Here is a 115343-nt window from a genome sequence, read left to right on the forward strand (position 1 = left end):
CCGTCGTCGACCGTCAGCGAGCGCAGGCGGCGCAGCGAGTCCAGGTAGTCGCCCAGCCGGCCGTCGGGGTGCGCCACGACGGTCGTACCGCGCCCCAGGACGGTGTCGCCGGTCAGGACGGCCCGGTCGGCCGGCAGGTGGAAGCACAGGGAGTCCGAGGTGTGGCCCGGGGTGGGTACGACCCTGAGCTCGAGTCCGCCGACGGCGACCACGTCACCGGCCGCGAGGCCCTCGTCGCCCAGCCGCAGCGCCGGATCCAGGGCACGCACGCGCGTGGCGGTCAGCTCGGCGAAGCGGGAGGCGCCCTCCGCGTGGTCGGGGTGGCCGTGGGTGAGGAGGGTGAGAGCGATGCGTTTGCCGGCGGCCTCGGCCGTGTCGACGACCGCGCGCAGGTGCCCCTCGTCCAGCGGACCGGGGTCGACGACGACCGCCAGGTCGGAGTCCGGTTCGGCGAGTATCCAGGTGTTGGTGCCGTCGAGGGTCATCGCCGACGCGTTGGGGGCCAGGACGTTGACGGCCCGGGGCGTCGCGGGGCCGGTCAGGACCCCGCTCCTGGGCCGGCCGGGGAGGGTGCTTGCGTCGGTCATGCGGAGGCTCCACCGGTCGGAAGGTCGGTCGGGATGCGCTTGGTGAACTCGTCGTGCCCGGGCCAGGTCAGCACGATCCGGCCGTCCTCCAGACGGGCCTGCGCCAGTACGGCGGTCATGTCCTGCCCGGGGGCGGCGGCGAGCGCGGCGGCGGCCGTGCCGTACGGGGCGAGCCCGCGCAGGGTGGCGATGGTGGGCGGCATCATCAGCAGCTCGCCCTTGTCGTAGCCCTCGGCCGCCTCCTGGGGCCGGATCCACACCGTGCGGTCGGCCTCCGTGGAGGCGTTGCGGGTGCGCTGGCCGTGCGGGAGGGCGGCGACGAAGAAGAAGGTGTCGTAGCGGCGGGACTCGAATTCCGGGGTGATCCAGCGCGCCCAGGCGCCGAGCAGGTCCGAGCGCAGCACCAGGCCGCGGCGGTCGAGGAACTCTGCGAAGGAGAAGTCGCGGGCGACCAGGGCCGCGCGGTCGGCCTCCCAGTCCTCGCCCGTGGTGTCACCGACCACGGAGTCGGCGGCGGGGCCGGCGAGCAGGACGCCCGCCTCCTCGTACGTCTCCCGGACGGCCGCACAGACGATGGCCTGGGCCGTCCGCTCGTCGACGCCGAGCCGCTCGGCCCACCACGCGCGCGTGGGGCCCGCCCAGCGCACGTGGTGCTCGTCGTCGCGCGGGTCGACGCCACCGCCCGGATACGCGTACGCGCCTCCGGCGAAGGCCATGGAGGCGCGTCTGCGCAGCATGTGGACGACCGGACCGCCGTCGGTGTCCTTCAGGAGCATGACGGTGGCCGCGCGCTTGGGCACCACCGGAGTGAGCGTGCCCTCCGCGAGCGCGCGGATGCGGTCCGGCCAGTCCTGCGGAAACCACTGCCCATTCGCCATGGCCGGAGGCTATCCCCTGGTGCGCGAATGTTCGAGAGGTCCCCGAGGTCAGAGCGCTGGCTACGGAACCAGCTCGACCTGGACCTCGACCTCCACGGGCGCGTCCAGCGGCAGCACCGCCACGCCGACCGCGCTGCGGGCGTGCACGCCCTTGTCGCCGAGGACGGCCCCGAGCAGCTCGCTTGCGCCGTTGATCACGCCGGGCTGGCCGGTGAAGTCCGCCGCCGAGGCGACGAAGCCGACGACCTTCACCACGCGCGCGACGCGGTCCAGGTCGCCCGCGACCGACTTGACGGCGGCCAGGGCGTTCAGGGCGCAGGTGCGGGCCAGGTCCTTGGCCTCCTCGGCCGTGACCTCGGCACCGACCTTGCCGGTGACCGGAAGCTTGCCCTCGACCATCGGGAGCTGGCCGGATGTGTACACGTACACGCCCGACTGGACGGCCGGCTGGTAGGCGGCGAGCGGCGGGACGACCTCCGGCAGCGTGAGACCGAGTTCGGCCAGCCTGGCCTCGACGGCGCCCATTACGGCTTCTCCCGCTTCAGGTAGGCCACCAGCTGCTCGGGGTTGTTCGGCCCGGGCACGACCTGGACGAGCTCCCAGCCGTCCTCGCCCCAGGTGTCCAGGATCTGCTTCGTGGCATGGACGAGCAGCGGCACGGTTGCGTATTCCCACTTGGTCATGTGGCCGACTCTAGCCGTTGCCCGGCCACCATCCGCCGTCGAGTTGTCCACAGGCTGTCGCGTGATCCGCACGGCGACTGGTTAGGCTCGAATACGTGAGCAGGCTCCAGGTCGTCAGTGGCAAGGGCGGGACCGGAAAGACCACGGTCGCCGCCGCTCTCGCGCTGGCCCTCGCGACCGAGGGGAAGCGGACGCTTCTCGTAGAGGTCGAGGGGCGCCAGGGCATCGCGCAGCTCTTCGAGACCGAAGCGCTGCCCTACGAGGAGCGGAAGATCGCCGTCGCTCCAGGGGGCGGGGAGGTGTATGCCCTCGCCATCGATCCAGAACTGGCTCTTCTGGACTACCTCCAGATGTTCTACAAACTCGGAGGCGCCGGAAGAGCGTTGAAGAAACTCGGCGCGATCGACTTCGCCACCACCATCGCGCCGGGCGTCAGGGACGTGCTCCTGACCGGCAAGGCCTGCGAGGCGGTGCGCAGGCGGGACAAGAGCGGCCGGTTCGTCTACGACTACATCGTCATGGACGCGCCGCCAACGGGCCGCATCACCCGTTTCCTGAACGTCAACGACGAGGTGGCGGGACTGGCGCGGATAGGGCCGATACACAATCAGGCGCAGGCCGTGATGCGGGTGCTGAAGTCGGCGGAGACGGCCGTGCACCTGGTGACACTGCTCGAGGAGATGCCCGTCCAGGAGACCGTGGACGGGATCGCCGAACTGCGCGCCGCCAGGCTCCCGGTGGGCCGGATCATCGTCAACATGGTGCGGCCCGAGGTGTTGGACGGCACGGACCTGGAACTCGTACGGAGCGTGCCGCGTTCCACTGTCGCGAAGGCACTGTCGGCGGCGGGGCTGGGCGGCGCGCGGCGGGGCGGGAACGCCGAGAAGCTGGTGGACCCGCTGCTGCAGCAGGCCGAGGAGTACGCCGAGCGGTACGCGCTGGAGCACGAGCAGCGTTCGGTGCTCGCCGAGACGGGCCTTCCGCTGCACGAACTGCCGCTGCTCGCCGAGGGCATGGACCTCGCGGGTCTGTACGAGCTGGCCGCCGAGCTGCGCGGGCAGGGCCTGTCATGAGCCGGAGCACGATGTGCGAGCGCAACAGCCGGAGCACGATCGGGAAGCAGGGGATGTCATGAGTCCGGACCAGGCAGGTGCCAAGGACAGTCCGCGCCAGCACCGCCTCTCCGCCGCGCGCGTCCTCGACGTCGACTCGTTGCTCGACGACCCGAGGACGCGGATCGTGGTGTGCTGCGGCTCGGGCGGGGTGGGCAAGACCACGACGGCCGCCGCGCTGGGCCTCCGGGCCGCCGAACGCGGCCGGAAGGTGGTCGTGCTGACCATCGACCCGGCCCGCCGGCTCGCCCAGTCCATGGGCATCGACTCGCTGGACAACACCCCGCGCCGGGTGAAGGGCGTCGAGGGCGACGGCGAACTGCACGCCATGATGCTGGACATGAAGCGCACCTTCGACGAGATCGTCGAGGCGCACGCGGACGCGGAGCGGGCGGCCGCGATCCTGTCGAACCCCTTCTACCAGTCGCTCTCCGCGGGCTTCGCCGGCACGCAGGAGTACATGGCGATGGAGAAGCTGGGGCAGTTGCGGGCGCGCGACGAGTGGGACCTGATCGTCGTCGACACCCCGCCCTCCCGCTCGGCGCTGGACTTCCTGGACGCCCCGAAGCGGCTCGGGTCCTTCCTGGACGGCAAGCTGATCCGCGTCCTGCTCGCGCCGGCCAAGGTCGGCGGCCGGGCGGGGATGAAGTTCCTGAACGTCGGGATGTCGATGATGACCGGCGCGCTGGGCAAGGTGCTCGGCGGTCAGCTGCTGAAGGACGTCCAGACGTTCGTGGCGGCCATGGACTCGATGTTCGGCGGCTTCCGTACGCGCGCGGACGCCACGTACAAGCTGTTGCAGGCGCCGGGCACGGCGTTCCTGGTGGTGGCGGCCCCGGAACGGGACGCGCTGCGCGAGGCCGCCTACTTCGTGGAACGGCTGGCGGCCGAGGACATGCCGCTCGCCGGTCTGGTGCTCAACCGGGTCCATGGCAGCGGCGCCGACCGGTTGTCGGCCGAGCGCGCCCTCGCCGCCGCGGAAAATCTTGTGGAGTCCCGCATTGTGGATCAGGAGGGCGGGAAAGCTGGACTTCGTAACTCTCCCGACACGTACGGCAGTTCAGAATCTCCCGCATCCGAGCCCGCCGAGTCCGCGGCGTCCGGGGCCAACTCCCCCGGTCCGGACGATGAGGACCAGGGTGTCGACCGTCTCGCCGCAGGCCTGCTGAGGCTGCACGCGGAACGTATGCAACTGCTCTCCCGCGAGCAGCGCACGCGTGACCGATTCACGGCGCTCCACCCCGAGGTCGCGGTGGCCGAAGTGGCCGCGCTTCCCGGCGATGTGCACGACCTCGTGGGACTGCGGGACATCGGTGACCGGCTCGCGGCCAACCGGCCGGAGCTGCCCGACTCCGTCGTCGACTGAGCCGAGGGATGCCCTCCTGAGGGGTGCCCTCTTGCAGGGGTGCCCTCTTGGGGGTGCCCTCAGCTCACCGCCGCGTAGTTCTCGTACACCTCGTCGTCGTCGAGCGGCAGGATGCCCACCCCCCGCTCGTACTCCACACGCGCCGTCTCCAGGAGCCGGCGCCAGGAGGTCACGGTGGGCCGCCTGCGCAGCAGTGCGCGGCGCTCCCGCTCCGTCATGCCTCCCCACACGCCGAACTCGACGCGATTGTCCAGCGCGTCGGCCAGGCATTCGGTGCGTACCGGACATCCGGTGCACACCGCCTTGGCCCTGTTCTGCGCCGCTCCCTGCACGAACAGTTCATCCGGATCGGTAGTGCGACAGGCGGCCTGCGCACTCCAGTCGGTTACCCAGCCCATACCGGCGCCGTCCTCTCCCGAATCGAGGCTCCCCCACGGCGGCAGCGGCATATTCACCGCTGCCAGTTGAGGACGTTACGGAAGGTGGGCACAGCGCAACACCCCCTTCGGGCCCAATCTTGAATGGCCCGAACGGACTATGCGTAAGCGGCAGATCACCCGGGGGAGTGAGCTGGTAACATGCGTGACCTTCCCGGCAAACCGGGGCAGTTCCGCTGAGTCACAACGGACGCCAGGTGACACAGAAGGCGGATTCGGACACGCCCCCACCAAAAAGTCGGGGAACTTCCGGAACGATTCGGGGTCGCCGGACGTATTGATACGTGGCCCTACTGCTGTGACAGTTGAGAGCAGCTTAGGCCAAGGCATATACGCGTGTCCGGCGATTGAGAACGTAGGCTGCCCTCATGCCAAAGAAGCGCTCGGGCGGTGGCCTGTCCCCCACGCAGCAGGCCGCCAAGTTCCTCGGTGTCAGTGTGCTGGCCGGTGCCGTCATGGCCGGTATCGCACTGCCGGCCGTCGGCGCGCTCGGACTCGCGGCCAAGGGATCGGTGGAGAGCTTCGACGAGCTCCCGGCCAACCTCAAGACCCCGCCGCTGAGTCAGCGCACCACGATCCTCGACGCCGACGGCGGTCAGATCGCCACGGTGTACTCGCGCGACCGTACGGTGGTCGCCCTCAAGGACATCTCGCCGTACATGCAGAAGGCGATCGTCGCGATCGAGGACGCGCGCTTCTACAAGCACGGCGCGGTCGACCTCAAGGGCATCCTGCGCGCGCTGAACAAGAACGCGCAGAGCGGCGGCGTCTCCGAGGGCGCCTCCACGCTCACCCAGCAGTACGTGAAGAACGTGTTCATCGAGGAGGCCGGCGACGACCCGACGAAGGTCGCCGAGGCCACCCAGCAGACGATCGGCCGCAAGATCAAGGAGCTGAAGTACGCGATCCAGGTCGAGGAGGAGCTGGGCAAGAAGAAGATCCTCGAGAACTACCTGAACATCACGTTCTTCGGCGAGCAGGCCTACGGCGTCGAGGCCGCCTCCCAGCGCTACTTCTCCCGGCACGCCAAGAACCTCAGCCTCCAGCAGGCGGCGCTGCTCGCGGGCATCGTGCAGTCCCCGACCCGCTACGACCCGGTCAACGACGAGGCGGAGGCCACCAAGCGCCGCAACACGGTGCTGCAGCGCATGGCCGACCTCGGGGACATCTCGCAGGCGGAGGCCGACAAGGCCAAGAAGACCTCGCTGGGCCTCGACCCCAGCCAGCCGAAGAACGGCTGCATCACCGCCGTGAAGGGCGCGGGCTTCTTCTGTGACTACGTCCGCGAGGTCTTCCTCAACGACCCGATGTTCGGCCGGACCAAGGAGGCCCGGGCCAAGGTCTGGAACCAGGGCGGTCTGACGATCCGCACCACCCTCGACCCGCAGGCCCAGGAGTCGGTGCAGTCGTCGATCAAGGACCACGTCTACAAGAGCGACGACGTCGCGACCGCCGCTACCCTCGTCGAGCCGGGCACCGGCAAGATCCTCGCGATGGGCCAGTCGCGGCCGTACGGCTTCGGCAAGCACGAGACGCAGATCAACCTGTCGGTGAACCAGTCCATGGGCGGCGGCGCGGGCTACCAGCCCGGTTCGACGTTCAAGCCGATCGTGGCCGCGGCCGCCATTGAGGGCGGCACGCCGGCGACGCAGTCGTACTCCTCGCCGTACGAGATGTACTACCCGAGCCCGGTGTCGATCTGCAACGGCGAGCAGTGGCGGGACGACCCGAACAACCCGACCAAGCTGTCCAACGAGAACGCGTCGGAGCACGGCCCGTACAGCATGAAGCAGGCGACCGCGAAGTCGGTCAACACCTACTACGTGCAGCTGATCAGCGACATCGGCATCTGCCCGGTCATCGACATGGCCAAGAAGATGGGCGTGCAGCGCGCGGACGGCTCCAAGATGCGGCAGGCCCCCTCGATCGCGCTCGGCACCCAGGAGATGTCGCCGCTGACGATGGCGAACGCGTACGCCACCTTCGCCTCGCGCGGCATGTACTGCACGCCGATCGCCATCGAGTCCATCAGCCAGCGGGTCGGCGACAAGACGAAGTCGCTGCAGGTGCCCAAGTCGACCTGCTCGCGGGCGATGTCGGAGAAGACCGCCGACACCGTGACGACGCTGCTGAAGGGCGTGGTCGAGGACGGTACGGGTCAGCAGGCGGGCCTCAGCGACCGCCCGAGCGCCGGTAAGACCGGTACGACGGACAACCGCTACGCGGCCTGGTTCGTCGGCTTCACCCCGAACATGGCCGGCGCGGTCTGGGTCGGCGACCCGACTCACAAGCGCCAGATGAAGCAGATCACCATCGGCGGCATCTATCACAGCCTCGTCTACGGCGCCGACACTCCCGGCCCGATCTGGAAGGACGCCATGACCGGCGCCCTGGAGGGCCAGCCCGTCGAGTCCTTCAACCTCGTCGACATCCCCGACGGCAACAAGGGCAAGGGGAACGGCGACGGGAAGAACGGCGGCAACGGCAACGGGGGCAACAACAACGGCGGGAACTCCAACGGAGGCACGGACGGCGGCACCACCTTCCCCACGCCCACCTTCTCCATCCCGGAGAACCTGTTCCAGGGCACGAGCAACGGGAACGGGAACGGGGGGCGGCGCGGCTGACGCGGCTGACGCGGGAGTCGTAGCGCGACGTAGGGCGGCCCCTGTCCCACCGGTGAGGTGGGACAGGGGCCGCCCTACGTGTGTGTGAAGGCCTCAGCCGTCTCGGTGAGGGCCGCAGCCGTCTGTGCGAAGGCCTCAGCCGGCCAGCAGCTTCTTCACGACCGCGGCGACGCGGCCGCCCTCTGCCTGGCCCGCGACCTTCGGGTTGACGATCTTCATGACGGCGCCCATGGCACGCGGCCCCTCGGCACCCGCGGCCTTCGCCTCCGCGACGGCCGCGGCGACGATCGCGTTAAGCTCCTCGTCGCCGAGCTGCTTGGGCAGGTACGCGGCGAGCAACTCGCCCTCCGCCTTCTCCCGCTCGGCCGACTCGGTACGACCACCCTGCGCGAAGGCGTCGGCGGCCTCGCGACGCTTCTTCGCCTCCTTGGTGATCACCTTGAGGACCTCGTCGTCGGAGAGCTCGCGCTTCTCCTTGCCCGCGACCTCCTCCTTGGTGATCGCGGTGAGCGTCAGCCGGAGCGTCGAGGAGCGGAGCTCGTCGCGCTCCTTGATCGCGGCGTTGAGGTCTTCCTGCAGCTTCGACTTGAGCGTGGTGGTCATGAGTTTGATTGTCGCAGGTACGGAACGCTCGATGCCCGTTCATTTAAGGGGAGACGGGAACGGGTGCGTTCAAGGGGAGACGGGAACGGGGCGGCTCAAGTCACCCCACGGGTCTGACACGATGGAGGTATGCGCGCTCGATACGGAGTACCTCTGGGGATCGCGGCGGTCGGCGCCGCCGGTGTGGCCTACGCGGCGGGCTTCGAGGCCCGCTCCTTCCGTCTGCGGAGGGTGACCGTCCCCGTGCTGCCCGCCGGGATGCGCCCCCTGCGGCTGCTGCAGGTCTCCGACATCCACATGGTCGGCGGCCAGCGCAAGAAGCAGCGCTGGCTGCGCTCGCTGGCCGGCCTGCGCCCCGACTTCGTGATCAACACGGGCGACAACCTGTCGGACCCCGAGGGCGTGCCGGAGGTCCTGGACGCGCTCGGACCGCTGATGGAGTTCCCCGGCGCGTACGTCTTCGGCTCGAACGACTACTACGGCCCCAAGCCGCGCAACCCCGCCCGGTACCTGCTGGAGAAGGTCCAGGGCCGGCACGGCCTGAACGGCAACCCGCCGGTCGTCGGCGCGATCCACAACCCGTGGGAGGACCTGCGGGACGCCTTCGACTCCGCGGGCTGGCTGAACCTGACCAACACGCGCGGCACCCTGAAGATCGACGGCATGGCGCTGGAGCTGACGGGCCTGGACGACCCGCACATCAAGCGCGACCGGTACGCCCAGGTGGCCGGCGGTCCCTCGGACGCGGCGGACTTCTCCATGGGCGTGGTGCACGCGCCGTACCTGCGCGTGCTGGACTCCTTCACGGCCGACGCGTACCCGCTGATCCTGGCGGGCCACACGCACGGCGGCCAGCTCTGCGTCCCCTTCTACGGCGCCCTCGTCACCAACTGCGACCTGGACACCGACCGGGTCAAGGGCCTGTCGCGGCATGTGTCGGAGGGCCGTACGTCGTATCTGCACGTGTCGGCGGGGTGTGGGACGAACCGGTACACACCGGTACGGTTCGCCTGTCCGCCGGAGGCGACGCTGCTGACGCTGGTGGAGCGGGCGTAGGGGTTCCCGCAAGGCCGAGCGCGACGGACGATTAACCCGCACGGCCCGCCCGCATCGCCGCAAATGCCCCCTTTGCTTAGCTTGGGGGCATGACCGCCCCGATACCCAGGGACATCCCGGACCTCCCCGCGGTCCCGGGCGTACCCGCGCTGCTGCCCTCCCCGGTCCCCGCCACGGCTGTGGTGACCCCCGTACGCCACCCCCTGACCGCGCTCTACCGCCTCCTGGTCGCCCTCGCGGCGGCCGGGGCGGTGACGATCGAACTGCTCCTCGGCAGCCCGGTCCGGATCCTGAGCTACTTCACGATCCAGAGCAACCTGCTGCTGGCCCTGGTCCTGACCCTGTCGGCCCGCCGAGCGTGGTCGGCACGCCGCCCGCTCCCCTCGGCACTGACCGGAGCGGCGCTCCTCTACATCACGATCACGGGCCTGGTGTACCACCTGCTGCTGGCCAGGGCGTCGAGCCCGTTCGCGATGACCGGCGAGACGGCACCGCCGACGGGCTGGCACTGGGTCACCGACCAGATCCTCCATACGGCGACCCCCGTCGCGGCCGTCCTGGACTGGCTGCTGCTGACCGCCCCCGGCCGCCTGCACTTCCGCCAGGCGGCGACCTGGCTCCTCTACCCCCTGGCCTACCTGACGCTCTCCTTCATCCGGGGCGAGCTCATCCTCCCCGGCACGCCGGGCCGCTACCTCTACCCCTTCCTGGACGTCGACCTGCACGGCTACAAGGGCGTCCTCGGCAACACCCTCCTCCTCGGCCTCGCCTTCTACGCCCTCGCCGTCCTCCTGGTCGCCGTCGACCACGCCCGCCCGAACCCCGTCCGCCGCCGCGCCAAAACCGGATTTCGCCTACAGCCACCGGTGGGCTAAAGTAAACGACGTCGCCGCGACAAGCAGGACAGCAGCGACATCGGGGTGTAGCGCAGCTTGGCAGCGCGCTTCGTTCGGGACGAAGAGGTCGTGGGTTCAAATCCCGCCACCCCGACGCTGGTCAGAGGCCCATTCGCTTGATCGCGAATGGGCCTCTTTCATGCCTGGGGGGCCAAACGGGGGGCCAAACGCATTTGGTCAGGCCACCGCGTCGCCCTCTTCGTCGGCCTCCGTGTCCTCCCCTTCCTGATCTTCGGCGAAGATGTCATCCATCGCTTCGGCACCCTGTGTGATAACGGGCCGGAGCTGCTTGCGGTAGACCGCCTCTGTGGTCGCCTGACTGCTGTGACCGACCAGGAGCGCGATCCTCTCCAGGGGGATGCCGTGGTCCGAGAGCAGGGACACGAAGCTGTGCCGGAGCTCCCGCGGGGTCCACTCAGGCTTCAGTCCGGCTTTCTTCACGATGGCCTTGAAGTCGCGCCGGACGTTGGCCGCGTCGAGCGGCTCGCCGCTCCGGGTGGTGAAGACGCGGCCGGTCGGGCTCCACTCCATCCCTCTCGCTGCCCGCTCCTGCTTCTGCCATCGCATGTGCTCTTCGAGGACGTCGACCACCTGCTTGGGCAGAGCGATGGTCCGGCGGCTCTTCCTGGTCTTCGTCTCGCCGTGCTTGCGCACCGAGCGCCACACCGCGACGTGGGGCGGGATTCCGTCCTTCGTCTCCAGAAAGACGTGGTCCCAGGTGAGGGGCCGCGCCTCTTCCGTGCGCACGCCACTGAGGAGCGAGAGCACGAGGTAGGCGTACAGCCGTGACGGTCGCGCGGCGATGAGCACGGCTTTCGCCTGCTCCAGGTTCAGTGCCTTGCTCGGACGGCCGGGGCGCCCCTCCGGTGCGGTGACGAGTAGGGCGACGTTCCGCGCAGCCTTGTCCCGGCGCTGAGCGTGCGCGATGGAACGGCGCAGGATGGCGAGCAGGTCGCGCAGGCTTCGCGTCGCGAGGAATTCAGCCCTGTCGTCCAACCAGTCGTCCACGTCGTCCGCGCTGAGTTCTTTCAGCTTGGCCTTGCCGATGAACGGGATCAGGTGCTTGTTCGCCATCGAGCGGTTCTTGCCGATGGTGCCCTTCTCGTCGCGCCCCTTCAGCCCGCGCTCCAACCAGTCGTTCACCGCGTCGGCCACGGTGTAGTTGGCCGGCGCCTTGACGCCCGTCTGCACCTCCTTCTTCAAGTCCCGGATCTTCTGGCGGACTTCGGTCTTCGTCTTGCCGTACACCTTCGGTCGACGGCGCTTGCCGTTCGGGCCGTGTCCCAGGGAGACGGCCCCCACGAAACTCTTCTTGGCCGGGTCCCAGTAGATGGTGTCCGCACCATGGCCAGCCCTTTGGGCGCGCTTCGGGGTGTCGGTCATGCTCTGTCGTGCCTCCATAGGACAGGGCCGCGCCCTGAAGGACGCGGCCCTGTGGAACTCGGGTGATGGGAAGTTCAGGCGGTGGCTTCTGCCTCGCGCTTGAGGAGTTCGACGTACTGCTCGATGTACTCCGGCGGCACGAGACGGCGACGGCCGATGCGGACGGTCTGAAGTCGTCCGAGGCGTATCTCCTCGTAGACCATCGAGCGTCCGATCCTGAGGGCCTTGGCCGCCTCTTCGGGGCGGTAGAGGAGCTGTTCGGCAGGTTCAGCAACGGTGGCCATGCGGCGGTGCCTCCTCGGCAGGGCTCCGGGGGCGGTGGCCCCCTTCCTGTCTGGTCCGCTACTTCCGCTACCTCCGCTACCGCCCTGGTCAGGGGCATGATCCAGGTAGCGGATAGGGGTAGCGGTAGCGGATGGAGCCGCTACCGGCCCCGGTTTCGTGGCCGCGGGGCGGGTAGCGGATGGGGTGTTGCGGTAGCGGATGCGGAGCGGCTTGCCGCTACCCGGAAACCGCCTCTGAGCTGCCCGGTAGCGGAGGTAGCGGAAGTAGCGCACTTTCCGCGGGGGGTGGGCAGTAGCGCTGCCACGCGTCGTGCAGATCGCTCGCGTAGTAGCCCTTCATGACGCTCCCGCCTGCCTTGATGTTGCGGGCCGCGATGGGGGTGTTGTCCGCGGTCATGTACTCCCGCAGCATCCGTGACAGCCCGCGGGCATCGAGCGGCTTGCCGCTCATGTCCGCCCACGGCGCCTCTTCGAGGCTGTGCAGCCTGTCGAGGATGGCGACGGTTGGCAGGCGGTCGATGCCGTTGAACACGTAGTCGCGCAGGTCCGTGAGCAGGCGGATACCGATGCTGCCCTTGTCGCTGGTCTTGGCCGCGTTCACCAGCTCGATGCACGCGGTGCGGGCGCGCTCCGGCCACGCGCCGCCCGCGGCGTCCGCGATGGCGAGCAGAGGCTCCCACACATCCGCAGGCCGGTCGCTGATGCCCTCCGGCAGTGCCGGGAACACCCCGTCGACCAGGTGGCGCACGGACTGTGTCCATGCGGCGAGCCGGTCACGCAGCGCGTGGCCCTCCTTCTCGTGGATGCGCTGCCGGAACGGCTCAACCCGCTCGTTCGGTGCGCGGCGGCGCATGCGGACGATGACCGAGCGGGTCAGGATCGTGTCCGGCAGCGAGCCGAGCCCGGCGACCGCGACCCCGCAGAATGACGGGAACTCCTGTACCTGCTGATTGGAGCCGTCGCCCACGCAACGCCACATGACGCCTGAACGGCGGTGACCGGCGTTCAGGAACCCGCGGAGCTGTTCGTTCTCTCCGGCCTTGGGGCCAAAGACAGTGTCGATCTCGTCGAACAGGATGGTCGGCCGTCCCTCCATCCCGGACACCGCCCGGAAGAGCGCGGAGGCCGAGGCGTTGACCGCCACCATCGGTTGCGGCACGAGGGTTTCCACGATCTCCAACGCGCGGGACTTGCCGGAGCCCGGCTCCGGCGACAGGAACGCGAGCCGCGGTGTGGAGTCGAAGCAGTCGAGCAGGTGCGCGTGTGCGTCCCACAGCGTCACGGCGACGTACGCGGCTTCGAGGGGGAAGATGTTGAAACGGCGGTGGAAGGCTTCGACCTCATCGAGCAGTGCGGAGCCGTCCATGGCGGGTTCCTGCGGGTTGGCGCTCATGCCGCCTGCCTCCCTTCCTGGTTGGTGCGGAGCGGGCATGCGTCGCGGTGGGCGGTGTGGTCCTCGATCAGGGCGAGCACCTTCGTGTGGCCGACGGCGCTGCGGTCCCTGCCGCACAGGCACTTCGAGGTGGCGGTAGGCACGGCGCCGCGCGGTGCGCAGATGCACAGCCACGCGATCGGGTACCGGCCGTCGCCCCGGTGCGGGTCAGGACGAAGAGCAGATGGGACGCCCTTGCGGGCGACGCCTTTCGGCTCGCCCACGGCCGGACCGAGCGCGGCTTGTGCGGCGGCGCCCGGACCGGTCGGGGTGGCGGGAAGGCTCTTCAGTGCATGGCGGGGCGGGGTGCTCATGCCGCCCTCCCCTGACCGTTGCGGGCAATCGACCAGTTAAGACCGCTGCGAATGGTCGCTTCACACGACCGCGGCGACAGACCGGCCTGCTCCCCCGACCACTGAAGAGCCTCCTCAACCTGCTCCCTGGGAAGGTCGCCCCACGCGATGAACCGCCCCAGGGCTCGCGCCGCCCGCAGCAACGTGGCGTTGCGCTCGCCCTCCGGGGCCTGCCGTACGGACGCGGTTTCCGCGTTCAAGCCCGCTGCGGCGTAGCTGGACGCCCGTACGGACGACGGTGCAGCCGTTAGCGCCCGCGAAGCCTGACGGACCGTCAGGCAGGCGTACAGCCATTCCGGCAGTGGTGCGGGCGGCATGTCGTTGACGACCGCGTAGGCGCCCGCGGGGGTGAGGCTGCCGGGGGCAACGACGTAGCCACCCCACGCGCGGGTGTCGATGCGCTTGCCGAGCCGTCCGGCCGTGTTGCCGAGCCGGGCACCAGGCGGGGCGGTGAAGTACAGATGGACCCCACCGCTCGCGGTCCGCACCGTGCGGGTGGTAGGCACGGCCTGCCCGGCGCGCTCGCAGAGCGCCGTGAAGGTCGTCACGCCGTTAGGCGTGTCCGTGCTGCTCTTGCGCTTGGGCATGTCGAGGTCGACGACGACCAGCCCGGACGGGCCGGTCGCGATGCCGACGTTGAACGGCAGGTCGCCCCACGCGCGGCGGATGCGGTCCGGGTCGATGGTGGCGCGCTCTTCCCACTTGCGGTGACCGCCGGCGCAGTCCCCGATGCCGGGGCAGACGTCCTCACCATGCAGGGCCGGACGCTTGTCGCCGGGGCGCAGAGGGAGGACGGCCCACCCGCGCTCCGCGGCGTCCAGGGCTGCGAACAGGAGGTGACGATTCATGCCGCCACCTCCAGGGCAGCGGTCGCGAGGAACGCGCGGCCGATCCACTCCGTGTAGGCGGGCGGGATGGCCTCGGTCAGTTCCTCGCGCACGTCAGTCCACGTGATGCCCATCGCGGCCTGAAGTTCCGGGATGGACGGCTTGCCCCCGCCGTTGCCGTACGCGGCCACGTACGGGCCGTCGTAGAAGCGGCCGTGCCGGTAGCCGCGCACCCGCCCGCGGTGCGGGACGTGCGCCGGCTGCTCGATGATCCAGCCGCCCAACTCGAAGTTGCGGTGCCGGATCACCCCGAGCCCGAACATCTCGCCGCACAGCGTGAGGTCTTTGCGGATCTCGGCACGGCCGTTGGGCTGCTCGATGACGTACGGCAGACCGGTTTTGTCGAGCAGGTCTCGGGTGGGCACCACGAGGTCTTCGTGGGTTCCGCCCCACCCCTGGGACCGGTTGGTGCCCACGGTCAAGGCGCACTTGTCCTGGCACGGAGGGGAGGCGTGCACGAGCGTGTACCGCTCGATGTCCCCAGAGAGGATGAGCGCGGCGAGCCGTTCGAGCGCGTCGCCCCGGTGGTGCGGGAAGGGGTAGTTCGGCCGGTCGGCGATGTCGACACCGTCCACGACAAATCCGGCACGGGCGTAGCCCATGGCGGCGCCGCCGGCGCACGAGAACAGATCCAGCAGGCGCGGCCGGAGTCGGCCGCGCCCCATCGGGGTGGCATGGGCCGGATGGCCCTCGCCGAATGCACGACGTTGGGTCATGCTGGAGGTCTCCTTGTTCTGTTGGAGGGACAGGAGAACCGGGGCGGGCGCAGGCTTGTGGTGAGACGGCGCCCGCCTCGGGCGTAGCTAGCCGTGGAAGTGGTTGCGCTTGAAGACGGCCTTGCGGATGTTGAAGGTGTTGCCGCCGCTGTGGCCGCTCGCGCTGAAGACCTGCACGGCGACCCATCCGCCGAAGACGACGGCGGCGAGGGTGATGAGCTGAGTGATGAGCGCGGTCAGCGCAGTGATGAACGCGGTCAGCAGGAACAGCCCACCGCAGACCGCACCGAAGCCGATGCCCCCGAGGGCGATGTTCACCGCCGCGCGGGAGACGGGCGGCTTGGCCGCGACGGGGTCGGGCTTGGCGGGTTCGACGGTGTAGCCGGTGACGACGCGGCCGTCCGGCAGGACGATGCTCGTCACGGCCGGGATCGTGCCCGGCTGCACCGGTACGACCGGCGCCGACGGCATCGGGGCGAGCGGTGTGGGGCGGTGTACTTCCACGGCCGCTTCACGACGGCCGGGTACGAGGTTGGCGTGCTCGTGCACAGCGAGCCTCCTTCAGTTCCCGAGGGCGGACAGGGCGTCGGCGGACGCCTGCACGAGGTTGTGGATGGGCTCGTACGCGCCGGTCCCGGCGGCGAAGAACCCGAACAGGAACAGGACGATGGCCGCGCCGCCTCCGGCGGACTTGGTCTTGACGGCGAGGGCGGACGCGGCGCCGAACAGCAGCACGGCGGAGATGTTCAGGATCATCGGGAGCCTTCCGGTCAGGGGGTGTCGGTGCCGGCGCGGTAGATGCGGGCCCAGCGGTTGTAGAGCCAGCGGCCGACGCGTATGCGCTTGCCGGTGGCCTTGCAGCGGCGGCAGTCCTTGCCGCGCTTCATGCGGCCCTTGCGGTCGGTCTTCATCGCGAAGCCCCAGCCGTTGCACTTGCGGCAGTTGCCGAACGGCGAGGCAGCGCACACTGCGACGTAACACAGCGTTACACCCAGAATCAGGGTGATAGCGAGCAGGACAGGGGTCATGACGGGCCCTTCCAGGCGGGTTTCAGGGGTTTCCGCAGGTGGGCCGCTATCCGCTAGCGGCCTGATCAGAGCGGGTTTGGGGCGCTAGCGGGGCCGCTAACGTTAGCGGGGTGTGCCGCTAGCGCTAGCGGCCCCGGACGGTCAGCCCGCGTCCCGCTTTCCGTCACGCTCCGCAATCGCGGCGACGATGTGGGAGCGGTCGATACCGCGCCGGTTGACGACCTTGCCCTTCACCCGGCGGCCCACCTGGATGGTGGAGACGCCGTGCGGCTTGAGCGCGGCGGCGAGCCCTTCGGGGTCCCAGCCGTCGTAGACCTCCTCGCGCAGCTCTGCGAGCCGGGCGACGACGGTTTCGGACCACACCTTGGGCTCATCGGCCGGCACCACGGCGAGGATGTCGCGCAGCAGGTCATACGCGCTGGTGACTGGCTCGGGTGCCTCCCCGAGCGCGTGCCCGGACAGGGTGCCCGCTTCCTCGCGCAGGCGGCGAGCGCGGGCTCCGACGTCTTCGGCGGCACGGCCGTCGATGTAGATGGCGCGCACGATCCGGGCGTCCGAGCCTTCACCGACGAAGTAGTGAATGCCCTTGTCACCCCAGGCGAACATGGTCGCCCGCACGCCCCGCTTGTAGGCGGACGTGCCGAGCACCATGTCGTTTTCGAGCTGACCCATGACCTTCAGGCACCAACGGGCCGACGCGTTCGCAGAGATGCCCGTGGGCAGCGCCTTGGCATCCGGGCGCTGCGTGGCGAGCAACAGCACGATGCCGGTGGCCGGACCGCGCTTGACCAGGTCGGTTGCGATCTCCTCGAACTCCTTGGCGTGCTCGGGGTGCTCGAACAGCACCTGGCACTCATCCACTCCGATCACGATCGGGTGCAGACCCAGGGAGCGCTTGTCAGCGAGAGTGCTGGTCACCTTCGACTCCGGGCAGACATCCCGCGGAAGCGAGCGGATCACCTTGGTGCGGCGCCGCAGTTCCTCGCGCAGTGCCCGGAAGTCGTTCAGGCAGTACTCGATGGACTCGTCGTCGTCGCCCGCGGCGTGGCGGTGGGAGACGGCATCGCCAACGGGGTCCAGGTCGCCTGTGCCCTTCATGTCGTAGGTGTGCAGCTCCGCGCGCGGGTCCAGCGCAGCGATGAGCAGCAGCAGCCTGAGCAGGAAGGTCTTGCCCATGCGCGGGATGGCGCCGATGACGCCCGCGATGTACATCAGCGTCGCTTCGATCCAGCGTCCGCGCTGGTCGGTGCCGTAGGCGACCGGCTTGAACAGGTCGACCGAACCCGACTTGAGCAACGGCCACTTGGGCTGCTTGGCGCGGGACATGTCCTGATCCCCCACCCACAGCACGAGGTGACCGGTGTGCTCATCCGGTACCGCCTCGGGCCACACGCACCCGAGAGGGCGGCGCAGGCCGGAGGCGAGCCGGTCGCGACGCTCGATGACGTCGGTCACCGTGACGCCGTACGGGAGATTGCCCTCAGCTCGCCATCCGGGGCCATCACGGGTGATCGGGGCAGTGAACTCGAACCCGTCGCGCCCCTTGGCCTGCGCCTGGTTGATGGCGGGGATGCCGAGAGCACCCAGCGCCCGCAACACGATGTCACTGGTGAGCTTGACCGCCTTGGGCAGTTCCACCGCGCGGTGGATGACCGGGGCATCCGCGCGGCGTCCGGCGAACCCGAGCGCCATCACGACCGCGCTCACCGACACCGCCTGAAGCCAGTCGGGGGCGAGCACGTAGATGGCGAGCGCGGAGCCGAGCCCGACGAACATGGCGAGCACGGCCACGAGGGTGCGCAGTCGGACCCGTCCGTCGCGCTGACGCGACAGCTTCAGGTACTCCGCGGCGTCCTCACGCCGGACCGCGGCGAGTCGGACCGGCTCGCCCTCACGGTCGGCCACCCACCGCATCGTGCCGCCCACGAACCGGGCAGCGCCGGTCGGGGCTTGCAGGGCGAGCCGGGCGGCGTAGACCGGGGCACGCAGCGCGTGGTACCCGGCGGAGTGGGCGTAGTGGCGGGCCACCCACGCCGTGGCGGTCCGCAGTTCCGCCACCGACCGCAGCCATATAGGAACGACCGCACGGCGCTGGGCGCCGAGCAGCCGACCGAGATAGCCCGGACCGGTGGCCGTCGGGATCGGCAGGTCGACCATCACGCGCGCGGTCGGGTCGCCCGACTCGGCACCCGACCGACCGGTCTCGGAGTCGGCCGACGGGTCGGAGTCGGGTCGGGCGGTCGGGTCGGGCGACTCGGTACGGGCCGACCGCGCCTTGTCGAGGTCGACTACCTCACCCCCGGAGTCGGCGTTCATCTCCGCTTCGAGTCGGTTGAACAGTTCGTTGTCGTCGTCGGGGTGCTTCACTGAAAGTCCCTTCCAAAGGGAGGAAAGGCGGGGTCCGGCCGTCGCTGTAGGAGGTGGGCGGACGGACCCCGCCGGATCGTGATGTGCAGGTCAGGCGGCGCGCTGTTCCTCGGGGTAGGCGCAGGGCACGCACATGCCGAGCGACGTGGGGATGACGTATCCGGCGTCCTGTCGGCAGGCGGGGCACGTCCGGCGGGCACGGTTCGCCTTGGCGAGCGCGGCCCACTTGCCCGGCGTCATCGGCCGGACTGGCTTGGCGCGGTCGACGCGGTAGAGGTAGGCGACCAGTGGGCCACGCCGGTAGCGCGGGCGCATGATCTGCGCCGCGATGGACTGCCCACCGGGCCGTAAGCCGCGGGCCCGTAACTGCCGTTTGGTGGCGAGTCCGTCGGGGGCACAGCGCCACGGGTAGGTGGGCAGTCCGTGCCTCGCGCCGGTCGGGTCGAAGCACTTGGCGAACATCAGGCGGCCTCAGCCGTCGTGCCGTCGCCCTCCGCGTCGTCCACGGAGTGCAGCGGACGGCCGTCGACGCGCTCTGCCTTCAACTGGTCGCGGAGCTTGCGGGCGTTGGCCTGCGAGACATGCAGCGTGGTGCGCAGACGGTCCGCGGTCAGCTCCGCCCCGGTCCACTCTGCGGTGACCGTGCGCGCCTCGGTCAGCGCCTCCTCGAAGGTGCGCTGCGTCTTGGCCTTGCCCTTTACGGGTGTCCGGCGGCGCGGGCGCGACTTGGAGTCGACCGGCGCCGGCGGATTGTCCGCCGGAGGCGGTGCGGGCGCCTCCTGATCGGCAGCGGGGGCCAGGTCGCCCATGCGCAGCATCACGCGCTCGCGCCGCGGGGTCTTCGTCCGCCACTTGCGGCCGTAGCGCTCACGCAGGTCCGCGCGGGCCAACTGCCGTTCCTTCTCTCGTGCCAGCGCTTCGGAGTAGGAGGTGACCTCCCACAGCGTCATGCGGCGCCACAGCGCGAAGGTGGAGGGGAAGGCCAACAGCCAACGGGAGAACCGGATCTTTTCCATGCGCCGCCCAGTGGCCGCGCCGATCCGCACGGCGTAGATGTGCGCGCCGATCTCGGAGAACACCACCCACAGCAGCGGCATCGTGCCGTGGGCGACCTTGGCCCACATGCCATGTCCGGCAGCGATGTTCAGCCCGCAGGTGATCAGAGTGAGCACCCACGGCACGAACCGCACCCAAGCGAGCGCCATGTCCATCCGGATCAACAGCAGGTTGGCGACGGTGAACACCGGGATGGCCACGTCGATCCCGACCGGCAGCATCCACGGAACGTGGAACCCCCATCGGGCAGCGGCGGCCGACACTGCGTCGAAGGAAGAGATCAGACCGAGCGCGCCGACGCCGGCCGCGGCGAGCGCTCCAATTCCGGCGAGCCCCATCTCCGGCTTCGTCAGCGGCGGCACCCCAGACGCGGGCGTCTCGAGGGCGGGGGTTGTGGTGGTCATGCCGCCACCCCCTTGCGTGCCGCGCGGCGGCGCCGGGCGGGGCGGGTCAGCGGGATGACGTCGAACAGGTCCGGGTTCTCCTCGATGACCTGCGCGGCGATGCGGATCAGGTCGTCGGGAAGGTCTGGGTTGTCGGCGAGGATGTCGCGCGCCGCGTCCTCGCGGGCCGCGCGCTCTTCGTCCGTCTCGCCCTCGACGCCGAGCCACAGCTCAACCGGGGTGCCGAGCGCCAGCTCCGCGAAGTCCGCGGCAGAGACGGCCTGTTGGTGGCCGATGTACGTACGCATGACAGCTCCTGAAGTGGGAGGGACACGGAGCCGGAGAGCCGCAGGCGTTTGGTGAGACGGCGACTACTCCGGAAGAACCCGAGCCGCAGTGCGACAGGGGAAAGCGCCCCGACCGGGAGTCGAACCCTGTCTACGACCATCGGGGCGGTAGTGCGTGTCTCCTTCATCGCGACCGCGCTCCCGTATCAGGTAGAGCTGTCCGGCCTCGAAGTAGGCGTATGGAGACGTGACCTTTCGGTCTAAGCCCTCCGGTTAATGCCAAGGCGCCGGGTCGCCTCCCCCCGTCCGATGCGGGGCTCCTGGTCGTGCGGTCTTGCAGGTCAAGCACTTACGGAGACAGCCCGGCGAAGCCCTTCCTGGCCCGCCGTGCTGATGCGTAACAGCATGTACTAGCACGTACCACGACGCAAGAGTGCCGCGAAGATTCGTGCTAGGTCGTACTAGGGGTGGGTACGCTCGATGGCGTGATGAGCGCTGAAATCTCGAAAGACGACCCGAGACCGGAGTCCGAGCAGGCGGCCGACATCCTGCGGCAAGAGATCCTGCGTGGCGACATCAAGCCGGGGGCCCATGTGGGGTCCGTACGAGACTTGGCTACGCGCTTCAAGATCTCGGGAATGACAGTGCAGCGCGCCCTCACGATCCTCCGCGAGGACGGGCTCATCCTGACCACGTCGCGCGGCAGCTACGCCCGCGACCCCGAGCAAGCCACCGAAGCCAGCGAAGCCAACGCGGGCGTCGACCTTCCCGAAGTCCTGCGTCAGCTCGAGCATCTCACCTCCCAAGTCTCGGAACTCCGCGGCAGGCTCGAAGCGCTCGAAAACCGCTCCGTGCCGGGTGGTGCGTGATCTGCAACCAGCATGCCCAGAACGGGAGTTGAGAGGTAAGTGACAGCCTGGGGACGGCAAACCGGAGGAGGGGACATGTTCGGTGACACCCGCCTGTCACCTTCCCTGTCCCCCCGGCTCGCGCGCGAGACTCGGAGCAGGCACTCGGAGGAGGGCGCATGACCGACAACAGGCCCGCATGGGCGCGGCGCATCGCGGCTGAGCGGATGGCACGCGACTGGTCGCAGCGTGACGCAGTCAGGGCCCTGCGGGCGCACGCCCCCACGGAGCTGCCCGCGGAAGAGAGCATGATTCGCCAGTGGAAGCGCTGGGAGTCCGGCCAGGCACCGAACGACTTCTACCAACCGATCATCGCAGCCACGTTCGGCACCGTGACGCACGCGCTCTTCCCGGCGCCCTCACGGCGGGACGGAGACAAGGAGATCTTGGCAGCGTCCGGCATGGAGACACTGGAGATCGTGAGCCGTCTCAACCGGTCCGACGTCGACAACGCCACGCTTGACGCTCTGCGGATCACCACCGACCGACTCGCCTCGGAGTATCCGTTCATGCCGAGCGAGCAACTTCTCATCGAGGGGCGCCAGTGGCTTCGCCGTGTCGTCGAACTTCACTCGAAGAGCCTCACGCTCGCTCAACACCGCGAGGTTCTCGCGCTGTCCGGCTGGCTCGCCCTACTGGTCGGATGTGTCGAGTACGACACGGGCGACCGCCACGCGGCCGAGTCGACGCGACAGGCTGCGCTCTCGCTTGCGACCGAGGCTGACCATGCGGAGGTTGCCGGGTGGGCGCACGAGATGCGGGCATGGTTCGCCCTCACTACCGGCGACTACCGCGGCGTCATCGCAGCGGCGCGGGCCGGAGCCGAGACGGCGGCCCACCACGGCGTGGCCGTGCAGCTTGCTGCCCAGGAAGCCAAGGCATGGGCGCGGCTCGGAGACCGCCGGCAGGTCGAGGTCACCTTGGACAAGGGGCGGCGAATGCTCGAAGGGATGCCGCACCCCGAGAACCTGGACAACCACTTCGTGGTGGACCCCGCCAAGTTCGACTTCTACGCGATGGACTGCTACCGCCTGGTCGGTGAGGACAAGCTCGCGCGCACGCTCGCCGAAGAGGTACTGAGGGTAGGAACGGACTTCGACGGCACCGACCGCTCGCCGATGCGTAACGCTGAAGCTCGCGTCACGCTGGGCGTAACGGCGGCACGTGAGGGCGACTTGGAGCAGGCACTCACCATGGGTGAACGGGCTCTCGAAGGGGACCGCCAGTCAGTGCCGTCGCTCATCATGACGAGCCGAGAACTCGCTGCCGAGATGAGGCGCCGATACGCTTCGGAGCCGGCGGCACAGGACTACCTTGCCCGGCTACACGCACTGGGGCACGAGAAGCCCGGGTTCCTGCCCCAGTAAGCGACCGCGCCGATGGCTGCTAGTCATACCTATGCGGTGTACACAAAGCACCCCTACCAGGCACCAGCGGCTGCTAATCTCACCTCATGGACCTTGAGGGCGAAATCGAACTTTACCGTCGCAAGATCGCAACCGACACTTATCCGATGTCCATCGGCGAGTTGTCAAACCTCTACCGCGACGAAGAAATTGATATTCATCCGGAGTTCCAGAGAATCTTCCGCTGGGAGCAATCTCAGAAAAGTCGACTCATTGAGAGTATCCTCCTCGGCATCCCCCTGCCTAGTGTTTTTGTAGCTCAGAACGAGAACGGCATCTGGGATGTAGTTGATGGTGTTCAAAGAATGTCCACCATCTTTCAGTTCATGGGGATACTAAAAGACGAGAACGGCGAGCTACACGACCCGTTGATTTGCTCCGATACCCCATTTCTGACGCAACTCCAGGGATGCTCCTACGAACCCCGGACGAACTCGATCCGAAGCCTCTCCTCAACTCAGCGTCTCGATTTCAAGCGTGCACGCATAGACATGAAAATCATCAAGAGAGAGAGCGACAATCGAGCAAAGTACGACCTCTTCCAGAGATTGAACTCATTTGGCTCTACGGCGACCCCGCAAGAGCTGCGAAACTGCCTTCTCGTTAGTCTCAGTAAAAAGCACTATGAATGGCTCGGAAAGCTTTGCTCCATCGAGGCGTACTTGAAGGTCATCGATCTCCCGGAGCGGCTCATCAACGAGCAGTACCACATGGAACTAGCGCTCCGGTTCATCTTCCTGAGGAAGATTGAGTCCACAAGACTGGCTTCGGTTGGGAACATCGGCGACTTCCTCACTTCCGAGCTTATCCAATTCGTCGAATGGGACGATACCCGCCTGGAGGAAGAGCGCGAAGTTTTCCAAAAGGCCTTTGAGAGCCTCCACGCCGCCGGAGGTTCCGACATCCTGAGACGCTTCAACCCGTCTCGGAACAGAACAGAGGGCCCTTTCTCGCTCACAGCTTTCGAGGCCATCGCACTCGGCATTGGATTCCACCTCCCTGGAATCGACTTGAGCCCTGAAGACGTTCGAAGCAAGCGCACAAGCCTGTGGTCCAACGCACAATTTTCGGCTGGCCATGCCACCGGAATGAGGGCGGATCAACGCATGAAGAATACGATTCCCTTCGGCCGGTCTCTCTTTTCAAGCTGACGGGGGCGGGGCGTTGGATCTGGAGAAATTCAGCGACAAGGTTCAGAGAGACCTGTCCCTGCGGAAGCTAGAACTGTCGCGATTCTCGATTTTGTTCCAGGAGGGGAGCGATAAGCCTCAATTGGAACTCCTTTGTCGAGCCGCAACCGTCCTCTCCTATGCGCATTGGGAGGGATTCGTCAAGGCAGCGAGCGCCTTGTACATCAGACACATTAATGGCCAGCAGGTCCCTGTGGCGGATCTCAAGTATCCACTACAGGCGGCGTATATTTCGTCGCACTTCCATAGGGCCTCTCAAAGTTCAAAGCTTCTCTTTCTCGGCGACATATTGGATCAAATCGACAAAGACAGAAAGGCAGTATTCTCGGCTCGCCCCGATAAATGCATAGACACAGAGAGCAACCTCTCGTCTACCGTATTTAAGTCTCTCATCTTGGGGCTCGGCCTCACCTACCGTGCCGACTACGAAACACGCCACGCCTTCATTGATGGACAACTGCTATTCGGGAGGAACCAAGTGGCGCATGGAGAGCTGGCCCGGTTCACCAGAGAAGAAGCAGAAGAGCGTCTCGTCGCAGTGCGCGATCTCCTAGACCTATATTCTGAGCAGCTACTGGATGCGGCAAGAGACAGGGCGTATATGGCGGGAACCTGAAGGTAGTCACGAAACCATGAATTCCGAGATGGCGTCGTGCAAGACATCAGAGACGTGCCGGAGTTTCCTGCGTAACGCTGACGTGGCCTCGTTGGAATTCCGCTCCCAGCCATCACAGAAAGCATCTCGGCCGCCGAGCGACGGGCGCGCAGCGGCCGATACGGCAGCAGTAAGTTTAGATGTTCCTGAAATTTGTGTCGTACTCGTGCGCTACACGGTGAAGCATTGAGTCGTAGTGAAAGATGTTCCCGATGGGAGGTGCCGGAGGATCCGTCACTACCGTCACCGGTGTGACGCCATCGTTGGGAAGATCTACCACGACGATGCCGAAACCGTCATATCCGCGATCGTTGCTCCCGCTTCGTCGCGGAAGCCGGCTCACGGCTTCGATCGCCTTCCGCGCGGCATGCGGTTGATTGTGCACGTTGGCATCCGGCCCGTTGTGACGATTGGTCGGACTATAAAACTTGTCGGCAGCGTTCACCATGCAGAAACCGACCGCCAGAGCTTGACTCGATGCGCCGTGAACAATCTGGTGGCTGGAGTTGAGCTCGTCGTACAACCGTGGGCCAGCCTTGCCGTGCTCCGTCATACAGGCTTTCGCTTCCAGGGCAGCGAGGACATGCCCCACGGGCGCTTCTCTGAGTTCAGGGAGGGCATCGAGACGAGCTTGCTGGTCCTCGGTCAGCTCGATGCCCCACTTCTTCGCGAGCGATGTGAGCGTGTAGGGCTTGCGCTTGGAGGTTACGCCAGAGCCTGGCCGGCACAGGACGAGGTCGAGGTCCTTCCTCTTGTCGTTAACGAAATCAACCATCTGATGGTTGATGCCGAAGGCGACCTTGCCTGCCTCGACATGAGCCCGCAGAAGACCGCTGGTCTGCAGCAGGTCGAACATGATCCCCCAGCAAGCAACCTTCGAGTGTCGATCGCTCCGGGGATGGTACTGAACCTCGTCGTTCTGCCTCTTCACAGGCTTGCTCAGAGTCCTGACGAGAATGTCTACCGCGTCCAAGGCACACCCCTTTCGGGGGAACCCTATCCGGTAGCACCGACAGCCGCCTGAACAACGTTGGCAGCGGCCATGAGCTCGACATGCTCCTTCATGTCGATGAGGAACTCCTCGTCAAACTTCAGCTTGGCCTTCTGAGTTCGCGAGTAGAAGCCTGCCGCGGCACGGTAGCTGAGAGGAGTCAGGCCGCTGAGGTCCACAAGGTCCAGGAGGTGCTTGTACTCCTGGTGCTCCGGCCACATCGAGGCGTAGGAACGCCACCTCTTGCCCTTGTGACCCCACGCCGCCGTGGGCCATCGAGCACTGTCTGACATGAGGTCAAACTCGGACTCGTCGTAACTACCTGGGTTGAGGAGTCGTTGGCCCAGCCACTTCGAGACACCAACAGTCACCGCATTGCCGACCAACTTCCAGCGGTCACGGCCAGCCTTCTTGTCAGCCGTGGCGTCGGTCAGGGTCCAATCCTTGCTGAAGCCCTGAAGCTGCTCTGCGTCGGTGATTGACGGAGTCACGATCCGATGGCCGGCCGGGTTGGTGGGGATCCAGATCGCGGGTGGTGAAGGAATGCTCAGACCGGATCCGCCCTTGACCGTGGGCACGGCGTCTCGAGCCCACCCCAGGCCGCGAAGCCCCTCGGTCCAGTAGAAGCCGTGGGCGTCCAGAGCGAAGCCATCCTCGCTCGGCTCGCCGGCGTCATCAGCGAAGAGCACAGCGCGCGGATCCTCGGTGAGACTGGCTACGAAGAGCACACGTTGCCGACGCTGGGGTACCCCCGTGAAGCGTGAGTCCACAAGTCGGTAGGCCCATGAGTACCCCAGAGCTTCGAGCTCCTGCACAAGGTGGAGCATGGCTGTGCCCTTGTCGAGCACCAACATGTTCCGCACGTTCTCCAGGACAAGCCACCGCGGGTGGTGCTTCTCGAGAAGCCGGAAGACGTGGGAGACGAGACCCGACTGCTCACCCCCGATGCCTGCCGTTCGGCCAGCTTGCGAGAGGTCCTGACAAGGGAACCCTGCGGTGACAACGTCGACGTCGCCAGGCAGAGCCTTGAGGTGCTGAACGTCCGGCTCAAGCGGGATATCGGGGAAGCGGTGAGTGAGTACAGCTTGGGCGGGAGCCCAAACTTCACAAAGGAGGGCTGTCTCAAGCCCGGCCTGCTCCAGACCGAGCTCAAGACCACCCACGCCCGCGAAGAGACCCGCAACGCGTAGGGGCTTCTGGCTCACGTCTACCTCATTACTCACGGTGGAGATCCTGTCATATGGGTCTGACAGAGCAGGCCGGAGTGCTCGACAAGCTCTGGCGGGGGGCCAAACGGGGGGCCAAACGGTGCAGCCGTACCAGGACTCCCGCGGACTGTCTTGGACAGTCTCGGAGTCGAACGAGCAGCCCTGCGAACTTGACCGCAAGGCCAAAGGGCACCTGATCGCGTTCGGGACGAAGAGGTCGTGGGTTCAAATCCCGCCACCCCGACAGCCGTAACACCAGGTCAGGGGCCTGATCCGCAGAGCGGGTCGGGTCCCTGAGTGGTTTTCGGGGGCTGCTGGGAGAAATCGGGGAGAAGATCTTGGAATCCTGCTCACCAGACAGACCTCCTGACGTGCACTGAGCCGATCTGGCAATAGAGCAGGGGCGCAGCGCCGCCAACCTGCACACACCCTGAGCCCGACGCCGAGCCCGGTACCGGCGCACCTGGCCAAAGGCGAGTCGATCGTGGGTCCCAGGCCTGCATTCAGGACGAGCCAGAGACAGGTGGGGAGCGAAGCGCCCAGGCAGCAGAGTCCAGTTTGGGCGACGGCTCCTTCGCTGAGTTACTCCTATAGGCCGTCGGCACCATGCTGCCAGTTACGATCACCACGCCTGCGTAGTGCGATTGAAAGGGCAGTCGCCTCCTCAGCGCGAGAGCATGCACAAGAGGCAACCTCTTCCCCGTGAACGGTGAGATCCGAGGTAGGGCAACGGATTTACTGCGTTTGATAGCAATGGCTGACGCAGTACCCGGAGTCTTGATTCCGAGGCCCGATGTGCTCGATCACAGGGGTGCGGCATGAGACCGATTCCCGAGCACAGATAGGCGCAACGGTGAGCATTGTCGACATCCTGTCGCCATCGGGTGAGAAGGCCGGCAGCATCGAACTCCCCGCGGAAATCTTCGGCGTTGAGAAGATCAGCGTTCCACTGGTCCACCAGGTCGCAGTCGCTCGGTGGCGTCGTCCACGGCCCGCAGCCACGCGACTACTCAAAGCGGACCCCGAAGAGAAGGAAGGCCGCGACCAGAGTCTTGGCGGCCTTCGTCGACGGGTTCTCGACCTCGATGACGCTGGTGACGACGCGACGTGGATGCGGTCGTGGCGGGCCCGGTCGGTGAGGGCGTGACACAGGGCCGGCCGGCGAAGTGTGGCGAGCGGGTCGAGCCCTGACGGGCGCGGCCGGTGCCCTTCTGGCGTGGGCGCGCCCCACCTGAATCGGACAAGTCGGTTCAAGGGAGCAGCGGCCCGCCAGGAGCCGAGGGTCCTCTACCCGGTGAGGCCAATGCGGGCGCAGGCCGTCCGGAGGCCGCGGCAGATCTGGTCGATCGTGTGCACGTGGTCCTTGACCAGGGTCTGCTCGATGTTGTCCTTCGTCACCGCGCGCGGGGTGAGCAGGACCGAGGGAATGTTCCGGGTGGTGGGACTGTCCGTGGTCGTCGGGGCGACGGTGCGCAGATCGTGGCCGCGGCCCAGCGCGACGGCCAGCTCGGCGGCCGCGGCCGCTTCCGTGCGGAACGGCTTGTAGACCGTCATGTACTGCTCGCCCTTGACGATACGGCGTACGGCGTCGAGGTCGGCGTCCTGGCCGGTGACCGGCGGCAGAGCCGTGACGCCGGCGCTCTTGAGTGCGGCGATGGCGCCCGCGGCCATGGCGTCGTTGGCCGACAGGACGCCGTCGATCCCGTTCGGGCCGAGCGCGGCGATGGCGGCGGACATATGGGCGTGGGCGTTCTCCGTGCTCCATCCCTGGGTGTCGTAGGCCCTGCCGATGCGCACCTTGCCCGCGAGGACGGAGAGCGCGCCCTGGCGGTACCAGGCCGCGTTGGGGCTGGTCGGGTCTCCGTTGAGCATCACGATCTGCCGGGCCTTGGCAGTGCCCATGGCGTTGAGGAGCGCCTCGCCCTGGAGCCTGCCGACCTCGCGGCCGTCGAAGCTGACGAAGCCGGAGATCGGGCCTTCCGCGAGCCGGTCGTAGGCGACGACCGGTACGCCCGCGGCGCGGGCCTCGCGGATCGAGGAACGCATGGCCTTGGTGTCCGCGGCATCGAGGATCAGGACCTTGACCCCCTTGGTGATCATGGAGTCCATCTGTGCTCGCTGCCGGGCCACGTCGTCGTCGGCGTTGGCGTACTCCAGGGTGCAGTGCGGGCACAGCTCCTTCACCCGCTGCTCGATCAGTGGTTTGTCGGAGTGCTCCCAGCGGGGCAGCGACCGGCTCGGCAGCAGCAGGCCCACGGCGAAGCCGTTCGCGCCCGCCTTGCCGTCGCCCTCGTCCCCGCAGGCCGCCTGGGACAGCGTGAGGAGTACGGCGAGGAGCGCCGCGAGGAGGTGCACTCTGCGGAAGGTCACGGCTGGCCCCCTCAAAGCGTTCCGGTCCCGGAGACCCCGGGATCCGGCTCGTGCGGTACGACGATCTCGCTCCACACCTGCTTGCCGCCCGCCACCGGCGTCGTGCCGAAGGACTCCGACATCGCCTCGACCAGCATCAGGCCCCGGCCGCCGGTGGACTCCCAGTCCACGATCACCGGCTTGGCGGGCGCCCGCGGCGAGGAGTCGCTGACGGCGACCCGGACCCGGTCCCCGCGCAGGACCAGATCGAGGCGGACCGGGCCCTGGGTGTACACCAGAGCGTTGGTGACCAGTTCGGACACGACCAGCAGCACCGCGTCGGCCACCTCCTCGGCCTGCCAGCTGCGAAGGGTGCGCGCCGTGAAGCGGCGGGCGTGCATGACGGCGTCGGGCAGCCGCCACACCAGCCAGCCGGCCCGGGTGGGGCGGGTCCCCATGCCGTCGTAGCGCAGCAGCAGCAGCGCCACGTCGTCCTCGCGGCGGCCGACGTCGCCGAGCAGCTCGTCGGCCATGCGGCCGAGGTCCGCCGGATCGGCCGCGGCGAGTGCGCCCCGGGTGAGGTCCATGCCCTCGTCCACGGGCAGGCCGACGGCCTCGACCAAGCCGTCGGTGACCAGGGCCAGCACGGTGCCGGGCGACAGCGCGACCGCGGTCATGGGGAACTCCGCGTCCTCGAGGATGCCGAGCGGGAGTCCGCCCTCGACCTCGATCTCCTCGGTGCTGCCGTCGGGGAGCCGCAACAGCGGTGCGAGGTGCCCGGCCCGTACGAACAGGGTGTTGCCCTCCTCCATGTCCAGTTCGGCATAGCAGCAGGTGGCGAAGAGATCGGTCTCCATGCCGACGAGGAGGCGGTTGGCGTGGCTGACGACCACGTCGGGCGGGTGCCCCTCCACCGCGTAGGCCCGGACCGCCGTACGCATCTGCCCCATGATCGTCGCGGCCCCGGCGCTGTGTCCCTGTACGTCCCCGATGACCAGCGCCACCCGGTCCTCGGACAGGGCGATGACGTCGTACCAGTCGCCGCCCACCTGCAGGCCCCGCCGGGCGGGCAGATAACGGGCCACGGCCAGTCCGCCGGGCAGCTCGGGCAGGCGGCGGGGCAGCAGGCTGCGCTGGAGCATGGTGGCGAGCTGCTGCTCGGCGTCGTGCTCGTGGGCCCGCTTGAGGGCCTGTCCGGCCAGGGCCGCGGTGGCGGTCAGCAGGGACCGCTCGTCGGGCTCGAACTCGTGCGGCTCGTCCCAGCCGACCAGGCACACCCCGGCCACCTGTCCCCTGGCCGGCAGGGGCAGTACGGCCAGGCCCCCGGTACCGATGCCCTCGAGGCCGGGTTCGAAGGCGGTGCCGGCGGGCCACAGGTCCATCCGCCCGTCCCGCAGGGCCAGTTGCAGGGTGGGCAGGGCGCCAACGGGCGCGTCGGGCCACTCCGTGCGCCACTCGTCACGCCAGGCCTTGGGCCAGGCGTCGGGCTGCGGCGGGTCCAGCACGGTGACCATGAGCCGCTCGCCCTGCAGTTCGGCCAGCGCCACCCGGTCGGCGCCCAGCGGCTCGCGCAGCGCGGCGACCACGACGCGACTGACGTCGCGGACCGTGTCGGCGTCGTCCAGGGCGGCCGTGAGCCACTGGATCCTGGAGACCTCGTCCGCGCTGCGGCGCAGCACCGAGGTGGCCGTCACCACGCCCAGCACCAGCTCAGGCCGGTCCTCGGTGGCCTCCACCACCCGGCAGCTCAGGCTCAGCCAGCGCATCTCACCGGTGGGACCTCGGACGCGGAACTCCAGCTCACGCCGGCCGAACGTCTGGGTGGCCGGCTCCAGGACCGACACCAGGGCGTGCATGTCCTCCGGAAGGGCGTGCGCGAGCAGGGTGTCCGCCTTGCCGTCGAAGTCGTCCGGGGTGATGCCGACGAGGTCGAGGAGGGTCCGGTCCGCCTCGATCCGGCCGGTGTCCGGCAGCAGCACGAAGGAGCCGACGCGCAGACTGCGCAGGGCGGTGTCCAGCAGCGCCCACGGCTCGGGCCGGCCGACGGCGGAGGGCAGCAGGTGGGCGACCGCGTCGGCGTACCGCTCGAGGAAGTGCCGTTGTTCGGCGGAGAAGCCGTCCGGGCCGGTCCCCACCACGACGAGGCAGCCGAGCCGCTCGCCTTCGCTCCTGAGGGGCAGCGCGCCGAGCGACGCGTCCGCTCGCGGCGTGGGCCCGCCCTCGGGGTAGGCGGCCAGTGCGGCCGGAGCCAGCCACAGCGGCCGGTCGGCGCGCATGGCGTGCTCCGCCGCTGAGCCTCCGGGCAGGTGCAGATGCTCGGGCAGCCGGTATTCGGAGGCGGCCCACCGGGCCGTCTCGGCCAGCCGTAGCTCCCGCTTGTCGGCGCCGCCGGGTACGTACACCGCGGCCAGGGCCACCCCGGCGAAGGCCAGGGCCTGCTCGCCCGCCGCCCGCGGAACCGGAGGCGGCGCACCGGTGTCCGCGGTGTCGGCCCCGGATACACCCGGTCCGGACACTGCGGCCCGGATGGCGCCGTCATGAGGCATGTCCGCAACCTACTTCCCGTCCGTACCACAGACGCGACTGAGATCGGGCCCCACCACCAGAATTGCATATACGGGCAAACCCACAGAGTCGCCGATCGCCCCGCCCGGTGCCACACTGGCGACATGGTCGTCTCGCCGCGTCCACGCGGCACGTTCCTGGCGGACCTCTAGCGTCGGCGCCCGGCCGTACCCGTGGAATGTGAGGAGGCCGGGTATCGCCATGCTCGACGACATCGCCGCCGGTACCGGGCCGGCCGGGCGCAGGCCCCGTATCGCCTGGGCGGCCGTCCGTGCCGACATGGCCGCCCGGCCCACACGGGCTCGTACCGTCGCAGGGCATCGGTCGTCGTGCGTACGGGCCGACCGGACCACGCACGAATCCGGGTCGCCGCTCTGCACGCGCTCCTTCGCGCCACGCGCACGACGCCGGCGAAGGAGGTCTTTCGGATGAGGGCCGGCATACGGCACGTGGTGCTGACGTTGGGCGTGATCCCGATGGCCGTGGCTCTCGCCGCCTGCGGGTCGGGCGGCGGCGACCCCGACGGCCAGAGCGCGCCGCGGATCGGTCTGCTGCTGCCGGACGCCACCACGGCCCGCTGGGAGGCACAGGACAGGCCCCTGCTGGAGAAGAACATCAGACAGCTGTGCGCCGACTGCGTGGTCGAGCACGCCAACGCCAAGAACGATGTGGCGATCCAGCAGGAGCAGATGGACTCGATGATCACCAAGGGGGTCGACGCCATCGTGCTCGTGGCCGTGGACGCCCGATCGCTGGCCAACGAGGTCAGGGACGCGGCCCAGGCGGACATCCCGGTCATCGCCTACGACCGCCTCGCCGAGGGCCCGATCTCCGGCTTCGTCTCCTTCGACGGCCAGGAGGTCGGCAGACTCCAGGGCCGGGCCCTGCTGAGGGCGATGCGTGACGACAGCGCGGGCAAGCGGCAGATCGTCATGATGAACGGCGATCCCAGCGACCCCAACGCGGCACAGTTCAAAAAGGGCGCCCTGTCCGTGCTCGCGGGCCGGGTGAAGATCGGCAAGGCCTACGACACGCTGCAGTGGCGGCCGGAGACCGCGAACATGAACATGTCCGGCGCGCTCTCCGCCCTGGGGGTCGCCAACATCCACGGGGTGTACGCCGCCAACGACGGGCTGGCCGCCGGGAGCATCTCCGCGCTCAAGGCGAACAAGGTCGACCCGCTGCCCCCGGTCACCGGGCAGGACGCCGAGCTCGGGGCCGTGCAGCGCATCGTCGGCGGCGAGCAGTACATGACCGTGTACAAGCCCTTCGGTCCCGAGGCCTCGGCCGGGGCCACCATGGCCGTGACCGCGGCCCATGGTGCCGCCCTCGACCGGGTCGCCAAGGACACCGTGCGACCGAGGGGCGGCAAACAGGTTCCGGCCGTCATGCTCACACCCGTCTCGGTGACCGTCGGCAACATCAAGGACACGCTGGTGAAGGACGGCGTCTACACCGTCGGGCAGATCTGTGTGCCCCGGCTGGCGAGCGCCTGCAGCAAGGCCGGACTGACCTGACAAGCCCCGGGAAGGAGATGATGTCCGTGTCGGCTCCCCCCTTGCTGGCGCTGCGCGGGGTGTGCAAGCGCTTCGGTGTCGTCGAGGTCCTGCGGGACGTCGAGCTGGAGCTCAAGGCCGGGCAGGTGGTCGCCCTGCTCGGCGACAACGGGGCCGGCAAGTCCACCCTCGTCAAGGTGATCTCCGGCGTGGCCCCCGCGGACCGGGGCGTCATCGAGTGGGAGGGCCGACCGGTCCACATCAGACGCCCGCACGACGCCCGGGACCTCGGCATCGCCACCGTCTACCAGGACCTCGCGCTGTGCGGGAACCTCGATGTCGTCGGCAATCTGTTCCTCGGCCGGGAGATCCGCAGGTTCGGGTTCCTCAACGAGATCGAGATGGAGAGCCGTACCCTCGATCTGCTCAAACGCCTGACCAGGACCGTCCCCAATCTGCGCGCCCCGGTGGTGTCGCTCTCCAGCGGCCAGCGGCAGACGGTCGCCATCGCCCGCTCGCTGCTCGGCGAGCCCCGGGTGCTGCTGCTGGACGAACCGACCGCGGCGCTGGGATTCGAGCAGACCACCGAGGTCCTGGACCTCGTCGACGCGCTGCGCGACCGCGGTATGGGCGTGCTGCTGATCAGCCACAACATGGGTGACGTGAAGGCGCTGGCGGACCGGGCCGCGGTGCTGCGGCTCGGCCGCAACAACGGCTTCTTCAACGTCAACACCGCCTCCCAGGAACAGATCATCTCGTCCATCACGGGCGCCACGGAGAACATGCCGCGCCGGCCGCCCGCGCACGAGGCGGGATGGTGAGGGGGATGCGCCGTATGGAGGACAACCAGCCGGCGGAGTCCGCCGCACCCGTCGCCACGACGCGCCGGCCGCGGCTGCGCCATGCCGTCGCCCACGCCGCGAAGGGCGGCGCGGCCTCCTTCCGGAGCAGGCTGCGGGCCGGGGAGACGGGCTCGCTCCCCGTGGTCCTCGTGCTCGCCACGGTGTGGATCATCTTCCAGTCCCTCAACACGAACTTCCTCTCGCCGCGGAACCTGTCCAACCTCAGCGTGGACATCGTGGGCACGGGGCTGATCGCGGTCGGCATCGTCTTCGTGCTGCTGATCGGTGAACTCGACCTGTCGGTCGGCTCGATCAGCGGCCTCGCGGCGGCCGTCTTCGCGGTGCTGAACGTGAACAACGGTGTGCCCGAATGGCTGGCCCTGATCCTCGCGGTGCTCACCGGCACGGCGGCGGGAGCCGTGCAGGGCTTCTCCTGCGCCAAGACCCGGGTACCGGTGTTCGTCGTCTCGCTCGCGGGGCTGCTCACATGGAACGGGCTGATGCTCTACATCCTCGGCACCAGCGGCACGATCAACCTCGCCGAGAACGGCTTCCTCGCCGATCTGACCGGCTACTACTTCACCAACGACGCCGTCGCCTACAGCTTGGCGGCGCTCGCGGCGGGCTCGGTCTTCCTTGTGTCGTACCTGGACCTGCGCCGCCGCACGGCAGCGAACATGCCGCACCGCTCGCTGAGCGAGATCGCCCTACGCACGGGGGCGCTCGCGGTGGTCGCGTTCGCCTCTGCGTATCTGCTCAACCGGTTCCAGGGGCTGCCGCTGGCCCTGCTGATCTTCCTCGTGGTGGTGGCGGGGCTCGACATCCTGCTGCGCCGCACACACTACGGACGGCAGGTGTACGCCCTCGGCGGCGGCGTCGAGGCGGCCCGGCGCGCCAGCCTCAACGTGACCGGGGTCCAGACGGCGGTGCTCGCGGTGTCGGGCACCATGGCCGCGGTCGGCGGCCTGTTCCTGGCCTCGCGTATCACTTCGGTGAGCCAGAGCTCGGGCTCCGGCGTGCTGCTCCTCAACGCCATCGCGGCGGCCGTCATCGGCGGCACGAGCCTGTTCGGCGGGCGCGGTACGACCTGGTCCGCGGTGCTCGGGATGCTGGTCATCCAGTCCATCGCCTCGGGCATGGCGATCACGGACACCCCCACCGCGATCCAGTTCGTCATCACGGGCGGCGTCCTGTTCGCCGCCGTACTCTTCGACGCCCTGGCACGACGCTCGCAGGAGGCACACGGACGCGCCTGACGGCCGTTGCCGGTCCGTCACACCTGCAGTTTCTGCAACCCATGCCGCCCTGTGAGAGCGTCAGGGGGCCATTCTTGTTGTCTGCTGGTTCTCACTTCACCAAGAGCTGGTACAGCCCTCTCCCCTGGGCAGCGGCTCATGGCACTCCAGGCCGAATACGGCTGCAAGGCCATACCGGCCCGCCGCGTAGTGGAGGTGTACGACGCCGACGCCTGTCTGAGCGACGACGAGTCCATGGCCGCTGCCCGCAGGCCGGCGAAGGCTGGACACCGGTCGATCCCACGGACCGTTGGACCGATCTCGAAGCCGTGCGTGGCGATGAGCGGCTCATCTGCGAAGCCAAGGGCCGCACGAGTGAGAAGGGAATCGACGCCGACATCGCCTACGGGCAACTGCTGAGGCGGATGACGAGCCGGGAAGCCCGCATCCGGTACGCGCTGGTGGTGCCTTCCTCGTCCATGAAGGCCGTCGAGCGCGTACCGGCCCATGTGCGCGCACTGTTGCGCATCGACTTGTACGAGGTGACGGACGACGGCGTGGTACGGGGCCGACGGCTTTGATGGACACCAACGTTGCCCGTCGCCGTCAGCCGACCTGGCGTTCGCCACTCGTGTACGTCTGCTTCAGGGCCGTCCAGCGAGCCGCCTGCTCCGGGGTCAACGTGCCTCGAAGTTCCGCCAGTTTCAGGAGGTTGGCCTCTGTGGCTGTCGGGAGGGTCTGGGCTTCGGTGCGGTAGTGGTCGGTGACCACCGCGGTGAGTTCTGTGGCGTTCATCGTCGGGTGGATGCGTTGGGCGATCTTGTTGAGGTTGCGGTAGGAGCCCTGGAGTTGGAAGGGGGGCTCGGTGCGGGTCGCGGGGGACTGGGCGGCGGAGTTCATGTACGCCTCGTTCACCGCCAGAACCGTGTCGCGGGCCGTGAGGAGGTGGCGTAGGACCGCGAGGATCTGGGTCAGTTCGGCCGGGGCGCAGGGGTGGGTGAGGTCGTCCGGGTGGGCCGTCGGGTCCTGCGACGCCAGGCGGAGCAGGACGTCCAGGTCGGGGCGGGGGCGGGCCGCCAAGGGGGCCAGGGTGGGGTTCGCGGTGAGGGCGTTTTCGATGAAGCTCAGCGCGAAGGTTGCTTCCTTTCCGGTCACGACGTCTCCCAAGTTCCATACGTCGGCCCGGTTGGCCAGCATGTCGGGGACGTGGAAGCGGGTGCCGGACTCGGTGTAGGGGTTGCCGGCCAGGCAGACGGCGAAGCGTTTGCCGCGCAGGTCGTAGGTGCGGGGCTCGCCGTCCCACACGCCCTCGACGCGGCGCGTGCTGTCGCACAACGGCACGAACTTCTGCAGGAGTTCGGGGGACGTGTGCTGGATGTCGTCCACGTGGAGGAGGGTGTTGTTGCCGGCCGCGAGCGCGAAGTTGATCTTTTCGACCTCCTGGCGGGCCGTGGCGTTCGGCGCCTCGGCCGGGTCGAGGGAGGTGACCCGGTGGCCGAGTGCCGGGCCGTCGACCTTCACCAGGACCAGGCCCAGGCGGTCCGCCACGTACTCCATGAGCGTCGTCTTGCCGTACCCCGGCGGGGAGACCAGCAGCAGGAGGCCGCCCGTGCCGGGCCCGGCCGTCGTGCCCAGTTGTCCGGCCAGGCTGTCGCCCAGGAGGGGGAGGTAGACCTCGTCGATGAGGCGGTTGCGGACGAAGGTCGTCATCACACGCGGGCGGTGGTCGTCGACGCGGATGCGGGTGCGTTCCGCGGTCACCAGCGCGGTGCGCCGGCGCAGGTAGGCGCGGTGTGCCGGGACCTCGGTCGTCCTGAACTCGGTTGTGCGCGTCAGGAATTCGTCGAGGCGGAGGGTCAGGGTGCCGGACGCGGTGACGCGGGGGTGGGTGCCGAGCAGGCCGTCCACCGTCGCCGTCAGCGGGGCGTCCGACTCGTAACGCGGCAGGGCGGGGCAGAGCTCCGCCGCGACCGCCTCGGCCAGGTCGCCGGGAGGCAGGTCGGCGTACCCGCTGGTCGTGGCGTACGCCGACAGCCATGCCTCGACCAGCTGGCGGCGGGACGGCAGGTCGTCGAGGGCGGTCAGGTCCTCGTCGTAGGCCGGCGTGCCGACCGCGCGGCGGAACTTGTCGAGGAACTCGCGGGCGCCGACGCTCAGCACGAATCCCTCCGGGCCCGTCGTGAGCTCCTCGAAGAGGTACCTCGCCGCCGCCGCGTCCCCCATGGCCGCACCCAGCTCGGCGCAGAAGTCGGCGATCGCCGGGGCCAGTCCGAAGGTCTCCTTCGCCCGGGCCAGTGAGCGTGCGCGTCTCGTCCATGTCTCACGCGCCTCGGGGGTGGTCTCGTGCGTCCAGAACAGGTGGGCCGCCGCCCGAGCGGTGGGCGGGTGGCACAGCGGGCCCGCCTGAGAGTGGAGTGGGAGGAGGGTGGTGAGGATCGCCGTCGCGTCGTGGTCGTGGACGCCGCGTTCGTGACCTTCGTCGTACGACTCCTCGGCGGTGCGGCGGACCAGGGCGGCCAGGTCCGTCTCGGCGAGGGCGGCCGGGCCGTGTTCGGCGAGCAGCCGGGCCGCGAGGTGCTCGGCGCGGTAGACCTCGGGGGATTCCGAGGGCAGGGGGCGGTTCCAGTAGGGGCGGGTGGCGGCGAAACCGGGGTCGGTCACCGGGGAGCGGTAGTCCGTGCCGGTGAGGGCGAAGGCCAGGCCGTCAGGGCCGTGCGGGACCAGGGTGAGGTCGAGGGGCTCGGTGTTGACGGCGAACCGGTGGCGGCCCAGGCGCAGGGTGCGGCCGTCGTCGGCGTACAGGTCGGTGCGGTCGCGCAGGGCGCGGCCGGCCTCCTGGCGGGCGGCGGTCAGGCGGCCCGCCAGTTCGTCCGCGCGGGCCGGGTCGCCGAGGGCACGCAGGTCGTCGGTGGTGCGGCGGACCTTGGTGACCATCGGGTCGGAGGCGAAGTACGCCCCGATCGCCTCGGCGTCGGGGAGGGCGATCGCGCGGCGGGTCACCGTCTCCAGGAGGCGGTGGGCGGAGGCGGCGAGTTGTTCGGCGCGGCGGGCGCGTTCGTCGGCGAGGGTCTGCTTGCGGGCGGCGAACGTCTCGTGGATCTCGGTGCGTTTGTCCGCGAGTTCGGTGAGGAAGTCGTCGTGGTCGGTGAAGCGGGCTTCCAGGTTCTCCAACTGGACCAGCATCGAAGACAGTTGGGTGTCGCAGGCCTGCGGGTCGGGGGCGGCGGCCAGGGCCCCGGTGATCGACTGGGCGAGCAGCGCCAGTTCGGCGGCGAACTGGGCGCGGCCCTCCCGGTCCCGCAGTGCGCGGCGCCGGGCCTCCAGGACGGCGCGGGCCCGGTTGGTCCCGCCCAGCACCTCGGCCACCCGCTCCAGTACGGACGTACGGACCGTGGGGTCCGCGATGTCGAGGCCGGACACCACCTCGGTGACCGTCCGCAGCCGCTCGGCCAGTTCGTCCAGTCGGGCGGTGAGCGGTGCCGCCTCGGTGGCCGTGGCGAGTGCGCCGGCCTGGGCGATCAGGGCCTCGACGTCCTCGTGGTGGCCGGCGAAGGCGTCCTCGCGGGCCAGCGCTGCCACCGCCCGCTGCCCGAACGACGCCAGGTCCGCCTCGGTCTCCGCCGCAAGGGCGTCGACGCGGGCGGTGTCCGCGTACCGCAGGTCCTTCAGCGTGAGCAACCGGCCCTGGGCGCGGCGCAGTTCGGTCAGGCCGTCGATCCAGGAGGCGGCATCGCGCGGTGGTTCCCCGCGCAGGCGTCGTACCAGAGTGGTGGTGTGCTCGGATGCCTGCTCGAGGGCGTCGGCGGCCTGGCGGGTGAGGGTCCGGACTGTCTCGAACTCGGTCAGCACCCGCTCGGCGGTCGCCCGGACGGCGTCCAACGGGGTGCGCAGATCGCCCAGTTCGGGGTCGCCGAGCCAGTGGTGGGTGTCCGTCACCCGGACACAGGCGGCGACCAGGGCCTCGTACACCTCGGTCGTGGGCGTCGTACCGGCCGCGGTCGCGGTGACGGAGAGGCAGTCGGAGATGCCCCGGACGAGGTCGGCGTTGCCGACGCGGGCGAGCGGACCGGTGCCGGCGGGGCGGGTGGCCGCGTGGGTGTCGGAGACGTAGGGGGAGGTCCACCGCTGCACGGGGTGGAGACGGGCCGGGTCGCCGGTGTGCGGGCGCAGCACGGTCAACGCGCCGTCCTCGAACAGCGCCCAGCCGTCGCAGGTCAGCGGGGTGGCGACCTGCTTGCGGACCATGTTGTACGGCAGCAGCAGGCTGCGGCCGGTGGCGCGCGCGTGGTAGGCGAACAGGACGTCCTCGCCGTTCGGTGAGCGCACCGTCCGCTCGAGTTCGAGGCCGACGGTGTCGACGCCGTCGAAGGTCTTGTACGACCCCGTGGCCAGGCAGTATCCGCCCGGGAAGACGATGCCCTGCTCCTCGGGGAGCCGGTGGCAGGACCGGCCGATTCCGTCGAGGCGGACGACGGTCCTGGTCAGGGTGTTGAAGACGAGGTGGCGGCGGGTTTCCTCCTTGTAGGGCAGGACGTCCAGGAGGATCAGCGCGCCCACGCGCGCGTAGGCGATCTCCGCGTCGGCGAGGGACTGCAGCGGTTCGGCGACCGGTTCGCTGTGGATGCCTTCGGCGGTCTCGGTGTCGTCTTCGGTCTTGACGGTGAGGGCGCCGCCGACCGTGGTGACGAACACCTCGCCGTCGACGGAGACATGGGGGTGGCGGCCGAGGACGTGGTCGTCGCGGGTGGTTCGGGTCCAGGTGAAGTCGTGGGCCGGCGGGAAGACGTGGTCGCGTTCGCCGCGCGCGTCGAGGAAGGAGACCCGGCCGTCGGTCGCGACGTTCCAGCGCAGCACGCGGATGTCGTCGGTCAGCTCGCCGGTCTGGAAGACGGCCAGCAACCTGCCTTCCAGCAGCCGCAGTTGCAGGAGCCGGGCGTCGCGGTAGTAGCGGTGCAGCTCGGCGAACTCACGGATGAAGGCGGGATCGTCGAGGAGGCCGGGGACCGCGTCCTCGGGCAGCGGGTTCAGGTCGCGGTCGTGGAGGGTGAGGACGTCGGCGACCGTGGGAGGTCCTCCAGGACCGGGAGTGCCGGTGCTGCCGAGCAGCAGCGCGTCGCCGACGGCGACCAGGTCCCGGGGTACGTGGCTGTGCTCGGTGCGCAGGCTTCCGCTGCCGGTGAGCTCCAGCCCGGTGGAGCCGAACTCCTCGACGCGGCGCGCGTTGAGGAGTTCGGCGCGGCGGGCGAGTTCGGCGGCCTGGGCGGTGAGGCGGTCGCGCAGCACCTCGTAGGCGCCGTCGCCCTGAGTCTCGTACGCGCCCTCACGCGGGGTGTCCGGGCCGGTGGTCATGGTTCCCTCTCCACGAGCTCGACAGATCGGTGCATCAGAGTTCCGGAGCCGCCGTCCCCTCGTGCGGCGGCTCCGGAACGGTTCAGGGGTGGCAAGGGGGTGCCACGGTGGGTCGCCGTCCGTCCGCGGCGCCGAGCTGACCCAAACGACAGGCCCTAATCGCGCAGTTCGCCGCGCCCCTTGGGGGCATTGCCGTTCACGGACGCCAAGGGGGTGTCCGCCACGCCCAGCTCACCCGCCCTGTCCAGCAGTTGCCGCAGCGCGACCGCATCCGCCCCGCCCGTCTGCATCAGCTTCAGCAGCAGCGCCGAGACGGTGAGGTTCTGCACGTCGGCGGTGGAGACCGAGCCCAGCACGCGGCTCACGTCCTGCGTGAAGCTCGCCGTGCCGTCCAGCCAGGGCTTCGCCAGCGCCTGTGCCGTGTCCGAGTTCTGGACGAAGCCGTCGACGCCCTTGCCCAGTGAGATCGCCGACATCAGCCGGTCGAAGAAGACGGACTCGCCGCCGACGATGTCGATGTCGGCGTTCTCCAGGCCCGTCGCCAGGACCGTGGCCTGTGCCTCGGCGACCTGCCGCTGCGTGTCGAGGCCGGCCAGGCGGATCTCCTTCTCCGCCGCCAGCCGCAGCCGGTACTCCTCGTGGCCGCGGGAGGCGTCGTCCAGGGCGGCCATCGCGACCGCCTTCTGGCTCAGGCCCTCCGCCTCGGCCTTGAGCTTCTCGCCGATGCCGGTGGCCTCCGCGAGCGCCTTGGCCCGCGCGCCCTCCGCCTCGGCCCGCAGCCTGGCCTCGGCGCCCTCGGCCTCCGCGAGCGTCTTCGCCCGGGTGCCCTCGGCCTCCGCGAGCGTCCTCGCCCGCGCGCCCTCCGCCTCGGCCCGCAGCCGCGCCTCCGTGGCCACGGCCTCCGCGCGGCCGGCCTTCTCGGTGACCTCGGCCTCCTTGTCGCGGACCTGTACGGCGGCGAGACCCTCCGCGGCCGACTCGGCCTGCACGCCCTCGGCGAGCCGCAGCTTGGCCCGGGCGTCGAGGTCGGCGGACTTCAACCGCGCCTCGGCGAGGGTGAGTTGCTCGGCGGCACGGTGCTTGGCCGCGACCTCGGCGGCCTCCGCGGCCTTGATGTCCTTGACCAGCTTCTCCTGCGCCTCGGCCTCCGCGGCGATGATCACCGACTGCCGTTCGCGCTCGGCCTCCTCGACGACGCGCAGCTTCTTGATGGCCTCCTCCTGCTCGGCGACCGTCCGGTCGACGGCGATCCGCTCCCGGACCACGTCCGCGACCGTACGCCGCTCGGCCTCCACCTCCTTGTCCTTGGCGATCCCGGACAGTGCGGTCTCCCGCTCCCGCGCGATGACCTCCAGCAGGCGGTCCTTCTCGATGCGCTCGTTCTCGACGGCGATGACACGCTCGCGGTTCTTCTGCGCGACGGCGATCTCTCGGGCCTGGTTCTCCCGCTGGACGCCGAGCTGCTCCTCGGTGCGCAGGAACGCGGTCTGCGCGCCGAGCCGTTCCTCCTCCTGCACCCTCGCGGTGACGGCCTCCTCCTTGGCGCGCAGGGTCTCCACCTCGCGCCGCTGCCTGATCTCCGCCTCGGCCTGGCGGCGCTCCAGCTCCAGGATGGTCTCCCGGGCCTCGACGTTCTGCCGGGTGATCTCCTTCTGCTCGGTGCGCTCGTACTCGTTGGTGCGCACGTGCTCGACCGTGGTCAGCTCGGTGATCTTCCGGATGCCCTGCGCGTCGAGGATGTTCGCCGCGTCCAGCTGGGTCATCGGGGTCTGCTCGAGGAAGTCGATGGCCGCGTCGTCGAGGTGGTAGCCGTTGAGGTCGGTGCCGATGACCTGGATGATCCGGTCCCGGAACTCCTCGCGCTTGGTGTAGAGGTCGACGAAGTCCAGCTGCTTGCCGACCGTCTTGAGGGCCTCGGAGAACTTCGCGGCGAAGAAGTCCTGGATCGCCGCCGGGTCGCTGGCGGTGTGCGTGCCGATGGCCTGGGCGACCTTGATGACGTCCTCGACGGTCTTGTTGACCCGGACGAAGAAGCTGATGTGGATGTCGGCGCGGATGTTGTCCCGGCAGATCAGGCCCTCGCGGCCGGTGCGGCGGATCTCGATGGTCTTCACCGAGATGTCCATGTACTCGGCCTTGTGCAGTACCGGCAGGACGACGGCCCCGGTGAAGGTGACGTCGACCTTCTTCGTCTTGGAGATGATCAGCGCCCGGCCCTGCTCCACCTTGCGGAACAGCCGGCCGACCACCAGCAGCAGGGTGAGCGCGATGAGCAGCACGACGGCGACGAGCACGCCGATGCCCACGGTGATGGCGTTCATGACATGAGTCCTCGAAGGATGAAGTGGGTGGGTGAGCCGAAGTCAGGCGGAGCCGGGAGCAGGTGGTAGGGGCATCAGCCGGTGCCGGGATGCCCTGGGTCGAGCGCGCTGTCGTAGGGCGCGACCCAGAAGAACTCGCCCGCCTCGTCGTAGGCGTACAGAAGCCCGGTGCTGCCGCTGTGCAGGGCGTCGTCGCCCGACTGGCGCACCTGGACCAGCGCGCTGGAGCCGTCGGCCGGCCTGACCTCGGCCTGTCCGAAGCCGCCGTCCACCCGGCCCGTGCGGATCGTGCAGATCAGACCGACGAAGTCGTGCCGGGAGGGACCGGGGGCGTCCGGGAAGAGATGACGCAGGGGACGTACGAGCAGCCGGGTCGTCCGCCAGGCGACCAGCAGCGCCACCGCCAGGACCGCGACCCGGAACGCGGCCCGGGCGAGCCCGAACGGCACCAGCGGGTCCAGCAGCACCGTCGTGCTGAGACTGACGAACCAGGCGACCGCGGTGAGCAGGGAGAACGCGACCGTCACCGGCACCCCGCCCATCCCCCACGCCTCGAAGTGCTGGTGCCCGTGGAAGCTGTGGTGGTCGGCCGCGCCGACGGCGGTCAGCAGCCAGAAGACGACGACCACGACGAGTGCCGAGCTGAACAGGACGGTGGGAAACCCCGCGGCGGCCGCGAGAAACGCCCCCATGATCCCCGACCCCCGTTCGATGGGTCCCGATGCCGGAGTCCGGCATCGGGACCGTCCGTCGTGCTCCCCTCGGCCCATGGTGCGCGCCCTGCGCACGCCCGCGCATTGCCGGTTTCCGGCAGTGTTCACTAGGGTTTCGATGCCGGGGCAGCGCTAAGAAACCGTCACCGGCGCGTCAGGAAACGGGGGACGGGGTGGCGGAGCGTGCGACGCCGGACGAGTATCTGGACGGGTATGCCCAACTGCTGGCGGAGGTGTCGGCGACCGGCCGGCGGCTGACCCGCGACGAGATAGCGGCCCGGCGCGCGCTGGGCGAGCAGGCCGCCGAGGCCGGTCACGGGCTGCGCGCCCTGATCGTCGCCCACCTCGCCGCCACCCGGGCCGCCTGGCCGGCCACGCCCGGCTCCGCCGACAGCACGCTCGCCGCCATGACCCAGGTCGTCGACGCCTTCGCCGAGGGCTACGAGCACGCCCAACTGGTCGCCGTACGCCGGGAGGAGGCCGCGCGCCGGGAGTTCATCGACGACCTCCTCTACGGCCGCAGCGACCTCGGGCACCTCGCCGAACGCGCCGAACGCTTCGGTCTGCGCCTCTCGCACGCCCACGCCGTCGCGGTCGCGCAGGGCCCGACGGCCTACGACGAGGGCGCGCCGGTCCCCCGCCGGGTGGAGCACGCCCTCAACGCCCGCTTCGGCGAGCGCAACATCCTGCTCACCACCAAGGACGGACGGCTGTTGTGCGTCGCGCCCGGCGACCAGGACGAGGTCCTCGCCCACTTCGCCAAGCACGCGTACGCCGCCACGGACGGCTGCCGCGTCGCCATCGGCCGGCCGCAGCAGGGCCCCGGCGGGGTCGTCCAGTCCTACGAGGAGGCCCTCAACACCCTCGAACTGGCCGAGCGGCTCGGGCTGGAGGGGCCCGTGCTGCGCGCCGCCGACCTGCTGGTGTATCCCGTCCTCGCCCGGGACCGCCAGGCCATGGCCGACCTGGTGCGGGACGCGCTGGGTCCGCTGACCGCGGCGCGCGGCGGTGCGGAGCCGCTGCTCAAGACGCTGACCGTGTACTTCGACTGCGGGTGCGTCGCCGCGGAGGCGGCTCGGCGGCTGGCGCTGAGCGTGCGGGCGCTGACCTACCGGCTGGCGCGGATCCACCAGCTGACCGGGGCCGATCCGTGCGACCCCGGCCATCGGTACATGCTGCAGACGGCCGTCATCGGAGCACGGCTGCTGGACTGGCCGGCCAAGCCGTTGTGAGGGCTTGTCAGGGCTACAGGGCGGCCCAGTCCAGGGTCGCGCGGGTCAGTCGTGCGACCTCCTGCAGCAGGGACAGTCGCGCGGCGCGGATGTCCAGGTCGAGGTCCATGACGAGCACCTCGTCGAAGAAGGCGTCGATCGCCTCGGCCAGCGGCGCGGACGCGCCCACCAGCGCGGTGAGGTCGTCCTCCCGGCCCTTAAGGACACCGCGGACCGCCTCCACCGCCTCGGCCAGGCGCAGTTCGGCCGGTGCCGTGAGCAGGGAGCGGTCGGCGTCCTTGAGTTCGTCGGCGGGCAGGATGCGCACCACCCGCTGCAGCGCCGCCACCAGCGCGCCGAACTCGGCGGTGTCCACGTGCAGTTCGAGGGCCGCAAGCACACGGTCCCCCGTCGCCGGGCGGTCCGCCCACACCCGTACCGCCTGCACCAGGCGGTGTTCGTGGCCCGCGTCGGTGAGCTGCTGCTCGTAGCGGCGGGCGATCAACTCGGCTGCCTCGCTGAGGCGTTCGGCGGGGACCTCGATGCCCTGGGCTGTGTAGCGGGCGGCAGCCGCGCGCAGGCCGTCGCCCGCGCCGACGGCGGCCGTCGCCGGTACCGCGCGCAGGACGTTGACCAGCCCGATGGCCGCCCGGCGCACGCCGTACGGGTCGGAGCTTCCCGTCGGCACCGCGCCGATCACGAACATGCCGGTCACCAGGTCGAAGCGGTCGGCGAGGGAGAGCACGGCGCCCGCGTCGGAGGCGGGCAGGGCGCCGCCGGCCGAGCGCGGCAGCTCCATCTCGGCCAGGGCCCGCGCGACCTCCTCCGGCTCACCGGCGCGGCGGGCGTACTCCTCGGCCATCACCCCGGCCAGCCCGGAGAACTCGACGACCATCTGCGAGGCCAGGTCGAACTTGGCCAGCTCACCGGCGCGCCGGACGGTCGCCGTCGTGTCCTCGGAAAGGCCCGCGCGGCCCGCGAGTTCGAGGGCCAGGGCGGCGATGCGGGTGGCCCGGTCGGCGACCGTGCCGAGGCGGTCCTCGAAGGTCAGCTGGTCCAGGCGGGCGCGGAAGTCGGCGGGCGCCACCTTCAGGTCCGCCCGCCAGAAGAAGGCCGCGTCCTCGTAACGGGCGCGCAGCACGGCTTCGTTGCCCGCCCGCACCACGTCGTCGTCGCAGGCGCCGTTGGCGAAGGTGACGAAGAACGGCATCAGACGGTCGCCGTCCAGCACCGGAAGATAGCGCTGGTGCTTGCGCATCACGGTGGTCAGCACGCTCGCCGGAAGGTCGAGGTAGCGCTCCTCGAAGGAGCCGCGGACCGGGTGCGGGAACTCCAGGATGTCGGTGATCTCGTCGATCAGCCCGGCCTGCCCCGCGGCGTCGATACGGCCGCCGACCTCGGCCGCCAGCCGCTCGGCGCCGCGCACCACGGCGTCGTGACGGACCTCGCGCTCCAGCACGATGCCGTGCATCTTCAGGAAGTGGGAGTAGCCCTCGGCGGTGGTCACCTGGACGACCGGGTCGGCGGCGGTGCGGTGGACGCGGGTGGTGGTGCCGGAGGCCAGCGCGGAGACCGTCACGGGCAGCGGCGTGCGGCCGAGCAGGGCCAGCAGCCAGCGGACCGGGCGGGAGAAGGAGAGCGCGGGATCGTTCCAGCGCATGTTGCGGGAGGCGCGCAGGCCGGAGACGACCTCGGAGAGCAGGTCGCTGAGCACCTCGGTGGCCGGGCGGCCCGGCTCCTCGCGGGTGACGGCGACGTAGTCGGTGCCCTTGACGGTGACGGTCCGGACGGCGTCGTGCTCGACGCCCTGGCTGCGGGCGAAGCCCAGCAGGGCCTGCGTCGGGGCGCCGTCCTTGTAGGCGGCCGCCGCCTTCGGCCCGCGCACCGTCTTCTCGGTGTCCGCCTCGCGCGGCTCCACCCGCTCGACGGTGACGACGACCCGGCGCGGGGTGGCCATCACGTTGATCTGGCCGTGCCTGAGGCGGGTCGCGGCCAGCTTGGCGGTGACCGACTCGCGCACCGCGTCGGTGGTGGCGACGACGTCGGCGTACGGCAGTTCCTCCAGGCCGATCTCGAACAGCAGCGTCTCGGTGCCGGGCACGGTGGGCAGCGGAGCGCGCACGGCCGGGGCGGGCTCGGGGGCGACGCCGAGCGGGTGGCCGAGGGCGGTGCGGCGCGCGGCCCACAGCTTGGCCGACTCATGGGTCAGGCCGCGCATCAGGGAGAACGACTTGGCGCGCTCGGTGGTGCTGATCGCGCCGCGCGCGTCGAGGACGTTGAAGGTGTGGCTGCACTTGAGGACGTACAGGTACGCCGGGACCGGCAGCTCCAGGTCCAGCAGGCGCCGCGCCTCGGCCGCGTACGCCTCGAACAGCCGGTGGTTGGTGTCCACGTCGGCGTCGTCGAGGTAGTAGCGGCTCATCTCGTACTCGTTCTGGCCGAACACCTCGCCGTAGGTGATGCCGGGCGCGTAGGCGATGTCCTTGAAGTGGGAGACGCCCTGGAGGTTCATCAGGATGCGTTCCAGGCCGTACGTGATCTCGACCGACACCGGGCTGAGGGAGACGCCGCCCACCTGCTGGAAGTAGGTGAACTGGGTGATCTCCATGCCGTCCAGCCAGACCTCCCAGCCCAGCCCCCAGGCGCCGAGCGCGGGCGAGGCCCAGTTGTCCTCGACGAACCGGATGTCGTGGGCGGTCAGGTCGACGCCGAGAGCTTCGAGGCTGCCGAGGTAGAGCTCCTGCGGGTTGCCCGGGTCGGGCTTGAGGATCACCTGGAACTGGGTGTGCGTCTGCAGACGGTTGGGGTTCTCGCCGTAGCGGGAGTCGTCCGGGCGCACGCTGGGCTCGACGTAGGCGACGCTCCACGGCTCGGGGCCGATGACCCTGAGCGCCGTGGACGGGTTGGCCGTACCCGCGCCGACCTCCGTGTTCAACGGCTGCGTGATCATGCAGCCGTTGGCGCTCCAGTAGTTCTGGAGGGTGAGGATGGCGTCCTGCATCGTCAGCGGGGTCTGGCCGGTCGTCATGGGGCGTCATGATGTCACAGGGCCGACTTCCGTGACCTGCTGTTTCTCGGTGCGGACAGCCCGGCGGCAGCCGCTTCAGTTGTTCCAGCTCTCGTCGTACGGGTCCTTCGGCGTCGCCACCGGGGCCGCGGAGGCCACCTTCAGATAGGGGACGGGGCCGTTGTTCACCGGGTCCCTCGTCTGCCGCGCGGTGTAACTCCCCGTGATCTCAAGCCACTTGTCGGGTTGCAGGACCGGAGGGATCTTGCCGGTCAGGGCGATCTTCACCGGCTGCGCGTCGGCGGCGCAGCAGTTGAGGGCCATGCGGACGAGGTAGGGGGCGCCGGAGCGGTCGAGGGCGACGAAGCCGGTGACCTTGATCTCACGGCCCTTGAGGTTTCGGCCGTGGTCGTAGACGGCGCGGGTGGCGTAGTCGACCACGTTGAGGTCGAGCGGGCCGGTGGCGGGCAGCTTGTTGTAGCCGTACGGCTGCTGCAGGGCCGTGCCGGTGCGCATCGCGCTGTAGGAGCCGAGCGCCGGCGGGGCGACCAGGATGAGGGCGAGGAGGGGCAGGACGAGCAGCCAGGAGATACGGGGCTCGCGGTGGGTGTGCCCGTGGTCGTCGTGTGCGTCCCCGCCGTGGTGACCGTGGTCGTCGTGCGCGTCCCCGGTGTCATGGTCTCCGCGGCCCCGCCACTCGTACCAGACCGTCGCCAGCGCCGCCACGATCAGCACCGCGCCGGAGGCCAGCAGCAGCGGTTGCAGTCCGGCCTTGACGTAGCGCAGGTACAGATCGGTGAAGCCAGCGTGCAGCAGGGCCGCGCCGGTCAGGAACAGGATCGCCGCCTGCGCCTGCCGGTTCACAGCAGCACCGCCCCGGTCAGCACCGCGCCCGTGATCGCGAGGACGAAGGTGGCGGGCGCGAAGCGCAGGGCGAAGCCGCGGCCGAAGGTGCCCGCCTGCATCGCGAACAGCTTGAGGTCGATCATCGGGCCGACCACCAGGAACGCCAGCTTGGCCGTCAGTGAGAACTGCGTCAGCGACGCCGCCACGAACGCGTCCGCCTCCGAGCAGATCGACAGCAGGACCGCCAGGACGGCGAGCGCGAGGATCGCCACCAGCGGGTTCTCCGCCGCCGTGCGCAGCCAGCTCGCCGGGGCCACCGCCTTGAGCGTCGCGGCGGCCATGGCGCCGACCACCAGGAATCCGCCCGCGTGCATCACGTCGTGCCGGACCGAGTTCCAGAAGGCGGCGCCCTTGCTCGGGCCCTCGTAGTGGGAGCGTTGCGGTGTGCGCAGCCAGTCCGTGCGGCCGAGGCGCTGCCACAGCCAGCCCATCACGCAGGACACGAGCAGGCTGGCGACGAACCGGCCCACGACCATCTCGGGGTTGCGGGGGAAGGCCACCGCGGTCGCCGTCAGCACGATCGGGTTGATCGCCGGCGCGGAGAGGAGGAAGGCGAGCGCCGCCGCCGGGGTCACGCCCCGCCGCACGAGCGCTCCGGCCACCGGCACGGACGCGCACTCGCAGCCCGGCAGCATCGCGCCCGCCATCCCGGCGACCGGCACCGCGAGGGCGGGCCGGCTGGGCAGCGCCCGGGCGAAGAACGCTGGCGGCACGAACACCGCGATGGCCGCCGAGAGCAGCACGCCGAGCACGAGGAAGGGCAGCGCCTGCACGAGCACGGCGACGAAGACCGTCATCCAGCTCTGCATGACGGGTGCGTTGAGGGCGCCGCGGATGGGGCCCTGCAGCAGCACCAGCGTCAGCAGGACCATGGTGAGGACCAGCGGCGACCTGGACTCCGATCCGGACCTGGCCGCCGGCGTCGCCGTCGGTGTCGTCGTCGGTGTCGCCGTCGGTGTCGCCTGCGGTTCGGGAGCGGCGTCGCACGTCGGCTCGTGGGTGTCCGTGCCCGTCGGGGCTGGTCTGGTGATGGCCACGGGCGAGGTACCTCCGGTGGTGCGCTGCGGCGGTGCGCTGGTCCTGCTCCCCCTCAGTACGGCGGGAGCGGCGTGGACGTTCAGTGACCGTACGGTTTCTTCGCTGGAACCACCCGTCCCGGTGGGGCAGTCTTTCCCCTCGTGGCGAGCGTTCCGAATCAAGGTCAGCCGGACGATGGCGGGTCCGCGCACATGGTGGTCTGCGGCGACGACGGACTGGCCCACCGGCTGGCCGCCGAACTGCGCGGTGTCTACGGCGAACAGGTCACCCTCGTCGTCCCGCCCTCCGAGCGCGGTGTCCGGCTGCCGGTGGTGGGCCGGGCCCGCGCGACGACGACGGCGCTGCTCGACCGGGTGACCGCGGCCGTGGGCCGGGCGGGCGGGGCGGGCGGCGCCGAACCCGTCGGCGCCCAGCAGGTCGTCGAGGCCGCCGAGGCGACCGAGGCCGTGCTGGCCGAAGCCGGCGTGGAACGGGCCGCCACGCTCGCCCTCGTGTACGACGACGACGAGACCAACATCCGCGCCGCCCTCACCGCCCGCCGCCTGAACCCCCGGCTGCGGCTCGTGCTGCGCCTGTACAACCGGCGGCTCGGCCAGCACATCGAGGAACTCCTCGACCAGGCGGCCGCGTTGGCCGCGGGCGGCTCCGACGCCACCGGCTTCGACGCCTCCACGACCGTGCTGTCCGACGCCGACACGGCCGCGCCGGCGCTGGCCGCCACCGCCGTCGCCGGCACCAGCAAGGTCGTCCAGACCGACGGGCTGCTGCTGCGCGCGGTGGAGCGCACGCCGCGCCCCGGTCAGCTCCCGGCACCGGGTCTGGCCACGCTGGCGGTGCTCTCCAGCAACGACCCGGCCGTGGCCGACGGCGGCGAACTCGGCGCCGATCAGGAGCCGTTGCTGCTCCCCGACGCGGCGGCGGTGCGGCGTGCGACCGGGCGCGGGACGGTGGTGCTGGAGCAGGTGTCGTACTCCGGGCCCGCGCTGCCGCCGGCCCGAGGTGCCGTGCCGTTCGCGTCTCTGTTCTCGCGGCGGCTGCGATGGTCCCTGGCGGGCATGGCCGCGTGCGTGATCGCACTCGCCATCGCCCTGTCGGCGGTGACCCGGATGCACCCGCTGCGGGCCTTCTACCTGACCCTGCTCGACCTCTTCGCCATCGACGACCCCGCCATCGGACAGCCCCTCGGCCGCCAGATCCTCCAACTCCTGTCCGGACTGGTGGGATTGCTGCTGCTGCCGGTGCTGCTGGCCGCGGTCCTGGAGGCGCTGGGCACCTTCCGCACGGCCTCCGCGCTGCGCAAGCCGCCGCGCGGGCTGAGCGGGCATGTCGTCCTCCTCGGGCTGGGCAAGATCGGCACGCGAGTGCTGACCCGGCTGCGGGAACTGCAGATCCCGGTGGTGTGCGTCGAGTCCGACCCCGACGCGCGGGGCCTGGCCACGGCCCGGCGGCTGCGGGTGCCCGTCGTCCTCGGCGACGTCACCCAGGAGGGCGTCCTGGAGGCCGCCAAGATCCACCGGGCGGAGGCGCTGCTCGCGGTGACCAGCGCGGACACGACCAATCTGGAGGCCGCGCTGTACGCCCGCTCCGTGCGGCCCGATCTGCGGGTGGTGCTGCGGCTGTACGACGACGACTTCGCGACCGCCGTGTACCGGACCCTGCGGGCCGCCCATCCGCGGGCGTCCACCCGGAGCCGGAGCGTGTCCCATCTGGCCGCCCCCGCTTTCGCCGGGGCGATGATGGGGCGCCAGATTCTGGGGGCGATCCCCGTCGAGCGGCGGGTGCTGCTGTTCGCCGCGGTGGAAGTGGACGGGCACCCGCAGTTGGAGGGGAAGACGGTCGCGCAGGCGTTCCGGGCGGGGTCGTGGCGGGTGCTGGCGTTGGAACGGGGGGTGTCGGCGGCGGGGCGGCAGGAGCCGGCCGCCGAGGAGGCCTACGAGGACGGCCGGGGTGTCGGAGGTGCGGGGCTGGTGTGGGATCTGGACGACGCGTATGTGCTGCGGAAGTCGGATCGGGTGGTGATGGCCGCGACGCGGGTGGGGATGGCCGAGTTGCTGGGGCGGCGGCGACGGGAGCCGGCCGGGACGTGACCGGCGTCGGGGTCGGCCGGGTGGGTTTGGCTCGCCCGCGCCTGCGGGGTGCCGCCGCGCCCACCCGTGCCGCCCCAGCGGCACGACTGCCCGCGGCTAGGCCGTCTCGGCTGCCAAGTACCGCTCCGCGAATTCCAGTTCCAGGCGTACCTGCTTGATGCGTTCGTCCACCACCAGGGAACCGTGGCCCGCGTCGTAGCGGTACACCTCGTGGACCGCGCCCCTGGCCTCCAGGCGCTTCACGTAGTTCTCGATCTGGCGGATCGGGCAGCGTGGGTCGTTGACACCGGCCGAGATGTAGACGGGGGCCGTGACCTTGTCCACGTAGGTCAGGGGCGAGGACGCCTCGAAGCGCTCCGGGACCTCCTCCGGGGTGCCGCCCAGCAGGGTGCGGTCCATGGCCTTCAGGGCTTCCATCTCGTCTTGGTAGGCCGTGACGTAGTCGGCGACCGGAACCGCGGCGATGCCCAGGGTCCATGCGTCCGGCTGGGTGCCGAGGCCGAGGAGGGTGAGGTAGCCGCCCCAGGACCCGCCGGTGAGGACGAGGCGGTCGGGGTCGGCGAGGCCGGAGGCCACGGCCCAGTCGCGGACCGCCGCGACATCCTCCAGCTCGATCAGGCCGACACGGTGCTTGAGGGCGTCGGTCCAGGCGCGGCCGTAGCCCGTGGAGCCGCGGTAGTTGACGCGGATCACCGCGTAGCCGTGGTCGACCCAGGCCGCCGGGCCCGCCGCGAACGCGTCGCTGTCGTGCCAGGTGGGTCCGCCGTGGATGTCGAACACGGTCGGCAGGGGGCCGGTGGCTCCGGCCGGCTTCTGCACCAGGGCGTGGACACGGCCGCCGGGGCCCTCCACCCACACGTCCTCCACCGGGACCGAGCCCGGAGACTTCAGGCCGGGCGGGTCGAGGACGACCCCGCCGGTCGTGGACCGCACCGCCGAGGGCTCGGCGGCGGAGGACCACAGGTACTCCACGCTGCCGTCGGGGCGGGCCGTGGCGCCGGAGACGGAGCCGGGCGGGGTGGGGATCCGTTCCAGGGCGCGGCCGGCCAGGTCGTACCGGAAGAGTTCGCTGCGGGCCTCGAAGCTGTGCACGATGAGCAGGCCCGCGCCGTCCGGGTACCACTCGGCGCTCACGTCGCCGGGCAGCTCCAGGGCGAGGCCGGTCTCCTCGCCGGTCGCCACGTCCCACACCAGCGGCTCCCAGCGGCCCCGGCGCTGGTGGCCGATGAGCAGGCGGGTGTCGCCCTCGACCGGGGCGAAGCCCAGCACCTCCAGGCCCAGCTCCTCGGTGCCGTCCCTGGTGTCGTCGAGGTCGGCGACGGGGGTGCCGTCGGCGCGCAGGACCCGCAGCGCCGAGTGCATGGCGTCGCCGTGCTCGGTGTGCTCGATCGCGATCAGGGAGCCGTCGTGGGAGAGGTCGCCGACGCCCGCCGACTCCCGGTGGCGGTAGATCTCCGCGGGGGCCGAGCCGTCGCGCACGAGGTGGATCGTCGTGCCCTCCTCGTCCGTGGAGCGGCCGACGACCGCCGTGGCGCCGTCGCGGCCCAGGGCCAGACCGGCCGGGTAGGAGGCGTCCAGGCCCGGGGCGGCGAGTTCGTCGGGGCCGCCGTCGAAGGACTGTCTGCGCCAGACGCCGAACTCGTCGCCGTCCTTGTCGTCGAACCACCAGACCCATGCGCCGTCCGGGGAGAGCACGCCGTCCGTCGTGCCGTTCGGCCGGTCCGTGACCTGGCGCTGAACGCCCGTGGCCCGGTCCCAGGCGTACAGCTCGTACGTGCCCGTCGCGTTCGACACGAACAGGGAGCGGTCCGGGGCGTCCTCGGCCCAGTCGGGCAGCGACACCCGCGGTGCCCGGAAGCGCTTCTCCCAGTCGGGCATGTCCTCGTTCCGCTTGGGGGCAGCGGACCCGTTGCTCTCAGTCATGGCCCCATACTGCCTGCCCGCACGGACAATGCGCCGACAGGGTCCGCAGGCTGTGGATAACTTCTACCGCACCCTTACCGAACACACGTCCAAGCAGGTCGGTCGGCGGGCGCACCGGAGCGAACCCCGCGGCCGGGCCCGGCGCGGCGGCCCCGTACCGTGGAGGGCGTGTACCGGTTTCTGCTGACGCCCCGGTGGTGGGGGATCAACGTCTTCGTGCTGCTCGCCATCCCGTTCTGCATCTTCATGGGGTCATGGCAGCTGAGCCGCTTCGAGGGCCGGGTGCAGGACCACCGCCAGGCGACCGCGCAGGCCGCGGACAGCAAGCGGGAGGCTGCCCGTCCCCTGCGGGAGCTGCTGCCCGTGAACAAGGCCACGTCGGGCCGGCAGGCCACCGCGACCGGCCGCTGGGGCAGGCAGCTGCTGGTGCCGGACCGCACCCTGGACGGCAGGCAGGGGTACTACGTGCTGACGCTGCTGCGCGTCGACGGCGGCAAGGCGCTGCCGGTGGTGCGGGGCTGGCTGCCGGGGCCGGCGGACGCGGCCCGGGCCCCCGCCGCGCCGAGCGGTGAGGTCACCGTCACCGGCGCGCTGCAGGCGTCCGAGACGCCCGGGGACAACGGGGTGAGCGCGCGGGGCGGCCTGCCGGCCGGGCAGACCGCCGCGATCAGCGCGGCGTCGCTGGTGAACCTGGTGCCCTACGACGTGTACGACGCGTGGGTCACCCTGAACAAGGCGGACTCCGGGATGAAGGCCGTGCCGGCGAAGGCGCCGGCCGACTCCGGGCTGGACCTGAAGGCCTTCCAGAACCTCGGTTACACCGGCGAGTGGTTCGTGTTCGCCGGGTTCGTGGTGTTCATGTGGTTCCGGCTGGTGCGCCGGGAGGTGGAGTTCGCGCGCGACGCGGCGATGGGGCTGGTGAGCGAGACCGAGGCTCAGGACCCCGCGAGCAGCCCCGTGTAGTAGACGATTCCGGCGCACGCGTTCGGCACCGTCGCGGTGGCCGTGGGTGACCCCGCCTGCGTCGTGTGCGACACGATCACGCTGCCGTCCGCCGTGCCGTCCGTCCTGAGCATCTGGGTGGTCACGCCGCTGTCCGTGCCCGTGGACGTGGTGCCGGTGGTGCTACTGGTGGTGTCGCCCGTGGGGGACGGGTCGGCGGTGGGGCCGCCGTCCGTGGTGCCGCCGCTGTCGCCGCCGGTGCTGGGGCAGCTCTGGGAGGGCACCCAGGCGAACTTCACCTCGTAGGCCGCGCCGGGCTGCAGGATCAGTGAGGCGAGCTCGGTGGACGGGTCGGGCAGGCCGGCCGCCGCGTCGCCGGACACGTGCCGCATGGTGCTGATCTTCGTGGAGTCCGCGGCGCCGGCCGTCTGGAAGCCCACCGAGCCGAGGGCGTCGACCGTGCAGGAGGTGCTGGAGACGTTCACGACGCGGAAGGTGCCGTAGACGGTGCCCGCGGCGTCGGGGGCGGCGGCGCTGCCGGTGGCCTGGCCGAGCTGGCCGGCCGTGCAGACCGGGGCCGTCGCGGAGGTCGCCGAGGGGTCGGTGCCGGCGGTGCCGCCGGTGGCGGCACCGGAGTTCTTGCCCTTGCCGTCGCCCTTGGTGCCGTTCTTGCCGGCGTTCCCGGACTTGCCGGAGGTGCCGCCGGCAGTGCTCTCACTGCCGTTGGTTTTTCCCTGGTTCGCCCCGCCCTGGGCCTGTGAGGCCTGACCGGCGACGGACGGGTTGACGTCCGAGCCGGTGGAGTTGGAGACGTGCACCAGGGCCGGGACGGCGGTGCCGAGGAAGAGGGCCGCGGCCGCCATGCCGACCATCGCCTGCCGCTTGCGGGCGCGCCGGGCGGGCACGGCCCGCCGCAGGTGCTCCAGTGTGCCGTCGCGCGGCTCGACCGTCTGCACCGCCTGGTGCAGCATCCTGCGCAGAGCCAGCTCGTCCGAGTCGAACCCGTCGGGGCTCTGGTCGTCGGGGCCGTGGTTCACAGTTCCGTTCCCAGCGTGCGATTGCGTGTGCTCTTGCTCGTGCGGTGCCGTCGGCTCGTGCCAGGCGAAGGGTTCGTGGCGGTCTCGGGAGTCGGGTCCCTGGGCGTCCCGGTTCATGCCGGTGCCTCCATCGCGACGCGCAGGGCGGCGATGCCGCGGGAGCCGTACGCCTTCACCGAGCCCAGCGATATGCCGAGCGTCTCGGCGACCTGGGCCTCCGTCATGTCCGCGAAGTAGCGCAGCACCAGGACCTCGCGCTGCCGGCGCTGCAGCCCCTTCATGGCCTTGATGAGGGAGTCGCGCTCCAGCTGGTCGTACGCCCCCTCCTCCGCGCTTGCCATGTCCGGCATCGGCTTGGACAGCAGCTTGAGGCCGAGGATGCGGCGGCGCAGGGCCGAGCGGGAGAGGTTGACGACCGTCTGCCGCAGATAGGCGAGCGTCTTCTCCGGGTCGCGGACGCGCTTGCGCGCGGAGTGGACGCGGATGAAGGCCTCCTGGACGACGTCCTCGCAGGACGCGGTGTCGTCGAGCAGGAGCGCTGCGAGGCCCAGCAGCGAGCGGTAGTGCGCGCGATAGGTCTCGGTCAGGTGGTCGACGGTGGTTCCGGCCGCCACGACATCCTCGACGCCGTCGCGCTGACTGGGTATGCGGGTGGGCCGCGCTGCGGGCATGGGCGCGATCACCGGCATGCCGCCGGGCGCGCCGGGCATGCGGGGTCGGCTGCGCGTAGCAGCGCTGAAGTCGAGAACCTGGGCCACGTCAGTTGGACACACTTCCCCCCGTCAAGGTTGTACGTGCCGGGCGTCACTTTCGCGTCATGTGCCGCGACCGGCCGTCTCGCGTCAGGCAGCACAACCGACCGTGCGTCAAACGCCCTCATGCCTACCCGCTCTTCCCCTATATCCAGATTGACCGAGGTGTCCCCACACCTCGTACCGCGTCCCCGCCGACTCCCGGAGGCGCTCGGCCCCCTGGAGGACGTTCGGCCCCCTGAAGGGCGTTCGCAAAGACGCTCCCCGCCCTTCGCGCGGTTGCGGAAGAACGGGGAGGAAAATCTTCGGACGCCGACCGGGTCCACAGCAAGTGGTCCGGACCATGGACCGGCTCACACTTCGTTCAGAGATCATACAAACCGCCCCGGACCCACCGCCGGGGCGTCTCGGCTCACACCCGCTCGGCGGCCACCAGCTCGGCGATCTGGGCGGTGTTGAGGGCCGCGCCCTTGCGCAGGTTGTCCCCGCAGACGAACAGTTCGAGCGCGGTCGGATCGTCCAGCGCGCGCCGCACCCTGCCCACCCAGGTCGGGTCGGTGCCCACCACGTCGGCGGGTGTGGGGAACTCGCCGGCGGCCGGGTCGTCGAAGAGGACGACGCCGGGCGCGGTGGCCAGGATCTCGCGGGCCCCCTCCACGGTGACCTCGCCCTCGAAGCGGGCGTGGACGGTCAGGGAGTGCGTGGTGACGACCGGGACCCGCACGCACGTGACCGCGACCGGAAGGGCGGGCAGCCCGAGGATCTTGCGGGTCTCGTCCCGCACCTTCATCTCCTCCGACGACCAGCCGTCCGCACGCAACGACCCGGCCCACGGTACGACGTTCAGCGCGACCGGCTCCGGGAACGGCCCGGTGTTGTCGCCGACGGCCCGCCGCAGGTCGCCCGGGTGCGTCCCCAGCTCCGTGCCGGCCACCAGCGCCAGCTGCTGCCGGAGCGTCTCGACACCGGCGCGGCCGGCCCCGCTCACCGCCTGGTACGAGGACACCACCAGCTCGCGCAGCCCGAACTCGGCGTGCAGCGCGCCGAGCGCCACGATCATCGACAGGGTCGTGCAGTTGGGGTTGGCGATGATCCCGCGCGGCCGGCGACGGGCGCAGTGCGGATTGACCTCGGGGACGACCAGCGGGACCTCCGGGTCCATCCGGAAGGCGCCCGAGTTGTCCACCACGACCGCGCCCCGGGCGGCGGCGAGGGGCGCCCACCGCTCGGCGACCTCGTCGGGCACGTCGAACATGGCGACGTCGACCCCGTCGAAGGCCTCCTCGGTCAGCGCCACCACCTCGACCTGCTCACCGCGCACGGCCAGCTTGCGGCCGGCCGAGCGCGGCGAGGCGATCAGACGGATCTCGCCCCAGATGTCCGCGTGCTGGGACAGGATCTGGAGCATGACCGTGCCGACGGCCCCGGTTGCTCCCACGACCGCGAGCGTCGGCCGTCCGGTGCCAGACATCAGCGTCCGGTGCCCCCGTAGACGACGGCCTCGTCGCTGTCGGAGTCCAGGCCGAAGGCGCTGTGCACGGCGCGCACGGCGTCCGGGACGTCGTCGGCGCGGGTGACGACGGAGATGCGGATCTCGGAGGTCGAGATCAGCTCGATGTTCACGCCCGCGTCGGACAGCGCCTCGAAGAAGGCCGCGGTGACGCCCGGGTTGGTCTTCATGCCGGCGCCGACGAGGGAGATCTTGCCGATCTGGTCGTCGTAGCGCAGCGAGTCGAAGCCGATGCCGACCTTCGCCTTCTCCAGGGCGTCGATGGCCTTGCGGCCCTCGGTCTTGGGAAGGGTGAAGGAGATGTCGGTCAGCCCGGTGGACGCGGCCGACACGTTCTGCACCACCATGTCGATGTTGATCTCGGCGTCGGCGATGGCGCGGAAGATGACGGCGGCCTCGCCCGGCTTGTCCGGTACGCCGACGACCGTGACCTTGGCCTCGGAGGTGTCGTGCGCGACACCGGAGATGATGGCCTGCTCCACCTTCTGGTCCCCAATCGGCTCACTGCTGACCCAGGTGCCCTGCAGTCCGCTGAAGCTGGACCGGACGTGGATCGGAATGTTGTAGCGGCGGGCGTACTCCACGCAGCGGTGGAGCAGCACCTTGGAACCGGACGAGGCCAGCTCCAGCATGTCCTCGAAGGAGATCCAGTCGATCTTCTTCGCCTTCTTCACCACACGCGGGTCGGCGGTGAACACGCCGTCGACGTCGGTGTAGATCTCGCACACCTCGGCGTCGAGGGCCGCGGCCAGCGCGACCGCCGTGGTGTCGGAGCCACCGCGACCGAGGGTCGTGATGTCCTTCTTGTCGGCGCTGACGCCCTGGAAGCCGGCGACGATGGCGATGTTGCCCTCGTCGAGCGCGGTGCGGATGCGCCCCGGCGTCACGTCGATGATGCGGGCTTTGTTGTGGACGGAGTCGGTGATGACGCCCGCCTGGCTGCCGGTGAAGCTCTGGGCCTCGTGGCCCAGGTTTTTGATCGCCATGGCCAGCAGTGCCATGGAGATCCGCTCTCCGGCGGTCAGCAGCATGTCGAACTCCCGCCCGGCAGGCATGGGAGAAACCTGCTCGGCGAGATCGATCAGCTCGTCCGTCGTGTCGCCCATCGCGGAAACGACGACAACCACCTGGTTGCCGTTCTTCTTCGCTTCCACGATCCGCTTGGCGACGCGCTTGATGCCTTCGGCATCGGCTACGGAGGAGCCTCCGTACTTCTGCACGACAAGGCCCACGTGCGCTCCTCGCTCAGTCCCGTATATGTCGGCTCAGTTTAACGAGCGTCCGAAAATCCCCTCCGCGATATCGCATCGTGAGACCCCGTTCGGCTCGTGTTCCGGACAGCACCTGCCCCTCGAACGTCCGCACCACTCGGAAAGTGCCCCGGGTCACAATGACGGCTGGGCTCAGAATTCACGGGGAGTGGTCGCGTGGGCACGGACGTACTGCTGGTCGGCATCGTGCTGCTCGGCTCGTCGGTGCAGTGGCTGACCGGCATGGGCTTCGCGCTGGTCGCCGTACCCGCGCTGGTGCTGCTGCTGGGGCCGGTGAACGGGGTGGTCCTGGCCAACTGCGCGGCGGGCGCCATCAGCGTCGTCGGGCTCGCGGGCGGCTGGCGGCGGGTACGGGCCGCCGCGATGGTCCCGCTGTGCCTGGCGGCGGCCTGCACGGTCCCGGCGGGGGCCTGGCTGACCCGGCGACTCCCGCCGCCCGTCCTGCTGTTGGTGATGGGCGGCCTGGTGACCGTCGCCGTGCTGCTGGTGATGCGGGGTGCGCGGGTGGCCGCGCTGCGCGGGACGAAGGGGGCGGTCGCCGCCGGTGCCGTCGGCGGGTTCATGAACTCGGCGGCGGGCGTGGGCGGACCGCCGATCTCCCTGTACGCGCTCAACGCGGGCTGGTCGGTACGGGAGTTCGTGCCGAACGCGCAGTTCTACGGGGTGGTGGTGAACGCCTTCTCGGTGGCCGCGAACGGGGCACCGCGGCTGGCCGGCGGCCAGTGGGCGGCGGTGGCCTGCGCGATGGCGGCCGGCGCGATCGTCGGCAGGTCGCTCGCGGAGCGCACACCCGAGAAGCGAGCCCGCCTGCTGGTGCTGGCGCTGGCGCTGACCGGCGGGGTGACGGCCGTGGGGAAGGGACTGTGGGGGCTGTGAGCGCCTGCGGCGTACGGCAGTTCGGATACGGTCGCCCGATGGAGATTCTGCGATACGTGGCGTTCAGCACCGACCCCGCGGGCGGCAACCCGGCGGGTGTCGTGCTCGATGCCACCGGCGTCGACGACGCGACGATGCTGGCGGCCGCCGCCGAGGTCGGCTACTCGGAGACGGCGTTCGTCGTGCCGTCCCAGGACGGCGCCCTGGACGTGCGGTACTTCAGCCCGCTCGCCGAGGTGTCGTTCTGCGGTCACGCGACGATCGCGACGGCGGTCGCGCACGCGGAGCGGCACGGCACCGGACGGCTGCGGCTGCGCACGAGGGCGGGCCTCGTCACGGTCACCACCGACCGCACGGCCGACGGCACGCTGGTGGCGACCCTGGTGAGCGTCGCCCCGCGTACGGCGCCGCTCCCGGAGGCCGACCTGGCCGAACTGCTGGCGATCCTTGGCTGGGCAGCCGAGGACCTGGACCCGGCGCTGCCGCCCCGCGCGGCCTTCGCCGGCGCCTGGCATCCGGTCCTCGCCGCCGCCGACCGCGAGCGGCTGGCCGAACTGGACTACGACATGGGCGCGCTCGCCGTCCTCATGGACCGTCACGGCTGGACGACCGTCGACCTGGTCTGGCGGGAGTCCCCCACGGTCTTCCACGCCCGCAACCCGTTCCCGCCCGGCGGCGTCGTCGAGGACCCGGCGACCGGTGCGGCGGCGGCCGCTCTCGGCGGCTACCTCCGCGAGCTGGGGCTGGTGGCGACGCCCGCGACCGTGACCGTCCACCAGGGCGCGGACATGGGCCGGCCGAGCACGATCACCGTGACCGTACCGGCGGAGCCGGGCACGGGAATCGCCGTGGCCGGCGCGGCCGTACCGATCTGATCCGAGCCTCGAACGGTCCTAGCCCCGCTTGATGCCCAGCGGACCCGCGATCTCCTCCGCCATCACCTTGCCCGCCTCGAACTCGAGTGTCTCGTCGCCCATGCTCTGGTCGGTGTCCAGGCCGTCCAGCTCCTCCAGGGGCTGGTTGAGGCGGACGTGGATGAGGACGGACTGCAGGGCGCGCAGGGCGGCGGAGGCGGTGGGGCCCCAGTTGGAGAAGTAGGAGAACTGCCACCACCACAGGGCCTCCGTGACGCGGCCGGCGCGGTAGTGGGCCATGCCGTGGCGGAGGTCGGTGATGACGTCGGAGAGGTCGTCGGAGAGCCGGGCCGGCACCGGTGCCGTGCGGGGCTCGTAGGGGTCGAAGACCTCCGAGTAGACGTCCACCGGGTCCAGCAGGCGGGCGAGGTTCTCGCGGAGCTCGTCCACGTCGGCGTCCGGGCCCGTGTCCGGCTCGTAGCGCTCCTCGGGGACGATGTCCTCGTGCGCGCCGAGGCGGCCGCCGGCCAGCAGCAGCTGGGAGACCTCCAGGAGGAGGAAGGGGACGGCCGAGCCGGGCTCGTCGCCCTTGGCCACCTCCGTGACGGCCACCAGGAAGCTCTCTACCTGGTCCGCGATCTGGACCGCGAAGTCGTCCGGGTCCTGCGTCGCGTCGTGCAGCGTGGCGTCAGACATCTAGGAGTCGTCTCCCCTCGAAGGCGCGACCGAGGGTCACCTCGTCCGCGTATTCCAGGTCGCCACCCACCGGGAGGCCGCTGGCCAGGCGGGTGACCCTGAGGCCCATGGGTTTGATCATTCGGGCGAGGTAGGTCGCCGTGGCCTCGCCCTCCAGATTCGGGTCCGTGGCCAGGATCAGTTCCGTGACCGTACCGTCGGCCAACCGCGCGAGAAGTTCTCGGATACGCAGGTCGTCGGGGCCCACGCCCTCGATGGGGCTGATGGCCCCGCCCAGGACGTGGTAGCGGCCGCGGAACTCGCGGGTGCGCTCGATCGCGACCACGTCCTTCGGCTCCTCCACCACGCAGATGACGGAGGGGTCGCGGCGGGTGTCGCGGCAGATGTTGCACAGCTCCTCCTGCGCGACGTTGCCGCACGTCGCGCAGAAGCGGACCTTCGCCTTGACCTCCATCAGAGCCTGGGCGAGGCGCCGTACGTCCGTCGGCTCCGCCTGCAGGATGTGGAAGGCGATCCGCTGGGCGCTCTTGGGACCGACGCCGGGCAGCCGTCCCAGCTCGTCGATGAGGTCCTGGACCACGCCTTCGTACAACGGACTGCCCTTCCTGGAGTCTTTCAGTTCGTACGGTAGTTGCCCGAGGCCCCGCTTAGAAAGGCGGTCCGGGCTCCTAGAACGGCAGGCCCGGGATGCCGCTGCCGCCGCCGAGGCCCTGGGCCAGCGGGCCGAGCTTCTGCTGCTGCAGGGCCTGCGCGTTCTCGTTGGCGGCCTGGACCGCCGCGACGATCAGGTCGGCGAGGGTCTCGGTGTCCTCCGGGTCCACCGCCTTCGGGTCGATCTTCAGGGCGCGCAGCTCGCCGGAGCCGGTGACGGTGGCCTGCACCAGGCCGCCGCCCGCCTGCCCGTCGACCTCGGTCTGCGCCAGTTCCTCCTGCGCCCGCTGCAGGTCCTGCTGCATCTTCTGGGCCTGCTGGAGCAGCTGCTGCATGTTGGGCTGGCCACCACCGGGAATCACGATCAGCTCCTGGTTTCGTCGTTTCATCCGTTGTGCTTCATCCGTTGTGCACGAGCCTACGTGGTCCGCGCAGCCATCGCCCCGCCACTCTTTCGAGTGAGATCGCCGCGACTCCCATACCTGATCAAGGCCCCCTTGCGAGCGGAAAAGAGACGAAAGACGGGCCTTCGCCACCCATTGGGCGGTAGGAAGGGTCCCGCGCCGTCGTCCAATGTCACGCAATGTCAGCGGTCGGCGTCGGTTCGGGATCAGTGGATCAGTAGGGAGTGCCGGGTGGGTCAGCCGGAGATGCAGCCCGAGGGTCCGCCTCAGGACGGGCGGGGCGAGGGCGCGGCCGGGCTGCGGCCGGGCGATCTGGCCGGGCGGCCGTTCCCGCTCGGGGACTGGGGCGAGCCGGCCGAGCGGCTGTACGAGCTGTACCGGTGGGTGGAGCGCGGGGCGATGGAGACGGCGGCCTGGTACCTCGCCGACCGGGTGTGGAAACGGCGTGGCGCGCGGGCGCTGCGGGCCGGGACGGCGGTGGGCGCGATCACCGGGGCCGCGCTGCCGCTGCTCGACCTGACCGGGGTGCTCGACGGCGGTGCCACCTGGGGGTATCTGGCGTTGCTGCTGGCCGTGGCGTGCGTGGCCGTGGACCGGTTCTTCGGGGTGACGTCCGGGTGGATAAGGGACGTGGCCACGGCGCAGGCGGTGACGCGGCGACTGCAGGCACTGCAGTTCGAGTGGGCGTCGGAGAGCGTGCGCGAGGTCCTGGGGCCGACCGAGGGGACCGCCGGGGAGGCCGCCGAGCGGTGTCTGGCGGTGCTGCGGCGGTTCGCGGAGGACGTGACGGAGCTGGTGCGGACCGAGACGGCCGACTGGATGGTGGAGTTCCGCACAGGATCGGCGCCGATGGGGATCCAGTCGGTGGGCGCGGGCGCGGGACGGCAGGAGCCGGGGAGCGCGCAGGGGCGGCTGCCGCTGCCGCCCGGCGCGAACTCCCGCCCGAACATGCCGCGCCAGCGCCCGCCGGAGCCGCGCTGACCTTGGGGCGGGGCGGGAATGCCTGGTCGCCGTGGGGGTACGGGGCCGTTCGCGGCTGCGGGTGGCTGGTCGCGCAGTTCCCCGCGCCCCTCAGGGCGTGCAGGTGCCCGGCGTCTGCGGGGTGGCTTACGTCTGCGGGCTCGGGAAGGCCACCGGGCTGCGGAGGCCTCGGGTGTTGCGTGCTCGTACGCCGAAGAAGACGTTGTCCTTCGACAGGTCCACCTCGTACGTCGTGACGTCGCCCACCGGGATCACATGGGTCCACTCCGGCGCCGTCGTCTCGCGCCACACGACCTCGTACCCTGCCAGGTCCGGCTCCGTGCCGCGGCTCCACACCAGCGTCGTGGAGTTGGTCAGGGCGGACGTGACGATCTTCACCCCCTTCGGGGTCCCCGGCGCCTGGGCCAGGGTCCACAGGGCGGCGGCGTTGACCCTGGCCACCCGGGCGATGAAGCCGAAGTCGCAGAACTCCGGCAGGTCGCCGTACTGCTTGCCGTTCTCGACGCGCACGTCCTGGTGCTGGTGGGCGAAGTCCTCGGCGGGCTCGGTGAACCGGGCGGCGGGGTAGGCGCGTTCGAGGAAGGGGATGTGGTCGCCGCCGCGGAGGTAGCGGTCACGGCGGTAGACGACACGAACGTGCATGCCGGTGGCGTCGTTGTCGGCCACGTCCCGGACGAAGCGGGCCAGCTGGCGCGTGGCCGAGTCGTTCTCGCCGCCCACCGACCTGCGGATCGCGGCCTGTTCCGGGGTCTCGGAGGAGGGCACTCCCTCGGCGAAGAGCCGGATGGTGTGCGGGTCCTCGGTCCCGTCGTCGGCGGTCGGACTGCCGACGATGTCGTTGGTGAACATCCCCTGCACGTCCGTGCCGGCCGCCTTCAGCAGCTCGGCCAGGTGCGTCGACCCGTACAGTCCCTGCTCCTCCCCCGCCACCGCCGCGAACACGATCGTCGCCGCCGGCCGCCGCTTCGCCATCACCCGCGCCAGTTCCAGTACGACCGCGACCCCGGACGCGTCGTCGTCCGCGCCCGGCGCGTCGGACGTGGCGTCCATGACGTCCGTGACCCGGGAGTCGTAGTGCCCCGAGACGACGTACACGCGCTCCGGTGTCACCGAGCCGCGCAGGGTGGCCACGACGTCGGTGATGCGGGTGGCGGTGGGGATGCGGGAGGCCGGTTCCTGGACGTACGACTGGAGCTCCACGGTCATGCGGCCGCCCGATTCGGCGGCGTACGACCGCAGTTCGGCCAGCAGCCAGTCGCGGGCGGCGCCGATGCCCCGGGCGGGGTCGTCCTGGGCGGAGAGCGTGTGCCGGGTGCCGAAGGAGACCAGCCTGCGCACCCTCGCCTCGATCCGGACCGGATCCACCTCCCGTAACAGGGAACGGAGTTCACGCGAGGGGTGCTGGGCCGTCGGTGGCGGCGCGGGGGCGGCGGCCTCGGCGGGGGCGGCTCCCGCGCCCAGTGCGGCCGCGCTCGCCGCCGCCGTCGCGGTCAGGACCGTTCTCCTGGTGGGACGCATGTGCCCTCCCGAGTCTGCCGATACCCCACCATCGTCATGGGCACGCCAGGCCGGCACAAGGGCGTGGGACCGGTGCCGGTCACGGCCGCTCAGCCCTTGGTGTACTTCAGCTTCTCCCCGTTGCTGGTGTTCACGCGCTCCAGGCTGCCGTCGGGCAGCAGGCTGATCTCGGTGGGGTCGCCCGGCTTGCAGTAGCCGGAGTCGCCGACCGTGACGATGGAGGGGCCGAGCTCCAGCGGGCCGTCGCTGCCGGGGTCCTGGGTCAGCTCGGCCTGGAACACGCAGTGGTAGCTGCCGCTGGAGGTGGGGCCGTCGGCCACGAGGGAGAGGACGTTGTCGCCGACCTTGCCCTGCTGGATGGTGAGCCGGCGGGTGTTCTCGCCGTCCGCGTTGGTGATCGTGGCGCTCCAGGTGCCGAGGTAGGCGGCGGGCACCGCGCCGTCGGAGGGTGCGGACGTCGTCGGGGAGGCGGACGTGGGCGGCCGCGTCGTCGGTCCGGGGGTCGTGGGTGCGCTCGTGGAGGGCCCCGGCCCCGGCTTGTCGTCGGCCTTGCCGTCACCGCCGCCGTTCATGATGGCGTACACCGAGCCGCCCGCGCCGAGCGCGACGACCAGGGCGACGGCGATCAGCACCGCCGTGGAGCGCCCGCTTGTGCGGGGCGCCTCCTGGGGGACGGTGGTCGACGGGCCGGTGTAGGGGCCGGGCCCGTACGGCGGGGTGGAGCCGAGGGCGCCGTAGGAGCCGGGCTGGTGGGGATAGCCGTAGGCGGGGGGCTGCTGCTGCGGATACCCGTACCCGGGGGGCTGCTGCTGCGGGTAGCCGTATCCCGGCTGCTGCTGCGCGCTGCCCGGGCCGGGCTGTGGCTGTTGGGGGTGACCGTAGGCGGGGTGGCTCTGGGGCTGCGGGGTGGGCGGGGGTGTCGTGCCGGACGGGCCCACGACCTCCGTCGGCAGGTGGTTCAGGGGCGCGCCGCCGGTCGACTGCCCCGGCGGGGGCGACCCGGCGGGTGTGTCCGGCCCCGGCTGTGCCGGCGCGTCGTCGGTGGCGGGGGCGTGCTCGGGCGGGACCTCGGGCGCGGGCTTGTCGAGGGACGGCGCCGCGGACGGGTCGACGGCCGTGGCGGCCGCGGCCCAGGCCCCCTCCCCCGTCCGCTCCGGGTCCTCCGTGTCCAGCAACTGCACCGCGTGCCGCCCGAGTTGGGCCACCAGGGCGCTGGGCAGCCACGGATCCTTGGAGCGTCCGCCCAGCACGGTGTCCTCGGCACCCGTGCGCTGAAGGACCTGGTCCAGCGTCGGCCGGGCGGCGGGGTCCTTCTTCAGACAGTCCCGTACGAGGTCGGCGATGCCCTCGGGCACCCCCTCCAGGTCAGGTTCCTCCTGGGCGATGCGGAACATCAGGGCGTGCACGCCGCTGTTGGCGGCGCCGAAGGGCAGGGCGCCGGTGGCGGCGTACGCCAGGACGGAGCCGAGGCAGAAGACGTCGCAGGCGGGCGTGATCCGGTCGCCGCGCACCTGCTCGGGCGCCATGAAGCCGGGCGACCCGACGAGCGCGCCGGTCCGGGTGAGCCCCCCGTCGGTCACGGTCTCCAGCGCCCGGGCGATCCCGAAGTCGATGACCCGCGGGCCGTCGATCGTCACGAGCACGTTGGACGGCTTGAGGTCCCGGTGCACTATCCCGGCGGCGTGGATGTCCTTCAGCGCGTGCGCGAGCCCGGCCGCGAGGATCCTCACCGACCGCTCGGGCAGCGCCCCGTGGTCGTGTCCGACGATCTGCTGCAGGCTCGGCCCGGCGACGTATCCGGTGGCGACCCAGGGGACGGCGGCCTCGGTGTCCGCATCCAGCACGGGTGCCGTCCAGTAGCCGCCGACCTGCCGCGCGGCCTGCACCTCCTGCCGGAAGCGCGCCCGGAACTCCTCCTGCGCGGCCAGTTCCCGGCGCACCAGCTTGACGGCGACGGTACGGCCGCGGTCCGACCGCGCGAGATACACGAACCCCATCCCGCCCGCGCCCAACCGCGCCAGCAGCCGGTACGCCCCGATCCGTCGTGGATCGCCGGCCCCGAGCTTCTCCATCCCCGGCCCCCCGAAATCCCCCGATAAGCCCTGTGCAGTGTGCCAACGATAATGCGGGGACAGGGGGCCGCGGCGGGAGCGGTGTCTACGGTTCCGTAACAGGCGGACCGGCTTTTCGAGCACGTCGACGCGTATGTCGACAACCTGTCGCGGAAACCCCCGGACCACAGACAGGACGCCGATGTCGCCGCGCCCCCGGCACTGCCTACGCTCGCCCGCATGACCCCTCAGCCGAATCCCCGGGCCGGTGCCGCCGTGAAGGCGGCGGACCGTGCGCACGTCTTCCACTCCTGGTCCGCGCAGGAGCTCATCGACCCGCTCGCCGTCGCCGGCGCGGAAGGGTCGTACTTCTGGGACTACGACGGGAAGCGGTACCTCGACTTCACCAGCGGGCTCGTCTACACCAACATCGGCTACCAGCACCCGAAGGTCGTCGCCGCGATCCAGGAGCAGGCCGCCACCCTGTCCACCTTCGCGCCCGCCTTCGCGGTCGAGGCACGTTCGGAGGCGGCGCGGCTGATCGCCGAGCGGACCCCCGGGGATCTGGACAAGATCTTCTTCACCAACGGCGGCGCGGACGCCGTCGAGCACGCCGTGCGGATGGCCCGGCTGCACACCGGGCGGGCGAAGGTGCTGTCGGCGTACCGCTCGTACCACGGCGGGACGCAGCAGGCCGTCAACATCACCGGTGACCCCCGGCGCTGGGCCTCCGACTCCGCCGCCGCCGGGGTCGTGCACTTCTGGGCGCCGTACCTGTACCGGTCGCGCTTCTACTCCGAGACCGAGGAGCAGGAGGCCGCGCGGGCGCTGGAGCACCTGGAGACGACCATCGCCTTCGAGGGGCCGGGCACCGTCGCCGCGATCGTCCTGGAGACCGTCCCCGGAACGGCCGGGATCATGGTGCCGCCGCCCGGCTACCTCGCCGGGGTGCGGGAGCTCTGCGACAAGTACGGGATCGTCTTCATCCTCGACGAGGTCATGGCCGGGTTCGGACGGACCGGCGAGTGGTTCGCGGCCGACCTGTTCGACGTCACCCCCGACCTGATGACCTTCGCCAAGGGCGTCAACAGCGGGTACGTGCCGCTCGGCGGCGTCGCCATCTGCGGCGAGATCGCCGAGACCTTCGGCAAGCGCCCCTACCCCGGCGGCCTCACCTACTCAGGGCACCCGCTCGCCTGTGCCGCCGCGGTCGCGACGATCGGCGTCATGGCGGAGGAGGGCGTCGTGGACAACGCCCGGCGGCTCGGCGAGACTGTCGTGGGCCCGGCCCTGCGGGAGCTCGCCGAGCGGCACCCCAGCGTCGGCGAGGTCCGCGGTGTCGGCATGTTCTGGGCGCTGGAGCTGGTGAAGAACAGGGAGACCCGCGAACCGCTGGTGCCCTACAACGCGGCCGGCGAGGCGAACGCCCCGATGGCCGCCTTCGCCGCCGCCGCCAAGGGGCACGGCATCTGGCCCTTCGTGAACATGAACCGCACGCACGTCGTGCCGCCGTGCAACGTGAGCGAGGCCGAGCTGAAGGAGGGCTTCGCGGCCCTGGACGCGGCGCTGTCCGTGGCCGACGAGTACACGCAGTAGCCGGAAAGTGGCCGGCGGGCACCCGGCACACGGATAAACGGGCGAATCCCGAACGCGTAAGGTGGCGTGCTCGTAGATATGGATGTGCACGCCACCCGACCGCCCCGAGGAGACCGCCCGACGATGCCCGGCAGCAGCGGCAACGGCGCCGTGACCCGCAGCACCCTGCGGCAGCAGATCGCCGACGCGCTTCGCGACGAGGTGCTGGCGGGACGGCTCCAGCCGGGACAGGAATTCACGGTCAAGGAGATCGCCGAGCAGTACGGGGTGTCCGCGACGCCCGTGCGGGAGGCGCTGGTCGACCTGTCCGCCCAGGGCCTGCTGGACGCCGACCAGCACCGTGGCTTCCACGTCCACGAGTACTCCGTCGCCGACTGCCGCCGCATCGTCGAGGCCCGCAGCCTGGTCACCGACGGCATGTTCGACGCCCTGGAGGCCGACGCCGGCCGTCTGCCCGCACCGGACGACGCCCGCGCCAACGCCGTCCTCGCCGGAGTGCGCCGCCGCGGCGAGGAGGCGCAGCGGGCCTCGCTGGCCGGCGACCTCACCGTGCTGATCGGCTACGACCTGCGCTTCTGGCACGAACTGGGCGCCCTGTTCGGCAACCCCTACCTGGCCGACTTCCTGCATCGTCTGCGGGTGCAGTCCTGGGTGTGCGCGGTGCAGCACCTGCGCCGGCTCACCGATCTGCGCGGCGCCCTGTGGTCCGGCCACACCGACCTGGTCGAGGCGCTGTCCCGGCGCGACCTGCCGGCGGCGCGGGAGATCGTCGACGCGTACAACGCCCACGCCCTCGCCCTCATCGAACGGCTGGCGAACGGATGAGCGCCCTGGCCGGCGAGGAGCGGACGGCCGGGGAAGAGGAAGGGGACGGCAGCGGCCCACGGGAGACCGCCACCCCCCTCGACCTCTCCGTGGTCATCCCCGCCTTCGACGAGGAGGAGCGGCTCGGGCGCACGCTCGACGCCGTCACCCGCTACCTCTCCGACAGCGGGGGGCGCTGGGAGACCTGGGAGGTGGTCGTCGCCGACGACGGGTCCGGCGACGGGACGCGTGAGGTGGTCGCCGGCCGTGCCGACCCCCGCGTCCGGCTCGTCGCCGCGGACCGGCACCGCGGCAAGGGCAGCGCCCTGCGGCTGGGTGTCGCCGCCACCCGGGGCCGGCGCGTGCTGGTCACGGACGCCGACCTCGCGTCTCCCATCGAGGAGTTGGAGAAGCTCGACGAGGCGCTCGGCGAGGGCAACTCGGCGGCGATCGGCTCCCGTGCCCTGCCCGGCGCCACGATCGGGGAGCGCCAGCATCCGGTGCGCCGGCTGCTGGGCCGCGCCGGGAACCTGCTGATACGCAGCGGCACCGTCCCCGGCATACGGGACACCCAGTGCGGCTTCAAGCTCTTCGAGGGCGAGCGGGCCCGCGAGGCCTTCGCCGTCTCCAAGGTCGCCGGCTGGGCGATAGACGTCGAGGTCCTGCACCACTTCCACCGCGCGGACTGGCAGGTCACCGAGGTGCCCGTCCGCTGGTCCCACCAGCCCGGCTCGAAGGTGCGCGCCCTCGACTACGTCCGCGCCCTCGCCGAACTGACCCGCCTGCGCGCCCGCTCCGTGCGCCCGGCCGACCTCTTCGCCCTCCTGCTCTTCCTGCTGATGTCGATGGCCCTGTACTCGGGCCGTCTCTTCGACCCCGGCCACCGCTACCTCGTCGACTCCCTGCAGGACCAGAACCAGTGGGAGTGGTTCTTCGGCGTCACCGCCCACAACCTCGCCCACCTGGCCAACCCGCTCTTCTCCGACGCCCAGAACTTCCCCGCCGGTGTGAACCTCATGGCCAACACGGTCATGCTCGGCCTCTCCGTCCCCTTCGCCCCGCTCACCCTCCTCGCGGGCCCGGCCCTCTCCCTCTCCGTCGCGATGACGCTGGGCCTGGCCGTCACCGGGTTCGCCTGGTACCGGCTGATCGTCAAGCGGGTCGTGCGGCACCGCCCGGCGGCCTTCGTCGGCGCCTGCCTGGCCGCCTTCGCGCCGCCGATGGTCAGCCACGCCAACGCGCACCCCAACTTCGTGGTCCTGTTCATGATCCCGCTGATCGTGGACCGCGCCCTGCGCCTGTGCGAGGGCGGCCGGGTGGTCCGCGACGGGGTCGTGCTGGGGCTGATGGCCGCGTACCAGATGTTCCTCGGCGAGGAGCCGCTGCTGCTGGCGGCGCTCGGACTGGTGCTGTTCGCCGCCGCCTACGCCGTCGTACGCGGGGATGTGGCGAGGGCCGTGTGGCGCCCGCTGCTCAAAGGGCTGGGGATCGCCGCCGCGGTCTGTCTCCCCCTGGTGGCCTACGCCCTCATCTGGCAGTTCACCGGCCCGCAGAGCTACGCGAACATGCCGCACGGCGACAACGCGGGCAACAGCCCGCTCGCGCTGCTCTCCTTCGCCGAGCGCTCCCTGGTCGCGGGCAGCGCGGAACGCGCGAACGCGCTGTCGATGAACCCCACCGAGCAGAACGCCTTCTACGGCTGGCCCCTGGTCGCCCTCGCCTTCGCGATCACGGTACGGCTGTGGGACCGGGCCCTGGTCAAGGCGTTGGCCGTCACCGCGGTCGGGGCGGCCCTGCTCTCGCTGGGGCCCACCTTCCGCATCCCGATGACGGAGCGGACCTACCCCGGCCCCTGGGCGCTCCTCGCCCACCTGCCCCTGTTCGAGTCGGTCATCGAGGGCCGGGTCGCGATGGTCTGCGCCCCGGCGCTCGGCATGCTGCTCGCCCTCGCGCTGGAGCGTCTGGCGGCCACCCGTGACCGGGGCACGCAGTACCTGGGCCTGCTCGGCGTCTGCCTCGCCCTGCTCCCCCTGGTCCCGGCCCCTCTCAAGACGGTGGCCCGTGCCGAGACGCCGGCGTTCTTCACGGACGGCGCCTGGAAGCCGTACGTCCACGGCGGCGAGTCGCTCGTCACGGTGCCGCTGCCCGACGCGGGCGACGCGACGCCCCTGCGCTGGCAGGAGGAGGCGGACTACGGCTTCAGGCTTCCCGGCGGCTACTTCAACGGTCCGTGGGGCAAGGAGCGCAGGGGCATCTACGGAGCCGCGCCGCGCTACACCTCGCAGCTGTTCAGTGATGTCCGCGACACCGGTGTGGTCCCCGAGATCGGCGAGAACTGGCGGGCGCAGGCCGCGCGGGACCTCGCGTACTGGAAGGCGGGAGTGCTGGTGGTGGCGCCGCAGCCGCACGCCGACGCCCTGCGCAGGGCGCTGCGGGAACTGATGGGCCGTGACGGGAAGTGGGTGGACGGCGTGTGGGTATGGGACCTGCACAAGGGCACCTGACCCGAACGCCCCGCTCCCGGCCCGAGCCGCACCGACTACCCTTCGTTCACTGACCACCTCGCTAGGGAGCCCTCTTTGGCCTGTGACCTGTGGCTGGTACCGCTCGTCGACGTGTTGTGCCACACCCCCGACAATCCCTTCGCCGACGAACTCGCGCAGTACAACGACGTGCTCACCGCGGCCGGTCTCCCGCCGGTGCCGGTGTACCAGTACATGCCGGGCCTGTCCGGTGAGGTCGCCCCGGTGGCCGGCTTCGACTACGACGCGCTGCACTTCCTGCGCCGCGTCTATCTGCTGCAGGTCTGCGGCCTGCCGGTGACCCCCGTCGACGATCTGGGCGGCGACTACGAGCAGTTGCTGGAGATGTTCGACTCGACGGCGCAGCAGTCGCACCTGGTCTGGCACTACGACCACGCGGGCGCGTACGTCCCGGTGGACTTCCCGCAGCCCCTGGCCAACGACGAGCTGCTGTCCGGCGGCGGCCCCTTGGGTTCCTCGCAGGCACTGCTGCGGGAACTGGAGTACGTCGCCCCGGCGATCGGCATCGACCCGGCCAACCCCCCGGCCGCCCCGGAACCGCCGCGCGCTCCCACGGAGCTGGAGGAGCCGGCGGTCCCGGCGCCGTACGACCCCAGTCCCTTCGCCCGCGAACGTCACGTCTGGCTGGGCCTGCACGCGGCGGCGACGCGGAGCCTGGCGCAGGGGTCGATGATCGTCTTCAGCTGAGCGGCCATCCCCTACCGGAGCTGCGAGAGCCCCTTCTGCAGGTCGTCGGCGTTCATGACGGGAGTCATGTCGATCTCGGCGCCCAGGTCCAGGAAGAACGGCTCACCCATGGCCGGCATCTGGGAGCTGTCCTGGAGGTCGAAGACGAGGTAGGCGGTGCGCACGCCGTGGTCGAGGGTGAAGTAGGCGGCCTCCGGCTTGATGTTGCCGAGGGCCTCCTCCATCATCTGGGGCATCTTGCCGCTGCGTATGACGTCGTTGGCCTTCTCGGTGTTCATGGACGCTTTGAGCAACACGCGCATCGCACTCACCTTCTTCTGTAGACCGATACGCGGTGTTTACATCGTAAGCCCGATATGCCCTGACAGGGCGACCGGAGGCTGGACCGCCGGTCGCCCTTCGGCCTCCGCGCCGCGGTCAGAAGACCGGGGTGCCGGCCTGCGTCAGCTTCCAGTTCGTCACCGCGAAGTCCTTCGGGTCCAGCGTCCCCTTCGACGTCACGTAGTCGATCATCAGCTGGCGGATCTCGTTGGTGGAGCTGTAGGCGATGTCCGCCGAGGCGATGTGCGGGTAGCCCGAACCGCCGTTCGCCCGGTAGTTGTTGACCGCGACGACGAAGACCTGGTCGTCGGCGATCGCCGCCCCCTGGTACGTGAGGTTCTTGATCCTCGACCCCTCCGGCTGCGCGATGTCGATCTCGTAGTCGACCCCGGCCGCGGTGTCGTACATGTAGTCCCAGAAGCTGTTGGCGTTGGTCACGGTCGAGGTGTCGACCTTCGTGCCGGACGGGACCTGGTGGTAGTACTTCGCCGCGTACTCCAGGTAGTCCTTGAGCTGGGCGCCCGTGAGCTTCTTGCCGTAGAGGGTGTTGTCGTAGATGTAGAGGCCGGCGATGTCCTTGATGGTGACGCTGCCGGCCGGGATGTCGGCGGTGCGGCTGAAGGGCGCCGCCACCGAGATCAGCGGCAGCGCCGCGTCGCCCGTGGACAGGCCCGCCTTCACCGTGTCCATCTGGACCTGGTGGATGAAGTCCATGATCGGCACGTCCTTCCAGCAGGACTCCGCCGCCGAGAGGTCCTCGGTGCAGGTGCCGACCGCCGTGTTGACGTACTTCACGACCAGCTCGTGGTCGGCCTCCAGGAGCTTCTTGATCTCCGGGTCCTCCTCCACCGTGTTGGGGTTGAGGGTCTGGGCCGTCTTCTTCGTGACCTTCCACCGGCCGTGGTGGAGTTCGAGCTCGAAGTCGAAGACGCTCAGCCGGTAGCCCCAGCAGTACGGCTCGGAGAGCAGGACGTCCTCGCCGGTCTCCGCGTTCTTCACGGTGTACGACGGCACCTCGACGTGCGTGTGGCCCACCAGGATCGCGTCGATGCCGGGAACCTGCTCGGCGACGAGGTTGGAGGCGTTCTCCACGTACGGCAGGGCGTCGCCGTAGGACGTGGAGCCGTCGAGGCCCGAGTGGTCGGTCAGGAAGACGACGTCGCAGCCGAGCGCGCGCAGCCTCGGCACGTACTTCTTCGCCTGCTCGACCAGGCCGGGGAAGACCATCTTCCCGCTGACGTTGTCCTTGTCCCACAGCGCGATGCCGGGGTTGGTCAGGCCCAGGATGCCGACCTTGATGTCGGGCGCGCCCGGCACGCAGATGCGCTTGACGGTGTACGGGTGGAAGGCGGGTCGCAGGGTCTTGGCGTCGAGGGCGTTGGCGCCCAGCAGCGGGAAGCGGCACTGCTGCTCGAACTTGCGCAGCACCTCGATGCCGTAGTTGAACTCGTGGTTGCCGAGGGCGGCGGCGTCGTAGCGCATGTGGTTCATGGCCACGGCCATCGGGTGCTTGGGGCCGGGCCTGCCGTCGGTGCCCGTGATCGGGGCGACGCGCGCGAAGTAGTAGGCCAGGGAGGTGCCCTGGATGATGTCGCCGGCGTCGACGAGCAGGACGTGCTCCTCGCCCTTGGCCGCGCGCTGCTGGTTGATGAGCGTGGCGACGCGGGCGACGCCGACGGAGTTGCCGGCCTTGTCGCTGTAGGCGGCGTCCTTGTAGTAGTCCCAGTCGAAGACGTGGCTGTGCAGGTCGGTGGTGCCCAGGATGGAGAAGGACCAGGTCTTCGGCGCCTTCCCGGGCGTGCGGTCGGCGGCCTCGGCGGTGGTGGTGCCGACCGCTCCGGCGGCGGCGACGGCGGCGCCGGTGACGGCCGACTTCTTCACGAACTCCCTGCGGTTCATGGGACTGACGGGCATACGGGGCTCCTGGAAGCTGGCGCGCCGCGACGCGCGTAGATGATTCGGGCGTGGGGAGCTACTCGCGTAGAGCGTGACCTCTGCCCAGGTGCCCGGAAAACCAGGAATTGGCCATGTCCAGTTCAAAGATGAGTCAGCTCGGCCCGGGCCGATCGACGAGATCGTCGGGCAGGGCGACCCGCCCCGAGTCCCGGCAGGCGCGCAGCCGTTCCCGGTCGGTCTCGATCACTCGCAGGATCTCGTAGGCGTAGCCGACCACGGCGCGTGAGGCGCCGGACCACAGGTCCCGGTACAGCCCCCAGATCCCCAACCGTGCGATGGCCTGGCACGTCTCCGCCGAGTCCTCGTCGTCGGTGTCGACGAGCCTGAGGAGCAGATCCAGACACACGACCCGCGCGCCGATAGTCAGGTCGCCGGACAGAGCTGCAATCAAGACGGCGACGACGTGCGCCGCCGGCTCCTGCGGGAACGACTGGATCAGCGCATGGTCGTGGATGCGGAGAGCCCACGCCTCCTCCCGGGACTGTGCTTCGGCGAGCAGCTTCAGGTCGTCGGCCAGGTGCGCGGCCGTTCTCCCGCATCCACACCCGAACGCCGACCAGTCGTACCGACCGATCTCCACATCGATCAATCGCATGTGTGGTTCCACTTCGATCGTCATCCGTACAACCAGTCCCAGTCGCCGCCAGGCTCATGCGGGATACCCGGCACGTAGTAATCGCGGGTGGGGAAATCGCTCTGGTACCGGCCGACGCGAGCGAGACGGATATCGCGTCCGGCAAGTTGCCGCAGGGGGCCGCCCTGCTCGGCGAACGCGCCATGACCGACCTGTATCGCGTCAGCATCGGCACCGTACGTCGGCCGTCGTGGAAATCCGCAAGCGAGGGCTCGTAGCCCCCTGCCGGCCAAGGGCGCGTACGTGATCGGAATGCCGTAGGCCGCCGAGAACTCTCCCGAGCAGAGCGAACCGAAAGGCTGAAGGTGGAGCCAGGCCCGACCTTTCACTGCCTCGGCGCCCCCCACCATCGCCCATCGTGATGACGGACCCGGTTCCACTCCTCGGAAGAGGCGTCGTCAGGCACCGGCACAAGCATCGACTCCGCCTCGTCCCGCACGCGCCCGACCTGAACCGCCGTCAGGCGTCGGCAGTTCCACAGCAGCCCTGCCATTTCCGCCGGCAACGGATCGTCGGACCGCGGCGGCTCGGCGAGTTCGAACCCCGTGATGGCGGCGAGGTCACCGCGCGGGATCCCGAGGGCGGTCGCAAAGCCCGCCACCAGCTCCGGGCTCAGTGGAACGCGGCCCCTACCGATGCCGCTGATCGTGGAGGCGGCCAGGTACACGCGGCCTTCGGTCAGTACGGCCAGCGTCTTGGCCGCGGCGGTCAATGAGTGCAGATTCCGATTGGCGCAGAGCAGGTTGGCGAGCATCGCGCCGAAGCCCGCCGAGTGCCAGTCATAGATCAACGGCGTGCCGCACGGCCGTTCTTCGAGTTGGCTCGGCAACTGATGCACAAACCAATGGACTTGGGCTCTCTGATTCGACGGCAATGCCATCGTGATCTGGACCAGGTCCGCGACCGCGGCCCCGGCAGCCGGATCCCGGGGTGTGGGAAGGGCCGGAGCCAGGATGTCGGCGATCACACAGAGGTCGGCGGTGTGGAGACCGAACGCGGCGGCGAGGCCGTCGAGCTGCGATGCCTGTGCCCGGGTGCCCGATAGCAGCGAGCGGAGTTCGGTCTCCGGAACGCCGGACGTGGAGGACAACCATGCGACATCTGTCCGACGGTGGTTCAAGAGCCGGATCAGCACATCACCGAAGGCTGGATGATTCGCCAAGGTGTCACCTCACGTTTCACGCGGGGAAGGGGACCGGCTGCGGGGAGACGGGGAGAGTGCGGCTGCTTGAAGCCGTTGACCGGCATATCACCGCAGCCGAGCCCAGGTTGGCGGACTAGGGACGCTCTTCAGGTTTCACCGACGCCGGTACTGCTCCAGCCTCACCGGATCCCACTCCACTACGTCCAACACATCGTCGGCGTATCCCTTGGAAACGGGACCACTGGCATCAAGAAACGCCCGGTAGAGGAGCCACAACCCATCGCGGACTGTTTCCACGCAGCGTATTTGGAGACTGTCCTCCACCGAATCACCGTCCACCTCGCCCGCGACCAGAGCCAGCAGCAGCCACAGGATCTCCTGCTCCTGCGCCACCGCCATGCCATCCGCCAGATGCGCCATGATGACCGCGCAGACCGCAGGCGCCGGGGGCATCAGAATGGACTGGACAACCACGTGGTCGTCCAGACTTCGCACGGCACCGGAGGCGCCCCCGGCAAGGATGGTCTCCAAGGTGGCGAGCAGATGCCCGGCAGACTGACCGCATCCACACCGGAGCGCGTCCCAGTCATGCCGCTCCAACTCCGCACGCGCGAGACTCACCTGCATCAACCTTTCACCTCGCGATCCGAACAGTTGTCAGCAATGCACCCTACGGCTCGTCGTACCACGCACCATCGGGCCGTCCTACGACGTCCGGACCGAAACTGCTTTGCGGGTAGTCCAGCTGGCAATTCGGGCACACGTACTTCCCCACCGGTGCAAGGCCTGTGTCTGTACGCACTGCGACGTAGGCGGTTCCGAACCGTACCTTCTCCCAGTCCCCGCCGAGCAGATGGACCACGTTGCCTTCGGCGCAGTACGTCAGCGCGCATGCGGCGCCGGGGCCGGGACCCGAAGAGGCTACGGCCAATTCGCCCGTCTCGACGTGGACTCCGGACACGTAGGACCGGTCCGCAGTCCTGGCCGTCCGGTTCGCGACCGCCGCCTGGCTGGCGAGCAGATTCCCTCGGGCCAGGCGCTCGTCCGGATTCCACTTGGCTGGAGACACTGCCTGGTATCCGTAGGAAGGTCTGGACTTCTCGCCCGCCTCACCACGGGAAGTCGTGCCCCGGGGCGGCGCCGCCTCAGGCTTGGTCCCCGACGCCCCCGCTTGTGGCGCACTCGGCTTGGCCGCGGCCGCGTCGGCCTCCTCGGCCTGTGCCTGGGCGTTCGCCCGTTTCATGGCGGCGAGGTCCTCCATGTCGGAGGCTGCCTCGTTGACGGCCTTGGCGCCCGCGCCCGCTGCCGCGGCCGCGTCGGTGTCGGCCGCACCCCTGGCCGTGCTGACGAGGGCGCTCTCGCCTTCGCCCGCAACGGCACCGCCTTCGAGAGCTCCGACGCCGCTGCCTTCCAGACCTCCACCGGAGACGACACCGCCGGCTATTTGGCAGGCCTGGTCGTGGTCCGGTCCACTTCCGGTGAGCCAGAACTCGCAGACTGACAAGGAGCGGATCGCCAGTCCGATGTCCTCGAAGGTGCTGTAGAGAAGGTCGGGCCCGGCATTGGGGTCGGGTGGTGTCGCAGGCGGGGTGACTCCGGGCGACGGCGCCGCGGCGGAGGTGGTGTTCGTGCTGCCGCTGGAGGTGCTGGTGGGTGCAGGAGCCGGCGACGGCGACGGCGTGTTGCAGTCGATGACGCACGGGTTCATGTCCTTGTCGCGGTACCAGTCATCGAATCCGGTCGGATCCGAGCCGGTCGCCGGATTGTCCGCCGCGTACGTGTACCCGCCCATCTGGTTCGGGTCGCCCGCCTGGAACAGGGGGTCGGGCGTCAGAAACCGGCCCAGTGTCGGGTCGTAGTTCCGCGCCCCCAGCAGGTCCAGCCCGGTCACCGAATCCGCCGGTTTGCCCAGGAAGCCGTGGTTCTCGTCCGCCGCCACCCACGTCGACGGCTTCGCGCCGCGCGGGTTTCCGTACGGGTCGTAGTAGCGGCGGGTGACCGCGAGATCGTCTGCGGCGACCGAAGTCGTCGTCGTGCCCTGGGAGTTGGCCACCTGGTAGGTGACGTCCCCTGAGCTGGAACGGGTCACCCGCGTCCCGTCCGGGCCCGAGTAGTACCGCAGCGCCGTGCACGTCTTCGCCGCCACGTCCAGCGTCAGCTGCTCTTCCCCGCCGAAGAGGTACAGCACCCGCGTCTTGTCCGCACCGCCCACCGACGCCGTCTGCTCCAGCAGGCTGCCGTCCGCGTCGTACAGGTACTTGCTGGTGCGGCTCGTCGTGCCGGACGGTGTCGAGACCGTCGCGGTCCTGCCCTCTTCGTCGTAGGTGAAGGTCTGCGTCTGGCCCGCGGGCAGCGCGCCCGCAGTGATCGTCGACCACGTCTGGCCCTTGCCGCCGCAGGTCGTGGCCGTCAGCTGGGTGCCCTTGGTGGCGCTGGCGCCCGGGTCGGTCAGGCACAGGGTGCTCTTGGCCGCGTTAACCAGCGTTCCGGTGGACGTGACGCGCCACTTCTGGGTGGCGTCGGTGGAGCAGGTGTCGGCGACCACACCGGTACCGGACGCGGTCGCGTTGCCCGCGGTGTCCAGGCAGAACCCGCCCGCCTTCACCGTGCCGTCGGTACCGATCGCCCACTTCTGGGCTGCCGCCGATGAACTGCAGGTGTCGACGTCGACCTTCGCCCCGGAGCCCGTCTCCTCGACACACAGCTTGCCGCCCCCCGAGAGGGTGAAGCCGGTCGCAAGGAGGCCCGTCGTCTTTGTCGCGCGGCTGACCGTGTTGCCCGCGTTTTTGCCGGAGGAGTCCGTGTACGACGGGGTCTGCGTCGCCGTGCCCGTGCCCGGGTTGCTGGTCGTCGTCGCGCCCGCCTGGTTCGCGTGTGCGATGGACGTCGTGCCGTCGGCGCCCGGGTACGACGTCGACTGAGTCGTGTCGGCGGCCGCGTTGCCGGTGGTGTCGTGGTCGACCATGCCCGTGCGGTCGCCGAGCAGGTCGTAGGTGTACGTCTGCCAGTAGGGCGCCGGACCGCCGACCGTCTTCGTCTTTACCGGCGCCGCGCTGGTCTGCACGGAGGCCGTGGTGCAGCCGCCGACCGCGCCCACCGGCGCGGTGCCGGAGCCGGTGACGCCGGCGGTGTCCGTCCAGGCGGCGGTCAGCCGCTGGAACGAGTCGTAGGCGAAGCACTGGGTGTCGTGGGTGGTGTTGTCCTGGAGGTCGTCCGTGGCTGTGAGCTCACCGGACTGGTTGTAGCGGTAGTTGACGACGTCCAGGGCCGTGGTGGACGTCTGCACCATGCTGCTGGTCTGGGTCGTGCGGCCCGTCGTCGCGTCGTACTGGGCGAAGGTCGCCAGCTCCTTGCCGGTGGGGCCGTAGTTGGCCTGAAGCACCCGGCCGAAGGGGTCGTGGACGATGCCGTCGAGGTACGAGGGCGTGTTGGCGGCGTTGATGTAGCCGCCGAAGCCGTCCAGCGCGCCCTGGAGCGTGTAGCCGTAGCCGATGCGTTCGGCGGGCAGGCCGCCGTCTGCCTGGTACTGGGTCGTCGCCAGCAGGCCGACGTTCGGTGTGTACGTCGACGACAGGGTGTACGTGACCGTGCCGCTGTCCTTGCCCGGTGTGCCCGGGAAGCCGTCGGCGGCGGGGATCGTCAGCGTCGAACCCAGCGGCTGGTACGCCGTGTTGTAGCCGGTGACCGCCTCGGTGTACGCGCTGCCGCTCACGCCGCCGACGTAGCGGGTTGAGGATGTCGGATAACCCTTGGCCAGCGTGTCGTACTCACGTGAGATCAGTCGCTTCGCCGGGTCCGGGGTGGCGGACCACGGCGCCGAGTACTCGGCCGTGACCCGGTTGTCCCAGTCGTAGGTGTACGACAGCACCTGGCCGTGCGGGTCTGTGGTCTGCAGGAGGTTGCCGAGCACGTCGTACCGGTCGAAGCTCGTCGTACCCGTGTTGGGGTCGGACTGCGAGGTCTTCTCGCCGAGCAGGTCGTACTTGTACGACCAGGTGTTGCCCGCGCTGTCGCTGACCGAGTCGAGCCGCCCAGCCGGTGTGTAGGTGTAGCGAGTGGTGGCGTCGGCGGCCGGGACGGCGCCTGCCGTGCCCTGCTTCCACAGCACCGTGCTGCCGTCGCCGCCGACGACGACGAGCGTCGAGTCGGTGCGCACGCGCAGCGTGGCGCCGGAGGTCGCGGTGAGGCCGGTGCTCCACTTGGAGGTGCCGGATGCGGTGTACACGGCGAGATTGCCGTCGGTGCCGAACTGGGCGTAGGCGCCTGGGTTTCCGTTCGTACCGCTGGACCAGACCGTCTTGCCGCTGGCGAGTGCGGTGAGGACCAGGTTGCCATCGGCCTGCATGGTCAGACGTACGGAGCTGGAGGTCAGTGAGGTGCCGGACGGGATGATGCTGCCGCCCTTGAGGGTGACCGTGGCGCCGGTGTTCTTCACCACGGACTTGACCGTCTGACCGAGGGCGTCGGTGAAGGTGGCAGTTGAGGATCCGCCCGCCGGCGGGGTGGTGTCGGTCTCGTCGGCGCCGGGATAGGCGGAGGTGGTGCTCCACTGCTTGACGGCCTGGTGCCACAGGGTGCTGGTGGTGGCGCGGCCCTGGCCGTCGTACGTGGTGGTGGTCTCGGCCGGGATCTCGTTCTCGTTGGCCGCGTACAGGGTCGTGGACGGTGCGTGGTCCGGCTCCGAGTATGGGGCGTAGGAGGCGCTCGGCCAGCCGTGGGAGTCGTAGAACGTGTCGGAGATGATCCGGCCGGAGTCCGAGTCGCCGTCGGCGGTCGTCTGGGCCTGCCGGGGCTGGAGCATCCCGTCGTAGATGCTGACCGAGGTCGAGTACGTGCCGTCCTCACGCAGGCTGCGCGTGGTGACGGAGGACGGGTCGCCGGGCTGGGTGATCGTGCCGCCGGGGGCCGGGACTGCGCCGGGGTTCACCGAGTAGGTGAACATCATGTCCGCGCTCTGCGTCGCCTTGTCCCGTCCGGGCAGCCAGACGGCGGTACGGCGGCCGAGCGCGTCGTACGTGATGTCGGTGACGCGACCGTTGACGTCGACGTTCTCCAGCGGCAGGCCGCGCAGCGGATCGAGGGTCGAGGTGACCTTCCACTGCTTCTGGTTGGTGGAGACGATCTTCGTCGGGTTGGTGTTGCCGCCCGCGCCGTTCCACTTGGGCAGGTAGTCGGTGTGCGTGCCGTTGCCGGTGGTGTCGAGGGTGTCGGTGACGCGGCCCGCACCGTCGTAGGACATGCCGCTGGTGGTACGCCACTTCTCGGTGCCGTCGTCGTCGATGCCGGTGGCGATCTGGGTGCCGGTGACGTGGGGCTCGGTGAGGGTGCCGTAGGAGCCGAGGTCGGTGACGGAGCCATCACCGTCGTAGTAGATCTTCTTGTCGGACAGCAGCGTGTCGGTGCCGGACTTGGTGCCGCAGGGTCCGGAGACCGTGGTGATCCGGTCCGGGTAGGCGAGCAGCATGGTGTTGGCGCCCAGCAAGGGGGGCGCCGCGTAGTCCGTCGTCGTGCACTTCTCCTGGGCGGCGACGGAGGCATCGCCGTGCGCGTCGACCGTCTGCACGCGGCCCTGGTCGTCGTAGTCGGTGTCGGTACGGGTGTGCCGCCAGGTGCCGTCGGCGAGCAGGGCGTAGCCGTGGGACTGGGAGGACTTGATCCGGCGCGCGGTGAGGTCGGGCAGGGTCGCCTTGTCCGGTTTGGTCTCCCCTGGATGGTCCTCCTGGGTCCAGGCCGTCCACGAGGTGCGGTCCGCGTGCGCGGTGGTGGTGAAGTCGAACGGGCCGTTGACGGTGGAGGCGTTCACCGTACCGCCGGACGCGGTGTACACGTCCGACTGCAGCGCGGTGCCCGCGAGTTGGTTCACGTCGGTGACCGTCTCGACGGTCTTGCCGCCGACGGTGGCATCCAGGCCGACGGAGCGGCGGCTGCCGTCGGCCTTGTAGTCGCCGTCCATGCCCTGGAGGTAGGTGGTGGTCTCCTGGGTCACCGGCTCGGGCGCCTTGCCGGTACGCACGGTGACATTGCGGAAGCCGCGGAACTGGTCCCAGGTGCGGTACTGGTCGTCCGTCAGGTCGGAGTCGTCCCGGTGCCAGGCGGCGCCCGAGTAGGCGTAGGTGAAGACATGCGCCTCGGAGCCCGCCGGGATCTTGGAGGCGTCCGGGTTGTACTGCGCGGCGATGGTCAGGTCGGCGACGGTGACGCTGTGGACGGTGGTCTTGTTGAACCAGTCTGCGATCGGCTTGGAGGCGCCAGGCACCGTCCAGTACACGGGGTAACAGGAGTTGGTGTTGGCGTCGGCCGACTTGATGTCAAGCGACTTGCCTGCGCACGGCGTCTGGTTGTACTCGACGGTGATCGACTCGCCGGTCTCCGTCTGCACGTTGGAGATGCGCGGGCGGTACAGCGGCGGCGCCGACGGGGAGTCGTCGTCCACCCGGTTGTCGATCTCGGTGCCGGTGAAGGAGACCTGGTTGAGGGTGATGTCCTTGTCCCCACCCGCGTACGTGTCCCGGCCAGTGTGCCGGATGGACTGCAGCCACATCACGGCCTGGAGCGAGCCCGCGTCCTTCGGGTCGACGGTGGTGCCGGTGACCGGGTCGACCGCGCCGCCCGCGTCGGAGTACACCTGCCCGAGGTCGTAGGAGTCGACCGGCACCAGCTTGTCGGTGTCACCGTCCTTGACATGCACCTTCGTCGTGATGGTGTCCAGACGGGTGGTGGACCAGAAGGTCGGTGCCGACGTGACACACACGTCCGTGGGGACCTTGGTGGCGTCGTCCGGCAGCTTGGTCTTGTCGGTCGAGTCGCAGTGCAGGTCCCAGGGGACGTCCGGCCAGTGCGGGGCCGTGTTGTCATCCAGGTTCCCGGCTGAGCAGTCGGTGAAGGATGACGTCGTCTGACAGCGCTGCTTGGAGGCGAACGCCACCTGCGCGGACGGGGTGCGGCCGGCCTGTTCGTCGTCGAGGGTGTAGCCGTACGAGATCGAGGTGAGCGTGCCGCCGCGGGTGTACGAGGTGAGGGTGCCGGTGTCGTCCTTGTCGTCGGTCGCCGCCGCCTGGCCACCGCCGAGGTCGTAGTAGCCGGTCTCGGTCGCGTAGTCGTAGCGCTGCACGAATCCGCTGGGTGAGACGACGAAGTCCAGATTCCAGCGCCAGCCCTCGGGCCTGTCGCAACGGGACTTCTTGCCGTCCGTGTCGCTGTGGCACGGGTCGGAGGAGCGCGGATGCAGCACCGGAAGACCCCAGGCCGCGTGTGTGGAGTCGTCGCCGGAGTCGGCGGCCGCTCCCTTGGTGCCGGGGCCGCTCGGCGAGTGGTCGGCGCCGAAGTAGGCAGCGGTGCCGTCGGTGGTCAGAACACGGAAGTAGGTGCCGTCGTACAGACCGTTGGCGGCTCCGGACAGCTCCTGTACGACAGTGCCGTCGTCACCCTGGAGCCGGTATTCGCGGATCTCGCCCGGGACTCCGGAGGACGAGGTCGGGACCAGGACACCGGAGTGCGAGCCGAAGGAGACGGTCGCGTTGGCGCCGCCCCAGCACTCGTCACCCGAACCCTTGACGACCTTCTTGGCATCGGCGTCGAGGAGGGAGCCGCAGGAACGGTATTGCCGCTCCACAAAGCCCGGCTGGTAACTCCAGCCGTCACCGATCCACGAGGCCTGCGAGTTGCGGGCCGAGGTCTCACCGTCGACGGACTGCGAGTCGTACGACAGCGCCACCGAGGGGCCGGTGTCCCCGATGCCCGCCGGCATGTCGATCGGGTACGAGTACGTGTAGGCGCCCGTGCCGGTGGCCTGCCAACTCCCCTCCGGAGTCAGCGAGGTGGCCGAGTAGTCCCCTTGCGAGCCACGACTGCCGGAGGTGACGGCGATCGCCGAGTCCGCGGTGGTCGTGGCGGTGAGCTGGTTGGCGGTGACGCGGTTGGCGGACTTCAGAGGCGTACGGGTACGGCACTCGGCGCGCTGCGGGGTCGTCAGGGCGCAGGCGGGAAGACGAGTGAGGCTGAGACGGGAGCCGTAGCCACCGCCGTAGGCCTTGGCGACGGAGGAGTAGTCGACGACCACGCTGACCTTGGCGGCGGGGGACTTGGCCCCGCCCAGCCCGACCAGTAGGCCCGTGTCGGCGCCGGCTCTCAACGCCTGTGCGTGAGAAGCGAGTCGAACTTGGACCCGCTGCTGCTTCGCCTTGTCGGAGGACGCCACCCACACCGGCAGGGCGCCCGCCCTGGCCGGCTTGCCGTTGAGGTCGACCGTGTGTGACCCGGCGTGCGGCCAGGCGGGTTTCGCCGCCGTGTAGCGGGTCAGCGGGTGGAAGCCACGGGGACGGAGCGACTTCGGGCGGCTCAGCTCGTGGTCGCCCACCGTGGGTGTCTCGGGCAGCGGCTTCGGCTTCCAGATGTCGCCGTGGAAGACGTACGGCCCGACACCGTCCTGCGCAACGGCACCGGTCACCAGCAGCGCCATCGCCGCGAGCAGGGCGGAGACAAGCGTCAGCGTTCTTCGCACACCCACGTGAGAAGTACCCCCGTATGACACGGACTTGGCGGTCCGTTGACTGAAAGGTCACGTGGTCGGCGTGATCCAGGATGGGAGGCTAGGAACGACGTTGAACGAACCTCAAGACTCTTTGCCAATGCCATGACAATTACGTGATTGTTTTTGGCATTTCCTGTGTACGTTCTGTGCCGGGGGAGCGAACATCACCGCCGTACGCCGTCGCTGACGCACTGACCACCGTCCAGCAGGCTCTTCGGGCGGCGGATGGTCGCAGATCTCGTGTCTGCCCTGTCCGTCGTGCGAAGGAGTTGTTCCGTGCTGCCGTCATCCGCCCGCAGACCGGCGGTTTTTTCCGCACTCGCCGCAATGCTGCTGACCGCGCTGGCCGTGCCGGCCGGTGCCGTCGCCGCCGACGAACCCGCCGACACCTCGGACCCGTTGCTCGCCGCCCAGGCCAAGGCGGTCGCCGACGGTACGCCAGTACCGGTCGACGCGCTGACCAGTGAGACCGACACCGTGACCGCCGAGGCGGACGGCTCCTTCACCACGACGTCGTCCGTGCTGCCGGTGCGGGTGCGGCAGAACGGTGACTGGGTACCGGTGGACGGCACGCTCGTGGCGGGCTCGGACGGTACGTACTCGCCCAGGGCCACACCCAGCGGCGTACGCCTCTCCGGCGGCGGCAGCGGGCCACTGGCCACGCTCACCGACCCGGCCGGGCACAGCATGAGCCTGACCATGCCCTTCGCGCTGCCCGCGCCGCAGGTCAGCGGTGACACGGCGCTCTACGCCACAGTACTGCCCGGCGTCGACCTGTCGGTGACGGTGACGGACCAGGGCGGATTCAGCGATGTGCTGGTCGTGCACGATGCGAAGGCCGCGGCCGATCCGCGGGTGCGCAAGCTGGCGGTGGCGACGGTCACCAACGGCCTGGACCTGGCGCCCACTACGGCGGGCGGCATGACGGCCAAGGCTTCCGACGGCTCGGTGTCGTACACGAGTCCGCCGCCGCTGATGTGGGATTCGAGTACGACGGACTCCACGGCGTCGGCGGCCCCGCCGGGCTTGAAGGCCACGAGCGGCTCGACGGCCGTCGAACCCGCGTCCTTGGTTCGGGCTTCCCCCGCCGCCGACGACCCGGCGCCCTCCTTCCCCGCCTCCTCCCCGGCCGGCCCCGGCCCCGGCGCCCAGGTCGGCCAGGTGCCGATGACCACGACCGACGACTCCCTCACCCTGGCCCCCGACACCTCGGTCCTCGACGGCCCGGACACGCACTACCCGGTCTACATCGACCCCTTCGAGAACCCGGTCACCAGCAAGTCCGGCGCCTTCGACGAGGTGTACTCCAGCTCTGCCTGTGCCGACGCCCCGCAGTACAACAAACCTCAGACCAACGGTGAGGGCGTCGGATACCAGCGCTGGGGCGGCGCCTGTGGAGTCGGCCTGGAACGGTCGTACTACACGGTCAACACGGCCGGTCTCGACCCGTCCATGACCGTCATCAAGGCCGAGGTCAAGGTGAGCACCACATTCGCGGCCAGTGTCGACTGCTCCCACGACCAGCCGATCACCCTGCACACCACCAACCCCATCAGCGAGAACACCGACTGGAACCACCAACCCGACACCCTTGAGGACGAGGACTACCCGGCCGTGAAGACCACCGTGCCGAGCGGTGCGAACGGCAACAGCAACTGCAGCAACAGCACCGCCACATTCCGCGTCGACAAACAGGTCCAGCGGATCGCCAACGGCAACAAGAGCACCTGGACCATCGGACTGTTCGGCAACGAGTCCAAGAGCAGCTCCAACGACGACTACCTGCGCATGTCGCAGGTTCTCGCCCTGACCACGAACTTCGACATCCCGCCGGACACCCCCACCAAGCTGCGCACCACGCCCAAGCCCCTGGGTGCCGACGGCGACTGCGTCACCGGCAGCGGTGCCATCGGCTGGATCGGCGCGACGACGTACAGCGACGCGGGCAGCAACATTCAGCTGCACTCCACCGTCACCACCCACATCTCCGGTGAGCATGCCGAGGCGCACTACCACGTCTGGGACCGAACCGACCTCGACTCCGCCGGCGATCCCGTGGACAAGGGCACTCCGGACAGCGGCATGGTCGCCTCCGGCACGGACGCCGACGCGCCGATCGGCTTCACCCTCAAGGACGGCCACGAGTACGGCTGGGACGTCTACGCCCAGGACAACTCCTCCCTCAAGCTGAAGTCGGACGTCAGCGACCACTGCTGGTTCGACACCGACTTCACCCCGCCGCAGACCCCGGCGGTCGTCGACAACCCGCACTTCCCGCCCGTGGGCAGCAGGGCCGGCGACACCTACGCCGGCAGCGGAGTCACCACCGACTTCGCCGTCTCCGCCGCCGACAACACGCCGGCCGACACCTGCGACCCGGCGGGCTGCAAGGCCAGCGGCATCGACCACTTCCTCTGGCAGCTCGACAGCCAGCCCACCGCCACCACCGGCCACTCGGCGAAGGTGACGTCCACCACTGGTTCCACCGCCTCCGGCACGGTCACGATCCCGGTCACCAACTGGGGCGTGCACACCCTGTACGTCGCCGCGGTCGACCGGGCCGGCAACCTCTCCCAGAACCCGGTCAGTTACACCTTCACCGCGCCCTGGAACCCCAAGACGAAGATCGCCCCCGGCGACATCACGGGCGACGGCAGCCCCGACCTTCTCGCCACCACCAGCACCGGAGACCTGGAGCTGATCCCCGGCGACAGCGACCCCGCCCAGGCCCCCGCACCGGCGCAGGACGGCCCGGTCGACGGCACTGAGCAGGCCGTCACCGGCCCGGTCATCGTGTCGAACGCCAAGGGCGCACCCACCGGGGACTGGAAGGACTACCTGGTCGCCCACCGAGGCAACCTGCACGGCGACACCCACGACGACCTGCTCGCGTACAACCGCAAGACCCAGCAGCTGTACGTCGTGGAGAACGACCTCGACCCGAAGGACGACAGCGCCTTCCCGCGCACGCCCTGGTCCACCTTCCCCGGCTTCGTCGGCCGCCGCTACGACGTCGTCACCAAGGACGACTGCGAGGCCATCGACACCGTGCCCGCCGCCCGCTGCACGGACGCGGGCTACGACCCGGCCAAGCCCTGGGACATCTCCCAACTCGTCGTCGACGGAGACGTCTACGGCAACGCCGACCACCCCGCCGTCATCACGGTGGAGAACAACAAGCTGTGGCTGTACCAGTCGTACGGCGTCAACCACCTGGGCCACCCGCTCCTACTCGGCGACGGCGACTGGTCCGGCCTGAGCCTGATCGCCCCCGGACGCGTCGGCGGCACCTTCTCGGTGGACGACGACGGAAACGGCAAGGTCACCGGCGGCACCCCCACATTGTGGGCCCGCGACGACACCACGGGCGCCGTCTACACCTTCCCGATCGACGTCGACAGCGGCACCCTGCTGCCCAAACTGCTGCACGCCCCGGTCCGCACCGCGTTCACGTCCGCCGTGAAGACGTCCTCCGGCGGCACGCTCTGCCTGGACGACGCGAACGCCCACACCGCCGACCACACCAGGATCCAGATCCACACCTGCAACAACAGCCCGGCCCAGCAGTGGGTCCTGCACGACGACGGCTCCCTGCGCGTCCTCGGCAAGTGCCTCGACGCCACCGACGGCGGCACGGACAACGGCACGCTGCTCCAGCTCTACAAGTGCAACGGCGGCGGTTCCCAGAAGTGGACCACGGGCACCTCCGGCAGCCTGGTCAACCCGCAGTCCGGCAAGTGCGTGGACGACCCGAGCGCCAGCACGACCAACGGCACCCAGGTCCGCCTCTACACCTGCAACAACTCCGCCGCCCAGAACTGGACGAACAGCGCCGCAGGGGGCTGGAACACGCACCCCGCCACGGCCCTGTCCGTGGTCCTGCCCAAGCGGGACTACCCGACCGTCGCCTCCCCCGGCGACGTCAACAGCGCCAACGCCGGACCGGACGGCAAGCCCGATCTCTACGCCACCGACACCGCGGGCCGGCTGACCGAATACCCAGGCGCCACCGCATCCGGGAAGACCGCCGCCTTCGCCGATCCGGTCTCCCTGGGCACGGTCACCGACACCGCCACACACCGCTGGAAGCTCGACGACGGCGCCGGAACTTCGGCGTCCGATCCCACGGGCGACACACCGGCCAACCTGACGGGCGGAGCCTCCTGGACCGCCGACACCGACCGCGGCACGGTCCTGAACCTCAACGGAACCACCGGCTACGCGGCCACCATCGGCCCCGGCGTGGACACCAGCGGCAGCTTCACTGTCTCGGCGTGGGTCAAGCTGAACTCCCTCTCTGGCGCCAACTCGACGTTCGTGTCCCAGTCCGACGCCGCGTCCGTCGGCGCCGCCAACGGCCTGCAGCTCTACTACTCCTCCGGAGCCCAGGTCTGGGCCTTCGGCCGCCACAACGACGACACCACCAGCACGGCCTTCACCGCCGCCTACGGTGCCAAGGCCGTGGCGGGCAGATGGACCCACCTCGTCGGGGTCTACGACGCCGACGCCGGCCGGCTGCTCCTCTACGTGAACGGCCGCCTGTCCGCGACCAAGGACTACGCCGGCGAGAGCTGGAGCGCCACAGGTCCCGTCCAACTCGGCCGCCGCCTCTTCCAGGGCTCCTACGGCGAGTACGCCAACGGCCGCCTGAGCGACGTCCGCCTCTACCCGACGGCGCTTCCCCCGGAAGCCGCGACGGCACCCGGCGGCAGTGCTGTGGTCACCCAGCTCGACTAGGTCGCCCCCGGCAAGCAGCGCGCAGGAGTCGCCCCGGGTGGGGCGGCTCCTGCGCGTCGTCGTGTCAGAGGAACGAGTTGATCTCGATCGTCTCGGTCCGGCCCGGGCCCACGCCGATCGCGGAGATCGGGGCGCCGGACATCTCCTCCAGCGCCTTGACGTAGTTCTGGGCGTTCTTCGGCAGGTCGGAGAAGGTCTTCGCCTTGGTGATGTCCTCGGACCAGCCCGGGAGGGTCTCGTAGACCGGCTTCGCGTGGTGGAAGTCCGACTGCGAGTACGGCAGTTCCTCGACGCGCTTGCCGTCGATCTCGTAGGCGACGCAGACGGGGATCTGCTCCCAGCCGGTGAGGACGTCGAGCTTGGTGAGGAAGAAGTCGGTCAGGCCGTTGACGCGGGTGGCATAGCGGGCGATCACCGCGTCGAACCAGCCGCAGCGGCGGTCACGGCCGGTGGTGACACCCCGCTCGCCGCCGATGCGGCGCAGCGCCTCGCCGTCCTTGTCGAACAGCTCGGTCGGGAACGGGCCCGAGCCGACGCGGGTCGTGTACGCCTTGAGGATGCCGATGACCCGGCTGATCTTCGTCGGACCGACGCCGGCACCGGTGCAGGCGCCGCCCGCCGTCGGGTTCGACGAGGTCACGAAGGGATATGTGCCGTGGTCGATGTCGAGGAGCGTGCCCTGGCCGCCCTCGAACAGCACGACCTTGTCGTCCTCCAGGGCCTGGTTGAGCACCAGGACCGTGTCGGCGACGTAGGGCGCGAGCTTCTCCGCGTAGCCCAGCAGCTCCTCGACCACCTGGTCGACGGCGATCGCGCGCCGGTTGTAGAGCTTGGTGAGCATCTGGTTCTTGACGTCGAGGGCCGCCTCGACCTTCTGGGTGAGGATCGACTCGTCGTAGAGGTCCTGCACACGGATGCCGACGCGGTTGATCTTGTCCGCGTAGGTCGGTCCGATGCCGCGCCCCGTCGTACCGATCTTCCGCTTGCCGAGGAAGCGTTCCGTGACCTTGTCGACGGTCACGTTGTACGGCGTGATGATGTGCGCGTTACCGCTGATGAGGAGTTTGGACGTGTCGACGCCGCGCTCGTTGAGTCCGTTCAGCTCGGAGAACAGGACCGACGGATCGACGACGACACCATTGCCGATGACCGGGGTGCACCCCGGCGAGAGGATTCCGGAAGGGAGCAGGTGGAGGGCGTACTTCTGGTCCCCCACGACGACGGTGTGGCCGGCGTTGTTGCCGCCCTGGTACCGCACGACGTAATCCACCGAGCCACCGAGCAGGTCGGTCGCCTTTCCCTTGCCTTCGTCACCCCACTGAGCACCGAGCAGCACAAGTGCGGGCACGCGCGTACACCCCTTCCGGGCGGGGCATGTCCAAGGTCAGGGGCGTACGCGTAGGGTTCACCGCCGCGTGCACCATGGCCGTCGTTGGCCGTAAACCGTCGGACCGGATGCCCCGGAATAGACGAAGCCCCTGGCGCAATAGCGCAAGGGGCTCTTGCACAAAGATGCTACCCGAGGAAGCGAGGCAGGACCGAGGTGGCGACTTCCGCGACTTCCGAGGCGAGTTCCGAACAGCTGCTGGTGGTCATCGATCCGGTGGCCCGACGGACGGACGGGGAGTCGGTACGCATCGCGAAAGACGTGCTCAGCGCGGGTGCGCAGACAAAGGTCTGCCTGCCGGACGGTCCGGAGGAGTTCGCCCGGGCCCTCTCTCGGCGGGGGTCGAGACGACCGGTGGTCGTCGGCGACGACCGGGCCCTGGTGCGGGCCGTGTCCCTTTTGCACCGGCAGCGGGAGCTGGCCGGATGCGCGCTGTCGATGGTGCCGGTGGGGGCCGCGCTGTCGGTGGCCCGTTCGCTGGGGGTGCCCACGGGCGCGGTGGCCGCGGCCCGCTCGGTGCTCGACGGGGCGGTACGGCGGATGGACCTGCTGGTGGACGACAGCGACGGGGTGGTGCTGGGCGCGCTGCGGATCCCTCCGCTGAGCGAGGCGCACACGCCCCTGGAGGAGGCCGTGGGGCGCCCGTGGCTGCGCACGGCCCAGTCCCTGGTGCGCACCCTCGTACCGGCCCGTGAGGCCCCGGCGCCCGCGCCCCGCGCCGCCCGCCTGCGCATCGAGGTCGACGGTGTGACCCTCGTCGACCTGGACCAGCCGGTGGAGGCGGTGTCGGTCGTGCCGGGCGACCGCGGGATGGCCGAGGTCGAGGTGCGGCCGCTGTCGGTGGGCGCGGAGGCCTCGCCGGTACGGGCCGAGGGACGGACCGTGAGCGTGTCGGGGGCGGACTTCCGCTACCGGGCGGACGCGGGGGTGTGCGGGCCGGTACGCAGGAGGACGTGGACGGTCTGGGAGGGGGCCTGGGGGCTCACCCTGCCGGAGCGGTGAGGAAAGACGGGTCACCACCCGGGTTCTAAAGGTCTGGTTGACAAACATTTAACGCCCCGACACTCTTGACCGACGCATTCGGGCGAGAGGGTTCCGTTACGGCACACGCTGGACGGACATCGAGAGGGGCCTACCCGATGGCAGTGGACGAGGGCGTCACCCCGGCGGCGAAGACGGACGGCGAGAGTACGGTCCACCGGCTCAAACCCAACGCGGTCGGCCTGCTCGGCGTGGTCTTCATGGCCGTCGCCACCGCCGCCCCGATCACCGCGATGACCGGCAACGTGCCCTTCATGGTGTCGTCGGGCAATGGCATCGGCGCCCCGGCTAGCTATCTCGTCGCAATGGTCGTCCTGGCAATCTTTTCCGTCGGCTTCACCTCGATGGCGAAGCACATCACCTCCACCGGAGCCTTCTACGGCTTCATCTCCTACGGCCTCGGACGCACCGCGGGCCTGGCGGCGGGCCTGCTCGCGACCTTCGCCTACGTCGTCTTCGAACCCGCCCTGATCGGCATCTTCTCGGTCTTCGCCAACACCACCCTGAAGGACCAGACCGGCGTCGACGTGCCGTGGTGGGCGTTCGCGATCCTGATGCTCGCCATCAACGCGACCGGCACCTGGTTCGGCGTCAGCGTCGCCGAGAAACTGCTCGTCGTGCTCCTGGGCACCGAGGTGACCGTCCTCGCCGCGATGGCGGTCTCCGTCGCCCTGCACGGCGGCGGCCCGCACGGCTTCACCTTCGGCCCGGTGAACCCGGTCAACGCCTTCAAGGGCACCAGCGCCGGTCTCGGCCTGTTCTTCGCCTTCTGGTCCTGGGTCGGCTTCGAGTCGACGGCGATGTACGGCGAGGAGTCCCGCGACCCCAAGAGGATCATCCCCAAGGCGACGATGATCAGCGTCCTCGGCGTCGGTGTCTTCTACGTCTTCGTCTCCTGGATGGCCATCATCGGCAACGGCGAGACACAGGCCGTGAAGGCCGCCTCCTCCGCCAACCCCCTCGCGCTCTTCTTCGACCCGACCGAGCACTACGTCGGCCACTGGGCGGTCGTCGTCATGCAGTGGCTGATGATCACCGGCTCGCTGGCCTGCGGCATGGCCTTCCACAACTGCGCCGCCCGCTACATGTACGCGCTGGGCCGCGAGGGCGTCCTGCCGTCACTGAAGAACACCGTCGGCCGCACCCACGCCCGGCACGGCTCCCCGCACCTCGCGGGCCTGGTGCAGACAGCCGTCTCCGCCGCTCTGATCGGCGCGTTCTGGGCGGCGGGCAAGGACCCGTACAACGCCCTCTACGTCCTGCTCGCCATCCTCGGCACGATGGCGATCCTCGTCGTGCAGGCGGTGTGCTCCTTCGCCGTGCTGGTCTACTTCCGCCGCAACCACCCCGAGAGCCGGCACTGGTTCAGGACCTTCGCCGCCCCGCTCGTCGGCGGCATCGCGATGCTCGCCGTGGTCGTCCTGCTGGTGTCCAACATGGGCGTGGCGGCGGGCGCGGAGTCCGGCTCACTGCTGCTGAGGGCGACGCCCTGGCTGGTCGCCCTGGTCGCGGCGACGGGCGTCGGCTACGCCCAGTACCTCAAGCACCGGTCCCCCGAGCGGTACGCGCTGCTGGGCCGGACGGTGCTGGAGGAGACGAGGGAGCGCTAGGGCACACGGCGAAACACGCCCTATGCCCCGGAGCCTCCGAAGAGTTCCTCGCGGTGGACCCGCCAGCGTTCCATCATGGCCGCGATCTCGTCGTCGACGAACTCGAAGAAGGCGAGCGTCTCGGCCATGCGGCGGCCCGCCGGGGTGTCGGCGCCGAGGCTGCCGACGCCTTCCCGCAGGGCGCCCTCCCAGCGTTTGATGACGGCTTCGCGGTTGGTCAGCGCCTCGTACCACTGGTTGCTGTGCACCCGGTAGCGCTCCCGCCGCGAGCCGGGCTCGCGCTCCCGGGACACCATGTGCTGCTGGGCCAGGTACCGCACCCCGCCGGAGACCGCCGCCGGGCTGATCCGCAGCTGCTCCCCCAGCTCCGCCGAGGTCATCGCCCCCTCGTCGGAGGAGAGGAGCGCGGCGAAGATCCGTGCGGGCATGCGCTGCATCCCGGCCTCGACGAGCTGCGCCGCGAAGCTCTCCACGAACTTCGAGACCGCTTCCTGGTCCCGCCCCGCCTCGTCAGTCATGACCACCACTCTAACCGGGCTTCATACACTTCCTTATCTTCACAAATTTCTGAAAGAAGCGTACGTTCTGAAGCATGACGAAGGCAATCACGGTCGCCGGGCTCCACAAGTCCTTCGGCCGTACCCACGCCCTGGACGGCCTGGACCTCGACGTGGAGACCGGCGAGGTGCACGGCTTCCTCGGCCCGAACGGCGCCGGCAAGTCCACCACCATCCGCGTCCTGCTGGGCCTGCTGCGCGCCGACTCCGGCGCCGCCCAGGTGCTGGGCCGCGACCCGTGGAAGGACGCGGTGGAGGTGCACCGCCGGATCGCGTACGTCCCCGGGGACGTGACCCTGTGGCGCAACCTGTCGGGCGGCGAGGTCATCGACCTCTACGGCCGCCTCCGCGGCGGGCTGGACGCCACCCGCCGCGCCGACCTGATCGAGCGCTTCGAGCTGGACCCCACCAAGAAGGGCCGCACCTACTCCAAGGGCAACCGGCAGAAGGTCGCCCTGGTCGCCGCCTTCGCCTCGGACGTGGACCTGCTGATCCTGGACGAGCCGACCTCGGGCCTGGACCCCCTGATGGAGGAGGTCTTCCAGCGCTGCGTGGAGGAGGAGCGGGCCAGGGGCCGGACCGTCCTGCTGTCGTCGCACATCCTCAGCGAGGTCGAGGAGCTCTGCGACCGGGTGAGCATCATCCGCAAGGGCCGGACCGTGGAGAGCGGTTCGCTGGCCGACCTGCGCCACCTGACACGGACCAGCGTGACCGCCGAACTGGCCGGCGCCCCCAACGGGTTGTCGCGCCTGCCGGGCGTCCACGACCTCGACGTCCAGGGCCGGCGGGTACGCCTACAGGTCGACACCGACAAACTCGACGCCGTACTGCGGCAGTTGAGCGAGTCCGGCGTCCGCTCGCTGACCTCCACCCCGCCCACGCTGGAGGAGCTGTTCCTGCGCCACTACCAGGACGACGAGGTGGCGGCGCGATGACGTCCCTCGTGGGCACCCGGATCCTCCTGCGCTTCAACCTGCGCCGCGACCGGCTGATGATCCCGGTGTGGGTGGCGGTCAACACCCTGATGGTCCTCTCGATGCCGAACACGCTCAGGACCCTCTACGGCACCCCCGCCGAACGCGCCGACCTGATCCACCAGGTCGCCACCAACGCCTCCTTCCGCGCCCTGATCGGCCCCGTCTTCGACGACTCCGTCGGCGCCCTGACGGCCTGGCGGGTCGGCGTCTACGCCGGGGTGCTCGCCGCGATCACCAGCCTGCTGGTCGTCGTACGCCACACCCGCGACGAGGAGGAGAGCGGGCGTCAGGAGCTCATCTCCTCCGGCGCGGTGGGCCGCCGGGCCTCCCTGACGGCGGCCCTGCTCGCGGCGGCGGTGGCGAACGCCGTGCTGGCGCTGCTGGTCGTGGCCGGCCTGGCGGGCCAGGGAGCCGTGGGCGCGCTGGCCTTCGGGCTCGGACTGGCGGCCGTCGGCATGGTCTTCGCGACGGCCGCGGCGATCGTCGCCCAGCTGACGGAGAGCGCACGGCTGGCGCGCGGCCTGACCGCGGGCGTGCTCGGCGCGGCCTTCGTGCTGCGCGCGGCGGGCGACTCGGCGACGACCGACGGCTCGTCGGTGTGGACGTGGCTGTCCCCGCTGGGCTGGCTGGAGAACCTGCGCGCGTACGCCGGCGAACGCTGGTGGGTACTGCTGCTGTTCGCGGCGGCGATCGCGCTCCAGGCGGCCGTCGCCTACGGGCTCGCGGGCCGCCGGGACGTCGGCATGAGCTTCCTGCCCACCCGGCCCGGACCGTCGGTCGGCCGCCTGGGCACGGCCGGCGCGCTGGCCTGGCGGTTGCAGCGGGGCAGCGTGCTGGGCTGGTCGATCGCCTTCTTCGTCGTGGGAGTCGTCTACGGCGGCCTCACGGACGGCGTGGCCGACATCGTCGGCGACAACGAGAACGCGCGGAAGATCTTCGAGCGGATGGGCGGCCAGAGCGCGCTGACGAACGCGTTCCTGGCGGCGATGGTCGGCATGATGGGCCTGGTCGCGGCGCTGTACATCGTCGGCAGCGTGCTGCGCCTGTACGGCGAGGAGACCTCCGGCCGGGCGGAACCGGTGCTGGCGAACCCCGTGGGCCGGCTGCGCTGGGCGACCGGCCACCTCGTCGTCGCCTTCGGCGGCTCGGTCCTGCTCATGCTCCTGACCGGCCTCGGCTTCGTCGTCGGCTACGGCAGGGAGGCCGGGCCGATCCTGGGGGCCTGCCTGGTGCAGCTTCCCGCGGTGTGGGTGATCGGCGGGCTGGCGGTGCTGCTGTACGGGGTGCTGCCCCGGGCGGCGACGGCGGCCTGGGGCGTGGCGGGCGCCGTGCTGCTCATCGGCTGGATCGGCCCCGCGCTGGACGCGCCGCAGGCGGTGCTCGACCTCTCCCCCTTCGGGCACCTGCCCAAGCTGCCCGGCGGGGGGATGGAGTGGGGGCCGGTACTGGTGCTGCTGGCGCTGGCCGTGGCACTGGTCGCCACGGGCCTCACGGGACTGCGCCGCCGGGACCTGACGACCTGACGCAACCCTCCGGCGGCCGCTCAGCCTGCTCCCGAACGGGGTGATCACCCCACGTGGACGCTGAGCCCCTCCAGGCCGCGGATCACGAAGTTCGGCTTTCGTTTCGGCTCCTCGGTGAGGCTGAGGGTCGGGGCCTTCCGCAGCAGGGCCGTCATGGAGGCGGCCAGTTCGATGCGGGCGAGCGGGGCGCCGATGCAGTAGTGGATGCCGGCGGAGAACGAGATGTGCGGGTTGTCCGCGCGGGTCAGATCGAGCCGCTCGGGGTCCCGGAAAACCTCCGGGTCGTGGTTGGCCGACCCGAAGAGCATGGCGATCTCGGCCCCCCTGGGGATCACGGTGCCGTCGATCTCGATGTCGTCCAGGACCCAGCGCTCGAAGAGCTGCAGCGGGGTGTCGTAGCGCATGAGCTCTTCCACGGCGGTCGGCACGAGCGAGTGGTCGGCGCGCAGGGCGGCCAGTTGCCCCGGGTTGCGGAAGAGGGCGTACCAGCCGTTGACCGTGGCGTTGACGGTCGCCTCGTGCCCGGCGTTCAGCAGCAGCACGGCTGTGGAGATCATCTCCTGCTCGGTCAGCCGGTCGCCCTCGTCGTGGGCGGCGATGAGCCCGGAGATCAGGTCGTCGCCGGGCTCCCTGCGCCGCTCGGCGATGAGCTCGCGCAGGTAGTCCGAGAACTCCACGGACGCCTGTACGGCCTTGCGTGCCGTCTCCTCGGACGGGTTCAGCTCGTACATCCCGCAGATGTCCGCCGACCAGGGCCTGAGCGGGGCCCGGTCCGCCTCCGGGATGCCCAGCATCTCGGCGATGACGGCGACGGGGAGCGGCTCGGCGACGTCCGTGAGGAGATCACCGCCGCCCTCCTCGACGAGCCGGTCCACGAGCCGACCGGCGAGGTCGCCGACATAGGGCTTCAGCCGCTCGACGGTCCTCGGCGTGAACGCCTTCGACACCAGCCGCCGGATCCTGGTGTGGTCCGGCGGCTCCAGGTCGAGCATGCCGTGGTCGTTGAGCGTGTGGAACGGCTCGTGCTCGGGCGGCGGCGCGGTCCGACCGAAGTCCTCGTGGTCGAACCGGTGCAGATACGTCCGCCCGAGTCGGCGCTCCCGCAGCAGCGCCGAGACGTCCGCGTGGTGCGGCACCAGCCACTGGTCGGTGGCCTCGAAGTAGTGCACGCGCCCGGTGGCACGCAGCTCGGCATAGGCGGGGTAGGGGTCGGCGAGAAACGCCGCGTCCCACGGGTCGAAGGCAGCCATGCGGGGACGCTAACCCGGCACACCGGGCTCTGACCAGGGGTGTTCCGCCTCAACCCGGTGTCACCAGGCGTGCCTCGTATGCGAACACCGCCGCCTGGGTCCGGTCCCGCAGGCCCAGCTTCACCAGGATTCTGCTGACGTGGGTCTTGATCGTCGACTCGGCCACCACCAGGCGCTCGGCGATCTCGGCGTTGGACAGGCCCTGGGCGATGAGGACCAGGACCTCCGTCTCGCGTTCGGTGAGGTCGCCGTAGGCCTGGTGGGCGGACTGCATGACGCGGGGGGCCTGGGAGAGTTTGGAGAACTCCGTGATCAGGCGTTTGGTGACCGTGGGGGCGAGGAGGGCCTCCCCGGACGCCACCACCCGGACACCGTCGGCCAGTTGGCGGGCCGAGGCGTCCTTGAGCAGGAAGCCCGAGGCGCCGGCGCGCAGGGCCTGGTAGACGTACTCGTCGAGGTCGAAGGTGGTCAGCACCAGGACCTTCGACGTGCTGTTGGCCGCCACGATCTCGCGGGTCGCCTCGATGCCGTTCATCTCGGGCATGCGGATGTCCATCAGGACGACGTCGGGCGTGAGTTCGCGGACGCGGTCGACCGCCTCGCGGCCGTTGACCGCCTCGCCGACGACCTCGATGTCCGGCATCGCGTTGAGGAGCACCGAGAAACCTTCGCGCACCATCATCTGGTCGTCCGCGATCAGTACGCGGATCGTCATGCCTCTCCTTCACTCACTCCGGCGACCGGCAGGAACACCGTCACCTCGTATCCTCCCTCGTCCGTCCGGCCCGCCGTCATCTCGCCGTTGAGCATGGTGACGCGTTCGCGCATCCCCGTGATGCCGTGACCGGCACCGGGCGACGGTTTCACCGCCGACGGCTCCGGAGGCGGGTCGTTGACTATGCGCAGGCCGAGACCGCCGAGGACGTAGGACACCTCCACCTTGGCGGTGGCGCCCGGCGCGTGACGCAGGGTGTTGCTCAGCGCCTCCTGGACGATCCGGTACGCCGACAGCTCGACGCCCTGCGGGAGTTCGCGTATCGCCCCGGTCGTCGTCCGGTCCACGCGCAGGCCCGTCTCACGGACGTTGGCGAGCAGCGCGTCCAGGTCGGCGAGCGTGGGCTGCGGGGCGTCCGGCGCCTCGTAGTCCTCGGCGCGGACCACGCCCAGCACCCGGCGCAGTTCGGTCAGGGCCGCCACCGCGTTCTCCCGGATCGTGGCGAACGCCTTCTCCAGCTCCGGCGGCGGGTTCTCCACCCGGTAGGGGGCCGCCTCCGCCTGAATGGCGACGACCGACATGTGGTGCGCGACCACGTCGTGCAGCTCGCGGGCGATCGTCGTGCGCTCCTCCAGCAGGGTGCGCCGGGACCGCTCGTGCGCGGTCACCGTCTGCTGCGCGGTCACCTCCTGGCGGGCGTCGCGGCGGATGTGCCAGACGGTGACGGCGAGGAGAGCGAGGGCCGCGAAGAACACCATCGGGACGGAGTTCGTGCCGAAGCCGGAGTGCCCCCAGCCGAAGAAGTTCTCCACCACGATGCCGTACACCGCGGTCAGCACCCACATCCACGCCGCGGTGCGCGGCCGGGTGCGGACGGCCACGATCGTGAGGACGAACAGGTGACAGGCGAAGCTCCCGGGCAGCCACGGCCACTCGGCGTCCCAGCCGCCGCCGATCACGCCGGCCAGAGGCGTCGCGGCCATCGACAGCCAGAACGCGCCGACCGGCCGCACCATGGTCAGCAGGACCGGGACCAGCGCGAGCAGGCCGAGGACGAAGTTGTCACCCGCGCCGATCATGGCGCTGTTCGAGGCGATCAGCATCGCGAGAAGTCCGAGCGCGACGATCAGGGCGTGCGCCCGCCAGGTCGCGTACTCCCGCATCCTGCCCCTCATCCGCCGGGTGAGCGGGCCGTCGACGCTCATACGGGGCAGCGGACGGTAGGCGAAGGCGTCGTGGAACAGGTCCTGCCGCAGGCCTTGCAGCGCGTCCATGGCGGCCCGGAACTCCGGGCTGCGCGGCTTGTACGGCTCGTACGCGGCGTCCGACGGCTCCATCAGCCTCGTCGGCTCCGACTGCCTCTGGGTCTTCTCGGTCACATGGAAACCGTAGGCGCAGGCCCGGTCCGGGGTCGTCCCCTGTGAGAACGGTCCTTCGGCGTCCACCTGAAGTACTACGGGTACGGGGCGCGGACGTCAGTACCCGGACGGCCTGACCAGACCCGACTCGTACGCGAACACCGCCGCCTGCGTCCGGTCCCTGAGGCCCAGCTTCACCAGGATGCGGCCCACATGGGTCTTCACGGTCTGCTCCGCGACGACCAGCCGCTCGGCGATCTCCGCGTTCGACAGGCCCTGCGCGATCAGCGCGAGGACCTCCGTCTCGCGCTCGGTGAGATCGCCGACGCGCACCTTCAGCGGGGCCCTGGGCCGGTCGCCCAGGCGGGAGAACTCGGCGATCAGCCGGCGGGTGATGCCGGGCGCGAGCAGCGCGTCGCCGGCGGCCACCACGCGGACCGCCTCGGCCAGCTTGTCCGCCGAGGCGTCCTTCAGCAGGAACCCCGACGCGCCCGCCCGCAACGCCTCGTACACGTACTCGTCGAGGTCGAAGGTGGTGAGCACCAGCACCTTGATGTGCGGCAGCTCGAAGGCGATGCGGCGGGTGGCCTCGATGCCGTTCAGCTCGGGCATGCGGATGTCCATCAGGACGACGTCCGGGGCGAGCTCGGCGACCTTGGTGACGGCGTCCGCGCCGTCCACCGCTTGCCCGACGACGTCGATGTCGGGCTGGGTGTTGAGCAGCACGGTGAAGCCCTGCCGGACCATCTGCTGGTCGTCGGCGATCAGTACACGGATCGGGCTGCTCGTCATGCGGTGTGGTCCTTCACGTCGGAGGTGTCGTCGGCGTCGACGGGTCCCGCGGCCTCGGCGGGCGCCGTGACCGGGAGGAACGCGGAGATCTGGTAGCCGCCGCCCGGCCGGGCGCCCGCCTGGAGGTGGCCGCCCAGCATTCCGGCCCGCTCCCGCATGCCGAGCAGCCCGTGCCCCGCGCCCGGCGACTGGGAGACGGGTCTGCTCGAAGGCGAGTTGAGGATCTCCACCCGCAGTCCGTAGGGCACGTAGGCGATCTCGACGCTCGCCGTCGCGCCGGGCGCGTGGCGCAGTACGTTGCTCAGCGCCTCCTGCACGATCCGGTACGCCGACAGCTCCACGCCGGACGGCAGCGGCCGTCGCTCGCCGACGATCCGCGTGGTCACGCTGAGCCCGGCCGCCCGGGTGTTCTCGACCAGGGCGTCGAGCCGGTCCAGGGTGGGCTGGGGGCTGTGCGGGTCGGTGCCGGCCCGGTCGAGGGCGTCGGTGTCGCCGTCCTCCGAGCGCAGCACGCCCAGCACCCGGCGCAGTTCGGTCAGCGCCTCCAGCGCGTTGTTCCGGATGCCCTCCAGGTTCTCCCGGAGCTCCGCGGGCGGGTCCTGGACGAGGTGCGGGGCGACCTGGGCCTGGATGGAGATGACGGACATGTGATGGGCGACCACGTCGTGCAGCTCGCGCGCGATGCGGCTGCGCTCCTCCAGCAGCGTGCGCCGTGCCCGCTCCTCGGTGGCGAGCGTGGCCTGCCGGCCGAGTTCCGCCCGGGCCTCGCGACGGCCGCGCAGTGCGCTGCCGAGCGCCCACACGATCGCCGACAGGGCGACGGCGACGACCCCGGTCTCCTGGTAGTGGGCGGCGCCCCACACGCCCTCGAGGGCATAGGTGATCAGGGCGGTGAGAGTCAGCGCCTCGGCGGAGACACGGGTGGGGACGCGCAGGGCGAGCAGCAGCATCACGATCGCCTGCGCGATGATCCCGGCCGTGGTCCAGGGCCAGGTGAACGGCATCGCCGGTGGCATGCTCAGTCGGCCGTGCAGGAGGAGGGCGCCGACCAGGGTGGCGCCCGTCGACAGCCACCACGCCGGGATCGGCCGCCTGAGGGCGAGGACCACCGCGCCGCCCTGCGCCAGCGCGATCGGGAAGGCGGTTCCGGTGCCCAGATGCCCGTTGTCCCGAAGCTGTGCCACCCCGCCGAGCGCGACACCGAACGCGGCCAGGCACAGCACCGTGTGCGGTATCCGGCGCAGCCGCGAGGAGCGTGGCAGCGGGTCGGCCCGCAGGGTCCACAGGTCCTCGCGCAGCACCCGCAGCCAGAGCGGCACCCGCTCGCCCAGCACCCGCCGGATGCCCGGCCCCGTCCCCGTCACGCGGACCACCCTAGACACGGCGCGGCCCCGCCGTCCTCGGCCGTTCGGCCGGTCCGTGCCCGGTCCGGACCACCCGTGAGCGTCCGCCCTCGGCGGGCCGGCCGTGTTCGTAGGTGCGGAACGCCGTCCAGCAGACCGTGAGGGCCAGGGCGAAGACCGGCAGCCAGGTCAGGCGGTACGCCACCCAGACGAGGTCGTCGGGGCGCGTGTGCAGGCCGGGCAGGCGGCCCGCGAGGAGGCCGGTCGCGGTGGTCGCCATCATGGCCGTCTGATGCCAGAGGAAGATCGTCATGGCGGAGAGGTTCACGAGGGCCACGGCCGCCCATGCCAGCGGGCGGCGCAGCGCACGGCGCAGCCGGTCGCGCAGGAGCAGGGCGAGGCCGCACTGGGCCAGGCCGAAGGTGACGGCGGCCAGCGTGGGCGGGTCGAGGTTGGAGACGGACGCGCCGGGGACGCCGACCATCGAGGCCGGGTAGCCCGCCCACAGCACCAGCCCGGCCGTGGCCGCCGCCCCGCCGAGGAGCAGCACCCAGCCGGCGCGGGGACGGTCCAGTTCACCGCGGGCCCAGGCCGCGCCCAGGGTGTAGGGCACCAGCCAGCCGGCCGCCAGGTTCACCCAGCCCAGGCTCTGCGGGGCGCCGAGGCCGAAGCGGAGAAGGTCCACATGGAGGACGACGGCCAGCGGCCACAGGGGGTTGAGCCGGGTGACGAGCGGGGTGGCCGCCGTCAGCGCGGCGAAGACGACGAGGAACCAGAGCGGGGACAGGGCCAGTTTCACGAGGGTGCGGACCGTGGCGTAGTCGGTGCCGGAGGCGAGGAGGGCCACGGTGACGACCGTCCACAGGGCGAGGACGGCGGCGACGGGTTTGAACAGGCGGGACAGCCGGGTCGTCAGCCAGGTCCGGTACGGCACGCCCCTGGCTCGGGCCGCGGTGTAGCCGCGGGTCGCGACATGGCCGCCGACCAGGAAGAACACGGCGAGGGTCTGGAAGGCCCAGGAGATCGGGGCCAGCCGGGGCATGTGCTGCAGCGGGCTGGCGGTGTGCAGGTTGCCGCCGTCCGCCAACAGCGCGGTGACCAGCCAGTGGCCCAGGACCACGCCGAGGATCGCGAAGGCGCGCAGGGCGTCCACGGCCCGGTCCCGGTCGGCCGGGGTGGCGGCGTCCACTCGGTGGGCGGCGCGCCGTATGCCGTCCCAGGTGCCGTGCGTTGTCGGCTCACGCATGGGACACCTCGCGCGTCTCGCCGAGGACGATCCGGGCGAGGTTGGCCAGGGACACCGAGCCCGGTCGGAAGTAGTCGCTGTGGCCGCCGCTGCCCGCCGCGAAGACGCGGGCGCCGAAGGCCGGGGAGACGGGATCGGTGCCGAAGCCGACGGTCGTGCCGAAGAAGTCGGTGCGTATGTGCGGGACCTCGGCGATCCAGTCGTCGGTGCCGCGGGCCGCCCAGACGCGGGCGCCCGTGTGCAGGTCCGCGGCCGAGCCGACGCCGGTGCCGGGGCTGCCGACGAGGACGATGTCGCTCACGCCGAGGCCGGAGAGCCGGGCGGCCGAGCGGCCGCAGACGACCGTGCCGTAGGAGTGGCAGAGCAGGGAGACCCTCGTGTCCGGGCGGGTCAGGGTGTGCAGTTCGGCGAGGAAGTCACGCAGGCGCGGGGCGGCCCGGTCGGCGCGGGCCGTGGTCAGGACGGTCGTGCTGACCATGGCGGGAGTCGTGTAGCCGAGCCAGGCCACGACGGCCGTGCCGGTGCCGTGCGGGGCCTCGCGCAGCAGGCGCTGACGGAGGGCGACGGCGGTGGCGCGGAAGCGGGCCCAGGTGTCGAGGGAGGTGTCGGAGCCCGGGACCAGCACGGCGACGCGCGAGGCGTGTGCAAGGTCGCCGAACACCTCGGTGGCCCGGCCCTCGCCCCTGCCGTCGAAGGCGAGGAGCCGGCGGGAGGGGCCGGCCATGGCGTGGTCGGCGGCGGCACGCGTGGAGTCGCCGTGGGCGGCGGCCATCCGGGACGCCTCCGCGGCGTCGGCACGGTTGGCCGCGTAGGCCGCGTCGAGGGTGGAGGGGGTGAGGGGAGCCAGCGAGGCGGGAGGCGGAGCGGGGATGGCCGGCCTGGTGGCACCGGTGAGGGGAAGAACCACGGCGGCGGCGATGAGGGCGGCCAGCGCGGTACGGCGCCGGCGGTGCCTGCGGCGGCGTGGGGCCCGAGGGGTGTCGTTCTCGCTCGCCCGTCCCGCCGTGGGCGGCGCCGGTGTCCGCACACTTGGTACGGCCACCGCCGCCCCGGCCCCCGTTCCCCGCCCCATGACGCGTCTCCCTTCCCCACCGCCCGGCCATCGGGCCTGTCTGGAAGGGAAGTTACGGAGACGAGAACGTCGTCCGCGTCACGCTGGAGAGCCCATGTACGGGGTAGCTCTCAGGTACTACGGGTATGTAGGGGGAACCCCCGAGGCAGCCGAAAATGCCTGTTCAGGGCATGTCACCAGGCCAGTTGGGCGATCTCCTCCGCCACCACCGCGCAGGCGTCCGCCGCGGGGTCGATCAGGGGGAAGTGGCCGACGTCCTCCAGGAGGGTGAGGCCCACCATCTCGCCGGACTTCGCCGCCGCGTCGGCGTAGGACTCGGCGACCGCCTGCGGGACGGTGAGGTCCGCGCGGCCCTGGACGAGGGCGGTCGCGATGCCGGTGGGCAGCAGCAGCGCCGGGTCGGCGTAGGGCCGGCGCTCGGCGAACTTCTCGTCGCCGCCCAGGAGTTGCCGTGCCGCCCCGCCGCAGACCTCCAGCTTGTCGGAGACCTCGAAGTCGGCGATCGGGGCGAGCGCGACCACACCGCGCAGGGGTGCTGGCCCGCCGAGGCGCCAGGGCGCGTCGGCCGGCAGGACATGGCGGGCCGCCGCCCACAGGGCGAGGTGACCGCCCGCCGAGTGCCCGGTGATCACCATGCGCCGCGGATCCGCCTGCGGAAGCGCCTCACGGGCGAGCGCGGGCAGCGCGTCCAGCGCCGCGGCCACGTCGTCGAAGGTGTCCGGCCAGCGGCCCGCGACGGGACCCCCCGCACCGCCCTCGCCGCCCTGCGCCGGAAGCACCGCGCCCCGCCGGTACTCCACGCTGGCCACGGCGAATCCACGCCGCGCCAGGAAGTCCGCGAACGGCGAGATGTGCTTGCGGTCGTACGGTGCCCGCCAGGCACCGCCGTGCAGGACGACGACCAGCGGGACGAGCCCGGCGCCGGGGACCGTCTCGCCGCGCGGGGCGTAGAAGTCGATCACCTGGTCGGGGTGGTCGCCGTAGGCGGCGGTGGAGTCGGGGTCGACCGCCGGGTGCGAGAAGGCCGACTCCTCCTCGGCGGCGGCCCGGGCTGCTGCGGCGTCGTCCGGCATGCTCCAACCTCTCAGCGGTGTAACTGTTTTGACGGACCAGGTGGGAAAGCGCCCCGAGTGGGAACGCGGCCGTTGGCGGGGACGGTACCAGGCCGGTGACGTGCGCGGACACGCGGATGTCACGCTGGGTGAGGGGAAAACGGTTCGGCAGACGCACGGGGACCGGACGGCGTCACGCGCCGCCCGGCCCACATCCCCCGAAAGCGCCGCAAGCTACCCCGCGACCGTCTCCCCCAGCACCCGGGCCGCCCGCTCGACGTCCGCGAATCCGACGTACAACGGGGTGAAGCCGAAGCGCAGGACGTCGGGGTGCCGGAAGTCGCCGACCACTCCCCGCTCGATCAGCCGCCTCATCACGTCACCGGCGTCGTCACAGCGCAGCGCGACCTGGCTGCCGCGCTCCCCGTGGGCGGCCGGTGTCACGGACTCCACCCGGCCGGCCGGTGTGTAGGCGTCCACGCACTCCAGGAAGAAGTCCGTCAGCGCCAGGGACTTCGCCCGCACCGCCTCGACCGACACCCCGTCCCAGACGTCCAGTGCCGCCTCCAGGGCCAGCATGGACAGGATGTCCGGCGTACCGACCCGGCCGCGCACGGCCCCGGACGCCGGCTCGTAGCCGGGCCGCATCCCGAAGGGCTCCGCGTGGGAGTTCCAGCCGGGCAGCGGGGAGTCGAAACGGTCCTGCAGGTCACGGCGGACGTACAGGTACGCCGGTGAACCGGGGCCGCCGTTGAGGTACTTGTAGGTGCAGCCGACGGCCAGGTCGACCCCGTGCTCGTCCAGGCCGACCGGCAGCGCGCCCGCGCTGTGGCACAGGTCCCAGACCGCGATCGCGCCCGCCGCGTGGATTGCGGCGGTGAGCGAGGGCAGGTCATGGAGGCGGCCGGTGCGGTAGTCGACGTGGTTGAGGAGCACGGCGGCGGTACGGCCGGACAGCGCCGAACCCACCTCGCCAGGCGTCACCGGGCGCAGCGTGCTGCCCGTCATCCGGGCCGCGGACTCGGCGATGTAGCCGTCCGTGGGGAAGGTGGTCGCGTCGACGAGGATCTCGTCGCGTCCCTCGCCCGCCATCCGCACGGCGGCGACGAGCGCCTTGAAGACGTTGACGCTCGTGGAGTCGCCCACCACGATCTGCCCGGCCGCCGCCCCGACCAGCGGGGCTATCCGGTCGCCGATCCGCTCCGGCGCCGTCCACCAGCCGCTCTCGTCCCAGGACCGGATGCGCAGCGCGCCCCACTGCCGTCGTACGACGTCCTCGACCCGGCCGGGGACGTTCGCCGGCAGGGCGCCGAGCGAGTTGCCGTCCAGGTAGACCACCTCGTCCAGCACGAACCGCTCGCGCAGCCCGGCCAGTTCGTCGGCGGCATCCAACTCTGTTGCACGCGAGGCCAGTTCAGACATGAGAGCGCGCCGTCCACAGCTCGGGGAACACGTTCTTGCGCGCGCGCTTCTCCAGCCAGGCCACGCCGGCGGAGCCGCCCGTGCCGGGCTTGGCGCCCATGGCCCTGCGGGTGGCGACCAGGTGGTCGTTGCGCCAGCGCCACACCAGCTCGGCGACATCGGTCAACGCCTCGCCGAGCCGGGCGAGTTCGGCGTTCTCGTCGCCCGCGTAGACGGCGGTCCAGGCGGCCTCGACGGCGTCGTTCGCCTCGTAGCGCAGGGAGACGTCACGCCGCAGGACGGACGCCGGGATCGCGCAGCCGCGCCGCGCCATCAGCCGCAGCACCTCGTCGTAGAGGCTGGGCTCGGCGAGCGCCTTCTCCAGTTCGGCGTGGACGCGGGGCGCGCCGCGGTGCGGGACCAGCATGGACGCGGACTTGTCGCCGAGCAGGAACTCCATGCGCCGGTACATCGCCGACTGGAAGCCGGAGCCCTCGCCGAGGGCGGATCGGTACGAGTTGAACTGGGCGGGGGTGAGCTGCCCCAGCGGCTTCCAGGAGGCGTTCAGCGCCTCCAGCTCCCGCACGGAACGCTTCAGCGCGGCGATCGCGGTCGGCACGTCGTCGGAGCGCAGGGCGTCGGCCGCGGTCTCCCACTCGTGGACGATGCAGGTGAACCACAGCTCCATGACCTGGGTCGTGACCAGGAAGACCATCTCTCCGGGGTCGTCGGAGAGGGTGTGCTGGAGGTGGGTGAGCACGTCCGCCTTGACGTAGTCCTCGTACGGCGTCGTACCGGCGAAGTCGAGATGCGGGGTCTCGGGCTCCTGGGCCTCGTGAGCCTCGTGGGACATCGCTGTCTCCTGTGATGTTCTCCGGGTAGCGGTCCGCCCCTGCCGTTACCGACACGGGGGCCCCGGTCCCCACCCGCATTCTTTGCAATGACCCCCGGCATCGCAAGGCCCGCCTCGTCACACCGGACGGGGCGGGCCCGGAGGCGACGGTCAGCCCAGGGTCTGGGCGGCCGTCGGCGAGGAGTCCTTCAGGAACTGCGTGCAGCGCTCGTGCTCCTCCTGCTCGCCGATGGCTCCGGCGGCGCGGGCGAGGGCGTGCAGGGCGCGCAGGAAGCCGCGGTTCGGCTCGTGCTCCCACGGGACCGGGCCGTGGCCCTTCCAGCCGCTGCGGCGCAGGGCGTCCAGGCCCCGGTGGTAGCCCGTACGGGCATAGGCGTACGACTCCACGACACTGCCCCGCTCGAACGCCTCGTCGGCCAGCTGGGCCCAGGCCAGCGAGGATGTGGGGTACTTGGCGGCGACGTCCGCGGGCGGGGTGCCGCCCGCCAGGAGCTCGCGGGGCGCGGGGTCGTCGGGAAGGTGGGTCGGAGGCGGGCCCCCGAGAAGGTTTTCGTGAATCGACATGTGCACAGTGTCGCCCTTGCCGAAGCCGGCCGCCCCCATTGTCGCCCTTGCCGAAGCCGGCCGCCCCCGATCCGCGCGCACGCTGCCCGCGCCCTAGCCGATCCGCCCGCCCGCGCGCTGGCCCTCCAGCGGTGGTGTCGTGATCGAGCCGTGGTGGCGGCATTCCGGGCGGCGGCAGTCCGGGGGCAGGGACCGTACCGTCGCGAAGGCGATCACCGCTCCGATGACCAGGACGCCCGCGCACAGCAGCATCGCCCGGTGGAAGGCGTCGTCGAAGGCATTCGGGGAGAGGTACGCCTCCGGGCCCATCCCGGCGAGCAGCGGCAGCGCGGCCACGGCGATCAGGCCGGCCGCGCGGGCCGCCGCGTTGTTGACGCCGCTGGCCAGGCCCGCCCGCGCGGTGTCGACGGAGGCGAGGACCGTCGCGGTCAGCGGGGCGACGAGGGTGACCATGCCGGTGCCCAGGACGAGGAGGGCGGGAAGGACGTCGGCGGCGTAGGAGGCGCCGGGGCCGACCCGCAGCATCAGCAGCATGCCCGCCGCGCACAGCAGCGGCCCCACCGTCAGCGGGATGCGCGGTCCGATGCGGTCCGCGAGGGCGCCGGAGCGGGCCGAGAACAGCAGCATCAGGGCCGTCGTCGGCAGCAGCGCCGTACCGGCGGCGAGCGCGGACCAGCCGAGGGCGACCTGCAGCTCGAGCGCGGCCAGGAAGAAGAACCCGCCGAAGGCCGCGTACACGCACAGGGTGACCAGGTTGACCGCCGTGAACTGGCGGGAGGCGAAGATGTCCAGCGGCATCATCGGGTCGGGGCTGTGTTTCTCGACGTACACGAAGGCCACGCCCGCCGCGAGGCCGGCGACCGCGGTGAGGACGACCACCAGGGAACCCTGACGGGCCTCGATCAGCGCGTACGTCAGCAGGCCGAGCGTCAGCGCGCCGAGGACCGCGCCGAGCACGTCGAAGCGGCCGTGGGAGCGGCCGTCCCTCGACTCCGGGACGTGGCGCAGGGCGACGGGCGCGCACAGCAGGGCGACGGGGACGTTGAGCAGGAACACCCAGCGCCACCCGGGACCGTCCACCAGCCAGCCGCCCAGGAACGGGCCGACCGCCGCGCCGATCCCGCCGAAGCCCGACCACAGGCCGACCGCCCGCCCGCGGTCGTCGGGGTGGAAGGACGCCTGGATCAGGGCCAGCGAGCCGGGTGTCAGCAGCGCGCCGCCGACGCCCTGCAGGGCCCGGGCCGCGATGAGCACACCTGCCGTCGGGGCGATCCCGCACAGCAGGGACGCGGCGGCGAACCACACCACGCCCACCACGAAGACCTTGCGGCGGCCGTAGTGGTCGCCGAGCGAACCGCCGAGCAGGATCAGCCCAGCCAGCGTCAGCATGTACGCGTTGACGGTCCACTGCAGGGCGGCGAGGTTCGCGTCGAGGTCCCGGCCGATGCGCGGCAGGGCGACGTTGACGACGGTCGAGTCCAGCATGGCCATGCTGGAACCGAGGACGGTGGTGAGCAGGATCCACTTGCCCTGCGATGAGGCCAGCCGGACGTCGGGCATGGCCTCAGGTATACAGCGGGCCCGGTGCCGTAGCACCGGGCCGCCGGCAAACTCGCGGCGAAGGACCGCTTACTTGATCTTGTTGCCCGCCGAGCGCAGGTTCTGCGTGGCCTCGACGACACGGGCCGCCATGGACGCCTCGGCCAGCTTGCCCCAGGTGCGCGGGTCGTAGGTCTTCTTGGAGCCGACCTCGCCGTCGACCTTCAGGACGCCGTCGTAGTTCCGGAACATGTGGTCGGCGACCGGGCGGGTGAAGGCGTACTGGGTGTCGGTGTCGAGGTTCATCTTCACGACGCCGTTCTCCAGCGCGGTGGCGATCTCCTGCTCGGTGGAGCCGGAACCGCCGTGGAAGACGAAGTCGAACGGGGACTGCTTGCCGAACTTGGCGGCGACGCCGTCGCTCAGCTCCTTCAGCAGCTCGGGACGCAGCACGACGTTGCCCGGCTTGTACACGCCGTGGACGTTGCCGAAGGACGCGGCCAGCAGGTAGCGGCCCTTCTCGCCCAGGCCCAGGGCCTCGGCGGTGCGGATCGCGTCGTCGACCGTGGTGTACAGGGAGTCGTTGATCTCGTGCGAGACGCCGTCCTCCTCGCCACCGGTCGGGGTGATCTCGACCTCGAGGATGATCTTCGCGGCGGCGGCGCGGGCCAGCAGCTCCTGCGCGATGGAGAGGTTGTCGGCGAGGGTCTCCGCCGAGCCGTCCCACATGTGCGACTGGAAGAGCGGGTTGCGGCCCGCCTTCACGCGCTCCTCGGAGACGGCCAGCAGCGGACGTACGTACCCGTCGAGCTTGTCCTTCGGGCAGTGGTCCGTGTGCAGCGCCACGTTGACCGGGTACTTCTCGGCGACGATGTGCGCGAACTCGGCCAGCGCGACCGAGCCCGTCACCATCTCCTTGCTGTACTGACCGCCCAGGAACTCGGCACCACCGGTCGAGATCTGGACGATGCCGTCGCTCTCCGCCTCCGCGAAACCGCGCAGGGCCGCGTGCAGGGTCTGGGTCGAGGTCACGTTGATCGCCGGGTAGGCGAACTTGCCTGCCTTCGCCCGGTCCAGCATCTCGTTGTAGACCTCGGGAGTTGCGATGGGCATCTGTCCGCTCCTTGTATGTGCGGGTTTGCGTTCTGCGTACTACGGCCCTGACCTAGAACCTGGGGGTGACGTCGTCGTCGGCCACATCTTCGCAGACGTGGCAGGGTGCTTTGCCCGCCGTGTCCAAGTTGTGGATAACCCCCTGTGGACAACTCAGTCCAGACCCAGCTCGTCCTTGGAGAAGGCGAAGAGATAGGGCACTCCCGCGCCCTCCTGGATCTTCTCGGCGGCACCCGTCGCACGGTCCACGATGGTCGCCACGGCGACGACCTCGGCGCCCGCCTCGCGCACCGCCTCGACGGCCGTCAGCGGCGAGCCGCCGGTGGTGGAGGTGTCCTCGACGACGAGGACGCGCCGCCCCGCGATCTCCGGTCCCTCCACCCGCCGCTGCAGGCCGTGCGCCTTGGCGGCCTTGCGCACGACGAAGGCGTCGAGCCGCTGCCCGCGGGCGGCGGCGGCGTGCAGCATGGCGGCCGCGACGGGGTCGGCGCCCATGGTCAGGCCGCCCACCGCGTCGAAGTCGAGGTCCGCGGTCAGGTCCAGGAGCACCTGCCCGACCAGCGGAGCGGCCTCCCCGTCGAGGGTGATGCGGCGCAGGTCGATGTAGTAGTCGGCCTCCAGACCCGACGACAGGGTCACCTTGCCGTGCACCACGGCCTTGTCCTTGATCTGCTGCAGCAGCGCGCCACGTGTGCCTGGCGGCATTACTTCGTCGACGTCCGTCATGGCAGTCAGCTTAAAGGCGGCGCCAGGTCCAGGTGGTCGTCGCCTCCAGCGGCTCCAGCGGCGTGACCTGGCGGGGCAGGGTGTTGAGACCGTTGGGCGGACCGGTCTGCGGCTCGACGCAGACGGCGGCCTCCTGCTCGTCGTACACCACGACCCACTCCTCGCGGCTGGCCACCTTCAGCTCCAGCTGTCCGGGCCAGGTGAGGGTGACGTCGACGCCGCCGGGCATGCCGAAGCAGTCGTCCCACGGGCCGGGCCGCGGGTCGGTCCGGTCGCCGGTGGGCAGGTGGTCGTCCCCGCGCTCCTCCTGCCAGGCGGGCGCGAAGTCGAGCCGCACGTCCTGCCCGCCCAGGTTCCGGTTGAACCACGGGTGCCAGCCGATCTGGGCCGGGAAGGAGGAGTCGTACGTCTCCACGGACATCGTCAGCGTCAGCGCGTCCGGCGTGAGGGCAAACTGCTGGGTGACGCGGCCGGAGTAGGGCCAGGGGTCGACGAGGTCGTACGTGAGGACGGCCTCGTCGGCGCCCACCCGCGCCACGCTCCAGGCGCCGTCGCGGACCGTGCCGTGGATGGCGTGCGGCGGGGAGTTGAGCGGCATCTGGTGGACGGTCGCCCCGTCCCGGAACCGCCCGTCCCTGATCCGCCCGCACCAGGGGACCATCGGGAAGCACCCGAACCTCTCCCCCTGCCTGAGCAGTTGCGTGCCACCGACGCGCAGCCCACCGACCCGGCCGCCGTTGCCGGGCTGCACGGTCACCTCCGCGTCGCCCGCGGTCAGCGTGATGTCTTCGTTACTCACGGGACGACCCTACTGGGGCGATCAAGACCGCCGTACGCGCCTCGTCAGTGGCGCTTGCGCAGAGCCCTGCCGACCACGATCGCCGACGCCAGGGCCAGGGCCGCGGCCGGGGCGGCCCAGCGCAGCGGGGAACCCGCGGCGACCGCCTGCGGGACGGGGACGGGGGCGTACCGGCCGCGGGGCGGCGCGTGGTCGACCTCCTCCGCGCTGCGGCCGATCATCGTCCGGCGGGCGTGCGCGGCCTCGGCGGCGGGCTCGGCGGCGTCCGCCGGGCCGGCGACGCCTTCGCGCTCCCGGGCGTCCACCGCGTCGGGGACGTCTTCCGGGGCGCGGGCGGCGTCCGGGGCGGGCGCGGCCGCGTCGTCGGCGTCCGGGGTCGTGTCGAAGTCGCTGGTCGCCTTGGCCTCGAAGTCCTGCGTGACCAGGGGCTCGGGCTCCTGCGGCCCTTCCTCGGCCACCGCTGCCAGGTGCTCCGCGAAACGGTTCAGCAGGCGGTGTACGGCGGAGGTGACCGCGTCGGCGGGCAGCTCGGTGAGCCGGCCGTCCGCGGAGGCCGTGCCGCCGAAGACCAGCCGGGAGCCGCCCTCGGCCTCCTCGACCCGCAGCGTGAGTGCCAGCTTGACCGAGCCGGAGCCCCGGGTCTCGACGGCGTCGCCCTCGGCGGCGTACGAACCGTCGTCCAGCCGGGTGATCCGTACGCCGCCCCGATAGGTGACGGAGTGACTGCCCACGCGCACCTTCAGCCGCCCGGAGACGGGCTCGGCACCGGCGTCCTGCTGGAGCCCGGGGACCGCCCGGGCGACCCTGGCGGGGTCGGCGAGGGTCTCCTCGAGCCGCTGGACCACAACCGGAACGAACACCTCATGCTCCATGACTCGCGAGCCTACCCAGGACGCCGCCGCATGCACCCTCGTTGGTCGAAAGTGACCGCGCGTCGCGGCGACGGCCCCCGACGGGCGCCGGAGGGGCCGGGGCGCGTCACTCCCCCGGCACCACCAGCCCCGTCTCGTACGCCACGACCACCACCTGAGCCCGGCTGGCCAGCCCCAGTTTGGTCATCGTGCGGTTCAGGTGGGTCTTGACCGTCGCCTCGCTGATGAACAGGCGGTCCGCGGCCTCCGCGTTGGTCAGGCCCCGGGCGACGAGCCTCAGGACCTCCAGCTCACGGCCGGTCAGGGCGTCGAGGCCGGGCGGTGGTTCGGACGTGCGGGTCGTCCGGGTGAAGGCCTCCACCAGGCGGCGGGTGACCGCCGGGGCGAACAGGGCGTCGCCGCCGTGGACGGCGGTCACCGCGGCGAGGAGCCGTTCGGGGCCCGCGTCCTTCAGGAGGAAGCCGGAGGCGCCGGCGCGCAGGGCGCCGTAGACGTACTCGTCGAGGTCGAAGGTGGTCAGGACCAGGACGCGCGGCGGCGGGTCCGAGGCCGCCGCCAGGATGCGCCGGGTCGCCTCGATGCCGGTGGTGCCCGGCATGCGGATGTCCATGAGGATGACGTCCGGACGGCTCTTCGCGGCGAGGGTGACCGCCTCGGCGCCGTCCGCGGCCTCGCCCACGACCTCCATGCCGGGCGCGGCGCGCAGCAGCGCGACCAGGCCGCCGCGGACCAGGAACTGGTCGTCGACGACGAGCACCCTGATCGCGGGCGGGTGACTCTCGGTCTCGGTCATTCCGCGCCGGTGTCTCCCCGGCGTGCGGTCCGTGCGGACGTCGGCAGGGTCAGATGCACGCCGAATCCCCCCTCCCTGCGCGGGCCGACGACGATCGTCCCGCCGTAGAGCTTGGCCCGCTCCCGCATGCCGATCAAGCCGTGGCCGCCGCGCTCCCGCTTTCTGGCCGGATTCACCCCCTTCCCGTCGTCGGTGACCGTCAGGGCCATCTCGCCCGCGCGGTAGGCGAGTTCGACGCGGGCGTGTGCGCCGGGCGCGTGTTTGAGGACGTTGGTGAGGGCCTCCTGGAGCACGCGGTAGAGGCAGAGCTGGACGCCGGGCGGCAGGGGGCGCGGCTCGCCCGTGATGTGCAGGTCGACGGGGACGCCGCCGGCGCGGACCCGGTCCACCATCTCGGCGAGCTGGTCGAGGCCGGGGGCGGGGGCGCCGTCGGGGGCGCCCTGG

93 protein-coding genes, 1 tRNA gene and 2 pseudogenes (2 of these 96 cut by a window edge) are annotated in these 115343 nt (G+C 70.6%); 30 read left to right on the forward strand and 66 right to left on the reverse strand.

Annotated elements, in window-relative coordinates:
- The 4 genes in view from ACQF4J_RS21990 to ACQF4J_RS22005 are tightly spaced (at most 60 nt apart) and all read right to left on the reverse strand, a layout consistent with a single transcriptional unit that may run on beyond the window.
- On the reverse strand, positions 1–587 hold the 5' portion of the coding sequence (locus ACQF4J_RS21990) for an MBL fold metallo-hydrolase (RefSeq protein WP_351571068.1). It extends 244 nt beyond the left edge of the window; only the first 587 of its 831 coding nucleotides appear in the window; the start codon lies at positions 585–587; its stop codon lies off the left edge, out of view.
- Entirely contained in the window at positions 584–1465 is an 882-nt protein-coding gene (locus ACQF4J_RS21995; RefSeq protein WP_351571066.1) for an NUDIX hydrolase, read from the reverse strand. The genes ACQF4J_RS21990 and ACQF4J_RS21995 overlap by 4 nt, the downstream gene beginning before the upstream one ends.
- A gap of 60 nt (positions 1466–1525) precedes the next feature.
- Positions 1526–1990: a RidA family protein gene (locus tag ACQF4J_RS22000; RefSeq protein WP_351571063.1), complete on the reverse strand. Its 465-nt coding sequence runs from the start codon at positions 1988–1990 to the stop codon at positions 1526–1528.
- The gene (locus tag ACQF4J_RS22005) at positions 1990–2148 is read right to left on the reverse strand and encodes a DUF4177 domain-containing protein (RefSeq protein ID WP_019992579.1); all 159 of its coding nucleotides are present in this window, start codon (positions 2146–2148) and stop codon (positions 1990–1992) included. The genes ACQF4J_RS22000 and ACQF4J_RS22005 overlap by 1 nt, the downstream gene beginning before the upstream one ends.
- A 95-nt stretch (positions 2149–2243) precedes the next feature.
- Between ACQF4J_RS22005 and ACQF4J_RS22010 the strand changes: the two genes are divergently transcribed.
- Together ACQF4J_RS22010 and ACQF4J_RS22015 are read left to right on the forward strand one after the other, a co-directional pair.
- Complete coding sequence (locus ACQF4J_RS22010) at positions 2244–3221, forward strand: ArsA family ATPase (RefSeq protein WP_351571060.1); 978 nt, start codon at positions 2244–2246, stop codon at positions 3219–3221.
- 58 nt (positions 3222–3279) lie between these two features.
- Positions 3280–4626, forward strand: coding sequence for an ArsA family ATPase (locus ACQF4J_RS22015; protein WP_351571057.1), 1347 nt, complete (start codon positions 3280–3282; stop codon positions 4624–4626).
- Between the two features lie 59 nt (positions 4627–4685).
- On the opposite strand, the gene wblA is transcribed toward ACQF4J_RS22015, so the two are convergent.
- Positions 4686–5024, reverse strand: a complete 339-nt coding sequence (gene wblA, locus ACQF4J_RS22020; RefSeq protein WP_058924101.1) for a transcriptional regulator WblA — start codon at positions 5022–5024, stop codon at positions 4686–4688.
- Positions 5025–5431: 407 nt separating this feature from the next.
- On the opposite strand from wblA, the gene ACQF4J_RS22025 reads away from it, so the two are divergent.
- A complete protein-coding gene (locus tag ACQF4J_RS22025; protein ID WP_351571054.1) occupies positions 5432–7690 on the forward strand; it encodes a transglycosylase domain-containing protein in 2259 nt (752 codons plus the stop codon).
- Between the two features lie 135 nt (positions 7691–7825).
- On the opposite strand, the gene ACQF4J_RS22030 is transcribed toward ACQF4J_RS22025, so the two are convergent.
- Complete coding sequence (locus ACQF4J_RS22030; RefSeq protein ID WP_351571051.1) at positions 7826–8293, reverse strand: GatB/YqeY domain-containing protein; 468 nt, start codon at positions 8291–8293, stop codon at positions 7826–7828.
- Positions 8294–8422: 129 nt separating this feature from the next.
- Between ACQF4J_RS22030 and ACQF4J_RS22035 the strand changes: the two genes are divergently transcribed.
- From ACQF4J_RS22035 to ACQF4J_RS22045, 3 genes are all read left to right on the forward strand, one after another.
- Positions 8423–9349, forward strand: coding sequence for a metallophosphoesterase (locus ACQF4J_RS22035; RefSeq protein ID WP_351571048.1), 927 nt, complete (start codon positions 8423–8425; stop codon positions 9347–9349).
- A gap of 89 nt (positions 9350–9438) precedes the next feature.
- Positions 9439–10224, forward strand: a complete 786-nt coding sequence (locus tag ACQF4J_RS22040) for a Pr6Pr family membrane protein (protein ID WP_351571046.1) — start codon at positions 9439–9441, stop codon at positions 10222–10224.
- A 41-nt stretch (positions 10225–10265) separates the two neighbouring features.
- Positions 10266–10339: transfer RNA gene (locus ACQF4J_RS22045), tRNA-Pro, on the forward strand.
- Positions 10340–10422: 83 nt separating this feature from the next.
- Here the strand turns inward: ACQF4J_RS22045 and ACQF4J_RS22050 are convergent.
- The 13 genes from ACQF4J_RS22050 to ACQF4J_RS22110 form a co-directional block, all read right to left on the reverse strand.
- Positions 10423–11628, reverse strand: coding sequence for a site-specific integrase (locus tag ACQF4J_RS22050; protein ID WP_427166598.1), 1206 nt, complete (start codon positions 11626–11628; stop codon positions 10423–10425).
- 74 nt (positions 11629–11702) lie between these two features.
- On the reverse strand, positions 11703–11912 hold the full coding sequence (locus ACQF4J_RS22055) for a helix-turn-helix domain-containing protein (protein WP_267246518.1): 210 nt from the start codon (positions 11910–11912) through the stop codon (positions 11703–11705).
- Between the two features lie 217 nt (positions 11913–12129).
- Entirely contained in the window at positions 12130–13305 is a 1176-nt protein-coding gene (locus ACQF4J_RS22060) for a DUF3631 domain-containing protein (protein ID WP_427166600.1), read from the reverse strand.
- Complete coding sequence (locus tag ACQF4J_RS22065) at positions 13302–13658, reverse strand: hypothetical protein (protein ID WP_427166602.1); 357 nt, start codon at positions 13656–13658, stop codon at positions 13302–13304. Before ACQF4J_RS22065 ends, ACQF4J_RS22060 begins: the two co-directional genes overlap by 4 nt.
- Positions 13655–14545, reverse strand: a complete 891-nt coding sequence (locus tag ACQF4J_RS22070; protein ID WP_427166603.1) for a bifunctional DNA primase/polymerase — start codon at positions 14543–14545, stop codon at positions 13655–13657. Before ACQF4J_RS22070 ends, ACQF4J_RS22065 begins: the two co-directional genes overlap by 4 nt.
- Positions 14542–15249 (reverse strand): DNA methylase, encoded by a 708-nt coding sequence (locus ACQF4J_RS22075; protein WP_427168604.1) that lies wholly within the window; start codon positions 15247–15249, stop codon positions 14542–14544. The genes ACQF4J_RS22070 and ACQF4J_RS22075 overlap by 4 nt, the downstream gene beginning before the upstream one ends.
- 138 nt (positions 15250–15387) lie before the next feature.
- Positions 15388–15849, reverse strand: a complete 462-nt coding sequence (locus tag ACQF4J_RS22080; RefSeq protein WP_427166604.1) for a hypothetical protein — start codon at positions 15847–15849, stop codon at positions 15388–15390.
- A 12-nt stretch (positions 15850–15861) separates the two neighbouring features.
- Positions 15862–16056 (reverse strand): hypothetical protein, encoded by a 195-nt coding sequence (locus tag ACQF4J_RS22085; protein WP_073492950.1) that lies wholly within the window; start codon positions 16054–16056, stop codon positions 15862–15864.
- A 14-nt stretch (positions 16057–16070) separates the two neighbouring features.
- Positions 16071–16328 (reverse strand): hypothetical protein, encoded by a 258-nt coding sequence (locus ACQF4J_RS22090; protein ID WP_037760950.1) that lies wholly within the window; start codon positions 16326–16328, stop codon positions 16071–16073.
- Positions 16329–16469: 141 nt separating this feature from the next.
- Complete coding sequence (locus ACQF4J_RS22095; protein ID WP_427166606.1) at positions 16470–18695, reverse strand: cell division protein FtsK; 2226 nt, start codon at positions 18693–18695, stop codon at positions 16470–16472.
- Between the two features lie 90 nt (positions 18696–18785).
- Complete coding sequence (locus ACQF4J_RS22100) at positions 18786–19157, reverse strand: RRQRL motif-containing zinc-binding protein (RefSeq protein ID WP_318811206.1); 372 nt, start codon at positions 19155–19157, stop codon at positions 18786–18788.
- Positions 19157–20155: a DUF2637 domain-containing protein gene (locus ACQF4J_RS22105; RefSeq protein WP_427166607.1), complete on the reverse strand. Its 999-nt coding sequence runs from the start codon at positions 20153–20155 to the stop codon at positions 19157–19159. Before ACQF4J_RS22105 ends, ACQF4J_RS22100 begins: the two co-directional genes overlap by 1 nt.
- Positions 20152–20442 carry a hypothetical protein gene (locus ACQF4J_RS22110; protein WP_399332622.1) on the reverse strand — a complete coding sequence of 97 codons (291 nt, stop codon included), beginning with the start codon at positions 20440–20442 and terminating at the stop codon, positions 20152–20154. The genes ACQF4J_RS22105 and ACQF4J_RS22110 overlap by 4 nt, the downstream gene beginning before the upstream one ends.
- 467 nt (positions 20443–20909) lie before the next feature.
- Between ACQF4J_RS22110 and ACQF4J_RS22115 the strand changes: the two genes are divergently transcribed.
- The 4 genes from ACQF4J_RS22115 to ACQF4J_RS22130 all read left to right on the forward strand — a co-directional run bounded on the left by ACQF4J_RS22115 (position 20910) and on the right by ACQF4J_RS22130 (position 24541).
- The gene (locus ACQF4J_RS22115) at positions 20910–21290 is read left to right on the forward strand and encodes a GntR family transcriptional regulator (RefSeq protein WP_427166609.1); all 381 of its coding nucleotides are present in this window, start codon (positions 20910–20912) and stop codon (positions 21288–21290) included.
- Between the two features lie 158 nt (positions 21291–21448).
- Positions 21449–22696 carry an XRE family transcriptional regulator gene (locus tag ACQF4J_RS22120; protein ID WP_427166610.1) on the forward strand — a complete coding sequence of 416 codons (1248 nt, stop codon included), beginning with the start codon at positions 21449–21451 and terminating at the stop codon, positions 22694–22696.
- Between the two features lie 86 nt (positions 22697–22782).
- Positions 22783–23886, forward strand: a complete 1104-nt coding sequence (locus tag ACQF4J_RS22125) for a DUF262 domain-containing protein (protein ID WP_427166611.1) — start codon at positions 22783–22785, stop codon at positions 23884–23886.
- A gap of 13 nt (positions 23887–23899) precedes the next feature.
- Complete coding sequence (locus tag ACQF4J_RS22130; RefSeq protein ID WP_427166612.1) at positions 23900–24541, forward strand: MAE_28990/MAE_18760 family HEPN-like nuclease; 642 nt, start codon at positions 23900–23902, stop codon at positions 24539–24541.
- 175 nt (positions 24542–24716) lie between these two features.
- Here ACQF4J_RS22130 and ACQF4J_RS22135 read toward each other — a convergent pair whose 3' ends face one another.
- Positions 24717–25436, reverse strand: a complete 720-nt coding sequence (locus ACQF4J_RS22135; protein WP_427166614.1) for a hypothetical protein — start codon at positions 25434–25436, stop codon at positions 24717–24719.
- 140 nt (positions 25437–25576) lie between these two features.
- Positions 25577–26794 carry a DNA cytosine methyltransferase gene (locus ACQF4J_RS22140; protein WP_427166616.1) on the reverse strand — a complete coding sequence of 406 codons (1218 nt, stop codon included), beginning with the start codon at positions 26792–26794 and terminating at the stop codon, positions 25577–25579.
- Between the two features lie 838 nt (positions 26795–27632).
- On the opposite strand from ACQF4J_RS22140, the pseudogene ACQF4J_RS22145 reads away from it, so the two are divergent.
- Positions 27633–27822, forward strand: a pseudogene (locus ACQF4J_RS22145) (50S ribosomal protein L4); the annotation flags it as partial.
- Between the two features lie 2 nt (positions 27823–27824).
- Here the strand turns inward: ACQF4J_RS22145 and ACQF4J_RS22150 are convergent.
- The 3 genes and pseudogenes from ACQF4J_RS22150 to ACQF4J_RS22160 all read right to left on the reverse strand — a co-directional run.
- Positions 27825–28011 (reverse strand): annotated as a pseudogene (locus tag ACQF4J_RS22150) (50S ribosomal protein L4); the annotation flags it as partial.
- A gap of 55 nt (positions 28012–28066) precedes the next feature.
- The gene (locus ACQF4J_RS22155; protein ID WP_427166618.1) at positions 28067–29149 is read right to left on the reverse strand and encodes a sugar ABC transporter substrate-binding protein; all 1083 of its coding nucleotides are present in this window, start codon (positions 29147–29149) and stop codon (positions 28067–28069) included.
- Positions 29150–29160: 11 nt separating this feature from the next.
- Positions 29161–31674 carry a SpoIIE family protein phosphatase gene (locus tag ACQF4J_RS22160; protein WP_351571009.1) on the reverse strand — a complete coding sequence of 838 codons (2514 nt, stop codon included), beginning with the start codon at positions 31672–31674 and terminating at the stop codon, positions 29161–29163.
- A 447-nt stretch (positions 31675–32121) separates the two neighbouring features.
- Between ACQF4J_RS22160 and ACQF4J_RS22165 the strand changes: the two genes are divergently transcribed.
- The 4 genes from ACQF4J_RS22165 to ACQF4J_RS22180 all read left to right on the forward strand — a co-directional run bounded on the left by ACQF4J_RS22165 (position 32122) and on the right by ACQF4J_RS22180 (position 35847).
- Positions 32122–33210 carry a sugar ABC transporter substrate-binding protein gene (locus ACQF4J_RS22165; RefSeq protein WP_351571006.1) on the forward strand — a complete coding sequence of 363 codons (1089 nt, stop codon included), beginning with the start codon at positions 32122–32124 and terminating at the stop codon, positions 33208–33210.
- Positions 33211–33227: 17 nt separating this feature from the next.
- Complete coding sequence (locus ACQF4J_RS22170) at positions 33228–34010, forward strand: ATP-binding cassette domain-containing protein (RefSeq protein WP_351571003.1); 783 nt, start codon at positions 33228–33230, stop codon at positions 34008–34010.
- A 5-nt stretch (positions 34011–34015) separates the two neighbouring features.
- A complete protein-coding gene (locus ACQF4J_RS22175) occupies positions 34016–35287 on the forward strand; it encodes a sugar ABC transporter permease (RefSeq protein ID WP_427166620.1) in 1272 nt (423 codons plus the stop codon).
- Positions 35288–35595: 308 nt separating this feature from the next.
- Complete coding sequence (locus ACQF4J_RS22180; protein WP_351801380.1) at positions 35596–35847, forward strand: hypothetical protein; 252 nt, start codon at positions 35596–35598, stop codon at positions 35845–35847.
- A 25-nt stretch (positions 35848–35872) separates the two neighbouring features.
- On the opposite strand, the gene ACQF4J_RS22185 is transcribed toward ACQF4J_RS22180, so the two are convergent.
- From ACQF4J_RS22185 to ACQF4J_RS22195, 3 genes are all read right to left on the reverse strand, one after another.
- Positions 35873–40615, reverse strand: coding sequence for a DNA repair ATPase (locus ACQF4J_RS22185; protein WP_427166623.1), 4743 nt, complete (start codon positions 40613–40615; stop codon positions 35873–35875).
- Positions 40616–40770: 155 nt separating this feature from the next.
- Entirely contained in the window at positions 40771–42936 is a 2166-nt protein-coding gene (locus ACQF4J_RS22190) for a flotillin family protein (protein WP_351570991.1), read from the reverse strand.
- A gap of 74 nt (positions 42937–43010) precedes the next feature.
- On the reverse strand, positions 43011–43628 hold the full coding sequence (locus ACQF4J_RS22195) for a hypothetical protein (protein WP_427166625.1): 618 nt from the start codon (positions 43626–43628) through the stop codon (positions 43011–43013).
- Between the two features lie 194 nt (positions 43629–43822).
- Between ACQF4J_RS22195 and ACQF4J_RS22200 the strand changes: the two genes are divergently transcribed.
- Positions 43823–44881 carry a PucR family transcriptional regulator gene (locus ACQF4J_RS22200; RefSeq protein WP_351570985.1) on the forward strand — a complete coding sequence of 353 codons (1059 nt, stop codon included), beginning with the start codon at positions 43823–43825 and terminating at the stop codon, positions 44879–44881.
- Positions 44882–44894: 13 nt separating this feature from the next.
- Here the strand turns inward: ACQF4J_RS22200 and ACQF4J_RS22205 are convergent, their stop codons facing one another.
- From ACQF4J_RS22205 to ACQF4J_RS22215, 3 genes are all read right to left on the reverse strand, one after another.
- The gene (locus ACQF4J_RS22205; protein ID WP_427166627.1) at positions 44895–47888 is read right to left on the reverse strand and encodes a glycine--tRNA ligase; all 2994 of its coding nucleotides are present in this window, start codon (positions 47886–47888) and stop codon (positions 44895–44897) included.
- 75 nt (positions 47889–47963) lie between these two features.
- Positions 47964–48731 carry a TIGR03943 family putative permease subunit gene (locus ACQF4J_RS22210; protein WP_427166629.1) on the reverse strand — a complete coding sequence of 256 codons (768 nt, stop codon included), beginning with the start codon at positions 48729–48731 and terminating at the stop codon, positions 47964–47966.
- On the reverse strand, positions 48728–49810 hold the full coding sequence (locus ACQF4J_RS22215) for a permease (protein ID WP_427166631.1): 1083 nt from the start codon (positions 49808–49810) through the stop codon (positions 48728–48730). The genes ACQF4J_RS22210 and ACQF4J_RS22215 overlap by 4 nt, the downstream gene beginning before the upstream one ends.
- 192 nt (positions 49811–50002) lie before the next feature.
- Between ACQF4J_RS22215 and ACQF4J_RS22220 the strand changes: the two genes are divergently transcribed.
- The gene (locus ACQF4J_RS22220; RefSeq protein WP_427166632.1) at positions 50003–51898 is read left to right on the forward strand and encodes an NAD-binding protein; all 1896 of its coding nucleotides are present in this window, start codon (positions 50003–50005) and stop codon (positions 51896–51898) included.
- A 96-nt stretch (positions 51899–51994) separates the two neighbouring features.
- Here the strand turns inward: ACQF4J_RS22220 and ACQF4J_RS22225 are convergent, their stop codons facing one another.
- Positions 51995–53821, reverse strand: a complete 1827-nt coding sequence (locus ACQF4J_RS22225) for a prolyl oligopeptidase family serine peptidase (protein ID WP_427166634.1) — start codon at positions 53819–53821, stop codon at positions 51995–51997.
- A 168-nt stretch (positions 53822–53989) separates the two neighbouring features.
- Between ACQF4J_RS22225 and ACQF4J_RS22230 the strand changes: the two genes are divergently transcribed.
- Positions 53990–54784 carry an SURF1 family protein gene (locus ACQF4J_RS22230; RefSeq protein ID WP_351801398.1) on the forward strand — a complete coding sequence of 265 codons (795 nt, stop codon included), beginning with the start codon at positions 53990–53992 and terminating at the stop codon, positions 54782–54784.
- Here the strand turns inward: ACQF4J_RS22230 and ACQF4J_RS22235 are convergent.
- From ACQF4J_RS22235 to ACQF4J_RS22250, 4 genes are all read right to left on the reverse strand, one after another.
- Entirely contained in the window at positions 54757–55917 is a 1161-nt protein-coding gene (locus tag ACQF4J_RS22235; protein WP_427166636.1) for a hypothetical protein, read from the reverse strand. The two genes, ACQF4J_RS22230 and ACQF4J_RS22235, sit on opposite strands and share 28 nt — an antisense overlap.
- Complete coding sequence (locus tag ACQF4J_RS22240) at positions 55914–56510, reverse strand: SigE family RNA polymerase sigma factor (RefSeq protein WP_385229011.1); 597 nt, start codon at positions 56508–56510, stop codon at positions 55914–55916. Before ACQF4J_RS22240 ends, ACQF4J_RS22235 begins: the two co-directional genes overlap by 4 nt.
- Positions 56511–56964: 454 nt before the next feature.
- Positions 56965–58023, reverse strand: coding sequence for an aspartate-semialdehyde dehydrogenase (locus ACQF4J_RS22245; RefSeq protein ID WP_351570956.1), 1059 nt, complete (start codon positions 58021–58023; stop codon positions 56965–56967).
- Complete coding sequence (locus ACQF4J_RS22250; protein ID WP_351570953.1) at positions 58023–59294, reverse strand: aspartate kinase; 1272 nt, start codon at positions 59292–59294, stop codon at positions 58023–58025. Before ACQF4J_RS22250 ends, ACQF4J_RS22245 begins: the two co-directional genes overlap by 1 nt.
- Before the next feature lie 195 nt (positions 59295–59489).
- Between ACQF4J_RS22250 and ACQF4J_RS22255 the strand changes: the two genes are divergently transcribed.
- Both ACQF4J_RS22255 and ACQF4J_RS22260 read left to right on the forward strand, forming a co-directional pair.
- Positions 59490–60209, forward strand: coding sequence for a sulfite exporter TauE/SafE family protein (locus ACQF4J_RS22255; protein ID WP_351570944.1), 720 nt, complete (start codon positions 59490–59492; stop codon positions 60207–60209).
- Between the two features lie 38 nt (positions 60210–60247).
- Positions 60248–61084, forward strand: coding sequence for a PhzF family phenazine biosynthesis protein (locus ACQF4J_RS22260; protein ID WP_351570941.1), 837 nt, complete (start codon positions 60248–60250; stop codon positions 61082–61084).
- A gap of 18 nt (positions 61085–61102) precedes the next feature.
- On the opposite strand, the gene ACQF4J_RS22265 is transcribed toward ACQF4J_RS22260, so the two are convergent.
- The 3 genes from ACQF4J_RS22265 to ACQF4J_RS22275 all read right to left on the reverse strand — a co-directional run bounded on the left by ACQF4J_RS22265 (position 61103) and on the right by ACQF4J_RS22275 (position 62772).
- Positions 61103–61759, reverse strand: coding sequence for a DUF5063 domain-containing protein (locus ACQF4J_RS22265; RefSeq protein WP_351570938.1), 657 nt, complete (start codon positions 61757–61759; stop codon positions 61103–61105).
- Positions 61752–62351, reverse strand: a complete 600-nt coding sequence (gene recR, locus ACQF4J_RS22270) for a recombination mediator RecR (protein WP_351570935.1) — start codon at positions 62349–62351, stop codon at positions 61752–61754. The genes ACQF4J_RS22265 and recR overlap by 8 nt, the downstream gene beginning before the upstream one ends.
- 76 nt (positions 62352–62427) lie before the next feature.
- On the reverse strand, positions 62428–62772 hold the full coding sequence (locus tag ACQF4J_RS22275; RefSeq protein WP_200701697.1) for a YbaB/EbfC family nucleoid-associated protein: 345 nt from the start codon (positions 62770–62772) through the stop codon (positions 62428–62430).
- Between the two features lie 273 nt (positions 62773–63045).
- On the opposite strand from ACQF4J_RS22275, the gene ACQF4J_RS22280 reads away from it, so the two are divergent.
- Positions 63046–63795, forward strand: a complete 750-nt coding sequence (locus ACQF4J_RS22280; protein ID WP_351801402.1) for an SLATT domain-containing protein — start codon at positions 63046–63048, stop codon at positions 63793–63795.
- 126 nt (positions 63796–63921) lie between these two features.
- On the opposite strand, the gene ACQF4J_RS22285 is transcribed toward ACQF4J_RS22280, so the two are convergent.
- Both ACQF4J_RS22285 and ACQF4J_RS22290 read right to left on the reverse strand, forming a co-directional pair.
- Positions 63922–65313, reverse strand: a complete 1392-nt coding sequence (locus ACQF4J_RS22285; protein ID WP_427166640.1) for a M20/M25/M40 family metallo-hydrolase — start codon at positions 65311–65313, stop codon at positions 63922–63924.
- A gap of 89 nt (positions 65314–65402) precedes the next feature.
- The gene (locus ACQF4J_RS22290; protein WP_427166641.1) at positions 65403–67385 is read right to left on the reverse strand and encodes a protein kinase domain-containing protein; all 1983 of its coding nucleotides are present in this window, start codon (positions 67383–67385) and stop codon (positions 65403–65405) included.
- Between the two features lie 219 nt (positions 67386–67604).
- Between ACQF4J_RS22290 and ACQF4J_RS22295 the strand changes: the two genes are divergently transcribed.
- The 4 genes from ACQF4J_RS22295 to ACQF4J_RS22310 all read left to right on the forward strand — a co-directional run bounded on the left by ACQF4J_RS22295 (position 67605) and on the right by ACQF4J_RS22310 (position 72994).
- Positions 67605–68960 carry an aspartate aminotransferase family protein gene (locus tag ACQF4J_RS22295; protein ID WP_351570924.1) on the forward strand — a complete coding sequence of 452 codons (1356 nt, stop codon included), beginning with the start codon at positions 67605–67607 and terminating at the stop codon, positions 68958–68960.
- A gap of 123 nt (positions 68961–69083) precedes the next feature.
- Positions 69084–69785 (forward strand): GntR family transcriptional regulator, encoded by a 702-nt coding sequence (locus ACQF4J_RS22300; RefSeq protein WP_351570922.1) that lies wholly within the window; start codon positions 69084–69086, stop codon positions 69783–69785.
- On the forward strand, positions 69782–72268 hold the full coding sequence (locus tag ACQF4J_RS22305; RefSeq protein WP_427166642.1) for a dolichyl-phosphate beta-glucosyltransferase: 2487 nt from the start codon (positions 69782–69784) through the stop codon (positions 72266–72268). Before ACQF4J_RS22300 ends, ACQF4J_RS22305 begins: the two co-directional genes overlap by 4 nt.
- Positions 72269–72343: 75 nt before the next feature.
- Positions 72344–72994, forward strand: a complete 651-nt coding sequence (locus ACQF4J_RS22310; protein ID WP_351570916.1) for a hypothetical protein — start codon at positions 72344–72346, stop codon at positions 72992–72994.
- Positions 72995–73005: 11 nt separating this feature from the next.
- On the opposite strand, the gene ACQF4J_RS22315 is transcribed toward ACQF4J_RS22310, so the two are convergent.
- The 6 genes from ACQF4J_RS22315 to ACQF4J_RS22340 all read right to left on the reverse strand — a co-directional run bounded on the left by ACQF4J_RS22315 (position 73006) and on the right by ACQF4J_RS22340 (position 85555).
- On the reverse strand, positions 73006–73296 hold the full coding sequence (locus ACQF4J_RS22315; RefSeq protein WP_351570914.1) for a hypothetical protein: 291 nt from the start codon (positions 73294–73296) through the stop codon (positions 73006–73008).
- 115 nt (positions 73297–73411) lie between these two features.
- The gene (locus ACQF4J_RS22320; RefSeq protein ID WP_351570911.1) at positions 73412–75229 is read right to left on the reverse strand and encodes a bifunctional metallophosphatase/5'-nucleotidase; all 1818 of its coding nucleotides are present in this window, start codon (positions 75227–75229) and stop codon (positions 73412–73414) included.
- 133 nt (positions 75230–75362) lie between these two features.
- Positions 75363–75866, reverse strand: coding sequence for a hypothetical protein (locus ACQF4J_RS22325; RefSeq protein ID WP_351801414.1), 504 nt, complete (start codon positions 75864–75866; stop codon positions 75363–75365).
- Between the two features lie 364 nt (positions 75867–76230).
- The gene (locus ACQF4J_RS22330) at positions 76231–77067 is read right to left on the reverse strand and encodes a hypothetical protein (protein ID WP_427166643.1); all 837 of its coding nucleotides are present in this window, start codon (positions 77065–77067) and stop codon (positions 76231–76233) included.
- A gap of 135 nt (positions 77068–77202) precedes the next feature.
- Positions 77203–77580, reverse strand: coding sequence for a hypothetical protein (locus tag ACQF4J_RS22335; RefSeq protein ID WP_351801418.1), 378 nt, complete (start codon positions 77578–77580; stop codon positions 77203–77205).
- 139 nt (positions 77581–77719) lie between these two features.
- Positions 77720–85555 carry a ricin-type beta-trefoil lectin domain protein gene (locus tag ACQF4J_RS22340; RefSeq protein ID WP_427166645.1) on the reverse strand — a complete coding sequence of 2612 codons (7836 nt, stop codon included), beginning with the start codon at positions 85553–85555 and terminating at the stop codon, positions 77720–77722.
- 300 nt (positions 85556–85855) lie between these two features.
- Here ACQF4J_RS22340 and ACQF4J_RS22345 point away from each other — a divergent pair, with 300 nt between their 5' ends.
- Positions 85856–90316, forward strand: coding sequence for a LamG-like jellyroll fold domain-containing protein (locus ACQF4J_RS22345; RefSeq protein WP_427166647.1), 4461 nt, complete (start codon positions 85856–85858; stop codon positions 90314–90316).
- A gap of 64 nt (positions 90317–90380) precedes the next feature.
- Here ACQF4J_RS22345 and ACQF4J_RS22350 read toward each other — a convergent pair whose 3' ends face one another.
- Positions 90381–91664 (reverse strand): adenylosuccinate synthase, encoded by a 1284-nt coding sequence (locus tag ACQF4J_RS22350; RefSeq protein WP_351570908.1) that lies wholly within the window; start codon positions 91662–91664, stop codon positions 90381–90383.
- A gap of 195 nt (positions 91665–91859) precedes the next feature.
- On the opposite strand from ACQF4J_RS22350, the gene ACQF4J_RS22355 reads away from it, so the two are divergent.
- Both ACQF4J_RS22355 and ACQF4J_RS22360 read left to right on the forward strand, forming a co-directional pair.
- On the forward strand, positions 91860–92705 hold the full coding sequence (locus tag ACQF4J_RS22355) for a diacylglycerol kinase family protein (protein ID WP_351570905.1): 846 nt from the start codon (positions 91860–91862) through the stop codon (positions 92703–92705).
- Positions 92706–92842: 137 nt separating this feature from the next.
- A complete protein-coding gene (locus tag ACQF4J_RS22360; protein ID WP_427166648.1) occupies positions 92843–94354 on the forward strand; it encodes an APC family permease in 1512 nt (503 codons plus the stop codon).
- A gap of 20 nt (positions 94355–94374) precedes the next feature.
- Here ACQF4J_RS22360 and ACQF4J_RS22365 read toward each other — a convergent pair whose 3' ends face one another.
- Positions 94375–94872, reverse strand: a complete 498-nt coding sequence (locus tag ACQF4J_RS22365) for a GbsR/MarR family transcriptional regulator (protein ID WP_351570899.1) — start codon at positions 94870–94872, stop codon at positions 94375–94377.
- 74 nt (positions 94873–94946) lie between these two features.
- On the opposite strand from ACQF4J_RS22365, the gene ACQF4J_RS22370 reads away from it, so the two are divergent.
- Both ACQF4J_RS22370 and ACQF4J_RS22375 read left to right on the forward strand, forming a co-directional pair.
- A complete protein-coding gene (locus ACQF4J_RS22370) occupies positions 94947–95846 on the forward strand; it encodes an ABC transporter ATP-binding protein (protein WP_351570896.1) in 900 nt (299 codons plus the stop codon).
- Positions 95843–97411 carry an ABC transporter permease gene (locus ACQF4J_RS22375; RefSeq protein ID WP_351801426.1) on the forward strand — a complete coding sequence of 523 codons (1569 nt, stop codon included), beginning with the start codon at positions 95843–95845 and terminating at the stop codon, positions 97409–97411. Before ACQF4J_RS22370 ends, ACQF4J_RS22375 begins: the two co-directional genes overlap by 4 nt.
- Positions 97412–97455: 44 nt before the next feature.
- Here ACQF4J_RS22375 and ACQF4J_RS22380 read toward each other — a convergent pair whose 3' ends face one another.
- The 18 genes from ACQF4J_RS22380 to ACQF4J_RS22465 form a co-directional block, all read right to left on the reverse strand.
- Positions 97456–98661, reverse strand: a complete 1206-nt coding sequence (locus ACQF4J_RS22380) for a cytochrome P450 (RefSeq protein ID WP_427166650.1) — start codon at positions 98659–98661, stop codon at positions 97456–97458.
- Positions 98662–98710: 49 nt separating this feature from the next.
- Positions 98711–99376, reverse strand: coding sequence for a response regulator transcription factor (locus ACQF4J_RS22385; RefSeq protein WP_351570887.1), 666 nt, complete (start codon positions 99374–99376; stop codon positions 98711–98713).
- The gene (locus ACQF4J_RS22390; protein WP_427166651.1) at positions 99373–100755 is read right to left on the reverse strand and encodes a sensor histidine kinase; all 1383 of its coding nucleotides are present in this window, start codon (positions 100753–100755) and stop codon (positions 99373–99375) included. Before ACQF4J_RS22390 ends, ACQF4J_RS22385 begins: the two co-directional genes overlap by 4 nt.
- Positions 100756–100851: 96 nt before the next feature.
- Positions 100852–101526 carry a response regulator gene (locus ACQF4J_RS22395; protein ID WP_427166653.1) on the reverse strand — a complete coding sequence of 225 codons (675 nt, stop codon included), beginning with the start codon at positions 101524–101526 and terminating at the stop codon, positions 100852–100854.
- On the reverse strand, positions 101523–102908 hold the full coding sequence (locus ACQF4J_RS22400) for a histidine kinase (protein WP_427166654.1): 1386 nt from the start codon (positions 102906–102908) through the stop codon (positions 101523–101525). The genes ACQF4J_RS22395 and ACQF4J_RS22400 overlap by 4 nt, the downstream gene beginning before the upstream one ends.
- Positions 102901–104115, reverse strand: coding sequence for an acyltransferase family protein (locus ACQF4J_RS22405; protein ID WP_427166656.1), 1215 nt, complete (start codon positions 104113–104115; stop codon positions 102901–102903). Before ACQF4J_RS22405 ends, ACQF4J_RS22400 begins: the two co-directional genes overlap by 8 nt.
- Complete coding sequence (locus ACQF4J_RS22410) at positions 104108–105187, reverse strand: alpha/beta hydrolase (RefSeq protein WP_427166658.1); 1080 nt, start codon at positions 105185–105187, stop codon at positions 104108–104110. The genes ACQF4J_RS22405 and ACQF4J_RS22410 overlap by 8 nt, the downstream gene beginning before the upstream one ends.
- 173 nt (positions 105188–105360) lie before the next feature.
- Positions 105361–106260: an alpha/beta hydrolase gene (locus ACQF4J_RS22415; RefSeq protein ID WP_351801436.1), complete on the reverse strand. Its 900-nt coding sequence runs from the start codon at positions 106258–106260 to the stop codon at positions 105361–105363.
- 213 nt (positions 106261–106473) lie between these two features.
- A complete protein-coding gene (gene kynU, locus ACQF4J_RS22420) occupies positions 106474–107661 on the reverse strand; it encodes a kynureninase (protein WP_351570872.1) in 1188 nt (395 codons plus the stop codon).
- The gene (locus tag ACQF4J_RS22425) at positions 107654–108493 is read right to left on the reverse strand and encodes a tryptophan 2,3-dioxygenase family protein (protein ID WP_351570869.1); all 840 of its coding nucleotides are present in this window, start codon (positions 108491–108493) and stop codon (positions 107654–107656) included. Before ACQF4J_RS22425 ends, kynU begins: the two co-directional genes overlap by 8 nt.
- A gap of 150 nt (positions 108494–108643) precedes the next feature.
- Entirely contained in the window at positions 108644–109057 is a 414-nt protein-coding gene (locus tag ACQF4J_RS22430) for a DUF3151 domain-containing protein (RefSeq protein WP_351570866.1), read from the reverse strand.
- Positions 109058–109150: 93 nt separating this feature from the next.
- Positions 109151–110617, reverse strand: coding sequence for an MFS transporter (locus ACQF4J_RS22435; RefSeq protein ID WP_427166661.1), 1467 nt, complete (start codon positions 110615–110617; stop codon positions 109151–109153).
- A 69-nt stretch (positions 110618–110686) separates the two neighbouring features.
- Positions 110687–111709, reverse strand: coding sequence for a class II fructose-bisphosphate aldolase (gene fbaA / locus ACQF4J_RS22440; protein WP_351570860.1), 1023 nt, complete (start codon positions 111707–111709; stop codon positions 110687–110689).
- Between the two features lie 153 nt (positions 111710–111862).
- Positions 111863–112435 (reverse strand): orotate phosphoribosyltransferase, encoded by a 573-nt coding sequence (gene pyrE / locus ACQF4J_RS22445; protein ID WP_362984290.1) that lies wholly within the window; start codon positions 112433–112435, stop codon positions 111863–111865.
- Between the two features lie 10 nt (positions 112436–112445).
- A complete protein-coding gene (locus ACQF4J_RS22450; protein WP_427166663.1) occupies positions 112446–113234 on the reverse strand; it encodes an aldose 1-epimerase in 789 nt (262 codons plus the stop codon).
- Positions 113235–113278: 44 nt separating this feature from the next.
- A complete protein-coding gene (locus ACQF4J_RS22455; protein WP_351801442.1) occupies positions 113279–114106 on the reverse strand; it encodes an SRPBCC domain-containing protein in 828 nt (275 codons plus the stop codon).
- 106 nt (positions 114107–114212) lie between these two features.
- On the reverse strand, positions 114213–114899 hold the full coding sequence (locus ACQF4J_RS22460) for a response regulator (protein ID WP_427166664.1): 687 nt from the start codon (positions 114897–114899) through the stop codon (positions 114213–114215).
- Positions 114896–115343, reverse strand: the 3' portion of a protein-coding gene (locus ACQF4J_RS22465; RefSeq protein ID WP_427166665.1) for a sensor histidine kinase. The gene runs 710 nt beyond the window's last position; 448 of the gene's 1158 nt are visible here — the last part of the coding sequence; its start codon lies off the right edge, out of view — the gene reads right to left on this strand; the stop codon is at positions 114896–114898. The genes ACQF4J_RS22460 and ACQF4J_RS22465 overlap by 4 nt, the downstream gene beginning before the upstream one ends.

It is taken from the genome of Streptomyces sp. C1-1 (assembly GCF_050214755.1).
Lineage (GTDB): Bacteria > Actinomycetota > Actinomycetes > Streptomycetales > Streptomycetaceae > Streptomyces.

Coding starts and splice junctions, on each gene's coding strand:
- ACQF4J_RS21995 (WP_351571066.1), bottom strand. CDS start 1,465: ATGGCGAATGGGCAGTGGTTTCCGCAGGACTGGCCGGACCGCATCCGC.
- ACQF4J_RS22000 (WP_351571063.1), bottom strand. CDS start 1,990: ATGGGCGCCGTCGAGGCCAGGCTGGCCGAACTCGGTCTCACGCTGCCG.
- ACQF4J_RS22005 (WP_019992579.1), bottom strand. CDS start 2,148: ATGACCAAGTGGGAATACGCAACCGTGCCGCTGCTCGTCCATGCCACG.
- ACQF4J_RS22015 (WP_351571057.1), top strand. CDS start 3,280: ATGAGTCCGGACCAGGCAGGTGCCAAGGACAGTCCGCGCCAGCACCGC.
- wblA (WP_058924101.1), bottom strand. CDS start 5,024: ATGGGCTGGGTAACCGACTGGAGTGCGCAGGCCGCCTGTCGCACTACC.
- ACQF4J_RS22025 (WP_351571054.1), top strand. CDS start 5,432: ATGCCAAAGAAGCGCTCGGGCGGTGGCCTGTCCCCCACGCAGCAGGCC.
- ACQF4J_RS22030 (WP_351571051.1), bottom strand. CDS start 8,293: ATGACCACCACGCTCAAGTCGAAGCTGCAGGAAGACCTCAACGCCGCG.
- ACQF4J_RS22035 (WP_351571048.1), top strand. CDS start 8,423: ATGCGCGCTCGATACGGAGTACCTCTGGGGATCGCGGCGGTCGGCGCC.
- ACQF4J_RS22040 (WP_351571046.1), top strand. CDS start 9,439: ATGACCGCCCCGATACCCAGGGACATCCCGGACCTCCCCGCGGTCCCG.
- ACQF4J_RS22050 (WP_427166598.1), bottom strand. CDS start 11,628: ATGACCGACACCCCGAAGCGCGCCCAAAGGGCTGGCCATGGTGCGGAC.
- ACQF4J_RS22055 (WP_267246518.1), bottom strand. CDS start 11,912: ATGGCCACCGTTGCTGAACCTGCCGAACAGCTCCTCTACCGCCCCGAA.
- ACQF4J_RS22060 (WP_427166600.1), bottom strand. CDS start 13,305: ATGAGCGCCAACCCGCAGGAACCCGCCATGGACGGCTCCGCACTGCTC.
- ACQF4J_RS22065 (WP_427166602.1), bottom strand. CDS start 13,658: ATGAGCACCCCGCCCCGCCATGCACTGAAGAGCCTTCCCGCCACCCCG.
- ACQF4J_RS22070 (WP_427166603.1), bottom strand. CDS start 14,545: ATGAATCGTCACCTCCTGTTCGCAGCCCTGGACGCCGCGGAGCGCGGG.
- ACQF4J_RS22075 (WP_427168604.1), bottom strand. CDS start 15,249: ATGGGGCGCGGCCGACTCCGGCCGCGCCTGCTGGATCTGTTCTCGTGC.
- ACQF4J_RS22085 (WP_073492950.1), bottom strand. CDS start 16,056: ATGATCCTGAACATCTCCGCCGTGCTGCTGTTCGGCGCCGCGTCCGCC.
- ACQF4J_RS22090 (WP_037760950.1), bottom strand. CDS start 16,328: ATGACCCCTGTCCTGCTCGCTATCACCCTGATTCTGGGTGTAACGCTG.
- ACQF4J_RS22100 (WP_318811206.1), bottom strand. CDS start 19,157: ATGTTCGCCAAGTGCTTCGACCCGACCGGCGCGAGGCACGGACTGCCC.
- ACQF4J_RS22105 (WP_427166607.1), bottom strand. CDS start 20,155: ATGACCACCACAACCCCCGCCCTCGAGACGCCCGCGTCTGGGGTGCCG.
- ACQF4J_RS22110 (WP_399332622.1), bottom strand. CDS start 20,442: ATGCGTACGTACATCGGCCACCAACAGGCCGTCTCTGCCGCGGACTTC.
- ACQF4J_RS22115 (WP_427166609.1), top strand. CDS start 20,910: ATGAGCGCTGAAATCTCGAAAGACGACCCGAGACCGGAGTCCGAGCAG.
- ACQF4J_RS22120 (WP_427166610.1), top strand. CDS start 21,449: ATGACCGACAACAGGCCCGCATGGGCGCGGCGCATCGCGGCTGAGCGG.
- ACQF4J_RS22125 (WP_427166611.1), top strand. CDS start 22,783: ATGGACCTTGAGGGCGAAATCGAACTTTACCGTCGCAAGATCGCAACC.
- ACQF4J_RS22135 (WP_427166614.1), bottom strand. CDS start 25,436: ATGTTCGACCTGCTGCAGACCAGCGGTCTTCTGCGGGCTCATGTCGAG.
- ACQF4J_RS22160 (WP_351571009.1), bottom strand. CDS start 31,674: ATGCCTCATGACGGCGCCATCCGGGCCGCAGTGTCCGGACCGGGTGTA.
- ACQF4J_RS22165 (WP_351571006.1), top strand. CDS start 32,122: ATGAGGGCCGGCATACGGCACGTGGTGCTGACGTTGGGCGTGATCCCG.
- ACQF4J_RS22170 (WP_351571003.1), top strand. CDS start 33,228: ATGATGTCCGTGTCGGCTCCCCCCTTGCTGGCGCTGCGCGGGGTGTGC.
- ACQF4J_RS22175 (WP_427166620.1), top strand. CDS start 34,016: ATGCGCCGTATGGAGGACAACCAGCCGGCGGAGTCCGCCGCACCCGTC.
- ACQF4J_RS22185 (WP_427166623.1), bottom strand. CDS start 40,615: ATGACCACCGGCCCGGACACCCCGCGTGAGGGCGCGTACGAGACTCAG.
- ACQF4J_RS22190 (WP_351570991.1), bottom strand. CDS start 42,936: ATGAACGCCATCACCGTGGGCATCGGCGTGCTCGTCGCCGTCGTGCTG.
- ACQF4J_RS22195 (WP_427166625.1), bottom strand. CDS start 43,628: ATGGGGGCGTTTCTCGCGGCCGCCGCGGGGTTTCCCACCGTCCTGTTC.
- ACQF4J_RS22205 (WP_427166627.1), bottom strand. CDS start 47,888: ATGACGACCGGCCAGACCCCGCTGACGATGCAGGACGCCATCCTCACC.
- ACQF4J_RS22220 (WP_427166632.1), top strand. CDS start 50,003: ATGGTGGTCTGCGGCGACGACGGACTGGCCCACCGGCTGGCCGCCGAA.
- ACQF4J_RS22225 (WP_427166634.1), bottom strand. CDS start 53,821: ATGACTGAGAGCAACGGGTCCGCTGCCCCCAAGCGGAACGAGGACATG.
- ACQF4J_RS22235 (WP_427166636.1), bottom strand. CDS start 55,917: ATGAACCGGGACGCCCAGGGACCCGACTCCCGAGACCGCCACGAACCC.
- ACQF4J_RS22240 (WP_385229011.1), bottom strand. CDS start 56,510: ATGCCCGGCGCGCCCGGCGGCATGCCGGTGATCGCGCCCATGCCCGCA.
- ACQF4J_RS22245 (WP_351570956.1), bottom strand. CDS start 58,023: ATGTCTGGCACCGGACGGCCGACGCTCGCGGTCGTGGGAGCAACCGGG.
- ACQF4J_RS22260 (WP_351570941.1), top strand. CDS start 60,248: ATGGAGATTCTGCGATACGTGGCGTTCAGCACCGACCCCGCGGGCGGC.
- ACQF4J_RS22265 (WP_351570938.1), bottom strand. CDS start 61,759: ATGTCTGACGCCACGCTGCACGACGCGACGCAGGACCCGGACGACTTC.
- ACQF4J_RS22285 (WP_427166640.1), bottom strand. CDS start 65,313: ATGCGTCCCACCAGGAGAACGGTCCTGACCGCGACGGCGGCGGCGAGC.
- ACQF4J_RS22290 (WP_427166641.1), bottom strand. CDS start 67,385: ATGGAGAAGCTCGGGGCCGGCGATCCACGACGGATCGGGGCGTACCGG.
- ACQF4J_RS22295 (WP_351570924.1), top strand. CDS start 67,605: ATGACCCCTCAGCCGAATCCCCGGGCCGGTGCCGCCGTGAAGGCGGCG.
- ACQF4J_RS22300 (WP_351570922.1), top strand. CDS start 69,084: ATGCCCGGCAGCAGCGGCAACGGCGCCGTGACCCGCAGCACCCTGCGG.
- ACQF4J_RS22305 (WP_427166642.1), top strand. CDS start 69,782: ATGAGCGCCCTGGCCGGCGAGGAGCGGACGGCCGGGGAAGAGGAAGGG.
- ACQF4J_RS22315 (WP_351570914.1), bottom strand. CDS start 73,296: ATGCGCGTGTTGCTCAAAGCGTCCATGAACACCGAGAAGGCCAACGAC.
- ACQF4J_RS22320 (WP_351570911.1), bottom strand. CDS start 75,229: ATGCCCGTCAGTCCCATGAACCGCAGGGAGTTCGTGAAGAAGTCGGCC.
- ACQF4J_RS22325 (WP_351801414.1), bottom strand. CDS start 75,866: ATGCGATTGATCGATGTGGAGATCGGTCGGTACGACTGGTCGGCGTTC.
- ACQF4J_RS22360 (WP_427166648.1), top strand. CDS start 92,843: ATGGCAGTGGACGAGGGCGTCACCCCGGCGGCGAAGACGGACGGCGAG.
- ACQF4J_RS22365 (WP_351570899.1), bottom strand. CDS start 94,872: ATGACTGACGAGGCGGGGCGGGACCAGGAAGCGGTCTCGAAGTTCGTG.
- ACQF4J_RS22370 (WP_351570896.1), top strand. CDS start 94,947: ATGACGAAGGCAATCACGGTCGCCGGGCTCCACAAGTCCTTCGGCCGT.
- ACQF4J_RS22375 (WP_351801426.1), top strand. CDS start 95,843: ATGACGTCCCTCGTGGGCACCCGGATCCTCCTGCGCTTCAACCTGCGC.
- ACQF4J_RS22380 (WP_427166650.1), bottom strand. CDS start 98,661: ATGGCTGCCTTCGACCCGTGGGACGCGGCGTTTCTCGCCGACCCCTAC.
- ACQF4J_RS22385 (WP_351570887.1), bottom strand. CDS start 99,376: ATGACGATCCGCGTACTGATCGCGGACGACCAGATGATGGTGCGCGAA.
- ACQF4J_RS22395 (WP_427166653.1), bottom strand. CDS start 101,526: ATGACGAGCAGCCCGATCCGTGTACTGATCGCCGACGACCAGCAGATG.
- ACQF4J_RS22405 (WP_427166656.1), bottom strand. CDS start 104,115: ATGCGTGAGCCGACAACGCACGGCACCTGGGACGGCATACGGCGCGCC.
- ACQF4J_RS22410 (WP_427166658.1), bottom strand. CDS start 105,187: ATGGGGCGGGGAACGGGGGCCGGGGCGGCGGTGGCCGTACCAAGTGTG.
- ACQF4J_RS22415 (WP_351801436.1), bottom strand. CDS start 106,260: ATGCCGGACGACGCCGCAGCAGCCCGGGCCGCCGCCGAGGAGGAGTCG.
- kynU (WP_351570872.1), bottom strand. CDS start 107,661: ATGTCTGAACTGGCCTCGCGTGCAACAGAGTTGGATGCCGCCGACGAA.
- ACQF4J_RS22425 (WP_351570869.1), bottom strand. CDS start 108,493: ATGTCCCACGAGGCTCACGAGGCCCAGGAGCCCGAGACCCCGCATCTC.
- ACQF4J_RS22430 (WP_351570866.1), bottom strand. CDS start 109,057: ATGTCGATTCACGAAAACCTTCTCGGGGGCCCGCCTCCGACCCACCTT.
- ACQF4J_RS22435 (WP_427166661.1), bottom strand. CDS start 110,617: ATGCCCGACGTCCGGCTGGCCTCATCGCAGGGCAAGTGGATCCTGCTC.
- fbaA (WP_351570860.1), bottom strand. CDS start 111,709: ATGCCCATCGCAACTCCCGAGGTCTACAACGAGATGCTGGACCGGGCG.
- pyrE (WP_362984290.1), bottom strand. CDS start 112,435: ATGACGGACGTCGACGAAGTAATGCCGCCAGGCACACGTGGCGCGCTG.
- ACQF4J_RS22455 (WP_351801442.1), bottom strand. CDS start 114,106: ATGGAGCATGAGGTGTTCGTTCCGGTTGTGGTCCAGCGGCTCGAGGAG.
- ACQF4J_RS22460 (WP_427166664.1), bottom strand. CDS start 114,899: ATGACCGAGACCGAGAGTCACCCGCCCGCGATCAGGGTGCTCGTCGTC.